General features: G+C 34.3%; 92 protein-coding genes, 3 tRNA genes and 4 pseudogenes. 47 read left to right on the forward strand and 52 right to left on the reverse strand.

Annotated elements, in window-relative coordinates; all coding sequences use genetic code 11:
* Window positions 1–297 precede the first annotated feature (297 nt).
* Window positions 298–1,719, reverse strand: a complete 1,422-nt coding sequence (locus FEZ18_RS12720) for an L-serine ammonia-lyase (RefSeq protein WP_153268666.1) — start codon at window positions 1,717–1,719, stop codon at window positions 298–300.
* Window positions 1,720–2,259: 540 nt separating this feature from the next.
* Between FEZ18_RS12720 and dnaK the strand changes: the two genes are divergently transcribed.
* The 3 genes from dnaK to FEZ18_RS12735 all read left to right on the forward strand — a co-directional run bounded on the left by dnaK (window position 2,260) and on the right by FEZ18_RS12735 (window position 6,818).
* Complete coding sequence (gene dnaK, locus FEZ18_RS12725; protein ID WP_153268667.1) at window positions 2,260–4,173, forward strand: molecular chaperone DnaK; 1,914 nt, start codon at window positions 2,260–2,262, stop codon at window positions 4,171–4,173.
* A 212-nt stretch (window positions 4,174–4,385) separates the two neighbouring features.
* Window positions 4,386–5,615 carry a class I SAM-dependent rRNA methyltransferase gene (locus FEZ18_RS12730; RefSeq protein WP_153268668.1) on the forward strand — a complete coding sequence of 410 codons (1,230 nt, stop codon included), beginning with the start codon at window positions 4,386–4,388 and terminating at the stop codon, window positions 5,613–5,615.
* Between the two features lie 255 nt (window positions 5,616–5,870).
* Window positions 5,871–6,818, forward strand: a complete 948-nt coding sequence (locus tag FEZ18_RS12735) for an NAD(P)H-dependent flavin oxidoreductase (RefSeq protein ID WP_153268669.1) — start codon at window positions 5,871–5,873, stop codon at window positions 6,816–6,818.
* On the opposite strand, the gene FEZ18_RS12740 is transcribed toward FEZ18_RS12735, so the two are convergent.
* Both FEZ18_RS12740 and FEZ18_RS12745 read right to left on the reverse strand, forming a co-directional pair.
* Window positions 6,807–7,142: a hypothetical protein gene (locus FEZ18_RS12740; RefSeq protein WP_228122754.1), complete on the reverse strand. Its 336-nt coding sequence runs from the start codon at window positions 7,140–7,142 to the stop codon at window positions 6,807–6,809. The genes FEZ18_RS12735 and FEZ18_RS12740 overlap by 12 nt on opposite strands.
* A 192-nt stretch (window positions 7,143–7,334) precedes the next feature.
* Window positions 7,335–8,252 carry a mechanosensitive ion channel family protein gene (locus FEZ18_RS12745; protein WP_153268671.1) on the reverse strand — a complete coding sequence of 306 codons (918 nt, stop codon included), beginning with the start codon at window positions 8,250–8,252 and terminating at the stop codon, window positions 7,335–7,337.
* Between the two features lie 360 nt (window positions 8,253–8,612).
* On the opposite strand from FEZ18_RS12745, the gene FEZ18_RS12750 reads away from it, so the two are divergent.
* The 4 genes and pseudogenes from FEZ18_RS12750 (at window position 8,613) to secDF (ending at window position 14,964) form a co-directional block, all read left to right on the forward strand.
* Window positions 8,613–9,605, forward strand: a complete 993-nt coding sequence (locus tag FEZ18_RS12750) for a DUF6588 family protein (RefSeq protein ID WP_153268672.1) — start codon at window positions 8,613–8,615, stop codon at window positions 9,603–9,605.
* 286 nt (window positions 9,606–9,891) lie between these two features.
* A pseudogene (gene mdh / locus FEZ18_RS12755) lies at window positions 9,892–10,817 on the forward strand (malate dehydrogenase).
* A 388-nt stretch (window positions 10,818–11,205) separates the two neighbouring features.
* Complete coding sequence (locus FEZ18_RS12760; protein WP_153268673.1) at window positions 11,206–11,820, forward strand: hypothetical protein; 615 nt, start codon at window positions 11,206–11,208, stop codon at window positions 11,818–11,820.
* A gap of 147 nt (window positions 11,821–11,967) precedes the next feature.
* Complete coding sequence (gene secDF / locus FEZ18_RS12765; protein ID WP_153268674.1) at window positions 11,968–14,964, forward strand: protein translocase subunit SecDF; 2,997 nt, start codon at window positions 11,968–11,970, stop codon at window positions 14,962–14,964.
* 411 nt (window positions 14,965–15,375) lie between these two features.
* Here the strand turns inward: secDF and FEZ18_RS12770 are convergent, their stop codons facing one another.
* The 5 genes from FEZ18_RS12770 to FEZ18_RS12790 all read right to left on the reverse strand — a co-directional run bounded on the left by FEZ18_RS12770 (window position 15,376) and on the right by FEZ18_RS12790 (window position 18,558).
* The gene (locus tag FEZ18_RS12770; protein WP_153268675.1) at window positions 15,376–15,567 is read right to left on the reverse strand and encodes a hypothetical protein; all 192 of its coding nucleotides are present in this window, start codon (window positions 15,565–15,567) and stop codon (window positions 15,376–15,378) included.
* Window positions 15,568–15,614: 47 nt separating this feature from the next.
* Window positions 15,615–16,355, reverse strand: a complete 741-nt coding sequence (gene lptB, locus FEZ18_RS12775; protein WP_153269120.1) for an LPS export ABC transporter ATP-binding protein — start codon at window positions 16,353–16,355, stop codon at window positions 15,615–15,617.
* Between the two features lie 118 nt (window positions 16,356–16,473).
* Window positions 16,474–16,824: a carboxymuconolactone decarboxylase family protein gene (locus tag FEZ18_RS12780; protein WP_153268676.1), complete on the reverse strand. Its 351-nt coding sequence runs from the start codon at window positions 16,822–16,824 to the stop codon at window positions 16,474–16,476.
* Window positions 16,817–17,641 (reverse strand): twin-arginine translocase subunit TatC, encoded by an 825-nt coding sequence (gene tatC / locus FEZ18_RS12785; protein ID WP_153268677.1) that lies wholly within the window; start codon window positions 17,639–17,641, stop codon window positions 16,817–16,819. The genes FEZ18_RS12780 and tatC overlap by 8 nt, the downstream gene beginning before the upstream one ends.
* Window positions 17,641–18,558 carry an SIS domain-containing protein gene (locus tag FEZ18_RS12790; protein WP_153269121.1) on the reverse strand — a complete coding sequence of 306 codons (918 nt, stop codon included), beginning with the start codon at window positions 18,556–18,558 and terminating at the stop codon, window positions 17,641–17,643. The genes tatC and FEZ18_RS12790 overlap by 1 nt, the downstream gene beginning before the upstream one ends.
* A gap of 251 nt (window positions 18,559–18,809) precedes the next feature.
* Between FEZ18_RS12790 and FEZ18_RS12795 the strand changes: the two genes are divergently transcribed.
* Both FEZ18_RS12795 and FEZ18_RS12800 read left to right on the forward strand, forming a co-directional pair.
* The gene (locus FEZ18_RS12795; RefSeq protein ID WP_153268678.1) at window positions 18,810–21,014 is read left to right on the forward strand and encodes an ATP-dependent DNA helicase RecQ; all 2,205 of its coding nucleotides are present in this window, start codon (window positions 18,810–18,812) and stop codon (window positions 21,012–21,014) included.
* A 304-nt stretch (window positions 21,015–21,318) separates the two neighbouring features.
* Entirely contained in the window at window positions 21,319–24,021 is a 2,703-nt protein-coding gene (locus tag FEZ18_RS12800) for a sodium:solute symporter family transporter (protein WP_153268679.1), read from the forward strand.
* Between the two features lie 71 nt (window positions 24,022–24,092).
* Here FEZ18_RS12800 and FEZ18_RS12805 read toward each other — a convergent pair whose 3' ends face one another.
* The 5 genes from FEZ18_RS12805 to FEZ18_RS12825 form a co-directional block, all read right to left on the reverse strand.
* Complete coding sequence (locus tag FEZ18_RS12805; protein WP_153268680.1) at window positions 24,093–24,437, reverse strand: hypothetical protein; 345 nt, start codon at window positions 24,435–24,437, stop codon at window positions 24,093–24,095.
* A 9-nt stretch (window positions 24,438–24,446) separates the two neighbouring features.
* Window positions 24,447–24,782 (reverse strand): DoxX family protein, encoded by a 336-nt coding sequence (locus FEZ18_RS12810; protein WP_153268681.1) that lies wholly within the window; start codon window positions 24,780–24,782, stop codon window positions 24,447–24,449.
* A gap of 241 nt (window positions 24,783–25,023) precedes the next feature.
* On the reverse strand, window positions 25,024–27,375 hold the full coding sequence (locus FEZ18_RS12815; protein WP_228122757.1) for a TonB-dependent receptor plug domain-containing protein: 2,352 nt from the start codon (window positions 27,373–27,375) through the stop codon (window positions 25,024–25,026).
* Window positions 27,368–28,264 carry a FecR family protein gene (locus FEZ18_RS12820; protein WP_153268682.1) on the reverse strand — a complete coding sequence of 299 codons (897 nt, stop codon included), beginning with the start codon at window positions 28,262–28,264 and terminating at the stop codon, window positions 27,368–27,370. Before FEZ18_RS12820 ends, FEZ18_RS12815 begins: the two co-directional genes overlap by 8 nt.
* A 64-nt stretch (window positions 28,265–28,328) precedes the next feature.
* A complete protein-coding gene (locus FEZ18_RS12825) occupies window positions 28,329–28,844 on the reverse strand; it encodes an RNA polymerase sigma factor (RefSeq protein ID WP_194269479.1) in 516 nt (171 codons plus the stop codon).
* A 135-nt stretch (window positions 28,845–28,979) separates the two neighbouring features.
* On the opposite strand from FEZ18_RS12825, the gene FEZ18_RS12830 reads away from it, so the two are divergent.
* From FEZ18_RS12830 to FEZ18_RS12845, 4 genes are all read left to right on the forward strand, one after another.
* Window positions 28,980–30,038 carry a hypothetical protein gene (locus tag FEZ18_RS12830; protein ID WP_153268684.1) on the forward strand — a complete coding sequence of 353 codons (1,059 nt, stop codon included), beginning with the start codon at window positions 28,980–28,982 and terminating at the stop codon, window positions 30,036–30,038.
* A 432-nt stretch (window positions 30,039–30,470) separates the two neighbouring features.
* Window positions 30,471–31,799 (forward strand): signal recognition particle protein, encoded by a 1,329-nt coding sequence (ffh, locus tag FEZ18_RS12835; protein WP_153268685.1) that lies wholly within the window; start codon window positions 30,471–30,473, stop codon window positions 31,797–31,799.
* Window positions 31,800–32,366: 567 nt separating this feature from the next.
* Window positions 32,367–33,248 (forward strand): bifunctional 5,10-methylenetetrahydrofolate dehydrogenase/5,10-methenyltetrahydrofolate cyclohydrolase, encoded by an 882-nt coding sequence (locus FEZ18_RS12840; protein WP_153268686.1) that lies wholly within the window; start codon window positions 32,367–32,369, stop codon window positions 33,246–33,248.
* A gap of 23 nt (window positions 33,249–33,271) precedes the next feature.
* Complete coding sequence (locus FEZ18_RS12845; RefSeq protein ID WP_153268687.1) at window positions 33,272–33,997, forward strand: TIGR02206 family membrane protein; 726 nt, start codon at window positions 33,272–33,274, stop codon at window positions 33,995–33,997.
* A gap of 289 nt (window positions 33,998–34,286) precedes the next feature.
* On the opposite strand, the pseudogene FEZ18_RS12850 reads toward FEZ18_RS12845, so the two are convergent.
* The 7 genes and pseudogenes from FEZ18_RS12850 to FEZ18_RS12880 all read right to left on the reverse strand — a co-directional run.
* A pseudogene (locus FEZ18_RS12850) lies at window positions 34,287–34,592 on the reverse strand (VOC family protein); the annotation flags it as partial.
* Between the two features lie 3 nt (window positions 34,593–34,595).
* Entirely contained in the window at window positions 34,596–35,354 is a 759-nt protein-coding gene (locus FEZ18_RS12855; RefSeq protein WP_153268688.1) for a pseudouridine synthase, read from the reverse strand.
* Window positions 35,355–35,374: 20 nt separating this feature from the next.
* A complete protein-coding gene (locus FEZ18_RS12860) occupies window positions 35,375–36,202 on the reverse strand; it encodes an alpha/beta hydrolase (protein ID WP_153268689.1) in 828 nt (275 codons plus the stop codon).
* A 3-nt stretch (window positions 36,203–36,205) separates the two neighbouring features.
* Window positions 36,206–36,571, reverse strand: a complete 366-nt coding sequence (locus FEZ18_RS12865) for a cupin domain-containing protein (protein WP_153268690.1) — start codon at window positions 36,569–36,571, stop codon at window positions 36,206–36,208.
* Between the two features lie 57 nt (window positions 36,572–36,628).
* Window positions 36,629–37,600 carry a YitT family protein gene (locus FEZ18_RS12870; RefSeq protein WP_153268691.1) on the reverse strand — a complete coding sequence of 324 codons (972 nt, stop codon included), beginning with the start codon at window positions 37,598–37,600 and terminating at the stop codon, window positions 36,629–36,631.
* Window positions 37,601–37,610: 10 nt separating this feature from the next.
* Window positions 37,611–38,171 carry a hypothetical protein gene (locus tag FEZ18_RS12875; protein WP_153268692.1) on the reverse strand — a complete coding sequence of 187 codons (561 nt, stop codon included), beginning with the start codon at window positions 38,169–38,171 and terminating at the stop codon, window positions 37,611–37,613.
* A gap of 38 nt (window positions 38,172–38,209) precedes the next feature.
* Entirely contained in the window at window positions 38,210–39,733 is a 1,524-nt protein-coding gene (locus tag FEZ18_RS12880; RefSeq protein ID WP_153268693.1) for a helicase HerA-like domain-containing protein, read from the reverse strand.
* A gap of 220 nt (window positions 39,734–39,953) precedes the next feature.
* Between FEZ18_RS12880 and FEZ18_RS12885 the strand changes: the two genes are divergently transcribed.
* From FEZ18_RS12885 to FEZ18_RS12920, 8 genes and pseudogenes are all read left to right on the forward strand, one after another.
* Window positions 39,954–40,583 (forward strand): 7-carboxy-7-deazaguanine synthase QueE, encoded by a 630-nt coding sequence (locus FEZ18_RS12885; RefSeq protein WP_153268694.1) that lies wholly within the window; start codon window positions 39,954–39,956, stop codon window positions 40,581–40,583.
* A gap of 552 nt (window positions 40,584–41,135) precedes the next feature.
* Window positions 41,136–43,079 carry a tetratricopeptide repeat protein gene (locus FEZ18_RS12890; protein WP_153268695.1) on the forward strand — a complete coding sequence of 648 codons (1,944 nt, stop codon included), beginning with the start codon at window positions 41,136–41,138 and terminating at the stop codon, window positions 43,077–43,079.
* Entirely contained in the window at window positions 43,076–43,822 is a 747-nt protein-coding gene (locus FEZ18_RS12895; RefSeq protein WP_317164442.1) for a LytR/AlgR family response regulator transcription factor, read from the forward strand. Before FEZ18_RS12890 ends, FEZ18_RS12895 begins: the two co-directional genes overlap by 4 nt.
* A gap of 151 nt (window positions 43,823–43,973) precedes the next feature.
* Complete coding sequence (locus tag FEZ18_RS12900) at window positions 43,974–44,603, forward strand: hypothetical protein (protein WP_228122759.1); 630 nt, start codon at window positions 43,974–43,976, stop codon at window positions 44,601–44,603.
* 245 nt (window positions 44,604–44,848) lie between these two features.
* Window positions 44,849–45,787, forward strand: a pseudogene (locus FEZ18_RS12905) (NAD-dependent epimerase/dehydratase family protein).
* A gap of 86 nt (window positions 45,788–45,873) precedes the next feature.
* Window positions 45,874–46,638 (forward strand): hypothetical protein, encoded by a 765-nt coding sequence (locus FEZ18_RS12910; protein WP_228122762.1) that lies wholly within the window; start codon window positions 45,874–45,876, stop codon window positions 46,636–46,638.
* Between the two features lie 59 nt (window positions 46,639–46,697).
* Window positions 46,698–47,216: a RidA family protein gene (locus FEZ18_RS12915; protein ID WP_153268696.1), complete on the forward strand. Its 519-nt coding sequence runs from the start codon at window positions 46,698–46,700 to the stop codon at window positions 47,214–47,216.
* Between the two features lie 22 nt (window positions 47,217–47,238).
* Window positions 47,239–47,406, forward strand: coding sequence for a hypothetical protein (locus tag FEZ18_RS12920; RefSeq protein WP_153268697.1), 168 nt, complete (start codon window positions 47,239–47,241; stop codon window positions 47,404–47,406).
* A gap of 99 nt (window positions 47,407–47,505) precedes the next feature.
* Here the strand turns inward: FEZ18_RS12920 and FEZ18_RS12925 are convergent, their stop codons facing one another.
* A complete protein-coding gene (locus FEZ18_RS12925; protein ID WP_153268698.1) occupies window positions 47,506–48,603 on the reverse strand; it encodes an acyloxyacyl hydrolase in 1,098 nt (365 codons plus the stop codon).
* Window positions 48,604–49,007: 404 nt separating this feature from the next.
* Here FEZ18_RS12925 and gyrB point away from each other — a divergent pair, with 404 nt between their 5' ends.
* A complete protein-coding gene (gene gyrB / locus FEZ18_RS12930; protein WP_153268699.1) occupies window positions 49,008–50,957 on the forward strand; it encodes a DNA topoisomerase (ATP-hydrolyzing) subunit B in 1,950 nt (649 codons plus the stop codon).
* A gap of 288 nt (window positions 50,958–51,245) precedes the next feature.
* Here the strand turns inward: gyrB and FEZ18_RS12935 are convergent.
* The 3 genes from FEZ18_RS12935 to FEZ18_RS12945 all read right to left on the reverse strand — a co-directional run bounded on the left by FEZ18_RS12935 (window position 51,246) and on the right by FEZ18_RS12945 (window position 51,675).
* A tRNA-Lys gene (locus FEZ18_RS12935) sits at window positions 51,246–51,318 on the reverse strand.
* 149 nt (window positions 51,319–51,467) lie between these two features.
* Window positions 51,468–51,552: transfer RNA gene (locus tag FEZ18_RS12940), tRNA-Leu, on the reverse strand.
* A gap of 50 nt (window positions 51,553–51,602) precedes the next feature.
* Window positions 51,603–51,675 (reverse strand) — tRNA-Lys (locus FEZ18_RS12945).
* A 147-nt stretch (window positions 51,676–51,822) separates the two neighbouring features.
* On the opposite strand from FEZ18_RS12945, the gene FEZ18_RS12950 reads away from it, so the two are divergent.
* Window positions 51,823–52,344, forward strand: a complete 522-nt coding sequence (locus tag FEZ18_RS12950; RefSeq protein ID WP_153268700.1) for a shikimate kinase — start codon at window positions 51,823–51,825, stop codon at window positions 52,342–52,344.
* A 6-nt stretch (window positions 52,345–52,350) separates the two neighbouring features.
* Here FEZ18_RS12950 and FEZ18_RS12955 read toward each other — a convergent pair whose 3' ends face one another.
* The 3 genes from FEZ18_RS12955 to FEZ18_RS12965 form a co-directional block, all read right to left on the reverse strand.
* Complete coding sequence (locus tag FEZ18_RS12955) at window positions 52,351–52,854, reverse strand: phosphoribosyltransferase family protein (protein WP_153268701.1); 504 nt, start codon at window positions 52,852–52,854, stop codon at window positions 52,351–52,353.
* Between the two features lie 48 nt (window positions 52,855–52,902).
* Window positions 52,903–53,286, reverse strand: a complete 384-nt coding sequence (locus FEZ18_RS12960) for an RNA-binding S4 domain-containing protein (protein WP_153268702.1) — start codon at window positions 53,284–53,286, stop codon at window positions 52,903–52,905.
* Window positions 53,287–53,378: 92 nt separating this feature from the next.
* Window positions 53,379–54,014, reverse strand: coding sequence for a hypothetical protein (locus FEZ18_RS12965; RefSeq protein WP_153268703.1), 636 nt, complete (start codon window positions 54,012–54,014; stop codon window positions 53,379–53,381).
* 321 nt (window positions 54,015–54,335) lie between these two features.
* Between FEZ18_RS12965 and FEZ18_RS12970 the strand changes: the two are divergent.
* Together FEZ18_RS12970 and FEZ18_RS12975 are read left to right on the forward strand one after the other, a co-directional pair.
* A pseudogene (locus FEZ18_RS12970) lies at window positions 54,336–55,260 on the forward strand (IS1595 family transposase).
* A gap of 95 nt (window positions 55,261–55,355) precedes the next feature.
* Complete coding sequence (locus tag FEZ18_RS12975) at window positions 55,356–56,381, forward strand: FKBP-type peptidyl-prolyl cis-trans isomerase (RefSeq protein ID WP_153268704.1); 1,026 nt, start codon at window positions 55,356–55,358, stop codon at window positions 56,379–56,381.
* 256 nt (window positions 56,382–56,637) lie between these two features.
* Here the strand turns inward: FEZ18_RS12975 and FEZ18_RS12980 are convergent, their stop codons facing one another.
* On the reverse strand, window positions 56,638–57,246 hold the full coding sequence (locus FEZ18_RS12980; RefSeq protein WP_153268705.1) for a DEAD/DEAH box helicase: 609 nt from the start codon (window positions 57,244–57,246) through the stop codon (window positions 56,638–56,640).
* Between the two features lie 99 nt (window positions 57,247–57,345).
* On the opposite strand from FEZ18_RS12980, the gene FEZ18_RS12985 reads away from it, so the two are divergent.
* Window positions 57,346–58,551 (forward strand): multidrug effflux MFS transporter, encoded by a 1,206-nt coding sequence (locus tag FEZ18_RS12985; RefSeq protein ID WP_153268706.1) that lies wholly within the window; start codon window positions 57,346–57,348, stop codon window positions 58,549–58,551.
* Window positions 58,552–58,630: 79 nt separating this feature from the next.
* Here the strand turns inward: FEZ18_RS12985 and FEZ18_RS12990 are convergent, their stop codons facing one another.
* The gene (locus FEZ18_RS12990) at window positions 58,631–60,391 is read right to left on the reverse strand and encodes an ABC transporter ATP-binding protein (RefSeq protein WP_153268707.1); all 1,761 of its coding nucleotides are present in this window, start codon (window positions 60,389–60,391) and stop codon (window positions 58,631–58,633) included.
* Between the two features lie 655 nt (window positions 60,392–61,046).
* Between FEZ18_RS12990 and FEZ18_RS12995 the strand changes: the two genes are divergently transcribed.
* Both FEZ18_RS12995 and FEZ18_RS13000 read left to right on the forward strand, forming a co-directional pair.
* Window positions 61,047–62,963, forward strand: a complete 1,917-nt coding sequence (locus FEZ18_RS12995; protein ID WP_153268708.1) for a DUF294 nucleotidyltransferase-like domain-containing protein — start codon at window positions 61,047–61,049, stop codon at window positions 62,961–62,963.
* Window positions 62,964–63,629, forward strand: coding sequence for a PolC-type DNA polymerase III (locus FEZ18_RS13000; protein WP_153268709.1), 666 nt, complete (start codon window positions 62,964–62,966; stop codon window positions 63,627–63,629). It abuts the gene before it with no gap.
* A gap of 131 nt (window positions 63,630–63,760) precedes the next feature.
* Here FEZ18_RS13000 and FEZ18_RS13005 read toward each other — a convergent pair whose 3' ends face one another.
* The gene (locus tag FEZ18_RS13005) at window positions 63,761–65,146 is read right to left on the reverse strand and encodes an alanine/glycine:cation symporter family protein (protein WP_153268710.1); all 1,386 of its coding nucleotides are present in this window, start codon (window positions 65,144–65,146) and stop codon (window positions 63,761–63,763) included.
* Window positions 65,147–65,292: 146 nt separating this feature from the next.
* Between FEZ18_RS13005 and FEZ18_RS13010 the strand changes: the two genes are divergently transcribed.
* Window positions 65,293–65,682 carry an RNA methyltransferase gene (locus tag FEZ18_RS13010; protein WP_153268711.1) on the forward strand — a complete coding sequence of 130 codons (390 nt, stop codon included), beginning with the start codon at window positions 65,293–65,295 and terminating at the stop codon, window positions 65,680–65,682.
* Window positions 65,683–65,775: 93 nt separating this feature from the next.
* On the opposite strand, the gene FEZ18_RS13015 is transcribed toward FEZ18_RS13010, so the two are convergent.
* Window positions 65,776–67,698 (reverse strand): S9 family peptidase, encoded by a 1,923-nt coding sequence (locus FEZ18_RS13015; RefSeq protein WP_228122763.1) that lies wholly within the window; start codon window positions 67,696–67,698, stop codon window positions 65,776–65,778.
* A 455-nt stretch (window positions 67,699–68,153) separates the two neighbouring features.
* Between FEZ18_RS13015 and FEZ18_RS13020 the strand changes: the two genes are divergently transcribed.
* The 10 genes from FEZ18_RS13020 (at window position 68,154) to FEZ18_RS13065 (ending at window position 78,432) form a co-directional block, all read left to right on the forward strand.
* A complete protein-coding gene (locus FEZ18_RS13020; RefSeq protein WP_153268713.1) occupies window positions 68,154–69,710 on the forward strand; it encodes a DEAD/DEAH box helicase in 1,557 nt (518 codons plus the stop codon).
* A gap of 122 nt (window positions 69,711–69,832) precedes the next feature.
* Window positions 69,833–70,672 (forward strand): mechanosensitive ion channel family protein, encoded by an 840-nt coding sequence (locus FEZ18_RS13025; protein WP_153268714.1) that lies wholly within the window; start codon window positions 69,833–69,835, stop codon window positions 70,670–70,672.
* A 273-nt stretch (window positions 70,673–70,945) separates the two neighbouring features.
* Entirely contained in the window at window positions 70,946–71,398 is a 453-nt protein-coding gene (locus FEZ18_RS13030; RefSeq protein WP_153268715.1) for a cold-shock protein, read from the forward strand.
* Window positions 71,399–71,432: 34 nt separating this feature from the next.
* Complete coding sequence (locus FEZ18_RS13035; RefSeq protein ID WP_153268716.1) at window positions 71,433–72,347, forward strand: EamA family transporter; 915 nt, start codon at window positions 71,433–71,435, stop codon at window positions 72,345–72,347.
* A 174-nt stretch (window positions 72,348–72,521) separates the two neighbouring features.
* On the forward strand, window positions 72,522–73,571 hold the full coding sequence (locus FEZ18_RS13040; protein WP_153268717.1) for a glycosyltransferase family 9 protein: 1,050 nt from the start codon (window positions 72,522–72,524) through the stop codon (window positions 73,569–73,571).
* Window positions 73,572–73,743: 172 nt separating this feature from the next.
* On the forward strand, window positions 73,744–74,241 hold the full coding sequence (locus tag FEZ18_RS13045; RefSeq protein WP_194269480.1) for a DUF4251 domain-containing protein: 498 nt from the start codon (window positions 73,744–73,746) through the stop codon (window positions 74,239–74,241).
* Between the two features lie 139 nt (window positions 74,242–74,380).
* Window positions 74,381–75,253, forward strand: a complete 873-nt coding sequence (locus FEZ18_RS13050) for a YihY/virulence factor BrkB family protein (RefSeq protein ID WP_153268719.1) — start codon at window positions 74,381–74,383, stop codon at window positions 75,251–75,253.
* A gap of 383 nt (window positions 75,254–75,636) precedes the next feature.
* Complete coding sequence (locus tag FEZ18_RS13055) at window positions 75,637–76,737, forward strand: Re/Si-specific NAD(P)(+) transhydrogenase subunit alpha (RefSeq protein ID WP_153268720.1); 1,101 nt, start codon at window positions 75,637–75,639, stop codon at window positions 76,735–76,737.
* A 10-nt stretch (window positions 76,738–76,747) separates the two neighbouring features.
* Window positions 76,748–77,056, forward strand: a complete 309-nt coding sequence (locus FEZ18_RS13060) for an NAD(P) transhydrogenase subunit alpha (RefSeq protein WP_153268721.1) — start codon at window positions 76,748–76,750, stop codon at window positions 77,054–77,056.
* Window positions 77,056–78,432 carry an NAD(P)(+) transhydrogenase (Re/Si-specific) subunit beta gene (locus FEZ18_RS13065; protein WP_153268722.1) on the forward strand — a complete coding sequence of 459 codons (1,377 nt, stop codon included), beginning with the start codon at window positions 77,056–77,058 and terminating at the stop codon, window positions 78,430–78,432. Before FEZ18_RS13060 ends, FEZ18_RS13065 begins: the two co-directional genes overlap by 1 nt.
* A gap of 404 nt (window positions 78,433–78,836) precedes the next feature.
* On the opposite strand, the gene FEZ18_RS13070 is transcribed toward FEZ18_RS13065, so the two are convergent.
* The 7 genes from FEZ18_RS13070 to FEZ18_RS13100 form a co-directional block, all read right to left on the reverse strand.
* Complete coding sequence (locus tag FEZ18_RS13070) at window positions 78,837–79,280, reverse strand: TlpA family protein disulfide reductase (RefSeq protein ID WP_153268723.1); 444 nt, start codon at window positions 79,278–79,280, stop codon at window positions 78,837–78,839.
* 129 nt (window positions 79,281–79,409) lie between these two features.
* Complete coding sequence (locus FEZ18_RS13075) at window positions 79,410–80,066, reverse strand: alpha/beta hydrolase (RefSeq protein ID WP_153268724.1); 657 nt, start codon at window positions 80,064–80,066, stop codon at window positions 79,410–79,412.
* Window positions 80,067–80,399: a hypothetical protein gene (locus tag FEZ18_RS13080; RefSeq protein WP_153268725.1), complete on the reverse strand. Its 333-nt coding sequence runs from the start codon at window positions 80,397–80,399 to the stop codon at window positions 80,067–80,069.
* Window positions 80,399–81,658, reverse strand: coding sequence for a dihydroorotase (locus FEZ18_RS13085; protein ID WP_153268726.1), 1,260 nt, complete (start codon window positions 81,656–81,658; stop codon window positions 80,399–80,401). The genes FEZ18_RS13080 and FEZ18_RS13085 overlap by 1 nt, the downstream gene beginning before the upstream one ends.
* A complete protein-coding gene (locus tag FEZ18_RS13090; protein ID WP_153268727.1) occupies window positions 81,655–83,580 on the reverse strand; it encodes a vWA domain-containing protein in 1,926 nt (641 codons plus the stop codon). The genes FEZ18_RS13085 and FEZ18_RS13090 overlap by 4 nt, the downstream gene beginning before the upstream one ends.
* Before the next feature lie 173 nt (window positions 83,581–83,753).
* Window positions 83,754–84,404, reverse strand: a complete 651-nt coding sequence (locus FEZ18_RS13095; protein ID WP_153268728.1) for a hypothetical protein — start codon at window positions 84,402–84,404, stop codon at window positions 83,754–83,756.
* Between the two features lie 1,156 nt (window positions 84,405–85,560).
* Window positions 85,561–86,568: a glycosyltransferase family 2 protein gene (locus FEZ18_RS13100; protein ID WP_153268729.1), complete on the reverse strand. Its 1,008-nt coding sequence runs from the start codon at window positions 86,566–86,568 to the stop codon at window positions 85,561–85,563.
* A gap of 104 nt (window positions 86,569–86,672) precedes the next feature.
* Between FEZ18_RS13100 and FEZ18_RS13105 the strand changes: the two genes are divergently transcribed.
* Window positions 86,673–88,565, forward strand: a complete 1,893-nt coding sequence (locus tag FEZ18_RS13105) for a peptidase M61 (RefSeq protein ID WP_153268730.1) — start codon at window positions 86,673–86,675, stop codon at window positions 88,563–88,565.
* Window positions 88,566–88,803: 238 nt separating this feature from the next.
* Here the strand turns inward: FEZ18_RS13105 and FEZ18_RS13110 are convergent, their stop codons facing one another.
* On the reverse strand, window positions 88,804–89,568 hold the full coding sequence (locus FEZ18_RS13110; RefSeq protein ID WP_153268731.1) for a TIGR02757 family protein: 765 nt from the start codon (window positions 89,566–89,568) through the stop codon (window positions 88,804–88,806).
* 469 nt (window positions 89,569–90,037) lie between these two features.
* Here FEZ18_RS13110 and FEZ18_RS13115 point away from each other — a divergent pair, with 469 nt between their 5' ends.
* Complete coding sequence (locus FEZ18_RS13115) at window positions 90,038–91,699, forward strand: SulP family inorganic anion transporter (RefSeq protein WP_153268732.1); 1,662 nt, start codon at window positions 90,038–90,040, stop codon at window positions 91,697–91,699.
* 49 nt (window positions 91,700–91,748) lie between these two features.
* On the opposite strand, the gene FEZ18_RS13120 is transcribed toward FEZ18_RS13115, so the two are convergent.
* Together FEZ18_RS13120 and FEZ18_RS13125 are read right to left on the reverse strand one after the other, a co-directional pair.
* Window positions 91,749–92,411 (reverse strand): ABC transporter ATP-binding protein, encoded by a 663-nt coding sequence (locus tag FEZ18_RS13120; protein WP_153268733.1) that lies wholly within the window; start codon window positions 92,409–92,411, stop codon window positions 91,749–91,751.
* Window positions 92,412–92,463: 52 nt separating this feature from the next.
* On the reverse strand, window positions 92,464–94,974 hold the full coding sequence (locus FEZ18_RS13125; protein ID WP_153268734.1) for a DUF5916 domain-containing protein: 2,511 nt from the start codon (window positions 94,972–94,974) through the stop codon (window positions 92,464–92,466).
* A gap of 579 nt (window positions 94,975–95,553) precedes the next feature.
* Here FEZ18_RS13125 and FEZ18_RS13130 point away from each other — a divergent pair.
* The gene (locus FEZ18_RS13130) at window positions 95,554–95,835 is read left to right on the forward strand and encodes a hypothetical protein (protein WP_153268735.1); all 282 of its coding nucleotides are present in this window, start codon (window positions 95,554–95,556) and stop codon (window positions 95,833–95,835) included.
* Between the two features lie 163 nt (window positions 95,836–95,998).
* Here the strand turns inward: FEZ18_RS13130 and FEZ18_RS13135 are convergent, their stop codons facing one another.
* From FEZ18_RS13135 to FEZ18_RS13170, 8 genes are all read right to left on the reverse strand, one after another.
* A complete protein-coding gene (locus FEZ18_RS13135) occupies window positions 95,999–98,269 on the reverse strand; it encodes a TonB-dependent receptor (protein ID WP_153268736.1) in 2,271 nt (756 codons plus the stop codon).
* 64 nt (window positions 98,270–98,333) lie between these two features.
* Window positions 98,334–98,666, reverse strand: a complete 333-nt coding sequence (locus FEZ18_RS13140) for a hypothetical protein (protein WP_153268737.1) — start codon at window positions 98,664–98,666, stop codon at window positions 98,334–98,336.
* Window positions 98,666–99,157 carry a DUF6787 family protein gene (locus tag FEZ18_RS13145; RefSeq protein ID WP_228122764.1) on the reverse strand — a complete coding sequence of 164 codons (492 nt, stop codon included), beginning with the start codon at window positions 99,155–99,157 and terminating at the stop codon, window positions 98,666–98,668. The genes FEZ18_RS13140 and FEZ18_RS13145 overlap by 1 nt, the downstream gene beginning before the upstream one ends.
* Before the next feature lie 32 nt (window positions 99,158–99,189).
* Window positions 99,190–99,639 carry a DUF6146 family protein gene (locus tag FEZ18_RS13150; protein ID WP_153268738.1) on the reverse strand — a complete coding sequence of 150 codons (450 nt, stop codon included), beginning with the start codon at window positions 99,637–99,639 and terminating at the stop codon, window positions 99,190–99,192.
* A gap of 211 nt (window positions 99,640–99,850) precedes the next feature.
* Window positions 99,851–100,489, reverse strand: a complete 639-nt coding sequence (locus FEZ18_RS13155) for a DUF937 domain-containing protein (protein ID WP_153268739.1) — start codon at window positions 100,487–100,489, stop codon at window positions 99,851–99,853.
* Between the two features lie 95 nt (window positions 100,490–100,584).
* The gene (locus tag FEZ18_RS13160) at window positions 100,585–101,535 is read right to left on the reverse strand and encodes a D-2-hydroxyacid dehydrogenase (RefSeq protein ID WP_153268740.1); all 951 of its coding nucleotides are present in this window, start codon (window positions 101,533–101,535) and stop codon (window positions 100,585–100,587) included.
* Between the two features lie 161 nt (window positions 101,536–101,696).
* A complete protein-coding gene (gene serC, locus FEZ18_RS13165; protein WP_153268741.1) occupies window positions 101,697–102,761 on the reverse strand; it encodes a 3-phosphoserine/phosphohydroxythreonine transaminase in 1,065 nt (354 codons plus the stop codon).
* A gap of 116 nt (window positions 102,762–102,877) precedes the next feature.
* Window positions 102,878–103,936, reverse strand: a complete 1,059-nt coding sequence (locus tag FEZ18_RS13170; RefSeq protein ID WP_153268742.1) for an acyl-CoA reductase — start codon at window positions 103,934–103,936, stop codon at window positions 102,878–102,880.
* 75 nt (window positions 103,937–104,011) lie between these two features.
* Here FEZ18_RS13170 and FEZ18_RS13175 point away from each other — a divergent pair, with 75 nt between their 5' ends.
* Window positions 104,012–104,365 (forward strand): 4Fe-4S dicluster domain-containing protein, encoded by a 354-nt coding sequence (locus FEZ18_RS13175; protein ID WP_153268743.1) that lies wholly within the window; start codon window positions 104,012–104,014, stop codon window positions 104,363–104,365.
* 239 nt (window positions 104,366–104,604) lie between these two features.
* On the opposite strand, the gene FEZ18_RS13180 is transcribed toward FEZ18_RS13175, so the two are convergent.
* A complete protein-coding gene (locus tag FEZ18_RS13180; RefSeq protein ID WP_153268744.1) occupies window positions 104,605–106,302 on the reverse strand; it encodes an AMP-binding protein in 1,698 nt (565 codons plus the stop codon).
* A gap of 290 nt (window positions 106,303–106,592) precedes the next feature.
* On the opposite strand from FEZ18_RS13180, the gene ychF reads away from it, so the two are divergent.
* The 4 genes from ychF to FEZ18_RS13200 all read left to right on the forward strand — a co-directional run bounded on the left by ychF (window position 106,593) and on the right by FEZ18_RS13200 (window position 113,504).
* Window positions 106,593–107,687 carry a redox-regulated ATPase YchF gene (ychF, locus tag FEZ18_RS13185; RefSeq protein WP_153268745.1) on the forward strand — a complete coding sequence of 365 codons (1,095 nt, stop codon included), beginning with the start codon at window positions 106,593–106,595 and terminating at the stop codon, window positions 107,685–107,687.
* A gap of 222 nt (window positions 107,688–107,909) precedes the next feature.
* Window positions 107,910–108,608, forward strand: a complete 699-nt coding sequence (locus tag FEZ18_RS13190; protein ID WP_153268746.1) for a hypothetical protein — start codon at window positions 107,910–107,912, stop codon at window positions 108,606–108,608.
* A gap of 145 nt (window positions 108,609–108,753) precedes the next feature.
* Window positions 108,754–110,610, forward strand: coding sequence for a DNA topoisomerase IV subunit B (locus tag FEZ18_RS13195; protein WP_153268747.1), 1,857 nt, complete (start codon window positions 108,754–108,756; stop codon window positions 110,608–110,610).
* 212 nt (window positions 110,611–110,822) lie between these two features.
* Window positions 110,823–113,504 carry a DNA gyrase/topoisomerase IV subunit A gene (locus tag FEZ18_RS13200; RefSeq protein WP_153268748.1) on the forward strand — a complete coding sequence of 894 codons (2,682 nt, stop codon included), beginning with the start codon at window positions 110,823–110,825 and terminating at the stop codon, window positions 113,502–113,504.
* Window positions 113,505–113,523: 19 nt separating this feature from the next.
* On the opposite strand, the gene miaA is transcribed toward FEZ18_RS13200, so the two are convergent.
* Both miaA and FEZ18_RS13210 read right to left on the reverse strand, forming a co-directional pair.
* A complete protein-coding gene (gene miaA / locus FEZ18_RS13205) occupies window positions 113,524–114,435 on the reverse strand; it encodes a tRNA (adenosine(37)-N6)-dimethylallyltransferase MiaA (protein ID WP_153268749.1) in 912 nt (303 codons plus the stop codon).
* The gene (locus FEZ18_RS13210; protein ID WP_153268750.1) at window positions 114,428–115,303 is read right to left on the reverse strand and encodes an ion transporter; all 876 of its coding nucleotides are present in this window, start codon (window positions 115,301–115,303) and stop codon (window positions 114,428–114,430) included. The genes miaA and FEZ18_RS13210 overlap by 8 nt, the downstream gene beginning before the upstream one ends.
* Between the last annotated feature and the right edge of the window lie 40 nt (window positions 115,304–115,343).

The following is a 115,343-nucleotide window of genomic DNA, read 5'->3' on the forward strand; positions in this document are numbered from 1 at the left end:
TGTTTTGATATTTAATTGAATCCCAAATGAGTTTAAATATTGGCAAGAAGTATGGTTTTTAGAGTTGTGTTCCAAATGCACCAAGCTTTTGTAATTTTCAATTTTTTTTATTGCTGAAAAACAGGATTTAATTGAGTGCCTTTAAGACTTTCTAATTTTCAATAGATTCGTGTTTAGGGCTAAAAATTGTTCATTTTCTAGTGAACTATACACTTATACAAGCTCTGCCAAAATAATTCAACATAATAAAAACGCCCTTTAGGGTATTTTAAAAATCTAATTCCTTGGGAATTGCCACTAACAATCCGATAAATTCACTCCAACCGCCAAGCCACCTTCGCTGGTTTCTTTGTATTTGGTACTCATATCTTTTGCAGTTTCCCACATGGTATTTACGACCTTATCTAAAGGCACTTTAACGTTTTTGGGGTCGGTATCTAAAGCCAGTTCTGCCGCATTAATCGCCTTAATGGCACCCATGGCATTACGTTCTATACAAGGTATTTGAACCAAGCCGCCAATAGGATCGCAGGTTAAGCCTAGATGGTGCTCCATAGCAATTTCGGCAGCGATTAAAACCTGTTCTGGTGTGCCACCACTTAACTCGGTTAATGCTCCAGCAGCCATAGCCGATGATACGCCAATTTCGGCTTGACAACCGCCCATGGCCGCACTAATAGTGGCACCTTTTTTAAAGATGCTACCTATTTCGCCAGCCACTAATAAAAAGCGTTTAATATCATCAAAATCGCCATCGTGATTTTCAATTACTAAATAATACATCAGTACTGCGGGAATCACTCCAGCACTGCCATTTGTTGGCGCGGTAACTACACGTCCTAAAGCCGCGTTTACCTCGTTAACCGCTAAAGCAAAACAGCTAACCCATTTTAAAATTTGTCGAAATTTAACCTCGGTGTCTCTAATGGAATACAACCATTCTACGGGATTGCTATAAGGCGTTTTGCTTTTTAAAGTTTGGTGAATATCAAAGGCACGCCGTCTTACATTTAAGCCACCTGGAAGATGCCCTTCGGTATGGCAACCAATATACATGCATTCTAGCATAGTATCCCAAATGCGTTTTAATTCGCTATCGATAACCGCTTCGCTGCGAATAGATTTTTCGTTTTCTAAAACCACTTTAGAAATCGGCATATTTAAATCTATACAATACTGTAAAAGCTCACTGCCTTTATCAATAGGATAGGGAAAAGAATGTTTTATTTCAGCATTTTTTTTATGAACGCTGCGTTCTTCTTTAACCACAAAACCACCTCCAATAGAGTAAAACGTCGATGTTAATTTTTCACCGTTAATAGTTGCTGTAAACGACATTCCATTAGAGTGAAATGGTAAAAAGTTTTTGTTGAAAACAATAGCAGTTTCTGGGTTAAATTCTATCGATTTTTCACCATTAACAGTGAGTGTTTTATTTGTTTTTATGTTAGAAACTATGGTTTCAATGTCATCAGTAGGAATGGTTTCTGGATCTACACCAGTTAAACCTAACATTACGGCGTAGTCTGTAGCATGGCCTTTACCTGTTAACGATAAGGAGCCGTACAAATCGACAGTAATAGCTTGAATATTATCAAATTTGTTTGTTGCTTTAAGCTCTTTAATCCAACGTTCGGCAGCTCGCCAAGGGCCAAGAGTGTGTGAGCTTGAAGGACCTACACCTATTTTTAGCATATCGAAAACAGAGATACATTCCATAATTTTAAATTAATATTCTAAACAAATATAGATAGTTTTAAATGAATTTTATTTTTTTGATATGAATTATCTTGAAAGGTTTTTAATGTTTGTATCTGTTGGAAATTGTGATACCAAATCTTTTAAGAGGTTTTATTGCGCAAAGTTGCGGAGACGCAAAGACGCAAAGTCTAAAATCTGGATTAAAATAGTTTTAAAAGCCTCTGTGAATCGCTGCGCAATCTTCGTGAAACTCTGTGTCATAGCTCTAATCTCCAAATGCCGAATTCTTTTTGTGTTTTGAGCTCCTGTAAAGTGGATTATGGGATGTCTCAATCGTGCCTCATTTCGACATGACAAATCGTATGGGTTTAATTCGTGAAAATTAGTGAAATTCGTGTAAAATTAGTTCTTGTACTGCGTTTTTGTATGATTTTGAGTGGTTTATGGTTAGCTGCTGTATAAAAACATGACACCGTGTCATACTTTTTGAGTTGGCATAATGATTGACTTAAACAGTACGACATTAAAAAAATAATATTCAATTAAATAAAACATATTATGAGTAAAATTATTGGAATAGATTTAGGAACAACCAACTCTTGCGTTTCTGTAATGGAAGGTAACGATCCAGTGGTTATCCCTAACGCAGAGGGTAAACGCACAACACCATCGGTAATTGCTTTTGTTGAAGGTGGAGAAATTAAAGTTGGTGACCCAGCAAAACGTCAAGCGGTTACAAACCCAACAAAAACGGTTTATTCTATTAAGCGTTTTATGGGAACTAAATTTTCTGAAGCTAAAGCTGAAGCAGAACGTGTAGCCTATAAAGTGGTTAAAGGCGATAATGATACACCTAGAGTAGATATTGATGGTAGAATGTATACCGCTCAAGAATTATCGGCAATGGTACTTCAAAAAATGAAGAAAACCGCCGAAGATTATTTGGGTACAACAGTGTCTGAAGCTGTTATTACGGTACCAGCTTACTTTAACGATGCACAACGTCAAGCGACTAAGGAAGCCGGAGAGATTGCTGGCTTAAAAGTACGTCGTATTATTAACGAGCCAACCGCTGCCGCTTTAGCGTACGGAATGGACAAAAAAGGAACAGACCAAAAAATTGCTGTTTTTGATTTTGGTGGAGGAACACATGATGTTTCAATATTAGAATTAGGTGACGGTGTTTTTGAGGTATTATCTACAGAAGGTGATACTCACTTGGGTGGTGACGATGTTGACGATAAAATAATTAATTGGTTAGCAGACGAATTTCAGGCGGAAGAGTCCTTAGATTTGCGTAAAGATCCAATGTCACTACAACGTTTAAAAGAAGCTGCAGAGAAAGCTAAAATTGAATTATCGTCTGCAGAACAAACAGAGATTAACTTACCTTATATTACGGCTACTGCTAGTGGACCAAAACACTTAGTACGTACGTTAACACGTTCAAAATTCGAACAATTAATCGACGATTTAGTAAAGCGTACAATCGCGCCTTGTGAGTCTGCCTTGAAAGCCGCAGGTATCTCTAAAAACGACATCGATCAAGTTATTTTAGTAGGAGGATCTACGCGTATTCCAGCCGTACAAAAAGCCGTAGAAAATTTCTTTGGCAAAGCGCCAAGTAAAGGGGTAAACCCAGACGAGGTGGTATCTTTAGGAGCTGCTATTCAAGGTGGTGTTTTATCTGGAGATGTTAAAGATGTATTACTTTTAGATGTTACACCTTTATCACTTGGTATTGAAACTATGGGTAATGTTATGACCAAGCTTATTGAAGCAAACACTACAATTCCTACCAAAAAATCACAGGTGTTCTCTACCGCTGCCGATAATCAGCCATCAGTAGAAATTCACGTATTACAAGGTGAGCGTTCTATGGCTGCCGATAATAAAACGATTGGGCGTTTCCATCTAGATGGTATTCCACCAGCTAAGCGTGGTACCCCGCAAATTGAAGTGACTTTCGATATTGATGCTAACGGTATTATTCACGTTACGGCAACAGATAAAGCGACTAATAAAACGCAAGATATTCGAATTGAAGCATCTTCTGGTTTAACTGAAGAGGAAATTAAAAAGATGAAAGCAGATGCTGAAGCTAATGCCGAAGCCGATGCTAAAGCTGTTGAAAATGCTCAGAAATTAAATGAAGCAGATTCAATGATTTTCCAAACTGAAAAGCAATTAGAAGAATTTGGTGATAAATTATCAGACGATAAAAAACAACCTATTTTAGATGCTTTAGAAGAATTGAAAAAAGCATATGAAACTAAAGACATTGCTTTAATTACACCAGCTTTAGACAAAATTAACGAAGCGTGGAAACAAGCTTCTGAAGAAATGTATAAAGCACAAGCAGACGCTCAAGGTGGTGGTGCTGCTCCAGGACCAGATGCTGCTGGACAAGCTGGAAAAACAGAAGGTGAAAGTAACGATGTTGAAGACGTAGATTTTGAAGAGGTGAAGTAAGCAGATAGCTCATACCGATATTATCGGAAATGTGCGAATTGCATGTCCCGAATTTGTTTCGGGATCTCAAAAAATTTAGTGTAGATTTAAAAACGCAATCATGAATTTGGTTGCGTTTTTTTGTGTGATAAAATTGTTGTTTTTTAGAGTGCTATTCATGTCCTAAATTCAAGGTCTTTTTGTACTTTTAGCATTCTTTTTAAAAAACTAAAATGTCTTTTTCCAAATCCTTAAAATCGTCTTATCAACCCAAACGTTTAGCGGTTAAACTAAATGCAAAAGGCGAGCAATTTGTTTATCAGGGGCATCCATGGATTTTTTCAGATAATATCGTTAAAATTAAAGACGATGCACAATCTGGAGATTTAGCTATTATTTTCGGTAAAAATAAAAACAGAGTCATTGGTTTAGGATTATATGATGCCCATTCGCCTATTCGAATAAAAATGCTTCATAATAGTATAGAAAAGGTAGAAATAAACGCCGAATTTTTTCAACAAAAAATAGAAGCCGCATTTGCTAAACGAAGAAAATTATTAAAAACCAATACCAATAGTTACCGTTTATTATTTGGCGAAAACGATGGTTTTCCTGGCCTTATTGCCGATGTTTATGCTGAGGTTTTGGTGGTGAAAATGTATTCTGAAATATGGTTGCCCTATTTAGAATCTATAATTCCAAATTTACAGAAAATTTCAAAGTCAAAAACGGTTGTCATTCGTTTAAGCCGCAGTATGGAACAATCAAAACTTCATAAGCTTAAAAATGGCGAAGTGGTTTATGGTAGTTTAGACGATGAGGTCGTTAGGTTTGTAGAACATCATGTCAATTTTTCAGCCAATGTTATAAAAGGTCATAAAACAGGTTATTTTTTAGACCATCGCGCAAACCGTAAACAAGTGGGAGAGTGGAGTAAAGGCAAGACGGTTTTAGATGTGTTTTCTTATGCTGGTGGATTTTCTATTCACGCGCTTTATAATGGCGCAAAAGAAGTGACAAGTCTCGATATTAGTAAACAAGCTTTAGAAATTGCAAAGCAAAACGCTAAGCTTAATAAATATGTAGGAATCCACAAAACGATTGCAGGAGATGCTTTTGAGGAGCTTAAAAAACTGATAGATAAACAAGTGACCTTCAATGTGGTAGTAATCGATCCGCCAAGTTTTGCAAAACAAGCCTCAGAAATTGATTTAGCGAAAAAAAAGTATTTTCAACTCGCTAAATTAGGCGAACAATTAACTGCTAAAAAAGGATTATTGGTTTTAGCCTCTTGCTCTTCAAGGGTTTCCAGTCAAGCATTTTACGATATTAATAGCCAAGCCTTAACATCTTCAAATAGAAATTATGATGAGATTTTAAGAACGCAACACGATAGCGATCATCCTATTGGTTTTCCTGAAGGTGCTTATTTAAAATGTGCTTATTATCGGTTTTTGGAATAGGTTTAAGTGTTAAGTATTAAGTAGGGAGTATTAAGTATTAAGTAGGGAGTATTAAGTATTAAGTAGGGAGTATTAAGTATGGAGTATTAAGTACTAAGTAGGGAGTATTAAGTAGGGAGTATTAAGTATTAAGTACAAAGACTGTTGTTTTTACTATGCGTGCATAATATTTATTATATTTGCTAATAAGTTTTAGAGTACACGTAATACTATAAACTTCAATTCGCAAGATTTCAGACTTTATAAAACAAAAACATGACAACTAAACTCACACAACTTTTAAATATTAAATATCCCATAATACAAGCACCAATGTTTTTGGTATCGAATGTTGCCATGGTAACCGAAGCCATGAAAAGTGGTATCGCAGGATGTATTCCTGCACTTAATTATCGAACGCTTGACGAATTGCGTGCGGCTATAAAAACATTGCACGCTAATCAGGTTGAAGGGGGAGCTTTTGGTTTTAATTTAATTGTTAATAAATCTAATTTAAAATATAAAGAGCAGTTAAAAGTTATTTGCGAGGAAGGCTGCGATTTTATTATAACCTCTTTAGGAAGTCCAGAAGAAACTATAATTCAAGCTCATAAAGTGGGAATAAAAGTGTTTTGTGATGTGGTCGATTTAAAGTTTGCTAAAAAAGTGGAGCACTTAGGTGCAGATGCGGTAATAGCGGTTAATAATCAAGCAGGTGGACACAGAGGTGATAAATCTCCTGAGGTCTTGATAAAAGAGTTAGTCGCTCATTGTAGTATTCCTATTATTTCTGCAGGTGGCGTTGGTTGTAAAGCAGATGTAGATAAAATGTTAAGCTATGGAGCAGAAGGCGTATCTGTTGGTAGCCCATTTATAGCTTCAATTGAAGCAGATGTTACAGACGAGTACAAACAAGCTTGTGTAGACTATGGAGCTGAAGATATTGTGATGACCGAACGTATTTCTGGTACACCATGCACCGTAATAAATACGCCTTATGTGCAGAAAATAGGTACGAAACAAACCTGGTTAGAGTCGGTTTTAAATAAAAATAAAAAGCTTAAAAAGTGGGTTAAAATGGTTCGTTTTTCAATTGGAATGAATGCCGCTAAAAACGCCGCGACGAAAGCTACCTATAAAACGGTTTGGGTGGCTGGACCAAGTATCGAGAATACTACAGAGATTCTTCCAACAAAAGACATTATAAATCGCTTAATCAATTAAAACCATTTTAGTCTTTTTCCTATTTCTATTTTTACCAGTAAATATATTAATGCTAATGCTGGCTGTTAAACCTCCTAATGTCGTAGCGCCCCATTCACCGCCATCAAACTTATTGTTCGCCTTACTGCTATCGTAAACTTCTTTTGCAAGCCCCACGAAAGTTGAGGCACCTAAACTATACCAAAAAGCCTTCTTTTTGTTTTTTGTAGTGCTATAAACTATTGTGTAGGTTGTAGCAGATATTAAAGCACCAGCTCCAAAATGCAATTTGTCATCTTTAGAAATGGTTTGCGCTTTACAATGCCCCGAAATTAATACTAACAAAAAAACAACATATATATTCATTGCACCACATAAGGAAAATACGAGTTTAATGATTATTTATGACAGTCTGAACAAATATTTGTTTAAATACCATTTTATTAGATTACTTACTGTTTTTTAAGTTAAAATAAAGCGGTAAACAGGTAAACCATTTTAAAAAGTAGCTTAATTTTAAACTAAAAATAAAAAAGTTTAGCGTAAGGTACCCTCTGGGAATTTTACTTTTTCTGGAGCACTATTTAACAGAGGTAATGCCAAACGTAATATGCGATTTCGTCGTCCGCTTGCATCTTTAGGCTCTACTGGGTAGGTAATTACAGCTTCCATCCAAGCATAGGTGTTTATTCTAAAATAAACGCTAGGCGGCCAGTGGTTGCGGTTTGATAATTCTGGATAACGTGTCTTAAAATCTCTTAAGGTGGCTTCTATTAAGCAATTTTCTACAAATTTTAGATCACTGGTATATGCAATTTGAATTGGGGTTTCATTCCAAATAAATGGAATTTCTGGTCCAGAATAGTTGATGATTTCTTCACGTAATATTAAACTATTCGGAAATCTAATCACCCTACCGCTCGGTTTATCGTTGTTTAAATAATCGCCATTACATTCTAAAATAGAGGTGTCTAAATAGCTTATTTCTACAACATCGCCTCGAAATCCCTTTATTTGAATACGGTCACCAACCAAATAAGAACGTCTAAAAATTAAATAAATCCAAGCAATAAATGAGGTAATTGGAGCCTGTAAAGCAAAGCCTAATATTAAGGAGATTAAACCAAAGCTAACCGCTGCGGCATAAAGATTTTGAAATAGAAAAGAGGCCACAACTATTAGACTTAGCGTAATAGAAAGAAATCTGATAATTCTTAAGAGATTGTATTCGTCGCCTTCAATATGGTTTTGTTTTTTTACGAGATCTGATATGATTTTACCAATCAAAAAGATGGTTGAAATTAAGAATAAACTCAGACTTAATTTTTTTATTAAAGGAATATATTCTTCCCAAGGATTTAAAATTTCTAATTCTATTAAATAATAGAAAGCAATAAGGAGTATTCCTATTATAGAATAGCTTAAAATCCAACGTTTATTTTTCTTAGTTTTCATTAGGCTTGAAATTTGTTCTCACAGGTAAAAATAACATATCTTTTCGATCTTAATACAAAAATTAATGCGCTCGAAAATTAAAAGTTAGTTCACTGTCTGAGTATAACTAGTAAGTTAATTTAAAAGTAGTTTTTTGACGCGCTAAAATCTAAGGTGCTACAAAAAAAATATGTTATCATTTTTAAAGTTGGTTTAAATAATTGTAGATCTAAACAATCTGTTTTATTGTGATCGTTTAATTTATAATTTCAATTTCAAAATAAGGCATATTGGAGGATTTTATTGTCATACCAAAAAAAGGCATTAAAAGTTGCATGTCAACATTAAATTTTTAATTTTACCTTCTTAAACTATAAAATAATGAAAAAATTTAGCCTACTTATGTTGTTATGCGTAACAACGTTAACCTCCAATGCCCAAGAATTAGAAAGTATTCTATTAGCTCGTGAAGATGCTAGTAAACTTACAGAAAGTTATATGAATCCCGCAATGAAAGGATTGATATATGGGATGAGTAGCGGTTGGTACCATACCGCAAAAGTTCATGATAAGTTGGGTTTCGATATTTCAATAGGGTTTAGTGCTTCCATGGTTCCGAGTAAAGATGAGCTTATAACTTTTGCTAACTTAGGGTTAACAAGTGTAACCTCGTCGTCGTTAACTAGTCCAACTTTGGCTGGTACAGGGCCAGGAGCGCTTATGAATGTGAATGCAACAGTTCAAGGCCAAAATGTTAGTACATCCTTTACAATGCCCGAAGGTATTAGTAAAGACTTGCCATTAAGCGCTGTGCCAACGCCAGCTATACAACTTAGTGTAGGTTTGCCGTATAAGTTTGATGTCATGCTGCGCTTAGTTCCAGAGGTGGGTAGCGACGATGTTAAAGGAAAATTATTTGGTTTAGGTCTTAAAAAAGAACTTACAAGTCTTTTGGGACCTATAGATCGATTACCTTTACACTTGTCCTTCTTGGCGGCATATACCTCTATGGATGTAAATTATCGAATGGATGGAAGTACCATAGGAGGTGTTAATCAGCACGCTAAGTTTAAATTAAATTCTTTTACAGCTCAAGCTATAGCATCTTTAAACTTTCCTATTATTAATATTTATGGAGGACTTGGTTTTTCTAGTGGTAAATCAGACTTAGATTTATTGGGTACTTACAATCTTGAATATAGTAATGCCGTAACAGAAACAGTAACAGATCCTTTAAATTTAGATTTTAAAGCAAGTGGGTTAAGAGGAACTTTAGGAGCAAGATTGAGCTTAGGGTTTTTTAAGATTTTTGCAGATTATACCTTACAAGAATACAATACAGCATCAATGGGTATTGCTTTTAGTTTTAGATAATTTTATTAAGAACTTAAAGTAGATTTGTTACTCACCAACCAAATACAATATTAAAGTTTTAGTTTATTTAGAAAATATAGCAGTCTTGAAGTTGGCTTTAAAGCATTAGAATAAAAAAACATTTAATTTCAGCTTACAGCTTTTAATTTTTATATAATTAAAATTTATAGTGAAACGTGTGGGATTAAAACCCACACGTTTCTTATTTAAACCAGCTTATTATTTGTAAATTTGTAGGTGTATTTGAATTGAATTAAATTTTTATAAACAAAACCTATATATCGATATGAAAATTACAGTAGTAGGAGCAGGGGCAGTGGGCGCTAGTTGTGCCGAATATATTGCCATTAAGAATTTCGCCTCAGAAGTGGTATTATTAGACATTAAAGAAGGTTTTGCCGAAGGTAAAGCCATGGATTTAATGCAATGCGCTTCTTTAAATGGATTTGACACCAAAATTACTGGTGTTACTAGTGATTACAGTCAAACAGCAAATAGTGATATTTGTGTTATCACTTCTGGAATTCCGCGTAAACCAGGTATGACACGAGAAGAATTAATAGGCATTAACGCAGGGATTGTAAAAACAGTATCCTCAAGTTTAATTGAGCATTCTCCCAATACCATCATTATTGTAGTAGTAATCCTATGGATACGATGACCTATTTAGTACATAAATCTACAAACCTACCTAAAAATAGAATTATAGGTATGGGTGGTGCTTTAGACTCTGCCCGTTTTAAATACCGATTAGCTGAAGCTTTAGAAGCCCCAATTAGCGATATAGATGGTATGGTAATTGGCGGCCATAGCGATACAGGTATGGTTCCATTAACTTCTCATGCCACACGCAATAGTGTGAGAGTATCTGAGTTTTTAAGTGAAGAGCGCTTAAATCAAGTTAAAGAAGACACCAAAGTGGGGGGTGCTACATTAACCAAGCTCCTAGGCACTTCGGCTTGGTATGCTCCAGGTGCTGCAGTTTCTGGCTTAGTACAAGCTATTGCATGCGATCAAAAGAAAATGTTTCCATGTTCAACCTTGCTCGAAGGCGAATACGGTTTAAACGATTTATGTATCGGTGTGCCAGTAATTCTTGGTAAGAATGGTATTGAACGTATTGTCGATATTCCGTTAAGTGCTGCAGAAAAAGAACATATGCAAAAAAGTGCAGAAGGGGTTAAAAAAACCAATGATTTACTTGAACTATAAAAAACTATTATCTGTTTTATATAAAGGCTGTCATGAATTTGGCAGCTTTTTTATTTGGTAAAAATGAGATGACAAAATAATGTATCTTCATCTTAACGACTTATAATTGTTGTGACTTTTAACGGTTTTTTTAAGTTTTAATCGCCAACTAGCAGATTAAATCAAATTAACAACACGACATTTAAAAATGAAATAGGTATTAAATATCGCAAAACCAGAATTCAACTTACGGTTCAATCAACATATCATCAGGGCATCAATTATGTTATGCGATATTATTCGAACTCATTTAAGGTGTTTTAGGCCATTCTTCTTCAATAATAATAAATAACATAGAAATAAAAACCATAGACCTATTGAAAATTTAAAAATTGATTATATTTGGCGCATGAAATCAAAATGGTGCTTTAGTGCTTTAATTATAATACTCACGCTATTCGGTGCTATTTCTAAGCAGCAGGTTACTGTACCTAATCAAGAAATTGTTCTCCAATTTACGGGTGTTTCCATAACATCCGAAGCGACTCAAAACACCATTGCTATTGTAAAAAAACAATTGCAGAGCCTTGGTGCAAGCCATATTAAGGTTAAAGAGACTGGAAGTGGAAAACTAAAAATTAGTTATTACAGCGATACCGATGTTGCTTGTATTAAAGAAACATTTTCAGCAGATAACAATCTAAGCTTCGAATATGTTTTTAACAATCAAGATAAAGATTCTTCAAAGCTTCCTTTTAAGGATGGCCAGGTTAGTTACAATCTCGATATTTACGAAATACACGACGGTAACTCTTCAGAATGGGATTTAAACGGCGTTTTTGTTCTTGATTTAAAATCTAAGACGTTTCGTTTTTCAAACCCTAACATCCACGTTTTTATTAGTGTTTTCGAAGTAAACGAAAACATTGAAAAAGTGGCATACACCACACATTGGAATATTGCTATTAATATCGATAATTCTTCGCACAAGATTCCTGAGGTGCGTGCTGGTCCAATAGCATAAGCAAACTAAGGCGTTAACCATTAGCTTTTACTAGTAATAATCACTTAAACAGAAAAATCAAATAGAGTTTTATGTTTTAAGTGTTAAAAGCTTTTTTAACATACTAACAAAACATAATTAAGAAACAAAAACACAAAAAACAACAAAATGCAAAATAAAGGATTAGTAAAATTATTTGCGCTTTTATTTGGGTTGGTAAGTATTTATCAATTATCATTCACATTTAAAGCCAACCAAATTGAGAGTGAAGCTCAAGAACTCGCAATTAATAAAATACCCGAAACCGAAGATAATTTTAGAGAAAAAAGAAGCAACGAAGAGGCCGACTACCTCGAGTCTATAGCAAACGATACCATTTACAATATTGGTATTGCGAAATTCACTTATAACGAAGTGAAAGCTAAAGCGATGAATTTAGGTTTAGATTTAAAAGGTGGACTAAACGTAATCTTACAAGTATCGGTTAAAGATATTTTAAAGGGCTTAGCTAATAACACTAAAGATCCAGTCTTTAATAAAGCTTTAGATGACGCTTCAGAGCTTCAAAAAAGCAGCCAGAATACCTATTTAGAAGATTTCTTTATTGCCTTTGATAAAATTAAGGGCGATACCAAATTGGCCTCTCCAGATATATTTTACACTAAAGAGTTGGATGGTGAAATTACTGGAGGTATGAGTGACGATGAGGTTAAAGCCATCATATCTACAAAAATAGACGAGTCTATAGTATCTGCTTTCGAAGTATTGCGTAAACGTATTGATGAGTTTGGAGTAACCTCGCCAAACATTCAACGTTTAGGAAACTCGGGACGTATTTTAGTGGAGTTGCCAGGCGTTAAAGATGTAGAACGTGCTACAGGATTATTACAGAGTACGGCGCAATTAGAATTTTGGGACGCTTATAAAGGAGAACAATTTATTCCGTTTTTAGTTCAAGCTAACGAAGTATTAAAAGATATTGTTAAGGTTGAAACGACTACCGAAGCTACAGAGCCTCAAGATGAAGAGGATGCTGAAGATTCACAAATTGATGCGCTTTTAGGTAAAGCTGAAACCGATTCTACCGCAGTGGCCACAGTAGAACCTTTATTCGATTTAATTCGCGGACAAGGGTATCAAGGTGGTCCAGTAATTGCAAGTTTCGAACTAAAAGATAAAGAAACTGTTTTAAATTATTTAAACTTACCACAAGTAAGAGCTTTGTTACCAGCAGAACAGCGTTATGCAAAATTTGCTTTTGGTAAACCAAATAGAAATAGTGAGTTAGTAGATTTATACGCCTTAGTTGGTAATAGGGATAATGTACCACAATTAAGTGGAGCTGTGGTTACCGATGCTAGCAATGAGTTTAGTCCGGTAGGAAACAAATCTGAAGTAGCCATGCAAATGAATGCTAAAGGCGCTAAGATTTGGGAAGAAATGACTGGTAGAGCCTTTACTCAAGGCAGCCAAATCGCTATAGTTTTAGATAATATCGTGTATTCTGCCCCTGGGGTTACTACAGGACCAATTGCTGGTGGGCGTTCTTCTATCTCTGGAGATTTTACATTAAATGAAGCTATCGATTTAGCAAACGTGTTACGTGCAGGTAAATTACCAGCATCGGCAGATATTATATCTAGTGAAGTTGTTGGCCCATCTCTTGGTAAAGAAGCCATTGAAAGTGGTACAAAATCATTTATGATTGCCTTAGCCTTAGTGTTGCTTTGGATGATTTTCTATTATGGAAAAGCTGGTGCATTTTCAGACATTGCCATGCTTTTAAATATTTTATTAATCTTTGGTATTTTATCAGGTTTAGGTGCCGTATTAACCCTACCTGGAATTGCGGGTATTGTTTTAACCATTGGTATGTCGGTTGATGCTAACGTACTTATTTTCGAGCGTATTCGCGAAGAAATTGTAAAAGGTAAAGGTCAAAAAGAATCAATTAAAGACGGGTTTAATAATGCACTATCATCCATTTTAGATGCTAATATTACCACAGGTTTAACAGCCTTAATCTTATTTATTTTTGGAACAGGACCAATTAAAGGCTTTGCTACCACCTTATTAATTGGTATTGCAACGTCTTTATTTACTGCTATTTTTATTACTAGACTACTAGTAGATTGGCACGTAAACAGAGGTGGTAAATTAGAGTTTTCTACAGGATTAACTAAAAATTTATTTAGAAATATTAATATTAACTTCTTAAAGAAACGTAAAGTCGCTTACACCATCTCGGCAGTATTTATTGTAGTTAGTATTGGTTCTTTATTTACTAATAGTTTAGATCAAGGTGTAGATTTTGTTGGAGGACGTACCTACCAAGTGCGTTTTGATCAAGATGTTAGTGCTTCTGAAATTACAGATGTATTATCGCAACCAGAAATTTTTGGAAGTGCCGATGCGAAAACGTTTGGGGATGCTAATCAGTTAAAAATTACAACAAAATATAAAGTAGACGAAACTGGTACTGATGTCGATGAGGAAATAAGAAAAGCACTATACGAAGGTCTTATACCTTATTTAGAAGGGGTGTCTTACGAGCAGTTTATAGATTTAAACGATGTTAACAAGCAAGTGGGTCTATTAGAATCCTATAAAGTTTCTCCAACAATTGCAGACGACATTAAACGTGCTTCTGGCTGGGCTATTTTAGGATCTTTAATTGTAGTATTCTTATACATACTTTTACGTTTTAAGAAATGGCAGTACTCTCTTGGTGCTGTTGCTGCGGTGTTCCATGATGTCTTAATTGTATTAGGTATATTCTCTCTAACCTATAAATTTATGCCATTTACAATGGAAATCGATCAGGCTTTTATCGCTGCTATACTAACCGTTATTGGATATTCTTTAAATGATACCGTTGTTGTATTCGATAGAATTCGTGAATTCTTTAATGAACATACAAGATGGGAGTTTAATAAAGTAGTAGATACCTCATTAAGTAGTACATTAAGCCGAACTTTAAATACCTCGTTAACCACTTTAGTGGTATTACTATCCATCTTTATTTTTGGAGGAGATTCTATTAGAGGCTTTATGTTTGCTTTAATAGTAGGTGTTATTGTAGGTACGTATTCATCGTTGTTTATTGCAACGCCAATTATGTACGATACTGTAAATAAACTAAAAGTTAAAAAGAAGGACGCATAGTTCTTAATATGTTTATATCAAAAAAGCCTATCATGTATTTGATAGGCTTTTTTATTAGACATAATTATAGAAAAAAATCACTAGTGTCCGATTAAAAATATTATAATGCTGTCCATCCTTTTAAAATTAAGAACTTTGCACATTTTTTAAAATGTCACCTTGCTTATTTGAAATAATTATTAAGATTTAAAGGAACTATTTTGTTAATTTAAAGTACTTCTGTTTATCAGTTAGTTAGAATCAAGTCTTGGTTCTTATGTCTATTAGCGAAGCGGTCTTATGTCTTTTGTCGTACATTAATGGAAAAAAATATACCATTAATCTATAGGTACTTTTACTGCATTGAGACTACGGCAAAAAACCACATATTAGGTCACGGGTAACCTGCGGCTAGTAATTAATGAAGTGGAATTATTTAGTAGTACTTTTCTTCTTTGAGTAGTCATAAAAAATACCAACAGCCAGTGTGCTCCAAATTAATCTGTAAACCCAAATATTCATTTCAAACCCAAATATTTCTCCAGTTTCAGAATTATTATTAAAGGTATAAAACACATTGACCATAGCGATTACGCCAAGTATTAATGATATCGATTTTTTCATTTTATTGTTGTTGTAGTCTTTGGGTTTAAAACAAAACCAAAGCAAAATTATTCCCGTATCTTCTTTTGTCGAAGCTCAAAGTTCTGACCTAAATATACTTTACGAACCATCTCATCGGCAGCTAATTCTTCTGGTTTGCCTGCTTTTAAAATACCGCCTTCAAACATTAAGTAGGTTCTATCGGTTATGGCTAGCGTTTCCTGTACGTTGTGGTCTGTAATTAAAATGCCAATATTCTTTTTGGTAAGTTGCGCGACAATACGCTGAATGTCTTCAACCGCAACCGGATCTACACCAGCAAAAGGTTCGTCTAACAAAATAAAACTAGGGTTAGTAGCTAAAGCTCTGGCGATTTCGGTTCGTCTGCGTTCTCCACCAGATAATAAATCACCACGACTTTTACGAATATGACCTAAGCCAAACTCTTCTATAAGCGATTCCATTTTAAGGTGTTGTTCTTTTTTACTTAGCTTTGTAAGTTGTAATACACTTAAAATATTGTCTTCAATACTTAGTTTTCTAAAAACAGAAGCCTCTTGTGCTAAATACCCAATACCGTGTTGGGCACGTTTGTACATCGGGTAGTCGGTAATTTCGGTGTCATCTAAAAAAATATGCCCACCATTAGGTTTTATTAAACCCACGATCATATAAAAAGAAGTTGTTTTTCCCGCACCATTTGGCCCTAAAAGCCCCACTATTTCACCTTGTTTCACCTCAAGAGAAACGTCTTTTACAACTTTTCGTCCGCCGTAGGACTTCATTAAATTTTGTGCTCTTAAAATCATAATTTTTTTTCTTAAGGCTAAAAGTAGTAAAACCATACCGACTATTTAAAGCCAGATATAAAATTTTATCTTTTAATGGTGTTATATTTCGTTACACTTGTTAATTCACGACCAAGATTTACTTGTTTTGAGCTTCTAAGGCCTCCCAAAACTCGTAAGCACGACGTAAATGTGGTATAACAATGGTACCGCCAATTAAATTGGCAATACTTAAAGATTCTACAACTTGCTCTTTTGGTATGCCTTCTTTATAACAGGTTTCGAGGTGATATTTAACACAATCGTCGCAGCGCAATACCATTGAGGCTACCAAGCCTAAAAGCTCTTTGGTTTTAACATCTAAAGCACCTTCCGCGAAAGCGTTGGTATCTAAATTAAAAATACGTTTTATTACTTTATTGTTATCGGCAAGAATTTTGTCGTTCATTCTCTGGCGATACTCATTAAATTCGTTTACGATATCAGACATATTGTTTTGCTTTTCTTTTTTGATTTTTAATTACAATTTTAGAAATATAAATACTTACTTGGTACAAAATTAATATCGGAATGGCCACAATAACTTGACTTGCAATATCTGGTGGGGTTATAATGGCCGATAAAATTAACACAATTACTAAGGCGTATTTTCTGTATTTCTTTAATATTTCTGGGGTAACTAGTCCTACTTTAGTTAAAAAATAGATTATTATAGGTAACTCAAAAATTAAACCAGAGGCCAAAGCCGACGATCTTACCAAGGCGATATAAGAGCTTATATCTATTTGATTATCGACCACTGTCGAAATACTATAATTGGCCAAGAAATTTAGAGATAAGGGGGTTACAATGTAGTATCCGAATAATATACCTACAAAAAATAACAACGAGGAAACCACTATAAAACCTCGAGAATACTTACGTTCATTGTCATGCAGCCCCGGACTTATAAATTTCCATAATTGATACACAACATAAGGGAATGAAATGATAAATCCGCCTAGAATGGCTGTCCAAATATCGGCAGAAAACTGTCCTGCCATAGTTCGGTTTTGTAAAATCATGGGCATTTCTTCTGCGCAAAACGTGGTTTCAACTCCAATAAAATTTCCGGCACGACACAACAGGTCGTAGGTGGGAAACCCCATATCTAAAGGCGCAAAAATAATGCTATCGAAAACAAAACGACTAAAAATAAACACAACGGTAGCCACTATAATTACCGCCAAACAAATGCGAATTAAGTGCCAACGTAAATCCTCAAGATGATCTAAAAAAGACATCTCATTGATGTTTTTTTTTGCCATTACAGAATACCTTCTTTAATTAAATTATGAAGGTGAATTATGCCAGCATACTCACCATTTTCTTCCACAACCAATTGCGATATACCATTGCTTTGCATGACTTCTAGGGCATCAACGGCCATGGCATCCGCATTAATACTTTTAGGGTTGGCACTCATGATATCTTTTGCGGTTAATGAAGAAAAATCATCAACTTTAGTTAGCATTCTTCTTAAATCACCATCTGTAATTATTCCTATAATCTTGTCTTTATCAACAACGGCGGTAACCCCTAACATTTTCTCGGTAATTTCAATGATAACATTTTTAATATTCGTATCTAAATTAACTTTTGGTTTTTCGTTAACCGATGATATGTCATGAACTCTTAAATACAGTTTTTTTCCTAAAGCCCCACCAGGATGGTATTTAGCAAAGTCGTTACTCGAAAAACCGCGTAATTTTAATAAACAAACAGCCAAGGCATCACCCATAACTAATTGTGCAGTAGTACTGGTTGTAGGTGCTAAATTATTGGGACAGGCTTCTTGTTTCACAAAAGTGTTTAAAACATAATGGGCTTGTTGTCCTAAAAAGGAATCTTTATTACCTGTAATCGCAATCATTTTATTTTTAGCACTTTTAATTAAAGGAACTAGAACTTTAATTTCTGGTGTGTTTCCACTTTTGGAGATACAAATAACGACGTCGTCTTCTAGAATTAAGCCTAAATCGCCATGAATCGCATCGGCAGCATGCATAAAAATAGCAGGCGTTCCAGTGGAATTTAGAGTGGCAACAATTTTTTGTGCAATAATGGCACTTTTGCCGATACCCGTAATAATAACACGACCTTTAGAGTTGTAAATAATTTTAACAGCATGCGCAAAATCCTCTGTTATTAGATTAGCTAAGTTAGAAATGGCTTCGCTTTCCATTTTAATAGTATATTTTGCAGTATTGATAATAGAATTTTCGTCTTTCAAAATTTATTGTTTTTTTTGTGCATGTTTTAAAGATTTTAGTATCTTTAAATACCAAATTTAAATTTTATATTGTAATTTCGAATTTAGTTACAAAACTAACGAAAAAAACAAGAGTGTTCTCGATTTACCGTACTAATTTCATGAATTATAAGTGTGGTTTATTTTTCTTTTAATCATAATATATTAATTTTTTTATTTAAACAATGTCAATAGCAAAAAGCGATGTAAATTCTGCATTAAAAAAGTATTTTGGATTTAGTAAATTCAAAGGATTGCAGAAAGATGTAATTGAGAGTATTATAGCAAAGAATCACACTTTTGTTATTATGCCAACTGGAGGAGGAAAATCGTTGTGTTATCAATTACCGGCACTTATGCAAGAAGGAACTGCTATTGTGGTGTCGCCACTAATAGCTTTAATGAAAAACCAAGTGGATGCTATTCGAGGTATTTCAAAAGAAGAGGGGGTAGCGCATGTACTTAATTCTTCATTAAACAAAACCGAAGTAAAACGCGTAAAAGAAGATATTGTAAATGGGGTTACCAAATTACTTTATGTCGCTCCAGAATCGTTAACCAAAGAGGAGAATGTTGAGTTTCTAAGAACGGTAAAGATATCCTTCATGGCTGTTGATGAAGCTCATTGTATAAGCGAATGGGGTCATGATTTTAGACCAGAGTATAGAAATTTACGAAGTATAATAGAGCGTATAGGCGAAAATATTCCCATAATTGGTTTAACTGCAACAGCAACACCAAAGGTACAAGAAGATATTATTAAAAATCTTGGAATAACTGGAGCTAAAACCTTCAAGGCATCCTTTAATAGGCCTAATTTGTACTACGAAATTAAACCAAAAACAAAAAATGTCGATGTCGATATCATACGATTTATAAAACAAAATAGTGGTAAATCGGGCATTGTGTACTGTTTAAGCAGGAAGCGTGTAGAAGAGTTGGCACAAGTCTTACAGGTTAATGGTATTAAGGCCGTGCCGTATCACGCTGGATTAGATGCTAAAACAAGATCAAGCCATCAAGACAAATTCTTAATTGAAGATATCGATGTCGTGGTCGCTACCATAGCCTTTGGAATGGGTATCGATAAGCCCGATGTTCGATTTGTAATTCATCACGATATTCCTAAAAGTATCGAAAGCTATTATCAAGAAACTGGGCGTGCGGGTCGTGATGGCGGTGAAGGCCACTGCCTTGCATTTTACACCTATAAAGATATTGAAAAATTAGAAAAATTCATGTCTGGTAAACCTGTTGCCGAGCAAGAAATAGGACATGCTTTATTACAAGAAGTTGTCGCTTTCGCGGAAACATCTATCTCTCGAAGAAAATTTATTTTACACTATTTTGGTGAAGAGTTTGATAACGAAACCGGTGAGGGCGGCGATATGGACGATAATGTGCGTTATCCTAAGAAACAAAAAGAGGCTAAGGATAATGTTAAATTACTTCTAGAAACCATTAAAAAAACGCACGAAAAATATAAATCTAAAGATTTAGTAAACGTTCTTATAGGCAAAGAAAATGCATTGATAAATTCCCATAAAACCAATGAGCAAAGCTATTTTGGAAAAGGAAAAAGTCACGATAACAAATATTGGATGGCTCTATTAAGGCAAGTTTTAGTTGCTGGTTATCTTAAAAAAGATATTGAAACTTATGGGGTGCTAAAGTTAACAGATTCTGGTAAGGATTTTATTAAAAATCCGCAATCATTTTTGATGACTGAAGATCATGTTTTTGAAGGTGCTCAAGAAGATGGCACAGTGATAGTCGCTTCAAAAGGAGCGAGTGCTATTGCCGATAAGACTTTAATGAAAATGCTTAAAGATTTACAAAAGGCTGTGGCTAAAAAAGCTGGCGTACCTCCATATGCTGTTTTTCAAGAATTCTCTCTAGAAGATATGGCTTTAAAGTATCCTATTACTATTGCCGAGCTTAGTAATGTTCACGGCGTTGGAGACGGTAAAGCAAAAAAATATGGTAAAGATTTTGTTAAACTTATTGCGAAATACGTAGAAGAAAACGAGATTATCCGTCCAGACGATTTAATTGTAAAATCTACCGGAAGTAATTCTTCTAATAAGCTATACATTATACAGAATATCGATAGAAAATTACCTTTAGATGATATTGCATCGTCCAAAAATATGTCTATGGATGATTTTCTTAAAGAAATGGAAGCCATAGTATATTCTGGCACGAAACTAAATATTAATTATTGGGTTGACGAGATTCTCGACGAAGATCAACAAGAAGAGATTCATGACTATTTTATGGAATCTGATACCGATAACATTCAAGAAGCGATTGAAGAATTTGATGGCGATTATGATGATGAAGAACTGCGTTTATATCGTATTAAATTTATTAGTGAAGTAGCCAATTAGTGTTTATACCTATCTCAAAATTGCTTATTGTACAGCTTATACAAGTATGGCATTCCAGCAATGTGCATAAGTTTTAAGACGATATTTTATTTAAAAATTCACTTTTTTAATTTTATTGAAGGCGTCGTATCCAATAAAATATAAATAACTTAGGCATAGTTATATAGAGATTAAAGAGACTGCAGAAAATGTAACGCATCAAGTGTAGATCACGTGTTACAGTTGATTAAAAACACGAATATATTCGTGTGTAGAACTTGTGTATTATGAAGTATTATTATATTAGCGCCTTAATACATAATTTATGAAACATTTTTATGCCTTTCTTCTGGCTTTATTTACAATAGTATCAATTCAAGGTCAAGACAGTCAAGACAGTCAAGAAATATTCCAATGGGATTCTCAAGAAACCATACCAAATGCTAAAGGTTTAAATGGAGCCTTTACTGGTATTCACAACGACGTTTTAATTTTCGCAGGAGGTGCTAATTTTCCTTACAAACCAGTTTGGGAAGGTGGTAAAAAAGTTTGGCATGATTCTGTTTATGTCTTAGAGAAGGGTAAAAATGGAACGGAATGGATTTCAAATTTATCTTTTAAACTGCAGGAGCCTTTGGCTAATGGTGTATCCATTTCTACTCCAAATGGCCTGCTTTGTATAGGAGGAGATAACGCCCAAGGCGTTTCTAATACAGTGTTTTTATTGCAATGGAATAAAAAAACTAAAACCATCGAGCGTCAAGATTTGCCTGCCATGCCTGTTCCTTTAGCCAACATGGGTGGCGGTATAGTTGGTGATATGGTGTATTTAGTCGGGGGGAACCAAACTAAAACTGGTGGGGCGACTGCAAGTTTTTTATCCTTTAATTTATCAGAATCCTTAAATAGAAAAAAGCACACTTGGAAAGTACTTCCTGATTTTCCTGGTGAAGCACGTTTGCAACCAGTTGTAGTGGGCCAAGGTAATGGTAGAAGTTACGAATCTTTATATGTTTTTAGCGGACTTTATTACAATCCAGAGGCTCAAATTACCCATAGAATGTTATCTGATGTATTCGAATTCGATGTCAATAAAAATTCGTGGATTAAAAAAAATAATGTTCCCAATAATAATACCCCAGGTTTAGAGAGTGGCTATATTGCTGCTGCTCCGGCTATCAAATCTGGCGCATCACATATCGTAATTTTTGGTGGTGCGGGTGGGGCACAACAGCATCTTAATGCGAGAGTCGATATTTGGACTAAAATAAAAAATTTAAAAGCTCTCAAGAGCACAGAAGCGCAAATTAATACAGCTATTGATTCATTAACTGCTATTGAAAAAAAATTAGTAAAAAACACGGCCTTCACAAAAACTATTTGGGCATATCATACAATAACCGATACTTGGAGTAAACGAGGCGAAATTCCTGGAGATTCCCAAGTGGTTGCAAATGCCTTAAAATGGGGCGACGATTTTATTATTGCTGGTGGTGAGACAAATCCGGGAGTGAGGACTAATGTGGTAAGTAAAATTTCTCAAAAACCTTACCAAGCGAGTTTTGGTTGGATAAACTATGTCACGCTTATTGTATACCTGCTTTTAATGGTAATGATGGGCTGGTATTTTTCTAGGAAAAATAAAACTACAGACGATTATTTTTTAGGTGGCGGACGTATACCATGGTGGGCAGCAGGGCTTAGTATTTATGCTACCATGCTAAGTGCAATTACCTATCTGGCACACCCTGCTATAGCCTATGCTTTCGACTGGCAAGTTTACTTAGGGTATTTTACCATTTTATTAATTGTGCCTATTGTGGTTTCTTTTTATTTGCCTTTCTTCAGAAAATTAAAAGTTACAACCGCTTACGAGTATCTGGAAAAAAGATTTCACATCTCGGTAAGAATGTTTGGAAGTTTATCGTTTGTGTTATTTCAGTTAGCCAGAATGGGTATTGTAGTTTATCTTCCAGCGCTTGCAATCGCTACTGTTGTTGGAATAGATATTTATTTTGCCATCATTCTTATGGGTATTTTAGCTATTGTATATACCTATATGGGAGGGATGGAAGCTGTAATCTGGACAGATGTGGTACAGGTTATTGTTCTTATGGCCGGTTTAATTGTTGGTTTAATTTTTATTTCTATCGAAATAGGTGATGTAGGCTATATTTTTGAAACCGCTTATAACGACGGTAAAATGCAAATGTTCGATTTTCGATTTAGCTTTACCGAGGTCGTCACTTGGTCTTTATTCCTAGGAACTTTTGCCGCTAATTTTGCGCCTTATACCACAGATCAGGCCGTTGTACAACGCTACATGACAACTTCTAGCGAAAAGGAGGCTCGAAAAAGTATTTGGTTAAATGGTATTATTGCCATACCAGCGGGACTGCTTATTTTTACTATGGGCGCATTTTTATATGTTTACTTTAAAGAAAACCCCGAGTTTTTAACGGTTGGGATGAAAAATGATGGCATATTTCCATTATTTATAACAAATCATCTCCCTCCAGGTATTGCTGGTCTTGTAATTGCTGGAATTTTCTCGGCATCGATGTCTAGTCTGGATAGCAGTATGCACAGTGTGTCTACCGTAGTGACCGTCGATTTTTATAAACGTTTTTATCCGTCGTATAGCGAAGTTAAAGGACTAAAATTAGCCAAATGCATTACGGTGTTTGTTGGCGTTTTAGGTACTCTAATTGCTTGTGTGATGGCTGCATTTCCTGTACAATCTTTATTTTTCTTGTTCCAAGAAATTATCGGTTTATTTGGAAGTTCTATTGCAGGTGTTTTTATTCTTGGTATTTTTATAAAGAAGGCCAATTGGAAGGGTACTTTAATAGGAGCCCTACTAAGTATTTTAGTACTGGCATTTGTGAAGTACAGCACCCCAATTAATTTTTATATTTACCCGTTAATTGCGATACCAGTTTGTGTTATTGGAGGTTATGTGTTTAGTATGTTGTTGCCAGTTAAACAAAACGCAATTGAAAACTTGGTGTATTCTAAAAAGAAATAAATTAAATAGAAATAGGTTTTAAAACCATTTGGTGTTCCAAAGCGAGTTTTAAAACCTATTTAAAGTTTTAATTAAAGCCAATGTAAAGACGCCCAAAAAATATAAGTATTTAAAACCATATAGAATAGGGCTGGTAAAGAAATCCAAAAGCTATCTTTTATTTTTATCCTTATAAAAACACCCAAAAACATGAGTAGTGATAAACCAAAAGAGGATATTGTTAATAATGGTGGGTAGAGAAATCCAAGAAGAAGTCCTATGGCACCTACAAATTGAAATGTAATAACCAACCATCCAAATTTTTCTAAACCAAACCGTTTAAACTCATTCTTCATTTTTAATGAGCTAAAATAATAGGCGGTATACCCTAAAAAAGACAAACTTGATATAAGCGTACACACTATAAGTATGGTCATTTAGGGCGGTTATAAAGAGTTTACGACTAGAAAAGCACATAAAATTAAAAGAATAAGTGAGGGCAAATGTTTGGAAAAGGGATTTTTTGCTTTAAAGTGAAAATATTGCGCACCCAACATAAATAACCCCATAAGAATAGATGGTATAAAAACTAAAGTATCGTACCAGATACTTACTATAAGTAATGTGGCTAAAGCAATTTTACTTGCGCCTACAAAATTTCTGGTTAAATCGCTTAATCCAAATGATTTAAACTCAGCTATAACATTGTGAAATCTAAAAATCCAAACGAAGGCCACAGAGAAAGCGATAATAATTTTTGACAGTAATAATAGTTGTTCCATATATTTCTTGTTTTTAAATAATTACGATGATATAGTTACTATCGTAAGATAAAAAATAATAAACGAACTTAAGTGTTTAACTTCTATCTATTTTAGATTTAATTAAAATCTGCTATTATTAAAAGCTTTGCTTTATAATAGGCTATAAGAATAATGTATAGTATAAAGCGTATTTTAACATTTAGATGAAGATCTAAAGCCATTACTGGCCTTACGCTGGCCAATCAGTAAAACTGTAAATTTAATTTAAATTAATACGCAGGCTAACATTGGGCGTAACTCCCAAAGATCGGGTTTCAATGGGGGTTATAGAGTTATTGTTATCTAAAGTGTAATAGGTATTGATTATATTTTTTTGATTAAGAATATTCCAAATAGAAACCCCTATTACTGCTCGCGATGTTTCAGAAATATTAAATTTGTAAGTTGCCGAACAATCTGCACGTAAATAATCTTTTAAATTACTGCTATTTGGTGCTTGATAACTAATGCTGTTATCATTTATATTTTCATCTAAGGTAGGTAATGTTGTTGGTTTTCCAGAGTGCCAATTTAAACCCAAAGCTAATTTAAGCCCTTTATAGGTGTAAGAACTGGATAGCGCTAAGGCATGACGGATATCTACGTTGTTAGGAAAAGGATCGCCCATATTTAATTCAGGGAAGGTATAGTCGTTTCTACTATAAGAATAATTGAACCAAGAGCTAAAAAGATGGCTAAATTGTTTGTTAATTAAAACATCTATACCTTTTGCTTGATAGCTTCCAATACTGTTTACAAATTGATACTGGTTTTGAAACCCTTGACTTCTGGCGGTTATACCATCTACATTTTTAAGGTAGGCTTCGGTACTAATTAATAGCTTGCTTTTGTTGTAATGTATGCCTAATGATACTTGTTTACTTTTCAATATGGGTACCGGCTGAATCCTTTTATTGTTTATCGTAATAACTTCTTTGTTGTTATTAGATAAAACCCAACGACGTTTTTCAATCCCTAAAAAATCGTTTTGTAAATCGATAACTTGAGAGGTCGATTGGCTCATAAACTCGCCTAACAATTCAAATCTAAAATGCTTTAAAAATCGTTGGCTAAAAGTTAATCGCGGTTCGTTTAGTATTAATTTAAATTTCGGGAAGTGGTTTATTCTATTTCCCAACTTTAAATTGGTTTTTGCATTAGTTGATAAAAAAGCAGCTTCCGCGTAAAGCGAATTGTTTTGAATAACGTCTTTTATAAAGCTTCTAAAAACCGGATTGTTTACATCTTCAAGATTACTAATACCAACTTCTGTAAATTGATACCCCGCATTTATGTTTAGTTGGTCGTTTAGTTTATAATTAGCATCTATTTTTATGGTACCATCAACTACTTCGTTTGTTTGAATGAGGCGTTGGTTGTTTACAATATCGAAATTGGTAGCGTCTAATTCGTAGTTAGTAATATAGAACTGTGTTGTGGTTGAGAGTTTTGGGTTCCAATCTCTTTTGTAGCTTAACCCTATAGCAGAATTACTTTGAGACAGCTTACTATTTAATATTTCGTTGGTGTTATTTAGGTCGGTTTGCTCTTCAAAATTTAACTTATTAGAGACCTTTAAAAAGTGAAATCTGAGTTTGTCGGTCTCGCTAATATCGTATAAGAATTTCGCGGTGACATCATAAAAATAAAAGGATTCATTTTTAGCAATAACATTTGTATTAGCCTGCGTTAAATCGGTATCTTGAAAAATACGTTTTTTATAGAGATTATAGGTTGGGGTCGTGACTAAATCTGTTAATGAGCGCCTTGAAGATATTTGTAACTCGGTGTTTTTTGTTAATGGTATTTTAGCAAAAACATCTGCATTTATTAGGTTTAAGCCGCCTCCAGCTTTAAATTTATTGTCAATTTTGTTAGACAGCCGCATGTCTACAATACTAGAAATCCCATCGCCATATTTTGCTCGGGTTCCGTTTTTAGATACATTTACTTGTGTTGTTGTGTGTGGATTGAAAGCAGATATGAGTCCGAAAAAATGACCAGATTGATACATTTTTATACCCTCCCAAAGCAATAGGTTTTGGTCGTGTGTTCCGCCGCGAACATTAATATTCGTAACCGTTTCATCAATGCTTAAAACTCCCGGAATGGATTGAATCGTTTTTAAAATATCGGGTTCGATTAACCCCGGAATAATGCCAAAATTCTCAGGATTTATGGTTATGGTACCATCATTTAATTTTGTAATACCTGTGGTTAAATAGTTTGTTATTACAATTTCGTCAAGTCTTTGAATGTTGTTTTCTAGCCCTTCATTAGAGTCTGTTCTAATAACCACAAAGCGGTTGTCTAAAATTTCGAAGTCTAGAGAGGTTTGGTCTTTAAGAACGTTTAAGGCCTCCCTTAATGTTAAACCTTTATCTGGAATCGTGGTTTGTTTATGTTTAATATTCGCATCGGCATAAGAAAAACTGATGTTGTAACGGGTTTCAATAATTTTTAGGACAGTAGATAACGCCTGTGTTTCTTTCTGTATAGTTTGAGCATTTACAATCAAAATATTCAGAAAAAAAAGCAGTAAAAAAATAGAAATAACACCTTTTTTACTCACGTTTTAAGGTTATAGTTTTTTGCGTTTTACTGTAGGTTAATTTTAGAGGTAACGCGATAGATTTTAAAGCTAAGTCTAAATTGTCGTGAGTAAAACTACCTGTAAATAGTTGGTTTGTATCAATATCTTTAACGTTAAAAGTGACATTGTATTGCCTTTCAAACTCGGCGAGAACTTCTTTAAAAGGAAGGCTTTTAAATTGGCTTTCGTTGTTAATCCAAGCGGGTTCGAAACGGCTGTCTAATTCTTCATGAATTATGTTTCCGTCCATAACTAAAAAACGGTCTCCAGCCTGTAATTTTGTTTCTTTTTCTTGGTAGCTTACACCAACTAAGCCTTCGTAACAAACAACTTCAAAATATTGATCTCTTTGTTTTACGTTAAATTGAGTACCATAAACCGCCACTGTTCCTATTTCTGTAATTACGCTAAAAGTTGCTCCAGTAGCCACTTTAAAAAAGGCTTCGCCATTAAGTTTAACTTTACGCTCGTTTTTCCATTTCTTTTTATTAAAACTAAGTTGCGATTTGGCATTTAAAGTAACATGTGACGCATCGGGCAATTCAATAACTGTTTTTTGTGCAGATTGTGTAGAGATAGTGGTGTCTAAAGTTGTTGTATAGAAGTAAACACCTAAAAAAACTGCCAATATTGCAGCAATGCGCATTAGTGGTTTTAACCAATGCGTAGATCGTTTTTTCGTGTTTTTTAGTTTTGTTAAAACTTGATCGAATTCGATAGCGGTATTAAAGTCTTTGTTTTTAAACGCCTGTAAACTTTTGTTTAGCTTGATTAAATCGTCGTAATCTTCAAGCTTTTTAAACGCTTCGAGATCCTGATGGTTTAAATCGTGATCCAGCCATTTCGATATTAACTTTTCTTTCTCCATAATTATTTTACACCTATATAACAGTTAATTTTTGTTTTCTCCTACCCTAAATATTGAGAAAGTATCATAATTCCTTAATATCCTGCCTCAATTTCTTTAAAGCCCCATAAATTCGTTTTTCAACGGCTTTGGTAGAAATCTCTAAAAGCTCAGCAATTTCTTTAAATCGCTTACCTTCCACACGATTCATCATAAAAGCGACCCGTTGTGCCTCGGTTAAATTAGCTAATGCCTTTTGTAACTTTTCATTGTATTCGGCTTCTTGCATTAAAAATTCAGGATCTTCATTAGTATATGTTTTTTGTTTGATTTGTTGGTGTTTTAGAACCACTTTTTGATGCGCAGCTTCATTTAGCATTAAATTATTTGCTGTGGTAAATAAAAAACTTTTAGCCTTATCTGGTGAAATTTTAGCACAATTTTGCCATAACTTGATAAAAGCGTCTTGTACCTTATCTTTCGGGTTTAGTAAGTCGCCAAATTTGTAGTACAAAAAGTTGTGTAAATCTTTGGCGTGTTTCGTAAAAAGAGAAGAAAATATACGTTCTTCGCAAATATTATCGTTTAAATTTTTCTCCATTTTTATTGGTGATTGGGATACGAAAATAAGGTTTTTTTACAATTTAAAATTAAAGTTTTTATAAATTAAACTAGGAGTTTTTAAAGTAAACTTGTTATATTATCGAGGTATCCCGTATGAACTAACATTAAAACCATGAAAATTAAAATTACAAAGCTGTTAATTGCATTTTTTTTTATGTTTACAGCCTGTCAAGAAGAGATTGTTGAAGTAACACTGCCCAATAATGCGATAGCACTTTCTGCTAATTCAACATTAACTAATTTGATAGAGGCTACTGCACTAATGGATGGCTCTGGCGATAATATAATTGATAACGCCAGTTGCATAAAAGTAAAATTACCTGTTACGGTACTGGTTAATGGGCAGGAAATTATTGTGAATTCTGAAAGTGATTTCAATGTGATTGAACAAATTTTTGATGAATTTGAAGATGATAATGATGAATTAGAAATTGTTTTTCCAATTACGGTAATTACCATGAGTTATGATGAGATTATTGTAAATTCTGAAGATGATTTAGAGGACTTAATTGATGACTGTGAAGATGAAAATGAGCTAGATGAGGATATAGAATGTATAGATTTTAAATATCCAATTTCTTTTTCTGTGTACGATGGGAGTTTCCAAGTTATAGATGTAATTACCGTTAGAAACGACAATCAAATGTATAATTTTATAGATCGTGTTGAAGAAGAAGAAGTATTTGCCAGCTTTAATTATCCAATTACAATGATTTTAGCCGATGCTACCGAAATTGAAGTTAATAGCAATCAAGAATTGGAAAATGCCATTGAAAATGCCGATGGCACCTGCGATGAAGACGACGATAACGATTATGATGACGACGATTTCACAAAAGACAGATTAGATACCTATTTAAAAACCTGCACATTAGTGGTGTATGGAATTAAAAGGAATGACCAAGATTATACAACACAATATAAAAATTATGCTGTAAGCTTTCGAGCCGATTCTGTTGTAGTAATTCAAGATACTAATGGAAATATTGAAACAGGCACCTGGCAAACAAGAGACAGTAATAAAGGGACGCTTTTAAATATGGAATTCCCAACCTTAGATGTTTTTAATTTAGAGTGGATTGTGCATGCGCTTTCAGAAGATAAAATTAGGTTATATCAAACAAACGATAATAAGATTCTTCTTCAAGAAAATTGTAATGTCGTTATTTAAAACACTTAATATTTCGATTTAATTTGTCGATATAAGGAGATCAAATACGAAACAAATTTGCTTGATATAAGCTGTCAGATTTTTATTTGGCAGCTTTTTTTATTAAAGTTTAACAGCATTTTTAATTTTTTATCATAACATAATGCTGAAACATCATAGTAATCTTGAGTACGTTGAAATAAGGAATTTTTTTTGGCTAAGAAGAAAGTAGGAGTTGCTAGAATGGCTTGTTGTAAAAGTTTAAAAAAATAACTGCAAAAAATCTATATTTTTTTAAATTCTAATGTTACATGATAATTTTAATAGGTTTGTAGCACAAAAGAATAAACGAAGCAAAGAAAAAACAAAATATTTCGCTATTTTTGTGCCTTTATTTTTAATTGCATAATAAAGCGGTAGCAAACCGCCAGTAAACCGAATACTCAAAAAGATATGTTTAATAATTTAAGCGATAAATTAGATAAAGCCTTACACGTTCTTAAAGGGCATGGAAGTATCACAGAAGTTAATGTTGCCGAAACACTAAAAGAAGTTCGTCGCGCTTTATTAGATGCCGATGTTAACTTTAAAATAGCAAAAGATTTTACCAATAGAGTAAAAGAAAAAGCTTTAGGTGCTAACGTATTAACAACACTTCAGCCAGGGCAACTCATGGTTAAAATTGTTAAAGACGAGCTTACCGAACTTATGGGTGGCGAAGCAGAAGGCATTAATCTTTCTGGCAATCCAACCGTTATTTTAATGTCTGGTTTACAAGGTTCTGGTAAAACTACGTTTTCTGGTAAATTGGCTAATTATCTTAAAAATAAAAAAACAAAAAAACCACTTTTAGTAGCTTGCGACGTGTATCGTCCTGCTGCTATCGATCAATTACACGTAGTAGGTGAACAGATAGGAGTAGAGGTTTTTAGTGACCGAGGAAACAACGACCCTGTCGCGATTTCGAAAGCTGCAATTGCACACGCCAAAGCAAATGGATTTAATGTGGTTATTATCGATACCGCTGGTCGTTTAGCTGTAGATGAGGCGATGATGACCGAGATTTCGAATATTCATAAAGCCATTCAGCCTCAAGAAACCCTATTTGTTGTCGATGCCATGACTGGGCAAGATGCTGTAAATACGGCAAAAGCCTTTAACGATACTCTAAATTTTGATGGTGTTATTCTAACAAAATTAGATGGTGATACTCGTGGTGGTGCCGCTATTTCTATTAAAACGGTGGTTAATAAACCAATAAAGTTTATTGGTACTGGCGAGAAAATGGAAGCTATCGATGTGTTTCACCCTTCACGTATGGCCGAAAGAATTCTCGGTATGGGTGATGTGGTATCGTTAGTAGAAAGAGCGCAAGAACAATTTGATGAGGTTGAAGCAAGAAAACTTCAGAAAAAAATTGCTAAGAATCAGTTTGGATTTGATGACTTCTTAAGTCAAATACAGCAAATCAAGAAAATGGGGAACATGAAAGACCTTGTTGGCATGATTCCAGGCGCTGGAAAAATGATGAAAGATGTGGATATTGATGATGATGCTTTTAAAGGAATTGAAGCTATTATTCATTCCATGACCCCAAAAGAAAGGTCGAACCCATCTATTATAAATGCAAGCCGAAAAAAACGTATTGGTAAGGGCTCTGGTACTTCTGTACAAGAAGTAAATCAGTTATTAAAGCAGTTTAACCAAATGAGTAAAATGATGAAGATGATGCAAGGTGGTGGCGGTAAAAAGATGATGCAGATGATGCAGGGCTTGAAGTAATGAACAGTTGTGGTTTATCGTCTTATTTTCAGTACATTGAGAAGGAAATATAGATTTTAAATAATTTTAACCTGCAAAAAGACATTTGATTTTGCTAGGGTTATTTTCGGTTTGTCGAAATTCTTTCTAAAAAAAGAAACCTATGCTTTAACAGATTAAATAAGAAGAAGTTCACCTTCAGTAGGTGCTCATCTTTCTGAGGTTTAAAAAAAATAGATATCCAAAACATTTTGTAAGTTAACTTAGAGTTACCGATGGCGAGAATACCAAAACCAATAGATAGATGTTGCATTGGCTGGTAACTATATTTCGCCTGAAGAGTATTCAAAATATTAAAAGAAGGCAAAGAAATAGGGAAGCTAATAAATAGGGAAGCTAATAAATAGGGAAGCTAATAAATTATATGATTAACAACCCGAGTAAATTTGGAGTAAAACCTAAAATTAATTAAACAAATGAGTAAGTCGATAGCTTTAAAACGGCGACTCTCGATTTAAAATAAATTACCGCAAGAGTGAGCCGCCAGAGTATAAACTGCTGCCACGACGGCGACTGAAAACTATTTAGATGACGATTTTAGACGGAAAAAAAACAAGCGACACTATAAAAGATGAAATAGCAAATCGTGTAAGCTCTATGGTAGATAAAGGTGAAAGAGTACCTCATCTTGCTGCGGTTTTGGTGGGATCAGATGGTGCTAGCTTGACCTATGTTAATGCGAAAGTAAAAGCATGTAAACGTGTTGGCTTTAATTCTACACTTATTGAATTGCCAGAAAATACTTCTGAAACAGATTTACTGAAGAAAATTGACGATTTAAACGCCAATGAGGCTATAGATGGGTTTATAGTACAATTACCATTACCAAAGCAAATAGACGAACAGAAGGTGTTATTAGCTGTACATCCAGATAAAGATGTCGATGGTTTTCATCCTACAAATGTGGGGAAAATGGTCTTAAGCTTGCCTACATTTTTGCCAGCAACTCCATACGGAATTATTGAACTACTGGAGCGGTATAAGGTTGAAACCTCGGGTAAAAATGTTGTGGTTTTAGGTAGAAGCCATATTGTAGGTCGCCCAATTAGTATACTAATGAGCCAAAAAAGAGCGGCTGGTAACGCTACAGTTACCGTAGCGCATAGCCAATCGAAGAACTTGATAAATATTACGAAACAGGCCGATATTATAGTTGCTGCCATTGGTATTTCTGAGTTTTTAACCGGAGATATGGTTAAAGAGGATGTGGTTATTATAGACGTGGGAATTACACGGGTTTCTGATCCATCTAAGAAAAGTGGATTTAGACTTGCTGGTGATGTGCATTATGAAAGTGTAAGTAAGAAAGCAAGTTTTATTACTCCTGTTCCTGGTGGTGTTGGACCAATGACGATTGCCATGCTACTTAAAAATACCTTGTTGGCCCGAGAAAGGCGTAACAATATGTAATCAAAATTATTGGCTTTAATTTTATGATACCGGTCTCTGTCTATAATGCGATTTTTTTAGCAAACAGAGTTAAATTTGGAAGTTTAGAGCATGTCGTGCCTATTTTATTGGCCGTTGTATTTGGCATTGTATTTATAAACTTCGCGAAACAAAGCTTAGATAAACAGAAACAAAAACGAGTTTTACATGTCTTTGCTTGTTGCATTTCGGGTATTGTTTTAAGTTTTCATTTGTATAAAATAAGTCTAGGTCATTATAATATTAAAACCGACTTACCTCTGTATTTATGTAGTATGTTGGCTTTATTGGTCCCCGTATTTACTTACTACAGAAAGTTTTGGATGTTCGAAATATTATTATTTTGGATTATTGCGGCAACAACGCAAGGGGTTTTAACACCAGATATTCCAGAAGGTTTTCCGAGTTTTGATTACTTTAGGTATTGGGTGGTACACTTGGGACTTCTAATCATTATTACATACGCCATTTTTGTGTATAGAATGCGACCTAAATTTAAAAGTGTTTTTAAATCTTTTGTTGCTTTGCAAATATACGTGGTGCTAATTATGCTTATGAATGACGTTCTAGATGCTAATTATTTTTATTTGAATGAAAAACCTGAATCGGCTTCTTTATTAGATTATTTTGGTGAATGGCCACTTTATATTGTCGTGGTACAATTATTAGCAATTCCTTATTTTTTACTAATCTACTCTAGTTTTTTTTGGTTTAAAAAACGATTTAAATAGCTTGAGGTATTATTTTGCAAATAGTTGCTCGGCATGCTTAAACGCTTTAAACTCTAGAGCATTACCAGAGGGATCATAAAAAAACATGGTGGCTTGCTCGCCTATCAAGCCCTCAAATCTAATATAGGGGTTAATACCAAATTAGCCATGCCATGCCGCATATAATTCGTTTCTTTTTCGCCCATATTTCGGTATAAAATAAAACCATAACTCAGGCTATGCTTTGATTTTCTATCTCATCTGAACAAAAAATAATTCAAATTAATAATACGACATTTCAAAACTAAATTGGTATAATAATAAATTTAATGGATTTGTTCTTTAAATCTTCCGCGAAAGCGTGAAAAGTGTTCCAAGGTAAAACCACACCAAAATGGGGCACTGGGACGGCTTTACCATCTACAGCATTAGTGTTTAAATCCCGGTCTGATTTTGGGGAGTAATGAATGACTAACTGATGCCCGAAAAAATTAAAATCTACCCAATGCTCGCTACTTCGTCCTTCTTCACAATTGAGAATGTCGCGATAAAATGTTCGGCAGGTTTCTAAATTATAAACCGGAATGGCAAGATGAAAAGGATAGTTTGAATCCATAATCTACTGTTTTTTTGTATTCGTAGAAGGGGTATATGCTTTAGTAGATGTACTAATTAAACGATTTAGTTCATCTAGCTCTTCTGGTCTAAGTTCTCTATACTCACCAATAGGAATATCTAGTTTTATGTTCATAATCCTAATGCGTTTAAGCGTTTCGACTTCGTAATTTAAATATGAACACATTCTACGAATTTGCCGATTTAAGCCTTGAGTTAATACAATACTAAATGTACGAGAGTTTATTTTTTTAACCACACATTTCTTTGTTGTTTTGCCTAATTCTTCAATAAAAATCCCACCCGACATGCGGTTTATGAAGGTTTGAGAAATTGGTTTATCAACAGTAACTATATATTCTTTACCATGATTATTATCGGCTCGTAAAATTTTGTTCACGATATCACCATCATCAGTTAAAAGAATTAAACCCTCGCTAGGTTTATCTAATCTACCTATGGGAAAAATACGTTTAGGGTAATTAATATAATCGATGATATTGTCTTTTTCTACACTCGTATCTGTTGTGCAAACAATACCAACGGGTTTATTAAAAGCTAAATAAACAAAGTTTTTTTTGGTGTTTTCTATTAGATTACCATCAACATGCACGACATCGTTTGGAGCGATTTTTGTGCCTTTTTCAGGTACAATACCATTAATGGTAACTCTACCTGCTTCAATTAACTTATCGGCTTCTCGGCGCGAGCAATAACCTACCTCACTTAAGAATTTATTAATACGTTTTAATGTGTCGCTCATAGTACAAAAATACAATAATTTTAATCGCTTATAAACTCTATGATATGATTGTATACCTCTTTAGTTCTAAGACTGTGGCCAAATCCAGTAGTTTTTATTAATTTGTGTTTTTCAAAATGTTTTTTTATCTCTAAAGCATCTTTAAACGGAATCACTTTATCTTTTTTGTCGTGAATTATAAGTACTTCGGCATCAATATTTTTCGAGAAGTTCGCGATGGTAAAGTGCTCTGGGAGATATCCAAAATGCTTAACAAAATATTTGTTTATCGATTTTGCAACGTTTTTAGTGTAGCCCATCATGTTGATATAATTATCAATTAATCCCACAAAATTTGAAGGCGCCCCCAACAAAATTAATTTTTTAATAGAGGAATGGTTGTTGTTATGTATGGCAATCGCACTTGCTGTACCGCCAACCGAATGGCCAATAACAATGTCTGTTTCAAAAATTTCTAAAGCAGCATGAATGCATTCTGAATATAATAACGCATTAAAAGTTTTATTTCCAGAGTCTCCATGAGCGGGTGCATCTAAAGCAATAATATTATAATTAAGCTTACGCAGTATGCTTACCAAATCTCGCCATCTGGCGGAGTTACTTTCCCAGCCATGGGCGAGCAAAATAGTTTCTTTATCACCCACCCAATGGTACGTTTTTATGGCCATGTTTTTAAAAATCAGGTCTCTTTTTATTGCAGCTTCAAGATCCTGTTTTTGATTTTCTTTTAAATGTCCTTTTCTAGGTTTCGAAAACAAGTAAATGGCAATTTTTGAAGCTAAAGCGGGTGAAAAAAGACACAATATATTTATAGTAAAACCAATAATTTTTGGAATTTGTTTTTTCATGACTTATGCTCTATGTGCTAAATCTATCGAAAACGCGGGCATACATATAGCAATATATTCGCAGGATTCTGAAAAGGGATTAGCGTATTGTACTTTTGTGTTTTTTTCAATTTTTATAGACTCCCCAGCATTTAAAACTACTATATCACCATCGACAATAAATTGTTTTTTACCTTTAATGATGAATGTGTATTCGTCGAACTCTGGGGTTTGATGGGGCTCGCTCCAACCAGGTGGTGCAATCATGTGAGCGATGCTTAATTTGGAATTGCCAGTAGAGGCGATACCAAAATGTTCTTTTATAACTTTACCATCTGTGGTTGGAACCACAAAAGGCCTGTTTTGTATGGTGTATTTTTTTTTAGACATGTTTATATATGGTATTCGTCGCTAAGTTTAAGCTTTTATTTTAGATTAAAACGCATTTTATTTTAAGGGCTTTTTTTTAATCATGCCGCCTTTTAAGTCCTTTACAACGCCCATAATAATAAAAGCATTGGCATCAATTTTTTCAATCTCGGTATGCAGTTTTGCAAGCTCTAATCGGGTTACTATAATATATATAATATCTTTATCGAAACTTTGTCCGTCTTTTCTATAGCCGCCTTTTCCAGAGTAAACGGTACAAGCCCGCTGCAGTTTATTGGTAAGCATTAGGCGTAACTCTTCATGTTTGTTAGAGATTATAGTTACTCCTACATATTCTTCGACACCATCAACCACAAAATCTACGGTTTTAGCTGCAGACAAGTAGGTTAAAATGGCATACAGTGCTACTTCAATAGACAATACGTAAGCACCAACCGAGAAAATAACGATGTTAATTAGTAACAACACGTCGCCAATAGTTAGCGATAATTTTCTTCCTAAATATATAGCGAGAACTTCTGTGCCGTCAATAACACTGCCCCCACGCATAGACATACCAATCCCTAGACCAAGAAAGAAACCACCAAATACAGCAATTAACAATTTATCTTCTGTAATAATGGGGTACTCAACAAAATGAACAACCAACGCTAAAAGTGAAATGGCTAAAACACTCTTTAATGCAAATTTAACACCAATGGTTTTAGAGGCAAGAAGTAAGAAGGGTAGATTTACGAGTATTAATAATAAGCCGAAATTAACAGTGGTTATATGTTCTAACAAAAGCGATATTCCCGTAGCACCTCCATCAATAAATTTATTAGGAAGTAAAAAACCTTTTAAACCAAAACCTGCTGAAAATACACCAATAGTAATATATATAAACTCTTTAACGGCATGCGTAAACTCAACTTTTAATTTTCTAACAGCAGGGACGAGTTCTTCGGTATTTATTGGGACGCCCGTGTTTTTATCTTCAAGCCTTTTGCGAGCGACTCTTACTAATAGCTTAGAGATAAATGAATTCATTGTGTTTATGTTATAAGTTATTCCAGTTTAAAAAGAAATATTTCACTTTGGCATGATCTGGAATTTGCGCAGCTTCAATATTTATATTCATATCGAAGCGAATGTTTGCAGGTAATTCTTTTTTATCGATGGTGAAAGCAGCATTAATGCCGTCTATAGAAATTACAATCGAATTTATTAGGTTATTTATTCTCGAAATCTTGTAATTCGCCTCAATGTCTTTAAAAGTGCTTAAAGTTGTTATATTTTTATCCGTTTTATAGCGTGGGTCAAAAACTTGAATACTCTTTATTACAGAGGTAGAATCTAAGGGTTCTCTGGGCGTTAGAGCTAAAAGTAGTTTACCGCTTTTTTCAAAAATTTTTATATCACCAACGCTTCCGGTGAATTCGTCGCCATTAATTAGATTGACTATAGAATCTTTACTAAAAATCTGCTTTAAATCTTTAATTTGAGTCGTGTCGGTAAGTAATCCTATATGTTGTTTACCAATTAAAAACGGGTCTTGTTTTTTTTTACAACTGGTTATGAGTACAGTTAAAGATATCAGGCAAAAAATAATTTTTTTCATGTATGTAGTTTTGGTTTAAGTCTTATTTTTAAGAGATACTATTTTTTTAAAGCTTTATTTAACACGCCAAAAACACTTCTACTAAAAGTAGCACTCGTGAGTACTTTTACTATGGGATTAATACGGGTACTTTTTCGTCGACTGGTCGATGAGCGTTGTTTAGCTTCTTTTTCTTGATACGCTTTTTCTTTAGCGGCTTCTTCTTCGGCGAGTTTAATTTTTTCGTTAAGCATTTCGTATGCACTTTCTCTATCGATGGTTTCATCGTATTTTTCGACCATTTTAGATTGTGAAAGTAAAGTATTTAATTCGCTATCGGTTAAAATATCCATTCTGCTCATGGGCGCTCGTATTAAGGTGGCGGCTAGAGGAGAAGGTCTCCCTTTTTCATCTAAAGCCGACACCAAAGCTTCGCCAGTGCCTAAAGATGTTAAAACCTCGGTGGTATCGTAAAACTCAGAATCTGGATAATTTTGAGCTGTGAGTTTTATGGCTTTTCTGTCTTTGGCTGTAAAAGCACGTAAAGCATGTTGTATTTTCAAACCTAATTGCCCTAAAACAGCTTCTGGGACATCGGTTGGGTTTTGGGTTACAAAATACAAACCAACACCTTTACTTCGTATTAACTTTACAATACTCTCAATTTGGTCAAGTAGGGGCTTAGAGGCTTCGTTGAATATTAAATGTGCCTCGTCAATAAACATAATAAGTTCTGGTCTTTCGCTATCGCCTTGTTCTGGAAATGTTGAATAGATTTCGGCTAATAAACTCAGCATAAACGTAGAAAACAGTTTGGGTCTGTCTTGAATATCGGTAAGCCTTATAATGTTGATAAAACCTCTGCCATTTTCATCGATTCGCAATAAATCTTGAACATCAAAGGAGGTTTCTCCAAAAAACAAATCGGCACCTTGTTGTTCTAACTCAATAATTTTTCTAAGAATAGCACCAGTTGAAGCTGTTGAAATCCGACCATATGCCTCTGCAAATTCTTCTCTACCTTCGTTGGTAGCGTATTGTAAAATTTTCTTAAAATCTTTTAAATCAAGAAGCGGATATTTATTAATATCACAATATTGAAAAATGACTGAAACGATTCCAGATTGGGTTTCGCTTAAATTTAAAATACGAGACAGTAAAACAGGGCCAAACTCACTCACCGTAGCTCTCAACCTAACACCATGTTGCTCTGAAAGAGTTAAAATTTCAACAGGAAAAGACTTGGCTTCAAAAGGTAAACCAATTTTTTCGTGGCGTTCATCAATTTTTGGATGCCCAGGACTTGCCTTTGCTAAACCACTTAAATCGCCCTTAATATCCATAAGTAACACAGGAATACCTTTTTCACTTAAATTTTCGGCTAAAACTTGAAGTGACTTCGTTTTTCCAGTACCCGTAGCACCTGCAATTAAACCATGCCTATTCATGGTTTTAAGAGGAATTTTTACGTGGGCACCTGTTATCGCTTCACCATCTAGCATAGCGGCTCCAAATGGAATAAAGTCACCTTTGGTTGTATAGCCTTCTGTTATGTGTTTATAAAACGCGTCTTTTCTACTCATGCCTTAAAAATTTCGATAAAAGTAAAGCAAAAATGAAGAAGAAAAAAATAGAGCTTTTAGAATTTGCGGACTTTTTAATTCAGAATTTTTTGAATAATTGAGATGAAAATCGAAATACAAATCACCTTTTATTTGAACGCTATTTTTTTGACCTTCAATTGACACGAATAAATTTTATTTTGAAATATATCTATTCTGGAATTTGTATCTTTGCAAACTTATGAAAAAAGAGATAGAACTATTAGTAAATAAAGGTGAAATGCTGCCGTTAATGGAGGAGTTTTACACCATACAAGGTGAAGGTTTTCACAAGGGTACCGCGGCATATTTTATAAGGCTAGGGGGCTGCGATGTGGGGTGCCATTGGTGCGATGTGAAAGAGAGTTGGAATGCCGATTTACACCCACCAACAGAAACCGATAAAATTGTACAAAACGCAAAAAAATACAGTAATACCATTGTCGTTACCGGAGGCGAGCCCTTAATGTGGGATATGACGCTTTTAACCTCGAAACTTAAGGCCGAAGGTTTAAAAACCCATATTGAAACCTCTGGCGCTTACAAATTAACAGGTAATTGGGATTGGATTTGTTTATCGCCAAAAAAAATGAAGTTGCCTAAACAAGAGGTTAGCGATAAGGCTCATGAACTAAAAGTAATAGTTTACAATAAAGATGATTTTCGCTTTGCCGAAGAACAAGCGGCTCGAGTAAATAAAGATTGTATTTTATATTTACAACCCGAGTGGAGTAAACGCGATAAAATGGTTCCAGAAATTGTGGATTACGTGATGAAAAATCCAAAATGGAAAATATCTCTACAAACTCATAAATATCTTAATATACCTTAAGCTTTTAAATTAATAGTTGTTTTGCCCTATTGAAGTACTATTTTTTTTGAGGGATTACCCATTTACATACTTCGTGCTAGCACAGAGCAATTTTTTAAACTTTTGTAAAAAAGTTTTAGATCTCATTTAAGTTGTTTTAGTGTTATAAGAAGGTTGAATAAATTTTGTATAAATCGGTTTTCACCTTACAAAGATTCAGCAGTATACCTTGTTTGTAAAAGAACGCTGTTTTTTCTGTGAATACCACCAGACCAAGGGGGTTATACTATTTCCCAATTAAAACTACTACAATAAATGCCCTTTGTTTTTTTTGTATTTATATAAAGATAATCCTCAGCCAATTCCATGACTTCGTAATTATAATTCGCACACTTAAATAAATATATATTTTCATTACCGTATTTTTAATTATTATGGTGTATTACGCATGGAGAGCCAAATGGAAACCGTCTTTTTTTCAAACGCAATAATGATTTTAATTACTACTTTCATTATTTTTTTATTATATTTATAACCCTTCAAGTCTTTTAATTAATAGCCTAAAAAAGACTTATGATTACGAAAACACCTTCTAGCATTGTAGTACTTTTATCCTTTTTGAGCTGTTTTATCTTAAATATTTATAGTCAAAATTCTTCTAACACTCCTATTGACAGTCTTTTAATAAAACTCAGTTCTGAAAAAAACCAAGAAAAAAAGTTAGAAATCCTTAACGATCTCGTTGATCTCGCTTTTCAATCCGATTTGAATTTAGCTAAACGATATGCTAGAAAGGGTGTCCAATTGGCCGAACAAAGCCAGCATAAAATCTGGCAACCTAAATTTTACGAAATGCAAGGTAGAATGCACGCCAATCTTTTGGAACTAGATTCGGCTTCTATTAATTTTGATAAAGCTCTAAAGGGTTTTACTGAAATAGACGACAAAAAAGGCCAAGCCACTACCTATTTTAAAATAGGCTGGGTACATAAACGGCAAGGTAATATTGAAGCAGCCTTAAAGGTCGATTTAAAAGCCCTAAAACTCATGGAGTCCATAGATGATAAATTAGGAATTGCTGGTGCCTACAATCGAATTTCGGAAGATTTAACGAAACAAGGCCGACTTGAAGAAGCCTACGAATATGCACTAAAAACCATTACCCTGTGTAAAGAACAAAACTTTAACGAAGAACTGGCTTATGCCTACACCGCTGCTGGAGATACCCAAATTGCTATGGGAAATAGTGAAGCTTCTTTTGGATATTTTGATGAAGCTCTAAATTTGGCAAAATCACTTAATTTTTCCATTTTCGATATTATAAATTTCTCAAATAATCGAGCAAATGCTTTAAAACGTATGGGGAAATACGATGAAGCTAAAGCGGCATACGAAACGGCATTATCTACAGCACAAGATGTAAATTATGGCAATGCCATATATGTAATTACGGCCAATTTAGGCGAAATTAATTTGCTTTTAGGCGATTATGAAGCCGCTTTAAAATATCAGTTGCAAACAGTAGCCACACAAGAATCTCAAGGCGATGTGTCCAATTTAACAGAAAACTACCATCATTTAAGCACTATTTATGAGAAATTAGAGAATTATCCGTTGGCCTTAGAGTTTCAAAAAAAAGCGCTTGTTATGCGCGACAGTACGGCAAAAATAGAAAGCGACAAAACCATGTCTGCTTTAATGACACAGTTTGAAACCGAAAAGAAAGATCAAACCATTAATGCCCAAAACACCCAAATAGCACAACAACGGAAAACACAAATACTTTATATTGCCATTGCAACTATTTTTGCTTTGGGCTTATTAGGCATGTTTTTTAGTTTTAAAAATATTAGAAAAAAACGTGAGGCTTTACAAACTTTAAATGAAGCACTCGATGCCAAAAACAGACAGAATGAATTGTTGTTAAAAGAAATTCACCATCGGGTAAAAAATAATTTAGAAATGGTAAAGGGGTTAATAGCCTTACAGTCTGCTCATTTGGAAGATTCGGCAACTAAAGATGCCATGATTGCGAGTCAGAATCGAGTGCAATCCATGGGGATTATTCACCAAAAACTCTATCAAGGTACTAATTTAGGGGCTATAGAAATGAAAGACTACTTCCTAAATTTAGGCGATGGTATTTTAGATTCTTTTGATGCAGAAAATAGGGTGCAAATAGAATGTATCATGGAGCAATTGGAATTGGATGTAGATACAGCCGTTCCCATAGGTTTAATAGTGAACGAGCTATTAACCAATGCCATAAAATATGCGTTCCCGAATACAGAAAACGGTAAAATATCCATTCAATTAGAACAAAAAGCCAATGATATTTTGCACTTAAAAGTATCGGATAATGGTGTGGGGAAAGTTTTAGGTGGCGCAGCAAAAGGCACTGGTTTTGGTTCGCAACTTATCCAGTTATTAACGCAACAGTTAGATGGCATTATGCAAGAAAGTAATGAGAAAGGCACATCGGTTTCATTTCAATTTAAACACCAAAAAGCGGCATGATAGAGCAACCTGTAAAAATATTAATTGTAGAAGATGAGATGATTATTGCTGCAAATATTTCATTACAGCTTACCACATTAGGTTATGAAGTTACTGGTATTATTTCACGTGGTGAAGAAGCTCTTGTTCACATAAAACAAAATCAACCAGACATTGTTTTGATGGATATTCAGTTAAAAGGCAGGCTTGATGGTGTGGAAACCGTTAAAATGATGCAACAGGATTTCGATATTCCAATTATCTACCTAACGGCCAATGCCGATGATGGTAATTTTAACCGAGCAAAAAAAACGCATCCTTACGCTTTTATTTCTAAGCCTTTTAAAAAACTAGACTTAAAGCGTGTTATTGAGTTGACTATAAGTCAGTTTGAAGCTAAGGAAAACAATGGTAAATCTTCTATTGATATGCCTATTTCCCCATTTATTTTAAGCGACTGCATTTTTGTTCGTCATCATGAAAAAATGGTAAAAGTGGACATTAAAGATATTCTCTATATTGAAGCAGAACGTAATTATTCTAGGATTCACTCTAAAGATAAAGAATATCTTTTGGTTACGACTCTTAAAGATATGGACGAAAAATTGCCAGTAAATCTTTTCTTAAGAATTCATAGGTCGTTTATTGTAAACATCGCTCATATAGATGAGATAGCAACGAGTCATGTGGTTATTTCAAAAAAAGCCATTCCTTTAAGTAAACGGCTTAAAGAAGAATTACTTAATAGATTGCATACCATTTAATTTAAACAATTCCCCGATAAATAAAATACTAGTTTCGGACAAATACGAGCTACACTCATCCTAGTGTATTTGCTTTTTTTATTGATTATCAGTTATTTAGAGAAGCGCTAAAAAGCGTGACCTTATTAATTAATCATTAAAAACAGAAATTATGAAAGCTATTAAAACCACCATCTTGTTAGCCGTTCTCTTAGTGCTAACAACAACCCTCTCTAATGCACAAAACCAATCGTTTTGGGTTCATGAAGACCAAGTAAAACCATCAAAACAGGCCGAATACGAAAAAGTAACCAAAGACTTTGTAGAGGCTTGTAAAAAACACGAACTGAAAGATGCAAATTGGGCAGCAGCTCGAGTAGATAACGGCACTTATATAAGTATTGTACCCATTGAAAATATGGCCGATTTTGATAAAAACCCACTTGCGCCTTTAATGGAGAAAATGGGAGAAGAAAATTTCTGGGCTATTTTTAAACGATTTGATGCCTGTTACAATAAACATGGCGACTATGTGGTCCATTTAATAGAAGACCTCTCGTATATGCCAAATGGTTTAATGTCTAATACGCCTGGGAAAGATTACCGCAAATGGCATTACCTTTATGTAACGCCCAGTAATGCGCAAGCACTTCACACAAAAATAAAAGAAATAAAAGCCCTTTATGAGAAAAAAGGTTCTAAGGAATACTTTAGAATGTACCGCAGTGGCTTTGGCAGCATGGGCGACTATTACCTGGCTTCTGTCTCAGCAAAAGATGAGCAGTCTTACGCAAAAACATAAGACGAAAACAACGTGCTTTTAGGTGAAGAGGGAAAAAAATTGTTTTCAGAAATGTTTATGCTTCTCGATAAATACGAGGTAAAAACCGGTAGAATGAGACCAGATCTAGCTTATACAGCAAAACAATAACCAACCAAACCAAAACCTACTGGGGCTTGTGTTTCGGTAGGTTTTAAAAAAAATAAAGTTTAATAAATCCCACACCATGGTTGTTCTAATCAAAAGTCCATAAAAATAAATAGATCATGAAAAAAGTTGGCATCATTGGTGGTTCAGGATTTATAGGAAGCCACATTACCAAAATATTTTTAGAAAACGGCTTCGAGGTTAAGGTTTCAACAACAGATATTTCTAATGAGAATAAATATCAGCATTTAATGTAATTAAAAAATGCTGAAAACTTACATATCTGCGAATTAGATGTAACACACAAACAGCAATTAAGTGAGTTTGTTTCCAACTGCGATATTTTAGTGCATAGCGGCACACCGTTTCAACTGGACTTTAAAGATGCAAAAACCGAATTGATTGATCCCACCATTAAAGGAACCAAAAATGTCTTAGAGGTAGTTAAGGGTGTTTCGACGGTTAAAAAAGTGGTTATTATGTCGTCGGTTGCAGCATTTAATACCAATTTTCCTTTGCCTCCTAGCGGAAGAAATCAAGCCGATACTTTTAATGAAACCGATACGCCTTTAATGAGTGCAGACAGCCATCCGTATGCCCAGGCAAAATTTATGGCAAACCAAACAGTAAATAATTTTATTGCAAAACATCCTCATCTCGATTTCGAAATTACAAGTGTTTCGCCAGTTGCTGTTTTTGGTAAATCGTTGTCGCAAAGAGCAGATTCCACATCAATGGGCTTGCAGTATGTAATTAAAAACAACCTGCTGCCCAATGCCTTCATACAAATGCTTTATGATATTGATGTTGAAATGGCTATTGTTAACGTAAAAGATGTTAGGTATAGTGTTTATAAAGCTGCGACAATTTCAGGATTACATGGTAAAAACTATTTGCTTAGTAGTGAAAGTTACCCCATTTCAGATGTGGGATTAATGCTGAATAATAAAGCATCAAAAAATTCACCAAAAGTCATTTATCAAAATCAAAAGGCCGTACAGGACTTGGGTATAACTTTTCAATCGGTAAAGGAAACTTTAAAACAGTACAACCTTTAGCAGCAAACTTACAAATGTTCTGAATAAGAAAGGAAACAGGATTATTACTAACCTGTCTATTCACGCAGGCATAAATTTTAAATATTATGAAAAAAGTAATTTTATTAATGCTTGTATTACCGCTATTGGCTATCGCGCAAACGACCTCCGAATATGTGGTTTTCGAAAACGTAGTGCTTACCGCCAATCCTACAGAAATAAAACAATTTGAAGAAGGCATGGCAGCGCACAATAAAAAATACCACAGCGATAATGAATTTGGTGCACGCGTTCATCTTATAGGTAATGGCGCTAATGTGGGCAAATATATGTGGGTAATGGGACCATTGCCTTGGAGTGCTTTTGATAATAGACCCGCAGGAGACGGGCATGATTATGATTGGAATAATAACGTATTGGCTTATACTACGGGAGAAGCTAACCTAATCTATTGGAAATATAAAGCTGATTTATCAAATTTCTCAAAGGATTTTACAGTTAAAAACCTTTTGGTAGATTTCTATAATGTGAAACGATTTAAAGGTGCACAAACCATGGAGCTTCTAAAAAACATTAAAGAAGTGATGGTTGAAAAATTCCCGAATGAAAATTATGGCATATATATTAACGAGTTTCCAAGCACCACAGAAGGCCGCGATGTAGCCTTTATCTCTTTCTTTCAAAAGTCGGCATGGCTTGGTGAAGACCCAGATTTTTCAAAAAAGTATAACGAAGTGCATGGTGAAGGAAGTTTTAAAACTTTCCTTAAAGATTGGGAAGACGCAACAGAAGGAGTAGAAACCGAATTATGGATTAATCAACCCAAATTAGGCGGTATAGTGGATAGGGTTGAGGTAAAAACAAGACAATGAAAAGATGAACATTTTAAAACATACTAAAAAAACAGAGATTAATAAATAAAAACATGCTAATGAGGACAACAAAATATGTAGTACTAGGAATTCTATTAACTACCACCACTTCATTTTTAAGTTGTAATGAAAAAGTAAAAGAAGTTACACAAGAAGAAAATATTGATCTCGTTGCACATTCTAAAAGCGAAACACCAGAATATTTCCTATTGCGACCAGAAGTAGAAAAAGCCTATGGCTATTCGCACGCGGTAAAAATCGGGAATTCCATTAAAATATCGGGAGCTGTAAGTATGGATGATGAAGGCAACCCAACTGCGATTGGCGATTTGGAACAACAAATGAAAAACTGCTACGCCGATTTAGATAAAATCTTAAAACATTACGGCTGCACGTTTAATGATGTGGTAAAGGAAGATATTTTTACTACAGATATGCCAAAGTTTTTAGAAGTGGCTGCCTATAGAACTAAAATTTATACCAAACACTTCCCAACAGGTTCTTGGCTTGGCGTTAAAGAATTGGCAATTCCAGAATTTATGATAGAAATAGAACTGGAAGTGTATAAAGCTAACTAATAAACCAGCTAAAAACAAAATCATGGAAAATAATAAAAACCTTCAAATTATTGATACGATGAATAAAGCATTCGCAGCAGGCGATATGCCAACGGTTCTCGGCAATATAAACCCCAACATTGAATGGAACGAAGCGAAGGTAACAGATATGCGGATGGCAAGCCATATCGAGGGTCAGATACTGTTTTAAATGGCGTATTTGCTCGTCTGGTAGCCGACCACGAGTATTATATTGAAAGCTACAATAGCGCTCAACGATCTTTTAGTCAAATAAACATGCGGTAAAAATTTAAAACCTATATCCAATCCGTAAGTCAATAAAATCTGCTACATGTCTATGAGCTTTCAAACTAAAACCAGTAAAAATGCGTGTATTAAAATTATAAGTAAGACTGTAACGTTGATAAACATCGTCATTAATACGGTAATCATTAAAATAATAGATTCCCAATTCTTGACTAAAAGTCACGCGACCAATCCAAAACTCATGCCCAACCAGAGCAGCGGCTTGTATAAAACTGGCATTTGTATTGTTGAGCTCTATTTGCTCGCGACGCGAAAAATCAAAAATAAATTCTGTCCCGCCAGTTAAGGCACTTCTACCGCCAATCCATCGGCTGTATTTGCCCATAAAGCCCAATACATAAAACTTATCTTTTTCGCCTACTGTGGCGTTGCTCCAACCAGAAAAATGAACCAAAGATAGTCTTGTTTTGTTTTCAGGAGGCTCTCGCTTACCAATTTTAGATAAGTTTGGGTACTCGATTGCAGATAAACTTTTATTCATACCAAGACTCAGCGAGGGAAAGTTAAGCCCTTTGTTAGGAGCTCTTATGCCACCATTAGAGGTGTGATTATATTTTGCTGCCAAACGTATGTTCCATTGGTTGGTGAGTCTATAATTGATGCCAAACCCCACCATAAGAGCAAAACTTAGATGAGTACTGTAAGAATCGTTTTTCGGATTTTTAACAGCATCAAAAGGAGTTGTAAGATAAGCACCGCCCAAGCCCATTCTAAAAAAAAGATGGCTGCGTTTTTGTGTTTTAAAATACGGCTCAATATACCCCATGGCTAAAGCGCCTTTTCCCAAGACCTCAGGGTTATCCCAATTCCAATACCCTAAATCGACACCAACTCTTGGAAAACAATTACAAAAATCCCAGGCTTTTTGAGTGAGAAGGAGCTTACTCCAATCGATTGTAAGAGCTGATGGATGTGCACTATCTAAGTTTTTTAAAGATTCGCTGTGTTTTAAAATAAAGCCATAATCTAAATTTAAACCTATAAACGTTGGTCTGCTTTCTTTAAAAGTAGGGTTTTGTTGAGCGTCTAAGCTCAATACCATAACGGCATAAATAAAAGCAGTTAGAAAAATATTTTTCATGTTGTTTTAGCTATAGCTGAATTTGATTTCTATAAATATAATTATTTGATGCGTTGTAAACTAAAATACGTAGTTTAATAAGCTAAAATAGGGGAATGGTATTGGAATTAGGATTAGCCTAACTTTTAAAATGTAGCGTATAAACGTGTTTTGTTTTTTTGTAGTTTGAAACATGGTGTTTAAAAACCCAAAATCAAATCTAAACCACTTTTAAGCTGTTTTAAGCCACTTTGTAAATAATTAACAATTGTTAATAATTATTAAACAAAGGTCTTAAAAAGCTTTTTAAACGCTTTATAATTTTGTATCTTTGTTTGTATTCAAAAGGATGCTTAAACGCATCTTTTTTTTGTGGTCATTTTGTGGCAAAATAATAAAAAATAATAAACAACAAACGTTTTATAATGAGCGAAAATAGAGAAGAATTTAATAAGGACAACTATTCTGCAGATAGTATCCAAGCTTTAGAAGGCATGGAGCATGTGCGCATGCGTCCTTCGATGTACATTGGCGATACTGGTCCAGGTGGGTTACATCATTTAGTTTATGAGGTGGTAGATAATTCTATCGATGAAGCTTTGGCTGGCCATTGTGATAATATTAGTGTTATAATAAATGAAGATAACTCGATAACTACAGAGGATGACGGTCGTGGTATACCTGTAGATATGCACAAAAAAGAAGGTGTTTCTGCATTAGAAGTGGTTATGACCAAAATTGGTGCTGGAGGAAAATTTGATAAAGATTCTTATAAAGTTTCTGGTGGTTTACACGGTGTTGGTGTGAGTTGTGTTAATGCCTTATCCGAGCATTTAACAGCAACCGTTTATAGGAAGGGTGAAATTTGGGAGCAGCAATACGAGAAAGGTAAGGCTCTGCATCCAGTAAAAAAAATCGGTAAAACCGAAAAGCGGGGTACGGTGGTTACTTTTAAACCGGATCCTACAATATTTACCCAAACCGTAGAATTTAGTTACGATACTTTGGCTAATAGAATGCGTGAGTTGGCCTTTTTAAATAAGGGTATTACCATTCATTTAATTGATAAACGCTTTAAGAAAGAGGACGGTGAGTTTGAGGGTGAAACATTCCATTCTAAAGAAGGATTAAAGGAATTTATAAAGTTTTTAGATGGAAATCGCGAGCCAATTACAAGTGATGTTATTGCTTTTGAAGGAGAAAAAAATGGCGTCCCTGTAGAGGTTGCGATGATTTACAATACCGGGTATGCTGAAAATTTACACTCTTACGTAAATAATATTAATACCCGCGAAGGGGGTACACACTTATCAGGCTTTCGTCGTGGTTTAACACATACACTTAAAAAATATGCCGATGAATCTGGGATGCTTGATAAATTAAAATTCGATATCTCTGGAGATGATTTCCGTGAGGGTTTAACCGCCATTATTTCTGTAAAGGTACAAGAGCCTCAGTTTGAAGGGCAGACTAAAACCAAGTTAGGAAACCGTGAAGTTTCTGCCTCTGTGAGTCAAGCTGTGTCTGAAATGTTAACCAATTACCTTGAAGAACATCCAGACGATGCCAAAACCATAGTTCAAAAAGTTATTCTCGCCGCGCAAGCCCGACATGCAGCTCAAAAAGCTCGTGAAATGGTACAGCGTAAAACAGTAATGAGTATTGGTGGTTTGCCTGGAAAATTAAGTGACTGTTCAGAGCAAGATCCAGCAAAATGCGAAGTTTATTTAGTCGAGGGTGATTCGGCAGGTGGAACGGCAAAGCAAGGTCGCGATAGAGAATTTCAAGCCATATTACCATTGAGAGGTAAAATTCTGAATGTTGAAAAAGCCATGAGACATCGTGTTTTTGAAAATGAAGAAATTAAAAACATCTACACGGCACTTGGCGTTACTATTGGAACAGAAGAAGATAGCAAAGCCTTAAATCTGTCTAAATTACGATACCACAAAATTGTAATCATGTGTGATGCCGATATTGACGGTGCGCATATTGAAACTTTAATTTTAACTTTCTTCTTCCGTTATATGAGAGAGTTAATTGAAAACGGACATATTTATATTGCTACACCACCGCTATTCTTAGTTAAAAAAGGCGCAAAAAAGCAATATGCGTGGAGTGATGAAGAGCGTATAGCATTAATGGAAGAGTTTGGCGATGGTGCAAAAATTCAGCGTTATAAAGGTCTGGGAGAGATGAATGCCGAACAACTTTGGGATACTACCATGAATCCTGAGTTTAGAACTTTGCGTCAAATTCACATCGAAAATGGGGCAGAGGCAGACCGTGTTTTCTCTATGCTGATGGGGGATGAAGTGCCACCTCGAAGAGAGTTTATTGAGAAAAATGCCATCTATGCAAATATTGATGCGTAGATAGAACATAATTAACATTCTTGAAAAGAAGCTGTTTCATTAAGTTGAAACAGCTTTTTTTATTTATAGAGGCTATGATTATGTTTAAATGAGATACATTCCATGTCGTTCACTTCTTTGAATATTAAATTTCAATTACCACCACTAATTTGTAGGTGCATCTCATTTTAGAGGTGCCTATTAAACAAACTTAGATTTATGCCGAATTCTTGATCCTGTATTAGGTTGGGTAGAAAAACCAGAGGGAATTAAAACAAAAAAGCCAAGAAGAACGCTTAGCTTTTTTTGTGACCGGGCTGGGGCTCGAACCCAGGACCCTCTCCTTAAAAGGGAGATGCTCTACCAACTGAGCTACCCGGTCTTTTATTGTTCTAACAAGTGTTTCCTGTTAGCGGGTGCAAATATAAAATCTTTATTTAATTATACTAGAAAAAAATAACATAAATTTTAAATAAATTTAAAACTAGAAAAATCAATAAAAAACTTTAAAATTAAAGAACAAATATTATGTGCGCACGAGAAGATTCGAACTTCCACATCCTAAACGGATACTGGCCCCTCAAGCCAGCGCGTCTACCAATTCCGCCACGTGCGCAAATGTAGTTTTAAAATAAAAAAGTTAAGCAACTCGCTTAACTTTTTTAGTGACCGGGCTGGGGCTCGAACCCAGGACCCTCTCCTTAAAAGGGAGATGCTCTACCAACTGAGCTACCCGGTCTATAATTTCAAATGGCTAACCTTTGTTGCTGTTAGCGGGTGCAAATATAATAGCTTTAATTAATAAAACAATACTTTTTTAAAAGATTTTTTTGTTTTTTTGCCATAGCTAAACGTATGTTTTTAATAATCAATTTATAACGAAAAAATGATCATAATATTAATGGGTTATATGGCTTCTGGAAAATCAACTTATGGGAAGATTTTATCTAATAAACTAAATTATTCCTTTATTGATTTGGATGATTATATTGAAGAAAAGGAGAGTTTGTCCGTAAGTCGTATTTTTAAAACCAAGGGTGAAATCTATTTCAGAAAAAAAGAAACTGAATATTTAAATGCTCTTTTGAAAAACGAAACTAATCTAATTTTGTCTTTAGGTGGTGGTACACCCTGTTACGGAAACAATATGGACGCCATCTTAAAGGCCGAAAATGTTGTGAGTGTATATCTAAAAGCTTCAATTAAAACGCTAATTAATAATTTAAAAGACGAAAAGTCTCAACGCCCTTTAATTGCAGATATTAAAACAGACGAGTTGCTGGCCGAATTTATAGGAAAACACTTATTCGAACGCGCATACTTTTATAACCAAGCAGATAAAATAGTTGATACCGATAACAAATCTGTAGAAGATATCATTAAAGATTTGCTCTCGGCGATCATTTAAAACTTACTATTCTAGTACGGCCTTAAAGTTGCTGTCTTCTAATATTACATTGACGTGTTCATGTAATGATGTCGATAAAGAAATGCCCTTAAAATCTGCTTTTACTGGATATTTTTTATGATTTCTATTAACCAAAACCGCGGTGTTAAATTGTTTTAAAGGTACTTCTAGAAAGTGTTTTACGCCATAAATTAAAGTGGTTCCAGAGTTTAAAACATCGTCAATTAACACTAAAGATTTGTTTTTGTAATCGTTAACAGGAATCGAGGTGGTTATGGCTTCAAATGGATTTTTCTTGTCGATACTAACCTTACAAAGAATTGGTGTTATATCAGATATGTTTTCAAGTGCTGTTTTTAGTTTAGTTGCTAAAATGTAGCCATTTCGGTCTATGCCGGCTAAAATAACCTCGGTTTCATTTACATTATTCTCGTAAATCTGAAACGCAATACGCCTAATTTTTTGATTAATTTCAGTGTGATTTAGAATAATATTAGTTTTTGCAGTCATGGTTTAAGCGCTTAAATTATAGTGTAAAATTACTTGTTTTATTTGATATTAAAGTTCATCAAAAAATGTATCGTCTGTAAATTCATCAATATCTCTACGATCTTTTTTGGTAGGTCTCCCAACACCTTTTTTTCTGTAATAATCTTTGGCATACTTTAAAAGCTCCTGAGCTTCAAATTGTTCTTTTGGTGTATTATCGGTGATATAAATAGCTACCAATTTAGCACCAACTCGACTTTCAGGAATATCGTTAACTTTTAATTTATAATTAATCTGATTTTTTCTTAATTCGACAATATCTTGCGGAAAAACCTCTCGGCTAGGCTTAGCCGCAGTATTATTAATTTTAACCTGTCCCTTTTTACAGGCCGTGGTCGCCATCGATCTGGTTTTGTAATATCTAACGCACCATAAATACTTGTCTATACGCATATAATTAATAATAAATTCAAATAGTATGGCTGTTATCTAAAAAAAGGATTCATCAAAAAAGATAAATCCTTTTTATTGAAAATTATAGTCTTTTAGTTTAATAGTTTAATTGAACTGATTTCATCATTCCAATTACGACCCCAACTCGCTCGACGTAGTCTTTTTAAGTTAGATATTTGTAAAGAACTACTGTTTCTTGCGTCTAGTACAAATGATCTACCGCCGTAATTAATGTGTTCATAGAAACGTCCATAACAGCTAGAAACTCTGACAGAACTGACTTTATCATTAGGTATATTACCAATAAACGCATTACTACCACATAAAACAACTTGATTATTTTGAAGAACTTTCCACATGGTGGAATCCGAAAAATTTCTTAATCTTTCTGAGTTTGTTCCATTTTGAAAATAACATCCATTATACTGAGGTCCTCCATTAGGCTTGGCAGAGTGCCAAGTAATTAAACCATTGTAATTACTATTACTATATATCCTTAAGGAATAAGGGTTGTCGTATGGACTTGAAACTTTTGAATAAGTACTTTTGTTAGTACTTGATATAGTATTCATATAAATTGAAAAATCTTTTTCATTATCGAATAAAATAAAGTTTTCATCATCTAAGACGTATGTAATTAATGATTCATTTCGATTATTTAAATCATTTAAAAATTCGAATGAATCATTTTCAATAGGAGTTTTTTCTCCGCTAGCTTCGTCCTTCACAAAGTAAATAGTAAATATTTCATTATTATAACTAAAATTTAATGTTTCAACAACCTCTTTTGCCTTGTTAGTTATTGAAGTTGTTTCTTCAACTGATTCATTGGAACAGGAGAAAAAAAGATTGAAATGATAATTAATGTAAGAAATTTGATTTTTTTCATGTTAAAAAAGTTTAATTGTTAATAAAGTATTATTGTATAAATATATTGCAAATAAAGTTCTTATTTTATTTTTAATGCGAAAATAATGTTAACTTTATTTGATTATACTTAATTATGCCACAAGACCAAAATTTATTATCTTTAAATAAAGGCTAAAGGTATGAATTTACTACATTTTATAGAACAATTCCCTGACGAAACCTCTTGTAAGGTTCATCATCGAGAAGTCAGGGTAAAAGAAGGTGTAATTTACAAAAAATGTAAAGGCACAAAACATTATTAGTTAAAATCAAAGTAGATGTGGCTATGTAGTGATTGTCGCTTCAGAACAACGCTTCGTAGTGGAACAATGATGGAATATTCCAACTTACCGTTTCGAACTTGGTATTTAGCTATGGCTTTCATGACTTTCAGTAAGAAAGGCATATCTGCTGTTGAGTTGCAACGTCAGCTTAATCATTCACGATATACCACGATACGGTCATTGATGCATAAGATTCGAACTGCGATGGGCAAGCGTGATGATCTATATAAATTAGAGGACATGGTTGGGTTTGACGAAGGCTACTTTGAAATAGCCACCAAAGAAAAAGACAAAAAGAATTTAAAGCGAGGTCTTGGTAGCCAAAGACAGTTTAATGTCGCTGTTATGGCTGAATCAACACCTTTAGAAAATCCTAAAACTGGTAAGAAATTAAGCCATTGTAGATATTTTTAAGATGAAGGTGCTTAATACGCACAAAAAAGAAGAAGTTAACACTACTATTACTGATAGCTTTGAGGATATCTCCATTGTTTTTAGTGACAAAAGCACATCGTATGTTGACATTTCGGACTACGTAGAAATGCATATTACAGAAAAAACAAGTAGAGAAACCACAATTTCGACGCTAAAGTGGGTACACATAGCTATTAGCAATGCAAAGCGGACTCTTTTAGGTATTTACCACAAAATCAAAGGTAAATATTTACAGAATTATCTAGATGAGTTTTGTTATAAATTGAACAGAAGATACTTTGGCGAGCATTTGTTTGACAGACTTGTTTTAGCTGTTAGTTCGCGATACTGGTATAAAGGTGTGTAATCAAATAACTTTATATTAATCTTAATTTATTTAAGCTTTATTAATATAAAAAAATAAATTATTTTTGACATCTAAAAATTAATAAATAGAAATGTATGAAATTAGTAAAAATAGCTTTATCTATTTTATGTTTAGCGGTTGGTTTTTTATCCTGCAATAAAGATGATGATAACAACGATATTATAGAAGTTGAAATAAGAGATAGAGGGGAGCAACAAGTAGCCGATAATGATTCTATTATTAAATATTTAAAAACACATTATTATAATTCTAGCGAATTAGCAGCTATTAGTAACCCTAGTATTGAGGACATTATTATAACCAAATTTATTTCGGGTACTGTGCCAGATGGTAATACGTTGTTAATGAATGCTGTTGAAAAAAAGACAGTTAATTATGCTGACACAAATTATGACTTCTATATGCTTAAATTAAATCAAGGAGGCGGTGCGGATTCACCATCGTTTGCAGATAGTATTAGAGCTCGATATGAAGGCATTTTACTTGACGATACCATTTTTGATAGTAGTTTAGGGGCACCATTAGATTCTGATTTAATTACTGAAATTGCAGTAGAAGGGTGGAGAAGAGTTTTTCCATATTATAACACAGCTGAAAGCTTTATTGAAAATAGCGATGGAACTATTAGTTATATAAATAAAGGTTTAGGTATTATGTTTTTACCTTCGGGATTAGCATATTTTTCTTCTTCTACACCAAGTTTTTCAGCATATTCTCCATTGATTTTTAAGTTTGAATTATTACAAATGGAACGAAACGATCATGATAATGATGGTATCCCTTCTTACTTAGAGGATTTAAATGGTGATGGTGAATTTACTCTTGATGATGACACCGACGGTGATGGCATTTCTAATTATCTTGATGTTGATGATGACGATGATGGAATACCAACAATTAGAGAGTTAAAACCTCGAACCTATTCTGTTAATACAAATGTAGGAGAACAGGAGCCCGTTTTAGAAGTTAAAGAGTTTGAATACAGCAGAACGGAAGCTGCTGGCATAATTACCATTAAAACGTTTACGGCTGTAGATTCTAACAACGATGGTATAGATGATTATCTGGACAAAAATATAGCTATTGAGTACACCGAATAATCTTTTATGATAAAGTAGTGAATAAAAAGCAACTTTTGTAGTCCTTCACACGTTTTCACAAGTTAAAAAAGAACCCGATTGATGGTTTAGTACCAAAATCGGGCTTTTTTTGTCTAATTATTGTCCCATTCTAAACCAATTTATAGATTTGGACAACTCTATTAGTCTTAAGACGGGTTTTTAGATTATGGGTGTTGAGAAAATTCATTACAATAGGGGAGAGGCTTAGTATGGTTTTACAGAATGCAAAACAGCACTAAATTTTTATCATTTGTGCGTTGTACATAAATGAATCTTTCCAGCGTTCAAAACGAATATCAAATTTATCGGAAAACACAAGATATTGGCATTTACCAATACTTTCGGGAGTACGAGTAACTTCAGCAAAATTATTGTTTCTAAATAAAAAGCCAGCATCTTCAACAATACACATTTTTAAGGCGTTTAAATTAATACCATTAAGATAGAACAGTTTGTTTAAACGTTTTGGGGTTGCAATTACAATATCGGTACCGTCGTATATGTCGTCGCGTTGAATGTCGATATTATGTTCGTCGTAAGCACAATATACACGTAAATTGGTGCCGCGTTTAAAGGCATTAAATTCCAACTCTAATTGTAATGCAGCTTTTTTGTCTTTTACAAAAATTAAAGCTCTAGGCGCATCGGCTTTAGCGTATTTTAGTTTCTGTATTACGCTAATAATTATGCTCGTGGTTTTCCCGCTTCCCTCTGGCGCTATTACAAACAAACTAGCTCCACTTTTTATTTTAGGTAGCAGTTGTTTTTGTAAGGGTAAGGGATCTTCAAAACCTTTGGAGTTAAGTGTATCTGCTAGAGGTTCTATTAATTTCTTAAAGGGCATAAAACGTTTTTATTTTGATGTAAAGGTAGTAAGTTTTTAAATAGCTAATCGCATTGGGAAAGCATGGATTTTAAAAAATAATTAGTTTACTTTTGCCACATGCAAAAAAACAACACGTTTAAATTAGAATTTGTAGCTTTAATGGCCTCATTAATGTCTCTTGTAGCCCTATCTATAGATGCTTTGTTGCCGGCTTTGCCACAAATTGGTCAAGATTTAGGAGTTTTAAATTCTACACACAACCAATTGCTTATTACAATGATTTTTTTAGGCTTGGGTTTCGGACAACTGCTTTTTGGACCGCTATCTGATAGTTTTGGCAGAAAACCTATTGTTTACATTGGTTTTACGGTATTTGTTGTGGCTAGTTTTATTTGTGTATCTGCAGTGAGTTTAGAGTTTATGATTGTGGGGCGTATTCTTCAAGGATTTGGATTATCGGCAGCAAGAAGTTTAAGTATATCTATGATTAGAGATTGCTTTAGTGGTAATTATATGGCTAAAATATTATCAATTGTCACCATGTTTTTTATTTTGGTTCCTGTAGTGGCACCCTTATTAGGTCAGTTTTTAATAAGTCGATTTAATTGGCAGTCTATATTTTATTTTAACTTGATATTTGGTATTCTTGTCATGTTTTGGTTTTGGTTACGCCAGCCAGAAACATTAAAAGAAGAAAAACGTATTAAATTTTCTTATCGTTTATTTATCGATGGTGCTATCGAGTTTTTTAAACATAAAGACGCCGTGGCTTTCACATTTATTTCTGGATTTATTACAGGGTCTTTTATGGTGTATTTAAGTACATCGCAACAAATATTTCAAGAGCAGTATAACTTGGCAGACTTGTTTCCATATATTTTTGCGAGTTTAGCGATTTCGGTCGGTTTTGCTACCTTTTTAAATAGTAGGTTTGTGGTTAAGTTTGGTATGACTAAAATAGCCTATGTTTCTTGTATTGCTTACACCGCTATATCGATTTTGTATGTTGTTATGTTTTCATCTGGTCAAAACCCAAATATTGCGGTTTTGTTAAGCTTTTTTGCTTTACAATTTTTTGCTGTGGGTTTTTTATTCGGGAATTTACGTGCACTAGCAATGCAGCCTTTAGGACATATTGCGGGTATTGGAGCCGCAATAAATGGTTTTGTTTCTACCGTAATGGCTGTTCCTATTGCAAATTTTATTGGAGAGTTTGTGAGTACATCGGTCTTACCTCTATTTATTGGGTTTTCGATATTTGGTTTACTTTCTGTTTTAGTTTTTGTAATGGTAAAACGTAAAGTTATTTTTGTAAAAATTTAGAGTCTTCTGTTTTTAGTTGTTCTACGGTATTAAATTTTTTTTAGCATTTGTATGATTTTCGTATATCATCGTATTGGCTTTAAATTTTGGCTTGATAAGTGTATAAGTCGTAATATCGACCTCGCTTTTTAATCAAATTTTCATGGTTACCGCGCTCTATAATACGGCCCGCTTCTATAACTAAAATTTGGTCTGCTTGCTTTATGGTGCTCAGGCGATGGGCAATTACAATAGTGGTTTTGTCTTTAATGAGTTTAGCTAAACTTTTTTGGATAAGCGTTTCGCTTTCGGTGTCTAAGCTTGAGGTTGCTTCATCTAAAATTATAATCTTTGGCTCTGCTAAAATGGCTCGAGCAATAGCTAAGCGCTGACGTTGTCCTCCAGATAGTTTTACACCTCTTTCACCAATTAGAGTGTCTAAACCGTTATCAAATCTGTCTGTAAATTCATTGACATAAGCCGCTTTTACGGCATTTTGTAATTCGGTTTCAGTAGCATTTGGTCTAGGAAACATAATATTTTCTCTTATGCTGCCTTCAAAGAGAAACTCATCTTGTAAAACAACGCCTAAATATTGTCTGTAGCTACTTAATTTTACCTTAGACAAATCTTGATTATCAATGGATACAATACCAGTTTTAGGTGTTAAAAATGTAGCCGATAAGCCTGCAATAGTAGATTTTCCAGATCCAGAACTTCCAACTAAGGCGGTTACAGTACCTGCGGGTGCAGTAAAGTTTATGTCGTGAAGTACCTCCTCATCTTCATTATAGGAAAAGGATACATTTTTAAACTCGATGGTACCTTGAAGTTCTTTTAGCGTGATTTTACGATCTTCATTGTCGTCTTCAGATAATTTATTCATTAACTCTTCGGTTCTATCTAAACCTGCTAAAGCCTCTGTTAATTGACTACCTATATTACTTATTTGTATTATGGGGGCAATCATAAAACCTAGTACTAGAGTGAAGAATAAAAAATCTCCTGTTGTCATTTCAGATTGAATCATATAATAGCCCCCAATTCCCATAATACCAGTGGTGGCTACACCTATTAAGAAAGTAGAAGCGCTTGTCATGAATGCCGTTGCGGTTAAACTCTTTTTTACATTTTTATAAAGTTTTTCTACCCCTTTTTCAAATACTAAATGCTCTTGTGCTTCGGCATTAAAAGCCTTAATAACTCTAACGCCAGCTAAAGTTTCAGTAAGTCTACCTGTGACCTCCGCATTAATTTTTCCGCGCACTCTAAAAATCGGACGAATATACTTAAACGCTTTAAGAGCGATATAACCAAATATGGAGAGTGGAATAAACACAAAAAGGGTCATCCAAGGGTTTATTTTTATTAAAATAATTAAAGAAATCACAGCTGTAAAAGTACCACCAACCAATTGCACGAGACCAGTCCCTATTAGATTCCTAACGCCTTCAACATCACTCATAATTCTAGACACTAAAGCACCAGATTTGGTGTTGTCGAAAAAACTTATAGGTAAGGTTAACACCTTTTTTTGTACTTGAGCACGCAATTCACTTATTAAATATTGAGCCTGTACGCCTAGTATTCGCGTTAATAAAAAGGATGTTACAGCTTGAATTGTGATGGCAGCAATTACAATAGCAATTAAAAAATAGAGATCTGTGTAATTCTTATTTGGTACAACATCATCTAATAAAACTTTACTTTGCCAGGGTAAAACTAAACCAGCCAAACTTTTAATAACTATTAAAACTAAACCCACAAAAATAAGGTTTCGCCTTGGCCAGATAATAGTTTTAAAAGCTTGAGAAATGGTGACTTTACGCGATATTTTAGTGGTCGATTTTCTGGGTTTCATTCTAGTGTTTTGGTTGTGTTTTATAATGGAAAAGCGTAGCTGAAAATGTAAAAATTAAAACCACTGCTATAGAGAGTGGTTTTAATTTTTATTGCTAATTTTTAATAATTTCACTAAGTTCGTTTTGACTTTTTAGCAAGTTTTGCCGCTTTTTTCTCCTTAGGGGTTAAAAGCGGTGCTTTTTTTGTGCTTTTCTTAGCATCATGTGACTTTGCCATAATATAATTAGCTTGATGGGTTCGCGAAACAAGATAGTATATTTAGCCCTTATTTATATGATGTAATGCGATATTTTAATGAAATTTGATGCCATACCAATCTGTTTTGTGTGGTGTTTAGCATATATTTACCAGTTATAATTGCAGAGCATATAAAAAACAAGTATGACCCTATGAAGTGTAATAAGAATAAAGAACTACATGATGTTAACCTGTTATACCAATGTAACCCTATAATATCGTAATAAATAACTTCTTTTTTGATTACTTTTCATCAAAAATAATTACCGTAACGATGTTATGCTATTAATTTTTCATTTCAATTAATCAAAAAATAATTCAATTTATTTACACGACATTACAAAGTTAAATTGGTATTAGAATATGGCTTTACTATATTTTTTAAATATGGTTATGACTTAAAAACTTAGTTAAAAATGAAAAATTCTATTGCTGAGCGGGTACGAGATTTTTTAAAATTATACCCTCCTTTTAATTTATTAAGTACCGATAAACTTTTTGACATAGCAAAAGAGGTTGTTATAATATACCTAGAGAAGGGAGACGTTTTATTTAAGGAGGGTACACGTTGTGATAATCACTTTTATATTATTCGAGAAGGTGCGGTGAGTCTCACTTATATTAAAAACCATATTCAAGAAGTGGTATCTATTAGTGATACCGGTGATATTTTTGGAGTACGGCCCTTAATTACTCAAGAGAATTATAAACTTACAGCCTCTGCCCATGAAGAATCTATAGTATATGGTATTCCAATTAAGAGTTTTCAAAAGGCATCAGAGCATAATTCTAAAGTTTATAAATATTTAATTACGGCCTTTGCCAGTAATAGTTACGATGCTTATACATCTAAGGAAACCAAAGAGATTTTTATCGATTATTTACCGAATAATTCACAGGATATTCCGTATTTTCAAACAGTAAAATACACAAAAAAGCCTGTAACATGTACTGCTAATTCCTCTTTACAAGACGCTGCTTTAAAAATGAGTACCAATAAAATTGGTGGTATAATTGTAATTGATGAGGCTAAAAAGCCTGTAGGTATAATAACCAATAGTGATATAACAAGAAAAATTGCAACAGGTTTGTTTTCCATTCATACCCCAGTATCCCGTATTATGAGCTCTCCTGTAATAACCAGTAAAAGGCATTTAACGGTTGCCGATGGACAATTAGAAATGATAAATCATAATATAGGGCATTTATGCATTACTAAAGATGGCACCGTGAATTCTAAACTCGTTGGGGTGTTAACGCAGCACGATATTTTAGTCACCTTAGGTAATAATCCATCGGTTTTATTAAAAGAGATTAAACGCGTTAATCGTACCAAGAAATTACGAAATATCAGGTTAAAAGCCAATGGGCTGCTTAAAAGTTATTTAGAACAAAATATCCCTATAACGCATATTATAAAAGTGATAGCGCAAATTAACGATGCTATTACAGTACGGGCAATCGAAATAGCTTTACCCAAAATGCCAACACCTCCGCCAGTGGCTTTCGCATGGATGGCTCTAGGAAGTCAAGGAAGAAAGGAGCAATTATTATACACAGATCAAGACAATGCTTTGGTTTTTGAAGATGTGTCTGAAGAAAAATACGAGGAGACTCAGGCTTATTTTTTAGAGCTCTCAAAACATATAACGAAGTCTTTGAATAAGATTGGATTCGAATATTGCGAAGCAGATATGATGGCGAGCAATAGAGAATGGTGTAAATCTATAACAGCATGGAAACACCAATTTAAAAATTGGATATTAAAACCAGATGAGAAAGCGGTTTTATTATCCTCGATTTTTTTTGATTACAACTTTGTTTACGGCGATCGAAAACTCACAGAGGCCTTAACCCATACTATCTTTAAAACTTTAAAAGAAACCTCATTATTATATGTGTTTATGGGGCAGAATGCTGTAAAAAGTCCGCCGCCATTAGGTTTTTTTAAACAGTTTCTGGTGGAGCAAAATGGAGAACAAAAAGATCTTTTTAATATTAAACATAGAGCACTTATGCCTTTAATAGATGCTGCTCGTTTGTTAATTTTAAGCCATGGGATAAAAGGCATAAATAGTACGTACGAGCGTTATGCAAAGTTGGCAGAAATAGAACCTTATAATAAAGAACTTTACGAATCTTGTTTGTATGCATTTAAAGCACTTACAAAGTTTAAAACAAAACAAGGCTTGCTGCATAATACTTCAGGGAAGTTTATTGATTTAAAAAGTTTATCTAAAGAAGAAAAGTTAAAACTAAAACGTTGTTTTAAGCCGATTCAAGAAATTCAGCAATCATTAACGTTTCGTTTCGATCTTAAAAATTTTTTGTAAATGAATTTGAATTGGTTTAAACCTAAAAAAAAGAATTATCCTGAATTCTGGAAGGCCTATCTTGATACTTTTAATAATACAGCGAAAACCACTATTGAAGATAGCAAATTTATAGCCTTCGATACAGAAACAACGGGATTTGACATAAAAAGAGATAGAATTTTATCTATAGGTGCAGTGTCTATTCTAAATAAACGTGTTGAGGTAGGAGGTAGTTATGAAATTTACTTAAAGCAAGAAATATTTAATCGGGATACCGTAAAAATACATGAATTGATAAAAACTGGCAATCGAAATAAAATAGACGAATTAGAGGCTCTTAAATCGTTTTTAAAATACATCGAAAATGCGGTTCTTGTTGCGCATCATGCTAATTTTGATAAAAACATGGTTAACGAGATGCTTTTACGACATGGTTTAGGAAAGTTAAAGAATAAATTTATTGATACAGGCCATTTGTATAACAAGTCTAAGCATATTATTTATCAAGATAATTTAAAAACACATTACACGCTGGACGATTTATGTTTAGAATTAAATGTGCCCAAGGTAGATAGGCATACGGCTAGTGGGGATGCTCTAATAACCGCCATTGTTTTTCTTAAAATCTTAGGGCGTTTAAAAAAACAAAATAACCTTAATTGGGATTACTTATTAGCGAATTAAAGATAAAGTTAGTGCTTGTTCGTAAAGTGTCATAATCCCATAATTACTTACGATATATAGACGCTTTTACTTCATTACGAAAAACAAATATTTAATTTTATGGCAAAAAAGGGCTGTACAAATAACGTTTATTAAATTTTTAATCTATTCGCTTTCAGGCGTTTTTTGTAAGCGTTTAATTCGTTTACAACTTTTGGAGCAAGAATAATGGTTGATATCATAGTTGGTATGGCCATTAAAGCAAATACGCCATCAATTAGATTAATCATCATATCCAGAGATGTGGTGGCACCTAAAATAATACTAGCAATATAAAAGTAATTATAGTAATGTTTATTGTTTGCGCCTATTAAAAAGGATAAGCATTTGGAGCCATAGTACGAAAATGAAAATAGTGAAGAAACACTAAATACAGCAATACAAACCAACAATAAATATTTGCCAAATCCCGGCATGGCATTACCAAAGGCATTGGCGGTAAGAGATACACCATTATCTGAAGTGGTTTCCCAAACTCCAGTAACTAAAATAGCTAAAGCCGTTAGTGTGCATACAATTAGGGTGTCTATTGCGGGGCCCAACATGGCTACAAGACCTTCTCGAACTGGTTCGTTTGTTTTAGCAGCTCCGTGAGCCAAAGGCGCCGTACCAATACCTGCTTCGTTTGAAAAAGCACCGCGTTTAATACCTAATAAAATTAAACCTCCAACAAGCCCCCCAAAAAACGCATCGCCTTTGTAATTATTGGCAGCAAAAGCATCAGTAAAAATCATTGTGAAATACTTAGGTACAACATCTATATTTACAAATAGTATGATAAGTACAGATACAAAATAAAGTAAAACCATAAAAGGAACGAGTCGAGATGCTGTTTTACTAATTCTTCCAATACCACCTAGAATTACAATTGCGGTTATATTAGCTAGTGTAAAGCCTATTATTAGGTTAGAGTTAAACCCGACCTCGACATTGTTAGGTCGAAGCAAAATATCATTTATGGCTTGCGTAAGTTGGTTAACATTAAAAACGGGTAAAGCACCAATTAACCCACAAACACTAAACATAATAGCTAAAGGTTTCCAGTTTTTCCCCAAACCTTCAATAATAAAGTACATAGGTCCTCCTTGCAACTCCCCGTTACTGTCTTTACCTCTAAACATAATAGCTAGGGTCGAAGTAAAAAACTTGGTAGACATGCCCACAACGGCACTTACCCACATCCAGAAAACAGCTCCAGGTCCACCTATAGAAATGGCTACTGCAACTCCAGCAATGTTTCCCATACCAATGGTAGAAGACAGAGCTGTGCTTAAGGCTTGGAAATGACTAATTTGTCCAGGATCGTTTGGGTCGTCGTATTTTCCACGTAGTACTTCAACAGCATGGCCAATTAAACGAAAAGTACCGAATTTTGAGCGAATTAATAAATATAAACCCCCACCAATTAAAAGTATAAGTAAGGGTAAACCCCAAACTATACTAGAGAAATCGGCAATTAACTGTTTAATTTGTTCCATAAAACGATTGGGTTTTTACGTGATAATAAATTTATGAAGCGTGAAACTATAAAAAAGTTTGTACTTTCGTATGAATATCAAAGAAAATATTTTGAAATATTAATTAGTTTATTGAAATTTACATTTTAATTTTAAAAACTGTTTAAATGGCATACGATGAATCTTTAGCAAAGAAAATAAGTAAATTATTAAGAGAAAAAAGAGTTTTATTTCGTGAGCAAGAAACTTCGGGAGCTATGTGTTTTATTAGCAACAAAAAAATGCTATGTGGGATTTATATTGATAAAACCCTAGATGATAACTTACTCATGGCAAAAATTGGAGAGCAGGCTTATGAAAAAGAAAAATCAAATGCGGGTATTTTGCCTATGGATTATGGCGGAAGTGCTATGCCTGGTTATATTTTTGTAAAGCCCGAGGCTTTTGAAAAAGAAAATGAATTGTCACGTTATTTAGATTTGTGTATTGCTTTTAATAAAGAAGAAAGTGCCAAAGCACCGAAAACTAAAAAAGTGCAAATACAATTCGAAGATTAAATCTAAGGTATTCCAATATTTATCTATAGAATCTAAAAAAAAATCGTCTAGAATTTTAATTCCAGACGATTTTTTTTTGCTATACAGGGTTCCTTATTTTAAATGCTTTGCGTAAAAACCCATCATGGCTTTGTATAGCGCAATAGTGTTTTCTTCTTTGGCAAAACCATGACCTTCGTCGTATTTTACCATATAGGGCACATCTACGCCTTTTGCTCTTAAACCTTCAACAATTTGATCGGACTCATTAATATTTACTCGAGGGTCATTAGCACCTTGAACAACAAAAAGAGGTTTCGTCATTTTGTCTATATGAAAAACAGGGGACACCTCTTTCATAATTGTCTTTTCTTCTGGAACCTCAGGGTCGTACCAAATTTCCTTAATAATTTTTAGATAGGGTTTCCAATAGGGCGGGATACTATTCATAAAGGTAAATAAGTTAGAAACACCTACATAATCTACACCACAAGCGTATAAATCTGGTGTTTTAGTTAAGCCACGTAACACGGCATATCCGCCATGGCTACCTCCATAAATAGCAACCTTATTTTTGTCTACCCAGCCTTTCTCGATAACATATTGTAAACCATCTTCCACATCGTTCATAGCTTTTCTGCCAATTTGTTTAAAACCCGATTCTAAAAACGCACGACCATAACCACCAGAAATTCTAAAGTTTACTTGTAAGGTGGCATAGCCACGGCTAGCAAAAAGCTGTGCTTCCGGATTAAAGCCCCAAGAGTCTCTAATGCCCTGTGGACCGCCATGAGGGTTTACTATAACAGGCACTTTAACGCCGCTTAGAGCTTCCTTTGGAAGCGTAATATAGCCGTGAATGGTTTTACCATCTCTACTCTTAAAAGTAATAGAGCGCATTTCTGCCATATCATTCTCATCAAGTTGAGGCCTTAAATTATAAAGCAGTTTAAAGGTGTTGTTTTTAGCATCAAAAGCATAATATTTACCGTATAACTTATCGCTTTGTAAAAATATTAAATACTTACTTTCATCGTCTGTTTTATCGGCTATGGAATAGCTGTATTGCGGGAATTTAGTTGTTATTTTATTGTGAAGTTCTTTGTAGTAATCGCTTACAGGAATAATATGTCTCTTTTCACCCAGATAGCTGAAATAATCTAATTGGTAATCCCTATGTCGAGATAAGGCTAAGCCAGAAACATCGTATTGATCATTTGAAAACAATTTTTTAACAACTTTATCTGCTTTCAAATCATATAAATAAATTTCTGTTTTGTCGCTATCTAAATTCGAAAGTACATAAGCTTCATCAGGATTAGTAGAGGCGTAATTAAAACTTAGAATTGAAAACGTATCTTTCCAGTTTAGTTCTTTTTTTACGTTGTAATTTTCGCCATCGGTTGTGTAATATAAATCAATATATACCCCATCGCGTAATTTTGTAAAACCCTTTAAATTTCCGTCTTTATCAAACTCATATCCACTAATGGGGTTCGCTGCATCTTCGTTTTTATAAAGTTGTTTTAATTCGCCGGTAACAATATTAATTTTATAAGGTTCAAAAATTTGTGGGTTATTTCGGTTCATAGATATAATCATATGATCTTCATCTTCTTTCAAATTTCTAAGTATATTAACCTTTACACCATCGAAAGGGGTTAAATCTTTTTGGTTTTTCCCATCCACATCAATAGCAAATAAATGGTAATCTTCATTACCACCTTTATCCATAACATAAATTAGTCTAGAATCGTTTGCCCAGGCGTATCCTCTAATTAATTCTTCTTCCTCTGTAATAACCTGTGTAACCTTATCGGTTTCCAGATTTTTCACGAAAACATGATTTTTCTTATTTTCATCTTTTTCTTTGTAAGACAAATAGGTGCCGTTTGGAGAAAATTTAAAAGCACTTGCTAGGGGTTTGGCAAAATAATCTTCAATCCTGTATGGGTATGCAGTGGCGTCTTCCTTTGCCAATTTTTCTAACTCGGAATCTGGTGTTGGTAATTTTATATTTCCTGGTCGTGTTTTCAAGATTTTTTAAATTTTAAAAGTTGATTCATATTCATTTTAAAACCACAGTGTTTTTGGGTTTGGTACAAAAATACCAACATAAACGATATGCATTTCATGAAATGGACGAATAACTGTATTATTATAACTATGGGTTCTAAAATAGCAAGTTTTAAATTCTTAAAGTGGTTTATCTTTTAGTTTAAGCATAAACGGTTATTTTTTTGAGTTATTTTTTTAAACTAAGCTCGTGGGTGCTTAAAGTTTAAACCTTCTAAAATTAATTATTTTTTATAGCATGAATTTTATTGGATGTGAATTAATATGAAATAAAAAAAACGACTTAAAATACTCATTAACAGATGTTTGTGTTTGTTTTGTGTTTTTTAAAGGTCACTTATTTGTAATTTTATAAGCAATCATGAGTTATAAACCCTTTAAAGATGTTATTTTTGCAGGTCAGAAAATCAAAAAATATGTCCAAAACATCTACTATTGAGTCCGAAGAAAGAATTGCGGGTAAAGATTTATATAGCTATCAAAAAGGTGCAATCGATAAAATTTTTACTGCTTTTGAAGAATCTCCTGAAGATTACCATTTATTGTATCAGCTACCCACAGGTGGAGGAAAAACGGTTATTTTTTCTGAAATAGTAAGACAATATTTAAAGCATCATAAAAAAAAGGTGCTTGTTATGACACATCGTATTGAGTTATGCAAGCAAACTTCGAAGATGCTAACTGAATTTGAGGTTAAAAATAAAGTGATAGATAGCAAAGCAGATTTAAGCGATCAAGCTGAATACAGTTGTTTTGTTGCCATGGTTGAAACCTTAAATAATAGGCTTAATGATGATAAGTTGGATATATCGGACATTGGATTAGTTATTATTGATGAAGCGCATTACAACTCCTTTACAAAACTATTTAAGTTTTTTAGTAAGTCGTTTATTTTAGGGGTTACGGCAACACCTTTAAGCTCGAGTATGGAATTGCCAATGACTGATAATTATGATGAATTAATTGTTGGAGAAACCATCGAATCGCTCATAGAAAACGGATTTTTAGCACAAGCTAATATGTATTCTTACAATGTAGGCTTGACATCTTTGGTGGTAGGAGCAAATGGCGATTATACGGTAAAATCTTCTGAAGATTTATATACAGATAACGATATGCTTAGTAAACTATTACAAGCATACGAAGAGCGCTCTAAAGGGAAAAAAACGTTGATTTTTAACAATGGAATTAATACTTCGCTACACGTTTACGACACCTTTAAAAGGGCAGGTTACCCTATTGCACATTTAGACAACACCAACACGAAAAAGGAGCGTGCCTTAATTTTAAAATGGTTTAAAAATACACCCGATGCTATTTTAACATCGGTAAGTATTTTAACCACAGGCTTTGATGAGCCAAGTGTAGAGAGTATTATATTAAACCGGGCAACCAAATCTCTTACACTTTACTATCAAATGATTGGTCGTGGATCGCGTATTTATAAAGACAAAACCACTTTTGATGTTATAGATTTAGGAAATAATTTTCACCGATTTGGAGCCTGGGGAGAGGATTTAGATTGGCAAAAAATATTTAGATCACCGTATTATTATTTAGATTCTTTACTAAGTGATGAAGAGTTGGAAAGTAATTTTAGATATGAAATGCCAGACGAATTACGTGCTGAATTCTCAAAATCTACCGATGTTTATTTTGATGTTCAGAAAACGTATATTGACTCTGTAAAAGCTGGCGAGTCTTCAAAAGTAGTTTTAGAACGCTCCATAGAACAGCATGCCAAAATATGTATTGAAAACAGCGAAGATGTATACGATGCGTTAGCCTTGGCAAAAATGCTTGGCGACGATATAGATTTTAGAATAGGCCGATATACAAAATGCATAAGTAAGAGCACTTATAATTTTGTAGATTGGCTTAAAGGCGATTATAGAAAAAAATTAAATGCTTATTTACGCGCTAATTTTGATACTGTTTTTGAATCTATTCACGGATACCCACCAGAAGATTAGTGCGCGCTTTAAAGTCTATTGGTGTTTGCCCGAATAAAACACTTATATTTGGTAAGTAATTTTAATGTATTCAAATTTTAAGTTTCATTTATTGGTTAGGATTAATTATTCTGGTAAAAGCTATGGAATTAATAACTAGGTTTTTAGAGTTAGAATTATTTGCAGTAGGGAAATACAGTTTTAAAGTTGCCACTTTAATTCTAGTAATTGTCATTTTTCTTGTTACAAAAATCACTTTATGGCTCATCAAGAAAGCCATGTTTCGAAAAATGAATTTGAAACAAAGAAAAGAAGGCAATGTCTATTCTTTATTTCAAATAATAAAATACCTTATCTGGACTATTAGTGTTGGTTTAATCTTGCAAACACTGGGTGTTGAGGTTACTCTGCTAATTGCCAGTTCGGCCGCATTATTAGTTGGTGTAGGACTAGGATTGCAGCAAACTTTTAATGATATTGTTTCAGGAATAATTTTACTTTCAGAAAGATCAATCAGAATATCAGACATTTTAGAAATTGATGGCGAAATAATTAAAATACAAGAGATTGGCTTGCGAACCTCTAAAGGATTAAATACAGATGATATTTCAATCATCATACCCAACTCTTTAATAACCACGAATAAAGTTATTAACTGGAGCCATCAAACAGAGCAAAATCGATTTCGAATAGATGTGAGAACCACCTATGGTAGTGATGTAGAATTAATAATTAAACTTCTTGAAGAAAGTGCTCAAGAGCATCCGGATGTAGACCGCAAAAAATTAACAGAAGCCAGACTTTCCAATTTTGGAAGTTCGTCTTTAGATTTTCATGTGTTTTACTACAGCAAAGTTATTTTTAGATCAGAACGGGTTAAAAGTGATATTCGTAGAATAATAAATCGCAAATTTATTGAAAACAATATTACTATTCCGTTTCCACAAATGGATGTTCATATAAAGCGCGATTTAAAAGTTTAAAGCCTTTTTAATAAGACGACATAACGAAACAATTTAAAAAATAAGTGGTTTTTATTGTAGTTCTGTAACTTGTATTAAGGTTTTAAGAATATTAGTTTAACAACTTATAACATTATAAGTCCTTCCAAACAATAAGTGCCCTTTAGTGCGGTTTTTGTAGTGACAGGGTACAACGCGCATTTTATATTTTGGTGATTTTAATAAGATCATAAAAAAAGACGTACCTTTGTGGCAATAATAACAATAAAACAAAGTCTGCACGATAATTAAACTATGGCAAAATCGCAAGTAACATTTAACAAAATTGAAAAAGAGAAAAAACGCTTAAAGAAAAGAGAAGAGAAGCAAAAAAAGAAAGAAGCACGTAGAGCAGAAGCTAAAGAAAACCCACAAGGTATTCAGTTTGCTTATGTTGATTTTAATGGCAATTTAACAGATACGCCTCCAGATCCTGCCATGCGTGAAAAAGTTGAAGCCGAAAGCATCGAGTTAGGAATTCCTAAAAAAGAAGATAGAGTAGAAGAAGAGCCCACAGCAAAAGAGGGCAAGGTTTCTTTCTTCGATCATTCTAAAGGTTTTGGCTTTATTTTAGACAGCGTAAATCAGGAAAAATATTTTGTACATGTAAGCGGTTTAATTGACGAAATTACCGAAAACGATAAGGTGACTTACGAGCTTGAGCGTGGCCAAAAAGGAATGAATGCTGTAAGAGTAAAGAAAATTTAAATTCTTTTTAATATTTTGAAAATTTAAGCAGTACATGGGGGTGCCTCGTAAAACTATAATTATTGTCTTGGCATTTTTTGCTATCTATGTTATTTGGGGCTCTACCTATATGCTTAATAAAGTGGCGGTTTCTCAGTTACCTCCGTTTTTTCTTGCTTTTATTCGATTTTTAATGGCAAGTTTAATCATATTTGCGATTGCAAAGTTTTTAAAAGTAAATTTAGCCATTACCAAAAAGCAATTTTTTAATGCGGCTATTGCAGGGTTTTTGTTTTTAACCCTAGGTAATGGTTTGGTTGTTTTTGCTTTAAAGTATGTCGATAGTGGTTATGCCGCTCTGCAAATTTCTGCTCAACCATTAGTCGTGTTAATCATGATGCGTGTGTTATACCGTAAACGTATTGAATTAATGTCTTATATAGGAGTTGCTTTTGGGTTTTTAGGAATATCCCTTTTGGTTAGTCAAAAAGAATTGATAAGTCAAGAAGGTCAAATATTGGGCATGGTTTTGATATTCTTATGCATGTTATCTTGGGCTTATGCCAGTATTTTTGTGGGTAAAGTCGATTTGCCAAAAAATTCGTTTGTAAGCACTGGATACCAAATGCTTGCGGGTAGTCTTTTATTAGGACTAATAAGCTTAGTTTTAAATGAACCTTGGTCTTTACCACATAATTGGCATAGCGATGTGCAATTAGCAATGGTTGGATTAATATTGTTTGGTAGTATTGTGGCATTTACCGCTTTTAATTATCTTTTAAAGGAAGTGTCGCCAGAAAAGGTAGCGACATCTACTTATGTCAATCCTATTATCGCATTAATTTTAGGATGGTTCGTTTTAAACGAACAAATTACCACACAGTCTATAATTGCTGCAGTTATTTTGCTTACAGGCGTTTATTTTATTAATACTAAACGCACTTTTAAACCACGTGGTGTTGGTCGATAAAAACAACTGTTTTTTATCATTTACAACCATATTTTATGTTCTTTTAAAAGGTGTCATCACGCAAACTTTTGTAGTATTTAAATCTAAAATATGTTTGGCTTCGGATTTAGATAATCATTTTATGATGTAATATATTCGGTGCCAAATTCGATTTCAAAAAAATAAAACAAATAAATGAAAGTACCTGGAAGTGTAAATGCATATCGAAGAAAAATCATGCATTTTATTACAAAAAACGTGGGTAGTTCTCAAAGCGAACCCGAATTTAATGCCAACACAAGCGTTGAGATAAAAAACATTTTAATTATTCGTCCTAATCACAGATTAGGCAATCAGCTCTTATTAACCCCAGTTGTACAGGAAGTTGTAAATACCTTTCCAGATTGCGAAATCGATTTGTTTGTAAAGGGGGGTGTGGCATATCCAATTTTTGAAAACTATAAGGCAGTTAAAAATATTTATCAACTTCCTAAAAAGCCCTTCAATAATTTATTCAAATATATTAGATGCTGGTTTCAAATCAAAAAAAGATCTTATGACTTGGTTATAAACGGTGACAAAAACTCATCTTCGGGTCGATTGTTAACCCAATTATCGAAGGCGAATTACAAAGTTTTTGGAGACGTTATTGAAGATATTGAGGAGAAACATGAAGATTACGAACACATCTCTAAATACCCCGTTTACAATTTAAGATATTATTTAAGTAAGTTGGGGTTTAAAGAAAATAATAACGAAGTGCCTACTTTAAATATTAAATTAAGTGATTCTGAAAAAGAAGCCGGAAAATTATTACTTAATAAAATAGTAGGGAATGATAAAAAAACCATTTGTATATATACTAATGCTACAGCCGATAAGTGTTACTCTGAAACTTGGTGGCATAATTTTTATACGCGTCTTAAAAGTGAGTTTGAAACATCATATAATATCATAGAAATGTTACCCATAGAGAATATTTCGAAAATAAATTTTAAAGCACCTCATTTTTATAGTAAAGACATTCGAGAAATGGGTGCCATAATTAATAACACGGCTATATTTATCGCAGCCGATAATGGGGTTATGCATCTAGCATGCGCATCTCACACGCCCACTGTAGGGTTCTTCTCTGTTACCAATAAGAATATCTATGGGCCTTACGGAAATGGAAGTATAGCACTTCAAACTAATGAAACTACAATTGACGATTGGATGAGATCCATTCATAATATACTTCAATAAACGCTCTAATTTATAAGACTTACGGCCGTATATAATCTTAACAGTTGTGCGGTTAAATTTTAACAAGTTGTTATTACCATATTTGTTATATATTGATTATTTTAAACCAGTTTTAATTTAATTGGTTATGAGGTATTTAGGATTTGTAATTTGCGTAGTTAGCCTAACTTTTATGTCCTGTAAGTCTGCAAGGTCGCAAGCGACAAACGAGCAAATAGAAACCCTTAAAAATTTGGTGGAAAACAGGAATTTTTCATTAGAATTTCTTTGGGCCTATCCGCAAGCTACTGGGGCTACACAACAAGTCCTTAATTCGAAGGTCTTGCAAGCAGGTAGCAGCGCAGGAGCTATAAACCTTATAGGGAACTCCAATTTCTTAACTATTTCTGGAGATACGATTTCATCGTATTTACCCTATTTTGGTGAACGACGTGGTAGTGTAGCGTATTCTGGTAAAGATAGCGCCATTCAGTTAGAAGGCGTGCTTGAAAATTTTAAAGTTTCTGAAGGCAAACATCATAGTTATTCCCTGTCTTTTGATGCTAGAAGTAAATCCGAACATTTTAAAGTTGTGATCAGATTATATCCTAATTTAAAAAGTTATCTTACCGTTATAGGAGACTCACGAACTTCAATATCTTATTCAGGACAACTCATACCAAAAACATAATTTAGCTCAAATTTTCTTGTAATTAAAATGGAAACAGCGCTTTTATTAACAATCGCTGTATTCCGAATAGTTTTTTTTGTAAACCAGTTAAACTACAACTAAGGTATTTTGTATTTTTAGATTGTTTTTTCATCAAACTATGGCGCACTCAATTAAAATTAAACATTTGCCCAATTTATTAGTAGAGGCATTTAAATCTTGGTATGAAAGTGAACCGTTTAAAATAAGCGCTGTTGTTGCTTATTACGCTATTTTGTCTTTACCCGCTCTTATCATAATTATATTAAAGCTAGTAGGTAGTTTTTGGGGAGAAAATTTGGTGCAAGGCGAATTGTTAACCGAAATAAAAGAAGCCATTGGCCACGATGCCGCTGCCGCAATTAAAACCATGATTGTTAACCAATCTAGTCAAAAAAACTCGACACTAGCCGCACTCATTGGTATTGGAACATTAATGTTTGGAGCCACGGGTGTTTTTAATCAGTTAAAATCGGCTCTAGATGCCATATGGAAGCAAGAAAAGACTTACCCCAATGGTTTTATAGCAACAATTATGAGCCGCGTTAAAAGTTTTGGATTTGTATTGATTTTAGGATTCATTTTACTCTCAAGTCTTATTCTCACCTCTATACTGAGTATGTTTAGCAACCAATTAAACAGAATTTTGCCAGCTGGACTTTTCGATTATTTACACTTAGCAGATTTTATAGTTTCGGTGGTCTTTATTTATGCCTTATTTGCCACCATGTTTAAATATTTACCCTCAGCCAAAATTACTTGGAAATCTGTACACGTCGGGGCAGCTTTAACCACTTTTTTGTTTTTAATAGGTAAATACCTCCTCGCTCTATACTTTAGGGCAGTGGAGCCGGGTTCTGCATACGGTGCAGCAGGATCTATCATACTCATTATGCTATGGGTATCTTACTCCAATTTAATCTTATTGTATGGCGCTCATTTTACAAAACATTACGCCGATAAGTATGTGGTGCCGGAAAATGTGTCGCAATAACAAATAAAGGCTTTTGTCGCGTTTGCTTTTTTTAGTAAAATTTAAATTTTTAGATGTGTCTTTCTGCTTAAAGTGAGCGATTGAAACAAGGCGAATTCACGACAATAAATATCCTTGTATAGTTTTGTTATGTTTCCTTTTGTTTTAAACCGAAGGCGAGTAATAGAAGTTTAATAAAAATTGCATCAAATTACATATTAAACATATTTCTTGTTTGTGATAAATTCATCAAAAGGATTTATTTGCGTTAAAATTCTTTAAAATGTTTTATTTTTTTTAAATGATTTTTAACCAAAACTAAAGAATTAATAAATCCAGTTGTTAAAATCTTAATTTGATTAGGTATTTGTTATATTTGCGCTCTTAAAATCTTATCCACCAATATGAAAATAGGTATACTTAAGGAAACTCAAGAAAGAGAAAGACGGGTTTCAATTTCTCCGAGCATTGCCAAGCAATTGATTGCTAAGGGTTTTGAAGTTCTTGTTGAAGAAGATTCTGGAATTAAATCATCTTACAAAAATTCAGATTATGAAGATGTAGGTGTTCAAGTTGAAAAGAGAGGAGTGGTTTTTAAAGAGGCGCAGATACTTTTAAAAATTAACCCTTTCGATGAAGAGGATTTAAAACTTGTCGATAAGGGACAAATATTAATCAGTCAACTGTATCATAAATCGAATCCAGAATTAATTGAGGCTATCGCAGAAAAAGGGGTTACGGCCTTTTCTTTAGATGCCATGCCAAGAATTTCTCGAGCTCAAGATATGGATGTTTTGAGTTCGCAAAATAATTTAGCAGGCTATAAAGCGGTTATTTTAGGCGCTTATGAGATGACTAAAATTTTCCCATTAATGATGACTGCTGCAGGGACTATTACGCCTTCCAGAGTATTAATATACGGTGTTGGTGTGGCTGGACTGCAAGCTATTGCAACAGCAAAACGTTTGGGTGCTGTAGTTGAAGCCACAGACATTCGATCGGAAACCAAAGAACAAGCCGAATCTTTAGGAGCTAAATTCATCTCTGTTGATAATGAAGGTGAAACGTCTGAGGGCGGCTATGCTAAAGAAGCCTCTGAAGAGTATAAACGCAAACAAAAAGAGGCGGTAGACCAATCTTTGTTTAAAGCCGATTTGGTAATAACTACAGCTAATGTTCCTGGAAGAAAAGCACCAGTTTTAATTACTAAGGAGCAAGTTTCACAAATGAAAAATGGGGCTGTAATTATCGATTTAGCTGCTTCCCAAGGCGGTAATTGTGAGGTTAGTAAGCTAGATGAAACAGTGGTTTTAAACGGTGTTAAAATAATAGGTACAACGATTGCTCCAGAAAGTGTTTCTACGAATGCCAGTGAGTTATTTGCTAAAAACATTTATAATTTTATCATGCATCTAACCGAAGACAACACTTTTAAATGGGATCTTGAAGAAGAAATCACAGACGAAACGCTAATAGTTAAAGACGGTGAAATAAGAAAAAAATAAATAATTCATTATGAATCAATTGATAGAATTTATCCAAAATAATATCCAAACGATATACATAGTTATACTTGCTGCTTTTGTAGGTATAGAGGTTATTAAGAGTATTCCTGCAGTATTACATACACCTTTAATGTCTGGTGCAAATGCCTTAAGTGGGGTTGTAATTGTAGGGGCTATTTTAGTCATGCTTAATTCAGATCCGAATGATTATTTAGCATTGGGTCTTGGCTTTTTAGCTGTGGTATTAGGAGTTTTAAATGTGGTTGGTGGTTATGCCGTAACTCACAGAATGTTACAAATGTTTAAAAAGAGAAAATAATGAGTGTATTATTAAGTGTTATATATCTTATCGCTACCGTAATGTTTGTTGTTGGTTTAAATAAGCTGGCACATCCAGAAACTGCAAAAAAAGGAAACTTAATTTCTGCTATTGGTATGGTGCTCGCTATTGCAGGTACTATATTTGTTCACGACATACAAGTTCCTACAATTATTTACCTACTAATAGGTGGTGCTATAGTTATTGGTGGTATTATAGGTTGGTTAATCGCTATTAAAGTAGAAATGACAAAAATGCCAGAATTGGTCTCTCTATTTAATGGTTTTGGTGGGGCTAGTGCCACATTAATTGGTTTGGTAGAATTTAGTAACAATACCACTAGTACTTTACAAGCCACTACTATAACTTCGGGGGTTATTATTGGTGCTATTACTTTTTCTGGAAGTTTAATTGCTTTTGGAAAACTAAATGGCTCATTAAAAAGCGTAGTTAAACTTCCGCAATATAATTTTATAAACAACCTGGTGCTTATTGCCATTGTTGCATTAGCTGCCTATATGATTGTTATAGGTGGGAATCCATTTTTAATATATGCTTTGTTGGCTGGTGGATTGGTTTACGGAATTCTTTTTGTATTACCAATTGGCGGCGCCGATATGCCGGTAGTTATATCGCTGTTAAACTCATTAACAGGTATCGCAGCTGCTATTACGGGAGTATTGTACGACAATATGGTCATGCTTATAGGCGGTCTTTTAGTAGGATCTGCGGGTATTATTTTAACCATCGCCATGTGTAAGGCCATGAATAGAACATTGGCTTCCGTGATATTTGGTTCGTTTACCGCTCAAGCTGGTGTTGCTGGAGCTAATAAAAGCTTGGGTTCTATTAAAAGCACGAATGCTAGTGATGCTGCGATCATGATGAATTATGCTACGAATGTAATTATTGTTCCTGGATATGGTTTAGCCGTGGCACAAGCCCAACACGTTATCCATGAATTGGAAGAAATTTTAACTAAAAAAGGAGTAGACGTTAAATATGCGATTCACCCAGTTGCCGGACGTATGCCTGGACACATGAATGTACTTTTGGCAGAATCTAATGTCGATTATAATCTTTTGGTAGAAATGGACGATATTAATCCGCAATTTAACAATGCCGATGTGGTATTGGTTGTTGGAGCTAACGATGTGGTAAACCCTGCGGCACATAACGATCCTTCAAGTCCTATTTACGGCATGCCAATTTTAGATGTTGAGAACGCAAAACATATTATTGTAAACAAACGTAGTATGAAAGCGGGTTATGCGGGAATTGAAAATGAACTGTTTTACAACTCTAAAACCTCTATGCTTTTTGGTGATGCCAAAGCAGCATTAACGTCATTGGTTAACGAATTGAAGAATATGTAAGTCAATTGCAATAGATCTAGAATAATTTTTAAAACATCAACTGAAATGCAATCAGTTGATGTTTTTTTTTGTTGAGTGTGTTTTATACCAAATTAACCATGTCATGCCGCATATAATTAGTTTACTTACATCTTTCTATTTTATAAATAGGTGTTCATGATGTGCTTTGCAGTTCTTTTTTGCCCATATTTCGGTATAACATAAAACCATAGACAGCTATGCTGTGATTTTAGCTCACGCCCATATTATGGTAAAATAACGAGTTCGTGAATCTGCGATTTCTATCTCAGCTGAACAAAAAATAAGTCAAATTAATAATACGACATTTCAAAATTAAATTGGTATTAAAAACGAATGGAATCTTTTGTGCAAAAGACTATGGGGTATAAAATTTTAAAAGGGTATTAGTCTTTTTGATTGGTTATACTTTCAATAGCGTAATACAGTCTATTTTGAGCATTGTCTTGAGAGCCGAAAATGGAACGGAATAGTTCGCCTTGTTTCGTAATTAACACCCATTGTGGCGTGCCTTCTGCATGAAATTGATCGTAAACCTTGTGGTGTTTGTCTATGTAAATGGGAAAAGGGTTTTCTCCAGTCGTGAAAACACCCTTAATTGAGGCTTTAGTGCCTTCTCGGTTTATAAAATCTGAATGTATACCAATCACTTTAATCGTAGGATAATCCTGTTGAAACTGATAAGCTAATGGAAGCGCTCTCCCGGTACACCCTAAACAATCATTATTGTAAAAAATAAGAAGTAGCGTCTGGTTTTTGTACGTCTTCATCAAATCGACGGCAGCGCCATCTAAATCTGTAACGTTTATGGATGTTATGGGGGTGTTCATGCCGCTTAAAATGGTTTTATGTGATAGATTAAGATTCTTTTTCGAGTTGAATCAAAAAAAACAAACTAATATTACGATTCTGATGCTTTCAGAAAGCACCTTAATTTTAAATACTATGGCTAATTTATCTTAAATGCGTTGAAGCAACCAGTCTTTAAGTTCGAAAAAATTCTGAGGTGCCACACCATGGCCTACTGGAAATTCAGAATACTTATGTTTTATATTTAAACCTTTAAGAAACGGTGCATTTTGTCGTGCCCAATCCACAGGGATTACCTGATCGACACTGCCGTGTGAGGCATAAAAATCTAAATGAGAATAGTCTTTTTCTTTAATATTATCAGGTAATATGTTCTGATCGATATAACCACTTAAGGCCACAATATTTTTTACTTTTTCAGGGTAGGTTAGAGCCACAGCATAACTTAAAATCGACCCTTGGCTAAACCCTAAAAGTGAGACGTTTTTTTTATCGACTGGGTAACTATTTACAGCCTCGTCAATAAATTTAGCGATTAATTCTAGTGAGGTTTTAGCCTGTTGGGTATCGGTCCATTTACCGCGCTCGGCATCAAAGTTTATGGCGTACCATGCATTACCGTAGGGTTGCAAAGCATAAGGTGCTTTTACCGATATAATAAATAGTTCTTCTGGTAATTCTTTGGCAAATGAGAATAAGTCGTTTTCGTCGCTGCCATAACCGTGCATCATTATTAAAAGTGGTGCGTTTTCGGTTAAAGTAGATTCGCGAATAATATGCTGAAGAGAAAGATTCTTTTTTGTCATTTAATTTCCAATATTTGAAAACCACTTTTGAAACAAATTTCCTAAAAATGGTATGGTTTGAGTTTTTCCGCTAATTGCTCCAATTATGGCATACAAAAACAAGATGCTAAAACATAAATAAAAGCCGCCTGTTACGCCCCAATTATCAAAAGAGGTGGCTACAAAACCTAGTAAATGGAACATGATCCATAGTCCCATAGATTGTCTGATATGGAAATTTATAAACGGATTCTTTTTATCATTATTTAAAAAATAGGCAATTATAACCCCAATAATGGCAAAGTAGCTTACTATTGCCAAACCTTTGCCTTCACTAACCTCTTGCTGTGTCATTAAAATTGGTTTAATTCGATGTTGTTATTCGAAATAATGCCATAAACGGTTCCTTTTAAAGATTCGTTTTCAAAAATGGCATTTTTAGATTTCGATCGTATATTTTGAGTTGAAAATGTATATTTTTTGTCTGGATTAAATAGTGTTATATCAACGGCATTCCCTATGTTAATTGGCGTTTCTTTTAATCCGAATCGCGATTTACCCTGTGTTAAAATGGCTATTGTTTTTTGGGTTGAAAAGCAGGTTTGCAGCGCTCCAAAAGCAGATTCTAAACCAATGGTACCATAGGCGGCATAATCGAATTCAATTTTCTTGTGTTCAATATCCATTGGGTTGTGATCGCTGGTAACCATATCGATTGTACCATCTTTAATACCTTCAATAAGCGCGTCTATGTCGTCTTGGGTGCGCAGAGGTGGTAAGACCTTAAAATGCGTGTTAAAATCGATTAAAGCAGCATCGGTAAAATATAAATTATGAATCGCAACACTACAGCTTACGTTTAGTTTTTTCTGCTTCGCTTTTCGAATAAGCTCAACCGATTTTGCTGAAGAAATGGTTGGAATATGTAATTTTCCGCCAGTGTATTCCAAAAGAAATAAATCTCTTGCTATTTGTAATTCTTCGGCTAGAGTGGGATTTCCTTTTAATCCCAAAGTGGTGCTCGTCATGTTTTCGTTCATTACCCCGTGGCCTGCAATTTTATCGTCTTGCGGGAATGAGCATACCAAACCATCAAAATTACTGGCGTATTGTAAGGCAATTTTTAGTAGATTAGGATTGGAAACCGATTTTTTATAATCGTAAAAAGCGACTGAACCAGCACTTTTCATGTCAAATAATTCTGCTAAATCTTCACCCATACTATTTACCGTAAGTGCACCAACAGGTAATAAGGTAACGGCATGATTTGCGGCTTTCGAATTTACAAAGGTAATCGCAGCATTCGAATCTATAACGGGCTGTGTATTAGCCTGCATGGCAACAGCCGTAAAACCAGAGGCGGCCGCAGTGTTAAGTCCGTTTACAATAGTTTCGCGTTCTTCAAAACCTGGTTCTCCAAAACACACGCTGCTATCAAACCAACCTTGAGAAATATGAAGGTTTTCTAACTCGATTTCGCGATAGTTATTTGGGTTTTCTAAATGCTGTCCGATTTTGGAAAGCACCCCGTTTTCAATTAAGATATCTTGTTTGCTGTTGTGAAATTCACTTCTAGAATCTATAATTGTAGCCGATTTAATTAGTATGTTCATTTAAAGTATTTTAATATGAGCATTTCAATGAGCAGTAATGCTAGCGCAAAAATAACAAACCATTTCCATAGCGCATTAACTTTTGAGTCCCTTTTTAAGGTTTCAAAAATTTCTGTAATCGATTCGCATAGGCTTACATCGTTCATGCTTGAAAGGTCATTATACACTAAATCGCTCTCTTGTCTGTTATAATTATAACTAACATTTGCCAGAGTTTCTGTTTTGTTTTTTATGTTGTATATACCGGCTTCCGTTGGGGCTTCAGAAGTATGAACCACTACTTTGTTATTAAAATATTGCTGTCTCGGAATTATATTTATGTCATTATTTACCAAGGCTAAAATTTCATTTTGTTGCAATGCGGTATCGACATCAAATCTGTTTTCTTTACCTATGGTGTAATACAACTGCGGTATTTTAAAGCTGAATTTTGCCATATTATAAAATGTAGGGACAATTAAAGGGGAGTTTTTAAAGTTTGAATTGTTGGTATTTAGGGCGGAAGTGAATACAAAAGTATTTCTATTTTGATATAAAAATGCCTTATCGTCCTCAAAACTCAACACTTGTGATGCAGTATTTGAAGCTATATCGTACAAACTTTTAACTTTTGGATATTGAAAATTGCTTACTTGTTTTTCAAATACGCCATGGCTATATAGGGGATGTGAATAGTTTATAGTGGTAATGCGTTTTTCGGTTGTAAGGACATCGTTAAATCGCATCGCATGATTTGCAAGCAAACTGTTGTAAGACGATATTGTAATTGTGTTTGAAGGTATTACAACCATCGTACCACCTTGATTTAAAAAGGAATTCACAGCCGCAATTAAAGGGATTGGTATCGTGTTTAATTCGTTTAAAATAATAAGATGTTGACCCTCTAAAATATTGTAGTTTAATTGATTAGCTGTAGTAGATGAGTAATTAAATTCCTCGGCATTATAAAGACGTTTTAAAAACGAATCGTCTGTTTCAGTAATGGAAAGCACGTTAATTTTTGAAGCGGTGTTTATATTAAAATACAGTTCATTATCAAATTGTAGATGCGCATCGTTAATGCTTAATTTTCCATTAATAATTTCGTTTACTGGTAGTAAAAATGTTGTGCTGGTTTGATCTTTTAGGTCTACTGAGGTTTTGGCAATTAAAACCTCATTATTATATAAAGAAATGGGTAGGTTTTCTACAGGAGTACCGCTTTGTTTTAAACGTACGGTAAGTTCTATATTTGCTGGTGTGGTGTTAGAAATATAAGCGCTGTCTATAGAAGCATTATTGGTGTTTACAGGTTCTAATTTAACAAAATGTAGGTTGGTTAAGGTATCCTGTTCAAAATTAAGATTGTTGTTTTGTCCTTGAAAATCGGATATTAAAATAATATGTTTTAAGCCGTTTGTTTCTGTTTCAAAAAGCGATTTACTCTTTAGTAAGGCCGTTTCGGGATTTAAAGTCGCACTTGTGTAATCCAGTTGTAGTAAATCGTTTTTTATAGCTTGTATATTCGTGTTTCTATAAACGGTATTGTTTGTAAATAAAGAGATATTCTCGTCTTTAGGAATATTATTAATGAGGTCTTGAACAGCACGTTTTAAAAGCTCACCATTGTTCCCTTTGGCTTGCATACTAAAGGAATTATCTAAATAAATAACGGTTTCTTTTTTAGTATTTAAAACATCTGTTTTTGAGGTAAACGGTTGCGCAAAGGCAAACACGAGAGCCGCCAATACAAGCATTCTGGTACAAAGGATAAGCCATTTTTTTATCTGTGCACTCTTACGTGTTTTTAGGGTAGCCGCTTTTAAGAATGCCACATTGGTAAAGGGCACTTTTTTAAATTTCCTGAGTTGGAATAAATGAACAATTATAGGAATTACCAGTAAAAATAAAGCGTAAAGAAGTTCTGGGTGTTTAAACTGCATGGTGTTTTTTGATTACGCTAATATAGAAAATGCAAATGAATTATTTATTTTTTGTTGGGTAGGTTTATTCTCAGCATTATGTATATGCGTTCGTGAAGTTCGTGAACTGTAATCACAGCAATTGTGCAGCGTCTCCTTACAAGGAATGTATTTGTAATTTTTAAGTCATGTGCTTAGTTTTTAGTAACAGTTTTTCTCTTCATTTTTCTTTTCCAATAGACTATGTATACAGTTCCAAGTATAGTTGGAACTGTCCAAGCAATTAAATTTCCAATACCTAACCCAGCAACAATAAAAGCTGTGATTGATGCTATTAATGCTCCAATCATTTTTCCAAGGTGAGATATTAACCAACTATGTTTCGGTCTTGAGAAATTATTGTAAAATAGAAAATCTTTAATTGATAAAAATAATCCAAAACCTCCAAAAAACAAATACAATATGCTAAATGACGTATTGTTAAATACGCCATAAATTCCAATTATTATCATTATCAAGGAAAATAAAAGCATACAGCCAGAAATCATTTTGTCTATCCGATCGGGTTTTACTTTGGTTTTATAGGTTAAAGCTCTATTTCCAGCTAAAACAAGATATATTGTAAATAAACCAATTAAAAATAAAAATAAATTTTCGTGATTTGGCATCCAAGAAATGGGGATTGAAATCACAGAACTACTAATCATTCCAATGGAGAATAATTTTCCCATTCTTTTGTGTAGTACACTTCCCTTTTTTACTATTATACTAGCAATTCCAGTAATTAACCCTATTCCTCCAAAGAATGCATGAATGTAAATCAAAATTTTTATCGTGTCTTCCATTTGCTATTAATTGCGTTTAATGATTCAAAATTTAGATTATAGTTCTACAAATTCAAATTTCTTGAGTTATTATGTTTTTATCGATGAGTTGTTCAAATTGGTCAATATTAAAAGGCATAAGTAATTTTAAATTTCGAGATTTCTTAGTTGTCAAGCCATTAAAAAATTTGAGAGTTTACAAAACTACGATAGTTTTCAATTAACCCATTATAAATTAAACTATCTCTCATTACGGTTTTAACTCATATCGAAGTAATAGCTTCAATTGTATAATTTGACGAATAATAAGTACTAAAATTAGGTTTATATGTAAAAACAATAATGAATTCAAAAAAGACCAACAGAACTTTTTTAAGCTTATACTATGGTCTTATTATCTAGGCTTCTATTTTTTTTGTCATGTTGTGTTTTTTTAAGATTTTCACATCCCTAATCGAAGGTGTGAGGGTTGCATTCCATAGGTTTGTCTGGCATAGCCAAGCACTTGATTGGCCGCTGATTTTTTACTTCTTCACCTTGTTTTAATTCCTATACTTTTAAACAACTTTTTAGTTTCTGTAATATCAGATTTATTTTTTAATTCTATTAAGTCTCTAAACTTTCCGTTTATCAATTTCAGACTGAATTTTTTTCGTCCAAAAAACGGCTTCTCAGTTAAGGAACAGATTTCAGATAATTTCAATTTTTCGGATGCTGTTTTTTTAAGAATCTGATAAGTAAATAGTACGACTGAAAAAACTCCTAAAATTATCCAAATAAAACCCATCCATTCCATTTGTTCTTTGTCTAATACCAATTTAGTTTTGAAATGTCGTATTATTAATTTGAATTTTTTTTTGTTCAGATGAGATAGAAAATCAAAGCATAGCCTGAGTTATGGTTTTATTTTATACCGAAATATGGGCAAAAAAGAAACGAATTATATGCGGCATGACATGGCTAATTTGGTATAATACGAAAAGAGGAAAAAGAACACAATTTAACAGCGTAACAACCAAAGATAGTTTTATTAATAAAACCTGTTTTTTTAATCCATCTTTTATTTCAATGGTCTTATCGGTATCGTTAAATCTAATTTTCATATTTCTGTTTTGTCAATTTATAATCAATAATTTTATACCATCACAGCTCATTAAAGATAACAATTTCACTATAATCAACAAAAGAAATAATAGTCCTCACCAGCTTTCATTTCTAAATCATCCATAAAAACTCGAATAGTTTTCTGTTCTTTTTTATTAGCCACTGTAATAATACTTTGTGGTTTTTTCAAGGTTTCTAAAAAAGAGAGCGGCTTCATGATTTTCCCGTAAATATTGTGTCCAATTTTATTGGGGTTATCGCAAATCCAATCAAACGGAATACTTTTTTTAATTAGTTTTTTTGCAATGGTTTTTCCTTTGCTACCAGCGCCCCAAACCACTAGGTTTTTATTGGGACTGTAATCTAGTTCTAAAAAATAGTTGAGTTTTATATCTAAAAAATTATTTTCGGCATAATGCACATGCGTGCGTGACGTTCGCGAGCTGTAATCGCGCCAGTTATGTACTACCGCGTTGCAAGGAATACATTTGTAGCGGTGTTTGTAAAATCGAAAGGCTAAATCGTAATCTTCGGGGTAGGTGTTGGGGTTAAAGGCATCGCAAGCTATTAAATCACTTCGGTAAACCATCCAACACGGCGAGGGGATAACACATTCTTTGTAAATTTCGGAATAATTAGTACCCGTTTTAGTAAGATTATTCAGCCATATCTCATAGCTTTTATAACCGTCTTGAACACCAGTTTCAGAAAAATAATTAACCAACCCAATGGCAACATGCTGTTTTCCGTAGCTTAAAAGATTTTCAGCTAAGACTTCCAATTTATTAGGCTCCATAATGTCGTCACTATCCATTCTGGTAATCAGTTCCCCTTTGCTGTGACTAAAAGCCATCTTTAGGGCATCAATAATACCTCTGCCCGAAGTTTTCAAAAGTTTAATTCGGTCGTCTTTTTCAGCGAAAGCTTTAACTATATCATAACTGGAATCGGTAGAGGCATCATCTACAATTATCAATTCCCAATGGGTGTATGTTTGTGCTAAAATAGAGTTTAAACAGGCGTCCAAATACGTTTCGGTATTTTTAAAAGGGATTAATATGCTAATCAACAAGTTTTTCATAAGGCGAAAATAAGCATAATTCGGCTTTTTAACAGAATCTTAAGAGCAGACATCGTTACATAATAGTATTTTCGATAGCATTAAGAAAACCATTAATTTAAAACATGAAAAAAAGAACTTTAATCGCCTTGTTTGTAGGCGTTTTGTTAGCAAGTTGTAGCACGACAAAACCCACGGCTAACGACCTAGCCATTAGCTTACCCATTGAAACGGCCATTCATTTAGACCAAGTTGAAAACGATAAAGCCCCAGTAACCATAAACCCAGGGCGCTTTACTACAGAAACGGTAACGTACCGCTTGCCTAAAGTGGTTCAAGGGACTTACTCGGTTAGCGATTTTGGTAAATATATAGACGATTTTAAAGCCTTTGATTACGCAGGAAACAAGATGTCTGTTACCAAAACAGATACTAATTCCTGGACCATTACCAACGCCACGCAACTCGATAAAATTACCTACTTAGTGAACGATACCTTTGATGTGGAGGTAGAAGGCGGTATAGGTAACGAGGTGCCATTCTCGCCAGCAGGTACCAATATCGAACCCGAAAACTACGTGCTTAATTTACACGGCTTTATTGGGTATTTTGATTCTTTAAAAAACAATCAATACAAGCTAGACATCACAGCTCCAGCAGATTTTGTGCGCACTTCTGCATTACAAAAAGTGGGTTCTACCCTAAGCGAAGATGGCAAAACCAAAACAACCCATTATTATGCACCGCGGTATTTCGATATTACCGATAACCCTATGATGTATGGTAATTTAGACGTTGAAGAATTTTTAGTAGACGATATTAAGATAGTTTTAAGTGTGTATTCGCCAAACCAATTGCATTCGGCTAAGTCGTTAAAAGAAGCGATGTACAACATGATGAAAGCCCAAAAAGCGTATTTAGGCGATATTGATAGCACCCCACGTTACGATATTTTCTTGTATTTATCCGACGGCGAAGAATACTCACCTAAAGGCTTTGGCGCTTTAGAGCACCACACATCAACTGTGGTGGTTATGCCAGAATACATACCCAAAGAAGCACTCGAAGAGAGCATGATTGATGTTGTGGCGCACGAGTTTTTTCATATCGTAACGCCTTTGAGTATACATTCTGAAGATGTGCATTACTTCGATTATAACAATCCCACTTTTTCTAAACACCTATGGATGTACGAAGGGGTAACCGAATATTTTGCGAATTTATTTCAGGTAAGCGAAGGTTTGGTAGACGAAGAGACGTTTTATGCTAAAATGATGGATAAAATTGAACGTGCCTCCCAAATGAACGACGCCATGAGCTTTACCATTATGAGCGAAAACATTTTAAAAGCACCCTATAAAGACCAGTTTTTAAACGTTTACGAAAAAGGTGCGCTAATTGGCATGTGTATCGATATTTTAATGCGTGAAGAAAGCAATGGCAATCGAGGAATTTTGTCTTTAATGAAAGAGCTCTCTAACAAATACGGCAAAAACAAACCTTTTGAAGACGAAAAATTAATCGATGAAATTGTAGCGATGACCTACCCATCCTTACAACCTTTTTTTAGCGACCACGTAATTGGAGATATTCCTATAAATTACAGCACATTTTTAGAGAAAGTAGGCTTACAGATTGGCGAAGGTCAAGTAGAAACCAATTTTATTTTAATGAATGGTGCGCCCATAGTTAGTGGCGACCCCATAAAAGGCACCATCTTTTTCACCGATATGGTTCAAGAAAACAGTTTTTGGGCAGATAATGGCGCAAAACCAAACGACGTCATAAAATCTGTAAACGGTACGGCTTTAACCTTTCAAAATGTAAACACCATTTTACAGGATATGTTCTCTTGGCAACCGGGTAAAGACATCGAAGTGGTTTTAAATAGAAACGGCGAAGAGCTTATAATTAAAACAAAAACGACCAAAACCTTTACAACAGGTAAAAGTATTATGCCAATCGAAACTGCTACCGATGCTCAAATAGCACTGCGTGAGGCTTGGTTAAAAGGGTAGTTTGTCTGTTTGCGCAGAGACTAAACCTAACACTACATCATTTAAATTAACGGTTGGCTTATAAAGGCATTAGCCGTTTTTTTATTAGGGCGTTACCCAAAAGGGTCGGGCTTTCGCAAGTCGCTTTTTTAGGCTCGAGCCAAGTGTAATCACCTTTGTTGAGTACATAGATTTCATTAAGATTCGTTTTGTCAATCACCAAAAAGAGCTCCAACAATTACTCAATCCCTAACGCAAACTAAAACCCTTCAAAAACACCCAAACCAAATAAGGCAAAATCGTATTTTACAGGGTCTTTAGCATCCAGTTTACGCAAGGCAGTATCCAATTCTAATAAAGCCTTTGCATCATTTTGTTTGCGTTTTAAAAGGCCTAGTTTTCTGGCTACATTTCCAGAATGCACATCTAAAGGGCAAGACAATTGGCTAGGCGATAGGCTGTTCCAAATCCCGAAATCTACACCTGTTTTATCATTTCTAACCATCCAACGTAAAAACATATTAATACGCTTGGCAGCCGAATTTTTTAAAGGATCGCTCACATGTTTTTTAGTACGCGCTAAATGGTCTACCTCAAAAAAAGTGGTTTTAAAATGTGAAATCGATTTTTGTAATGAATCCTTCTCGGCATGTTTAGCAAATACAGCTTCTAAGCCGTTGTGATGTTTGTAAAGGTGTTGCAAAGACTTAATAAATTGGACACAGTCGTCACCATTAAAAGTGCGGTGCACAAAAGGAAGGAATTTATCCAAATCGGTTTCTTGGTGGTTCAATACAAAGTCGTAAGGCGCATGATTCATTAACTCCATTAAGCGAGAGGCATTATTAATAATGCTTTTACGGTTTCCCCAAGCAATGGTTGCAGTTAAAAAACCAGCAATTTCAATATCTTGTTTTGTATTAAATTGATGCGGAATTTGTATGGGGTCGCTTTCAATAAATTTAGGATTGTTATACTGTACAACTTTAGCATCTAAAAATGCTTTGAGTTCTGCTTTTTTCAAAAGATTCTTTATTTTGTGTTAAAAATCATCAATAACCTATATAAGATTTAAGACCGCTTCGCTTTTAGAATTAAGAACAAAGACTTAATTCTAACTAACTGATAAACAGAAGTGCTTTAATTAGTAAAATATCTCTTATAAATCTTAATAATTGTTTCAAATACGCAAGGTAATATTTAAAAAAATGTGTAACGTTCTATATTTTAAAAGGTTTGACAGCATCAAAAAATTTTTAATCGGACATTAGTGGTTAAAAATAGGTATTCTCTATAAGTTTATTGAGAAAATGAATATTTAGTTTTAGACATTATAGTTTAAAAAAACTAAATTAGCAAGAAGGTGTTAAACCCTATCGTTAATGCTAAAATTTTAGTAAAAGTACACATCAATATATTTTGATAACTATCGGTTAACGAATTCTTGGCAAACATTCTTTTGCACTGCTTTCATACACCAAAAAATAATGCTTATGAAATCAAAATTTTTAGATTTTAGTAATTTTAAAGGCGACCTTACAGGAGGTTTAGTGGCTGGCGTGGTGGCTTTACCCTTAGCACTTGCCTTTGGTGTTCAATCTGGTATGGGCGCCACAGCAGGACTTTACGGCGCCATTATGGTTGGTGTTTTTGCAGCTTTATTTGGTGGGACACCTTCTCAAGCAAGTGGCCCTACGGGACCTATGACGGTTGTTTCTGCTTCTTTGGTTCTAGGAGCTACCCAGCTTACAGGTAGTTTGGAGTCTGCAATGGGAATTATCCTTTTAAGTTTTTTATTAGGCGGAGCGTTACAAATATTTTTTGGCTTAATAAATATTGCTGGCTATGTAAAGTATTTTCCTTATTCGGTCGTGTCTGGCTTTATGAGTGGTGTGGGTTTAATTATTATAATTCTTCAATTATTTCCTTTTGTAGGCCTTTCATCTGCAAAAACAACTTTTGGTGTGATAAAAGATTTGCCAAGACTTTTTTCAGATTTTAATGCTCATGCCCTAATTTTAGGCGTAATAACAGTAATCACTTATTTTGTATTTCCTTATATCACTAAAGTTATTCCAAGTGCCTTAATGGCTCTTGTTGTGGCTACGGTTGCCAATTATTTTCTCGGTTGGGACGTTCCTGTTATTGGTGAAATTCCTTCAGGATTACCAAGTTTACAAATTGGCACCATGTTTAGTAAGATTCCTTCTGATGCCGCTATTTTAATATTCGAGTATGCTGTTGTGCTCGCTGTGCTTGGTAGTATCGATTCGCTGCTCACTTCTGTAATAGCCGATAATATGACGAAAACGCGACATAATAGTAACCGAGAGTTATTAGGACAGGGTATTGGCAATATGATGGCCGCTATTTTTGGAGGTATACCGGGAGCAGGTGCCACAAAAGGTACCGTAGTTAATATTAATGCAGGCGGAAAAACCAAGCTTTCCGGTACTATTCATGGTTTATTTTTATTAGCTGTGTTGTTGGGGCTGGGAACGATTACTGCGTATATTCCTTTATCTGTATTAGCTGGATTGCTTATCCCAATCGGGTTTAATATTATTGACACAAAGGGTCTAAAACATTTAATTAGAATACCTAGGGCAGATGCCGTAGTTTTGGTTTTAGTACTGTTAATTACAACTTTTGGTAGCCTAATTCAAGCCGTTGGTTTAGGTATTGCTTTGGCCTGTATTTTATTTATGAAAAATGCTAGTGATATTGGGGAAAAAGGTATTTCTATGGGCACTATCGAAGATCTAAAAGACGAAAAACCTTGGCAAGATGAGTTGCCGCTTTACAATCAATTTAAAGATAAAGTTTTAATAAAACATTTAAAAGGACCGCTGTTTTTCGGATTTACTACCTATCTTAAAAATCAGGTGGCCAATATGAACGATGATAATATACAGGTTTTAATTATACGCATGGACGAAGTGCCGCTAATCGATCAGTCTGGTCTTTATGCTTTAGAAGATATTATATTCGATTTGGAAAAAAGAGGCATAAAAGTGTTTTTTGTGAATCTGCAAAAACAGCCTTTGGATATTTTAAGATCAATTTATATTATTCCGAATCTGGTTAAGGAAACCCAAGTTTTTAAAACTATCGAAGAAGCATTCGATTATCTAAAAACATATTTAAAAGCTTAATTATAGGCTCTAAACGCATCTCAAATAAGGTATTAACAGAACTAAAGGTTTAGCTTGTTATTTTTCCATCTACCATAGTTAGTTTTCTGTCGGCTAAATTTGCAAGCTCTTCGTTATGTGTAACAATGACAAAGGTTTGTCCAAATTCCTCACGCAGTTTAAAAAATAAGCTGTGTAAGTTATCGGCAGATTCGCTATCTAAATTTCCCGAAGGCTCGTCGGCAAAAATTAAATCTGGTTTATTTATTAAAGCTCTGGCCACAGCAACACGCTGTTGTTCGCCACCAGAAAGTTCGTTGGGTTTATGGTTTTGGCGATGCGATAAGCCTAAAAAACCTAAAAGTTCTTGGGCACGTTTCTCGGCATCTGCTTTTTTAGTGCCTTTTATAAATGCGGGTATACACACGTTTTCTAAAGCTGTAAACTCGGGTAATAGTTGATGAAACTGAAAAATAAATCCGATATTCTCGTTTCTAAACTTCGCTAATGCTTTGTCGTTTAAGGTGTTAATATTGGTATTGTTAATGGAAATATTAAAATCTTCTTTTGGGGCTGCTCTATCTAAAGTACTTAATATTTGTAGAAGTGTTGTTTTACCCGCACCAGATGCCCCAACTATAGAGACGACTTCACCCTTTTTAACATGAATATCGACACCCTTAAGTACGTGTAAATCATTGTAGTATTTATGAATATTATTTGCTTTAATCATAGTAAAAAATTAGGGTGATGAAAGTACTGCTTTATAGATTTATAAACAACGATTAGAGACTTCTTTTCTTTTTAAAAATATTTTTAAGATTGGAATAATCGATAAAGTACTGCAATTTTATTGAGAATATATGTTGTATGGGTTGATCGAATAAGCTGTTTAAACTATTAAAATAGTGTTCTTTTGATGCTGTGTTTAAATTAAAAAGCGAATTTCTGTACAACGCTGTGAGTTGACTTCCAGGAGCAAATTGCCACGCATAACGCAAATCTAAATTCCAGGTATTGAAGTTTATATTTGGCGAGTCCTCTAAACTATCTATATTATAATTGTTAGTGGTAGAAAGGCTACCATTGTTTTCGAGAGTGAATAAGTTATAATCGTAATTTACGGTACTCCAAAAATTTCTAAACGTTAGGGTTAATGCCTGTAATGCATTAAAGTTGTAAGATCCAGAAATACTGTTTTCAATAGAAATTACATCGCGTTCTCCAAAAATAATAGCGTCATTAATGCTATCGACATAACCACGACTGCCTTTATTATTTCGGTATGAAAACTCATAAGAAACTCTAAACTTATCACTAAATCTAAGGGTGGGTTCCACTTCAAACTCATGGCCAAAAAAATCGCGTTCGTTATCGAACAAGGTGGAGGTCTCTAAATCTACTTCAATTGAAAATCTTTTATTGGAGTTTGTTTCAAACCAAATCCCCGCAGATCCATAGTTTTTATAAACAAAGAAACGTTTGTTTTCAAAATCTCGTGGCTCATAATAGTCGTATTGTTTGCCTACTTCAAAATTGAGTCGAGCTCCAAACCACATCAGTTTTTTGTTTTGTGCATTAATTCTTAAACCGAAATTTCCGCCAGTATAAGTGCTGGGTTTGTATAAACGGCGATAATTTGCCCAAGAGTTAATTCTGAAGCTATTTAATGTTCTAGTGGGTTCAAAAACCTCATAAGACAGATCAATACCAAAATTGTTAAAATTGTTTCTTAAGTTTAATCCAAGATCGTTAATATCGTAAGCTTCGTCTGCAAAATTATGATCGAAACTGTAACGCAACTTACCATGTGTTTTTCTAATTCTAAAAAACGAACTTAAACCTGTTTGTGTGCCATCGGATAAATTTAGATGACTCATTTTTAAATCTCCACGTATGTTATAGGTGTTGTTAATATTAGAGATATTGGCTAGCAACCCCGTTACGTTACTATCTCTAAAATCCCCATCTCTGGTAACGTTTGTATTTACAAGACTTATGGATGAGTTTCCGTTAAATTGCTGGTCTAACACCAAAATATTATAATTGGCAAGCGGCTCTGTAACTCTATTTCTATGCGAAATAACACTGTCTCTTACCTCTTGTGTATTCTCATCTCTTATATATTCGATTCTCTTTATTTTAGCTTGGGTTTGTTCGGTTATGGCATTAAAAAAACCAACCCCTAGGCCTTTTTTTGTACGTCCAGAAACTTTTATGGCGTTCAATGTTTTAACCACACTCGGGTTACTTATAATTTCTTCATTGATATTACGGTTAGTAATGAGCTCTTCTTCAACAGTTTCTTGATCTACAGGTGCGTTGCCAATACGTCGTGAAAAAAACAAATCCCCTTTATTAAATAAATCGACTCCTTCTTTAAAAAACTGTCGTTGTTCGTTAAAGGTTTGTTCAAAAGGGCTTAGGTTTAATCTAACATTATCGAAACCAGCTTGACTAAAATCGGGTATTAAAGTGGCGTCTAAAGTAAAGTTTTCTGTAATGCCGTATTTTACATCTAATCCTACATTAAAATTGGTTTCATGGTCACCATCAAATGCGTTAGAAATGGCCGAAACAAAAGGATAAAAACTTAATCGTGTGGGTGGTTTAATATTTTTAATACCCGTTAATTCGCCATTGTAAATTCCTATATCGCCTTTAGTTCTATCTATGGGACTCCATGAGTACTGCGAGTTGTTTATTCTAAAATGTCTATGAAATTGTAATCCCCAAGTTTGCACAGCATCGTTAGAAAATCGAAGGGCTCTGTAGGGTATTTTCATTTCAACAATCCATCCATCATGCACAATTTTTACGGCACTATCCCACACGGCATTCCATCCAAAATCTTCACCACCTTCTATACTCGGAGAGGCAATAGCATCGGCTTGAGTACCTGAGCTAAAAACAAAAAACTCGGTATTATTTTGGGCGTCATTATTGGGGTTTAAAACTACAACGAAAAAATCCGACTGGCCAAAATTATCACGACTGGTAAATTGCTTTTGAATATCTTCCGGTTTATCTTTTAAATACGCAGCCACATAAATAGCATTATCATCATAGGTTAGTTTTACCGTGGTTTTTTGGTGTGGTTTTTCAGCAACACCCATTTCTGGTCTAAATTGCGTAAAATTTATTGCGCTATCTGCGTTTTTCCAAGCCAACTCGTTTAAGACAGCATCAATTTTTGGTGCTTCATTAGTTCTTAAAATGTTTAAACTTTTTTTATCTTGTGTATAAGCGCAAAAAGAGAATAAGACAGTAAAACAGATGGCGGTTAGTGGCCTCATCAATGTTAATTTAGTTTTAGAGGAATTAGTTTAAAGCTAAGTTTCATATCATAAAATTGTTGTTTTAACAAAAATATAACGTTAAACGCTTAGTAATCACAATAAAATGTTAAAAAAACTAAAGGGCTGTCAGTTTTTGTTGATAAAGAGTTTTTTAATCTTGAGATGATTGTACAACCGTTTTTAGCCATGCAGGAAAAAAATCGGCGATTATCTGCAACCCGAGCGACAGTGAACTAGCGAAGCATATCTGCGGGAAATAAATAGCAGTACCACATAGAATTGTCATGTAAATTTCGCTGATTTACGCAGAATAAAAACAAAGATTTGTTTTTTCGTAATGAAATAGAAGTACCATTAAATCGTTACAAATTATTAATTGATGATACTCTACAGACAATCATTTAGAAGACGTATAATACCTAAAGAACACTTTAGAGAGCGACCATTTAAGTGGGTATTATTTCATTTGTTTTAGGGGATAACTTGAGATATTTAACACTCAATTAATTTCTTAAATTTATGGGTAAGTCATCTTTTGGTATATTTTTTGTAATTTAGAAATCAAGACGAATAGCTATGAATTTAGAAAATTTAAGTAAAAAGAAGAAGCTTGTATTAAGTGTAATATTTGATATCGTTGGTATGCTTACAGTAATAGATATTATTTGGGCACCTGCTTCGGGGTATTTAATGAGTAGAATGTATAAAGGAACCCGGGGCAAAGTAGCTGGATTGGTATCTTTTATTGAAGAGGCCATACCTGGTTTGGATATTATTCCAACCTTTACTATAATGTGGCTGTTAACGTACGTTTTTCAGAAAGATCAAGCAACTGTAACAATAAAAACTGAACAATAAAGCACGTTTGGCTAAAAGGTGAATAATTGATTTTAAACTTTAAAACTAAAGCATGATTATAATTCCTTTACCCATGTTTTAAAAAGGGATTAAAAATTATTTAAAAACGAAATAAAAGGCCTTTCCCATCCATATCAAAGGAATGGAAAGGCTTTTTTATGGGTTATAACTTGTAAACAAATCCTAAATTAATGGTTCTTCCCATATTAAAAATACCATCAGATTTTAAACGTGATAAATGGTTTATATAGGTTTCGTCGGTTAGGTTATTTCCAGAAATACTAAGTTCTAATTCCTTTTTAAATACCGAAAGAGTTCCCCCTAATCCAGCACTTAAAAGGTTGTAATCACTCGACTTGGTTTCAAAATCACTCACATTATTTTGTTTAAATGTAGTTTTCAGCTTGATAAAAGCATAGCCTTTTTTTACCCAGTTATTTTCAAACTCAACTCTAACTGTATTGCTTAAAGAATTTGCAGGAATAAGCGGTAAATAAGAGTCGTTTTGAAGCTTTCCTGTAACAGTTTCAAAACTCGATTCGAAATGTAACCAATGTATGGGGTGCGGGTGGAAGTGCAATCCGAACTCGCCTCCATAAAGCTCAGCATCATCTTGTAGGTATAGGTAAACCGGTGTATCACCAATTAGGTTACCGGTAGGAGAAAGGAAAATATAGTTGTTAATACTATTATAAAAGCCATTTGCGAATATTTCAACATGTTCATTTCTATATTCTAAAGCTAAATCTGTTTGAAAATTCTGTTCGCTTTTTAAGTTGATATTTCCTATTTCGTAGCGATTTGTACCTGAATGTCCACCATTTGATGCCAATTCAGACAAGTTTGGAGCTCTAAAACCAGTAGCAAAATTAAGTCTTGCAGTGATATTTTTTGTCAGGTCAGTTTTGATGCCTAACGCTCCATTAAAACTATTAAAGTTTTTTTCGATTCCAGAGGCGATATTCACGCTTCTGTTATCGAAACGGGCTCCAAATTGAAAAGCAATCGCGTTAAAGTGAATATGAGATGTGGCCAATACCCCAATGTCGTTAGTGGTGGCATCTGGAATTAACAGTTCTTCGCCATAGTTCGCGTTGGTTTGATTCATTCCTTGAACCCCAACAATGGTTTCAAATTTACCCCATTTTGGGAAATGGTACTTTAAATCGTAATTAAAGGTTTTTAACTTCATATGAAGTGCCGCTTCTAATTCGTCATGCTCCTCATGGGCTTCATGCTCGTCGTGCAGATCGTGCTCGGCATGATCTTCGTGAGCATCGTGATCTTCGTGATGGTGGTGATCTTCGTGATGGTGATGATCTTCAAATTCTTTTCTGTCGTTATAAATATAACCCAGAGACACATCTAACTTTGAATTGCCGAAAAACAAGGTCGATTTAGAGCTAAACACGTGGTTTGTAAGGTTTTGATAAGGCAGTAGTGGGGTTCTGTTCAAAGTTTGCTCTCCAAGTTCTCCCGGGATACCTAATTTAGAATTATTTACATTATACCTCAATACAGTCTTGAAACCTTGATTCTGATAGCCTAAACCAGCTTTAAAATCCTGTTCTCTAAAACGGGTATTGGTTACACGATAATCTTTGGTGTTATAATCTGAGTGTTCGGTAAGACTTCCTCTAAATAAAAATTTAAAATTATTTTCTGAAGATTTATAACCAGCATTCGTATTATAACCTCTTGTACTGCTAAAATAATTGGCTCCAAAATCTCCTGAAGCTGAATTTATATTCGCGAATTTTTCAGGATTAATGTAGAGTACGCCACCCAAAGCATCACTGCCATAAAGAAGTGAGGCTGGGCCTTTTATGACTTCAACGCTTTCAATACCAGAATCGCTAAGACCTAAACCGTGCTCTGCACCGTATTGCTGATTTTCTAAACGTACGCCTTGAGTGTAAACCAAAACACGGTTAGAACTAAGGCCTCTTATTACCGGTTTGCCTATGCCTAAGCCTGTAGTTACGCTTTCTACACCGGCAATATTGGTTATACCATCGGCTAAGGTCATCGCGCCTTTGGCTTTTAATTGTGCGATATTTTTGTGTTCTACTTTCATCACATTATCACCCTGTAGTTTATGGAATGGTGTAGAAATAATAATGCTTTCCATTTCGATAGCCGATGGCTTTAATTGAATATTTAGCGGACTGCTTAATGGTGTGCTAACATCTATCGATTTGGTTTCGTAACCCAGGAGCGAAAACACAAGAGTATGTCTTCCAGTGGGTAAATTATTTATTTTAAAAAATCCAGAATCGTCTGTATTGGTTCCTTTTTCTAAATTAGGAATATAAACATTTACATAAGTTAATTCTGAATTTGTATCGGCTTCGGTTACAGTGCCTTCTATTGAGTTTTGTGCATATAAATTTGATATTGCTAAGACTAGCAACATGCTAAAAAATGATTTCATGAATGTGGTTTTAATTTAATAATTATTTCGGCTGAAAACTGGTTCTCAGCAGTTGTATGTATTATTAAATTAGGCTGGGCGGACCGCGAAGTGAGGTCTGCAAGTCTTGGTATTCGCTTAAAAAGACATATTTAGAAACTGTGTATGCCCACTCAGTTTGTTCAATAAATAGATTAGTAGCGAATAGGGAATAGGTAAAATTCTTATTGACTTTAAACTTAAAGAATTCACAATCTAAGTCTACAATATGGATATGTGTGGTTTCGTAATCATTACAAACTTGGTGTGAATGATGCGTAAATATATGTGCAAATTTCACAGCTGTGGGTACTAAAAATAGCACCGCCACCACTAGTGTAATTATTTTAAAACCAAAATGTTTTTTAAAGCTATGCACTAATCTAAAAACCGTTTAAGTCCAATTCTATTTAGCATTTTCTTTTCAAAAGCTAAAAAAAACTTGGATTGCCCAAAGAGCCATCCTATTGCAAGGAGTAATATTTGATAAAAAATGAAACCGACTAAAATAAATAAAATCCAATACATAAAAATTGGAAAATTCTCTTTAGTAATTCCTATAAATGATATTAATGGTCTACTTATAAATAATGATGAAGAGCCTGTTAAAGCAAACACCAAAAATATACTAATCATTTCCCATTTATATTTCACTTTCCATTTATTTTCTAATTTACCAAAAATAAATAGAATTACTTTTAAAAGTATAAAAAAGACAATAATACTAGTAATCACAATGCCTTTTGCCTCTTTTAAAAATAGATGCCCTATAATATACGATGAGTAGCCTAAAGCTATAACTCCTAAAAAGGGTAGGAAAAGCTGCCAATTATGCTTTATTTCCCAGTAATCTTTAAACTTTTTCACCATAAAAATTTGAATGCAAAAATAGTTAAAGTGTTTTAAATTCTGGGTGTAAAATGTGTTAATTGTTGTTTGTATGTTAATTGAAAGTAGATAAAATAATTATATAATTTATAGTTAACATCGTAGCCATAATCAATTTCTGGTTGGTAATCAATTTGCATCTCGTATAGGCCAGGGTCATAGCGTTGAGGCTGCATTACTCTTTGATTCCAAGCTATTACATATTGACGGTTTCTGGTTTCTAAAAAATGTTGAGAATAATAACCTTTTGGTTTTGCTCTACTGGCTAACCAAAAATTAAATCCGGGCTCGATAATTATAATTTCATATTCAAGTTTATCATTGGCGATAGTAACGGTATCATTGTTAATAAGGGCTTGTTCCTTTTCTGCTTGAGCGCTTTGCGATGTTATGGGTTTAGTCGTGTTGCAACTTGCGACCAAAATGCAGATAGTGATATAAAATAATGTTTGTAGTGTTTTCATGAGCGTACTTTTTTTGAGGAAATCCGTTTATCGTTTTTAGTATTTATCAAGTCGACGTTTAAAACGAAAACTTTCAATTAAATAGTTATTCCTTAATATTGTAAAGTTACAAAAATAATATCCTAAAGACTTGTTTTTTAGGTGGTTTAACAAAAAAAAACACCATGTTATTAACATGATGTTTTATGGTATTCTGTAACTCTTTCAAATATTATTTACCACCAAAAAGACCGCCCAGCAAACCTCCAAGGCCACCTTTTTTCTTAGCGTCTCCTAGTACCATTCCAGCAACATCATCTATAACACTACCATCACCATCGGCATCTAATATTTTTTCTAAGAAACTCTGTTCTTGTTTAGCATCGTTGCCACCAAGCAAGCCACCCAGTAGATTGCTTAAATCGTTTGGGGTACTAACATTATTTTGTCGAGATTGTTGGCCTAAAACGCCCATTAAAATAGGAGTGGCTACTTTAAGAATTTGGGCCACAGAATTTGTGTCTAACCCAGATTTTTCACCAATAATTTTTTCGACACCTTGTTTTTTATTACCAAGTACATGGTTTAAAATTTTATCACCATCGTTTTTAATAGTTTCATCAACGCCACCACTAAAAAGATCTCCTAGGTTATCTAAAATGCTTCCATCGTGTTTAGTCATTAAAGCACCCATTAGGCCTTGTGCGCCTTCGGGTGTTGATGTATTGCGTTCCATGGCTTTCATTAAAACTGGTAAGGCCATGGTGAGAACGCTAGTTGTTCTTGTGGTATCATGGCCTGTTGTACTAGAAATACCATTAATAATATTTTTTCCTAAGTCGCTGTTTAATAAGTCTAAAATTCCTGACATGTTTTGTTTTTTTTTATAATACGAATACAATGTACAAAAAAGTCCTAACATAGCGTTAGGACTCATATATACGAAATCTAGACTGAAATATAATTTTATTTTAGAATATTAATAATTTGAGATGCCAATTCTACTCCAATTCTATCTTGTGCTTCGTTAGTTGCTGCACCAATATGAGGTGTTAAGGATAATGCCGAGTTCATTAATAATTGAATCTCTGGTTGCGGTTCTTTTTCAAAAACATCTAAGGCTGCTCTAGCCACTTTCCCACTTTCAATTGCTTTTACTAAAGCGACTTCATTAATTACACCACCACGCGCAGCATTAACTAGAATAACACCATCTTTCATGGTACTAAATTCTTTTTCGTCAATTACATATTCGTTTTGATAAGGGACATGTAAGCTTATAAAATCAGATTGTTTTAAAACAGCTTCTTTAGAGATGGTTTCAATTTCAAAGTCTAAGCTTTGTCCGTCGAAAAACTCTAATTTTAAATTGGCTTTTTCTAAATAGGGGTCGAAAGCGACCACTTTCATGCCGGCACCAATGGCAACTTTTGCAGTAGCTTGGCCAATACGACCAAATCCTAAAACACCTAAAGTTTTACCTTTTAATTCGGTGCCTTTAGCGTATGCCTTTTTTAAGGCTTTAAAATTACTATCGCCTTCTAAAGGCATATCTCTGTTGGCATTGTGCAAAAAACGAGATAAGCCGTAAAGGTGACCAAATACTAATTCGGCCACAGAATGCGAAGATGCCGCAGGCGTATTTATAACTTTTATGCCTTTTTCACGCGCATATTCAACATCAATGTTATCCATACCTACGCCACCACGTCCAATAATTTTTATATTCGGACAAGCATCAATCAAGTTTTTGCGTACTTGAGTTGCGCTACGTACTAGTAAAACACTTATGTCGTTTTTATTAATGTAATTTTCTAATTGCTCTTGTGCTACGGTTGTGGTAATAACTTCAAATCCACTCTTTTCAAGAGTATCAATGCCGCTTTGCGAAATACCATCATTTGCTAATATTTTCATTTTTTCGTTTTTCAGTTAACAGTCAAAAATTTTGAGAACATTTCGAGAACGTTTCATTTTTCAACTTTAATTAAATTTTATTTGTTGTCATTGCGAGGAAGCATGACGTGGCAATCTTTTGATGAGATTCCTTCACTTCGTTCGGAATGACGATTAATTATTTAAGCTTTACTCTCTAGTTCGCTCATTATCTCGACCAAAGCCTTTACGCTATCTAATGGCATGGCGTTATACATTGAGGCTCTGTAGCCACCAACGCTTCTATGTCCGTTTAAACCATTAATACCGCCTTCTTTTAGCATGGTTTCGAAGGTTTCTTTGAGGTTATCGTTCTCTAAAGTAAATGTGGCATTCATGAGAGAGCGATCTTCTTTAGCCGCAAAACCTTTAAATAATGGGTTTAAATCAATTTCAGAATACATGAGGCTGGCTTTCTTTTCATTTTCCTTTTCGATCGCTTTAATGCCACCAAGTTGTTTTAACCACTCTAATGTTAGCATAGAAGTGTACACTGCAAACACAGGTGGTGTATTAAACATACTACCTTTATCAATGTGCATTTTATAATTCATCATTGATGGAATTTTACGCGATACTTTACCTAGAATATCTTCTTTTACAACGACTAGTGTCGTTCCTGCTGGACCTAGGTTTTTTTGAGCACCAGCATATATTAAATCAAACTGGCTGTAATCGATGCTTCGTGAAAAGATATCACTACTCATGTCGCAAACCAAAGGGATGTCGCATTTAGGGAAAGATTTCATCTGTGTTCCAAAAATGGTATTGTTTGATGTAACATGAAGATAGTCGTAATTAGAGGGCACATCATAAGCCTTGGGGATGTAATTGTAATTTGCACTTTTAGACGAGGCCACTTCGTAAATATCGTCGTAAATAGCTGCTTCTTTGATGGCCTTGTCTGCCCAAGTCCCCGTATTGAGATAACCTGCTCTTTTTTCTAAAAGGTTTAGTGCCACCATTAAAAACTGTGTGCTTGCTCCTCCCTGTAAAAACAATGCTTTATAACCTTTGCCTTCTAAACCAAGTAGCTCTAGAGCTAATGCTCGAGCGTTTTCCATAATATCTACAAAATCTTTACTTCTGTGCGATATTTCTATTAGCGATAAGCCACTATTATTATAATCTACTACGGCCTGTGAGGCTTTTAACAAAACCTCTTGTGGTAAAATACTTGGTCCTGCGCTAAAGTTGTGTTTTTTCATTCCCTATTGTTTTTTTGTTTCCACGAAAGTGAAAAGTCTAGTTTTGGTTATAGTTACTAGGTGCAAAGGTGCTAATTTAAGTAGAAAATAGTGTTATTAAAATCCTAATTTTTAAACTATATTTTTATTAAAAATGCAATAGTATCCACATTGTCAGCATAATCCCAGAGTTTTGGATGTTGGGTTTGGCCGAAAGCTATTTCTTGCTCTGTAAAGCCTTTGGACACTATGCATTGAATGTGTTGTTGGTTGGCTTTTATTTTATTCTTTAATTCGTTTTCATTATTGTAATATTCGTAAAATATTGTTGCAATAGGAGAGCTCAGGCTGGTATCTTCTTTAATCATAAAAAAACCGTTCTCAAGTATAGCGAATTCGCTCATTAAATATACGGCCTTGTTGTAATCGTAGTTATTGGCGTATTTTGCTTTTTCTATGATAGGATGCCAATGGTAAATACCTTCGAAAAAAGCATCAAATTTATAATTCTCAGGCACATACATTTTTGATACATTCCTGCAACCCAAGCCGTAATATCTAAAAATATCTTCAGATAAATTTTTTAGATCATCCAGAGATTCTTGGCCATTTAAAACGGCAACAGAGTTGCGATTGTTTCTTATTATGGATGGCTTACCTTTAAAATAGTACTCAAAATAGCGTGCCGTATTGTTGCTTCCAGTAGCGATTACAGCATCGAAATTTTCAATTTTTGCTTCGGTAAAACTAATACGCCCTTTAAACTGAGGTTCTACAAACTCCAAATACTTCGTTAAATAGGGGAGTAGGTGCTTGTCGTTAGAAGATTGCTTTACCAAAACCTGATGCCCAGAAATTAAAACCGATAAAAAATCATGAAATCCTACTAATGGGATATTTCCTGCCATTATGATAGCCACTTGTTTAGGACAAATAGAGTCTAAATTGTAAGGCTGTAGCCATTGTGTTAAATTATCGCGTGTTAGGGATTCCGACCATCCCTTTAAGGCATATTTAATATTTTCTTCTGTAAACCAACCATTATTTTCTTCTGCTAATTTTATTTGGTGTTTAAAACCGCTAAAAAACAGGTCGTTGTGTTCTATGTGATCGTTTCTTTGAATGGTTTTATCGGAAAATTGTTTAATAAACTCTCCAAGTTTTAAAAAAGCGTTAATTCTTTGTTGTAAAGTCATTCTATATTTGGTTATGAATGGTTTTGGTTTTATTTTTGCAAGTGCAAATTTAAGCAATTCAAAAAGAAAAAAGCTATGGCAATAATAATAACAGACGAATGTATAAATTGTGGTGCTTGTGAGCCAGAATGTCCCAATACGGCAATTTATGAAGGTGCAGACGATTGGCGATATAAAGACGGAACAAGTTTAAATGGCACCGTAGTTTTAACTAATGGTACCGAGGTAGACGCCGACGAAGCCCAAGAGCCTATAAGTGATGAAATTTATTATATTGTACCAGATAAGTGTACGGAATGTGTTGGTTTTCATGAAGAGCCGCAGTGTGCTGCAGTTTGCCCAGTAGACTGTTGCGTGCCCGATGAGAATAACGTTGAAACTCAAGAAGAGTTGATGGCCAAACAAAACTTCATGCATCCGGAAGATTAATTTCATTAAAAAAAGATAGATTAAAAAATCCCAAGTGTTCGCTTGGGATTTTTTATTGGTGGCTTTTATTTCGTTTTAAAACACGCTATTTTTTATACCGAGCCTGCCCTTAGATCGGTTGTTTTTATGATTCAAATTGTTTTCGACGCCATTTTTAAGGTGCTTCGTTTAGAGCTGATGCCCTAGTATTTGGTAAATAGAAATAAAAGAGCAAAGTGTAAGCATTAGTCAGCCACTATCTAATACTTTTCATGATAATACTCATTAATACGTGTTTCTTTTTTTTGTTTGCTTAGTGTTTCTTGAGCACGGAGTTCTACACGTCTTATTTTTCCTGAAATGGTTTTGGGTAAGGAGGTTGTAAATTCAATAATTCTCGGAATTTTATAACGTGCCAGTTGAGTTTCAGCATATTTGAATAAGTCTTTAGCTAAGTCCTCTGTTGGTTTTACACCATTGGCTAAAATTATAAAAGCTTTTACCGCATTAGTTCGCAAGGCGTGCGGACTTGCCACTACAGCAGCTTCTAAAACTTTGGGATGCTCTAGTAGTACACTCTCTACTTCAAATGGACCAACTCTAAAATCTGATGCTTTTATAACATCGTCATCGCGACCTACAAACCAGAAGTAGCCATCTTCGTCTTTGTAGGCTTTATCTCCTGTAAAATATAAACCGTGTTTAAATACGACATCATTTCGTTTGGTATCGATTAAATACGTTTTAAAAATACCCGTAATTATATCACTATGATGTCGAACACAAATATTGCCTTCTTCTAAGGTTTTAGCTTCTCGACCTTCATCATCTGCAATAATAACATCATAAATAAATGTTGGTTTTCCCATGGAGCCCAATTTTACCTTTTTACCAGGCAAGTTACCAACTAATGCGGTTGCTTCGGTTTGCCCATAGCCATCGCGAATAAGAATACCAGTGGCTTGTTTCCAAACGGCTATAATTTCTGGGTTTAAAGGTTCTCCGGCAGCGACACATTCTCGCAAACAAAAATTATAAGAGTCTAAATCTTCCTGAATTAACATGCGCAACGAGGTAGGTGGCGCGCAAAAGGTAGTCACTTTAAGATCTTGTATGGTTTGTAGTTGCTCTTTAGGAACAAAGCGATCTATATGATAGCCCAGAATGGTGGCACCTACATTCCAAGGGCCAAAAAAACTGCTCCAAGAAAATTTAGCCCAACCGGGTTGAGAAATGTTATAGTGTATATCGCCACGCTGTAAACCAATCCACGAACTGGTCGATAAATGCCCTGTGGGATACCCAAAATGGGTATGTACAACTACTTTTGGCATGCCAGTAGTTCCAGAGGTAAAAAAGTAAAACAAATCGTCGTCTGCCTGGGTTTTTGCACCTTCAGCCTCTGTTGCTTCTAAAAACATATCCCTTAAAGTAACCCAACCAGCTCGAGCACCTTCTGTTATAATTTTTAGTTTTATAGGCTTACCAATACTTTTTTCGGCCTGATCAATTTTCTTTGCATTTGTTGGATCTGCCAAGATGACTTCTGGGAAAACCGATTTAAAACGAAACTCCAAATCGCGAAGTTCTAAACTTGTCGCTGCAGGAATCATTACAATACCACCTTTTATGCAGCCTAAATAGCTGTACCAATTAGGAGCCAAAAGTGGTATTTGTATAAACAGTTTATCGCCTTGTTGAATGCCATACTTTCGCATTAAATTTAAAAACTGATTACCAAGTGCAGATATTTCAGCAAAAGTAAAATTATCTTCTTGGTTGTTATATTTCCAAATTAAGGCTTTATCGTTGGGGTGTTGTTTAACGTTAAGAGGTTCGAAAACATCTGTAACCCAATTAAAAAACTGGGGTTTTATAGTTTTTAAATGTTTTAAATTATCAAAATCTTTATCGGTTATGGCTTTTGCCACATTGTGGTATAATTCTAAAACGCTCATATTATTTTTACTTTTAAATTTTTAAAATTATACATATAATTTAGATGGGCAAGTCTCAATACCAAAAATATGGAAGTGTAATTAAAAATAGAACTTAATAATATTTATAGACCTTTTATAATGGCGATGGCATACCCATGGAAACCGAAGTGTTTAAGTCTTTATTTGATTTTTAAAACCCGAAACAATTTCCCCCAAACCCTATTAAAACATTTCATAGAATTAACTACATTTGCACTCGCAAATAAAAATGGTTTCCGTCTTCGCGGAAATAAAAAAATAAGATTTCAATGAAAGCAGGAATTGTAGGATTGCCAAACGTAGGAAAATCGACGTTATTTAATTGTTTATCAAATGCAAAAGCGCAGAGTGCAAACTTTCCGTTTTGTACTATCGAGCCTAATATTGGTGTGGTAAATGTTCCAGACCCTCGTTTAGAAAAGTTAGAGGAATTGGTAAAACCAGAACGCGTGCAACCTGCCACTGTAGAGATTGTAGATATTGCTGGATTGGTAAAAGGCGCAAGTAAAGGCGAAGGTTTAGGAAATCAGTTTTTGGCAAATATTAGAGAAACCGATGCTATTCTGCATGTATTGCGTTGTTTTGATAACGATAATATTGTGCATGTTGATGGTAATGTAGATCCTATTCGAGATAAGGAAACTATCGACATGGAATTGCAACTTAAAGATTTAGATACGGTCGATAAGAAATTAGATAAGGTAAAGCGTGCTGCAAAAACAGGAAATAAAGAAGCTCAAAAAGAAGAGGCTGTTTTATTAAAACTTAAAGCAGGATTAGAGGCGGGCACATCGGTTAGAGCGTTGGAGTTTTCTGAAGATGATTATAATGATTTTGTGGCGCCAACACAACTCATTACAGATAAACCCGTTATGTACATTTGTAATGTAGATGAGGGTGCTGCGGTTTCTGGTAATGCTTATGTCGAGCAAGTAAAAGAAGCGGTAAAAAATGAAAATGCTGAGGTTTTAGTATTGGCGGTAGGAACAGAAGCCGATATTAATGAATTAGATGATTACGAAGAACGCCAAATGTTTCTTCAAGATATTGGTCTTGAAGAAGCGGGTTCTGCAAAATTAATACGTTCTGCTTATAAGTTATTAAACCAACAAACATATTTTACGGCAGGGGTTAAGGAAGTACGGGCGTGGACTATCGATATTGGCGCCACTGCACCACAAGCTGCAGGTGTTATTCATACCGATTTTGAAAAAGGCTTTATTAGAGCCGAGGTTATTGCTTATGATGATTTTGTGAGTTACGGTAGTGAAGCTAAAGTAAAAGAAGCTGGTAAAATGCGTGTTGAGGGTAAAAACTACATTGTTAAAGATGGCGATGTGATGCACTTCTTGTTCAATGTTTAATAAGTAGTTTCGATGACTATTATTTTAGTCAAAATAGATTGAAAATTAAAAAAAGCTCCATTTATATAGGGCTTTTTTTTGTCCACTTTCTTTAAGTGTTTATGGGGTTGTTTTACGCGATTTAGTTTGATATGAAGGCCATGCATAGAGTTTAAATCTTACCATGAAGTCTAAATAGTGGCTTTTCGCGTATATATCTTATTATTTAACTCTATATTTTTTATGAAGACTAAACAATCACTTTTAACAGCTCTTTTATTACTCACTATTACATTTTCTAACGCACAATCAAATTCAGATGACTCAAAGTTTGCTCTCGGGTTTTCGGCAGGTTTAAATAGAGGCATTGGTTTTCAAGTAAACGTAACTTCTTTACAACCCCTGGAAAGTATTCCCGTGCAATTGCGATTTGGTATTGGCTATACTCGTTTAAATCCAGGAAATTCTGCAGATGCGAGACGTATTTTTATAAACAACGCGACCAACGGTGTTCCAGAGAAAAAGGGAAAACTATTTGATTATAGACTAGATTTCATGCTAAATTCTAATTTTATAGAGTCGGAATCCTCCCAAATCGTTTTTGGTCCTAGATACTCAAGTTTTACGGGTAATTTTAAATACGTTGGTGGAAACGAAGATTTTGATGTTACCTCCAAGCAATTCGGTTTAGGTTTAGGTGCCGAGAGTCAATTTAGAATAAATAACAAACTAAATTTGTTGGTTGCAGTTGGTTTAGACTATTTTTTTAATAGTACACTTACTGGTCACGACACCTCTTATAGTCCAGATAACGACAATGTAAATGCTAGAGACGATAATGCAAACGACAACATAGAATTTACTTATAAAGATGCCGACAAAGCCATTAAGCAACCCAATTTTATGCCTCGCGTACTAATTGGTTTAGTCTATAAACTATAGTTAAAATAATTATTTTTTAGTTTTTAAACCAATGTTTTTACCACATTGGTTTTTTTGTTTTTAAATTCTTTGTATATCCCTAGTTTTATTTTCGGAAAGGTTGTATTATCTTAGCAGTCTAACTTATTATAATTTAAATATTTTTATGGCTGTACAATCCAATTATACCGAAGATAATATACGATCACTTGACTGGAAAGAGCATATTCGTATGCGTCCAGGAATGTATATTGGTAAATTGGGCGATGGCTCGTCGCCAGACGATGGTATTTATATACTTTTAAAAGAAGTACTCGACAATTCTATTGATGAGTATGTAATGGGTGCGGGAAAAACCATTGAGATTTCCATTCAGGGAACAAAAGTAACCGTACGCGATTACGGACGTGGCATTCCCCTAGGTAAAGTGGTCGATGTAGTATCTAAAATGAACACCGGCGGAAAATACGACTCTAAAGCCTTTAAAAAATCGGTTGGATTAAATGGCGTGGGTACAAAAGCTGTAAACGCACTATCTTCATTCTTTAGAGTAGAATCTACGCGTGATAGTAAAAGCGCTTCCGCGGAATTTGAACAAGGTAATTTAATAAACAAAGATTTATTAGAAGAAACCTCACGCAGAAAGGGTACTAAAGTGTCTTTTATTCCAGACGAATCTATTTTTAAGCATTATAAATTTAGAAACGAATATATCGTTAAAATGCTTAAAAACTACGTGTATTTAAACCCAGGTTTAACCATAGTTTTTAATGGCGAAAAATATTTTAGCGAAAATGGTTTAAAAGATTTATTAAGTGAAAATATTAATGAATCCGATAGGTTATACCCAATTATTCACCTACGTGGTGATGATATCGAGATTGCTTTAACCCACAGTAAAACGCAGTATAGTGAAGAGTATCACTCCTTTGTAAACGGTCAAAACACCACGCAAGGTGGTACACATTTAGCTGCTTTTAGAGAAGCGTTAGTGCGTACCATTCGAGAGTTTTATGGTAAAAATTACGATGCTTCAGATATTAGAAAGTCTGTGGTTACGGCCATTGCCATAAAAGTTATGGAACCTGTTTTCGAGAGTCAAACCAAAACAAAGTTGGGGTCTACAGATATGGGTGGTGATTTACCAACCGTAAGAACCTACATAAACGACTTTTTAAAAACACAATTAGACAATTTTTTACATAAAAATCCTGAGACTGCCGATAAAATTCAGCGTAAAATTTTACAAGCAGAACGCGAGCGTAAAGAGCTTTCAGGCATACGTAAACTTGCCAAGGACCGTGCTAAAAAGGCCAGTTTGCACAACAAAAAACTGCGTGATTGCCGAGTTCATTTTGGCGATACTAAAAATAGCCGCTATTTAGAATCTACGCTTTTTATTACCGAGGGGGACTCTGCATCGGGTAGTATTACTAAATCTCGTGATGTCAATACGCAGGCCGTATTTAGTCTTAAAGGGAAACCTTTAAATAGTTACGGTTTAAGTAAAAAAATAGTTTACGAAAATGAGGAGTTCAATCTCTTGCAAGCCGCATTAAATATAGAAGAATCTATGGAAGATTTGCGTTATAATAATGTAGTTATCGCCACCGATGCCGATGTAGACGGGATGCACATTCGGTTGTTGTTAATAACATTCTTCTTGCAATTTTTTCCAGAAGTTATAAAAGAAGGCCACCTTTATATTTTACAAACGCCTTTATTTAGAGTGCGTAATAAAAAGGAAACCATTTATTGCTATTCTGAGGAAGAACGCCGTGATGCTATCGAAAAATTAAAGCCAAAACCAGAAATTACGCGATTTAAAGGTTTGGGTGAAATCTCACCAGATGAGTTTAAGCATTTTATTGGAGAAAATATTCGTTTAGACCCCATTATGCTTGACGATAACATGTCTATTGAAGAGTTGCTAGCGTTCTATATGGGAAAAAACACACCCGATAGACAAGAGTTTATTATCGATAATTTACGGGTGGAATTGGATTTGATTGAGGAAAGTTAAGCGGTTAAGCTCGGATGTTCTGTAGCTTAAGTTCGAGATGTTTAAACGCTCGTATAATCAACAAAACATATAAATCAATTTTTTAAACCTTTAAATTAACTATTTTTGCAACGGTATTAGATTTGAAATTATCTTACCAAAATCATAAAATACAAAGTAAATAAAACCAACCAAAACTAATAAAATGCCTGCCTACTCAGGGATTTGTTACTATGATAGACCACCAAAACGACGATTTAGATAACATAAATAATACACCAGACGAACAACCTAAAGAAACCATAACCCGAATTACAGGTATGTATAAGGATTGGTTCCTAGATTATGCATCGTATGTTATATTAGAGCGTGCTGTACCAGCTATTGAAGATGGTTTTAAACCTGTACAGCGTCGTATTATGCACTCCATGAAGGATTTAGATGATGGTCGCTACAACAAAGTAGCCAATATTGTTGGGCATACCATGCAGTATCACCCTCACGGCGATGCTAGTATTGCCGATGCTATGGTGCAAATTGGGCAGAAAGATTTACTAATAGATACACAAGGTAACTGGGGAAACATCTTAACAGGCGATAGGGCTGCCGCATCGCGTTATATCGAGGCGCGCCTCTCAAAGTTTGGTTTAGATGTTGTTTTTAATCCTAAAATTACCGAATGGCAATCTAGTTACGACGGCAGAAGAAAAGAACCGGTAAACCTTCCAGTAATGTTCCCTTTACTATTAGCACAAGGTGGCGAAGGGATTGCAGTGGGTTTATCTACTAAAATATTACCACACAACTTTATTGAGCTTATTGAAGCCTCTATCAAGCATCTACAAGGTAAAAAATTCACACTTTTACCAGATTTTCCAACCGCAGGAATAGCCGATTTTTCTAACTATAATGACGGTTTACGTGGAGGAAGAGTGCGGGTTCGAGCTAAAATTTCGCAAGTGGATAAAAATACACTGGCAATTACCGAAATACCTTTCGGAACAACAACATCATCTTTAATAGATTCCATTTTAAAGGCCAACGAAAAAGGGAAAATTAAAGTTAAAAAGATTGAAGATAATACCGCAGCCGAAGTTGAAATATTAATACATCTACCATCGGGATTATCGCCAGATAAAACCATCGATGCCTTGTATGCCTTTACAAGTTGCGAGTCGTCTATTTCGCCATTAGGTTGTGTTATTGAAGACAATAAACCTTTATTTATTGGGGTTACCGAAATGTTACGCCGCTCTACCGACAATACGGTACAGCTTTTAAAACAAGAGTTGGAAATTAAACTCAACGAGTTTGAAGAGCAATGGCATTTTGCTTCACTAGAGCGCATTTTTATAGAAAATAGAATTTACCGCGACATTGAAGAGGAAGAAACTTGGGAAGGCGTTATTTCTGCTATTGACCGCGGACTTCAACCTCATATAAAACATTTAAAACGCGCCGTTACAGAAGAAGATATTCTGCGTTTAACCGAAATACGTATTAAACGTATTTCAAAATTTGATATTGATAAGGCCCAACAAAAAATAGAGGCTTTAGAAGCTAATATCGCCGAAATAAAGCACCATTTAGCAAATCTTACCGATTATGCTATTGCTTATTTTAAAAGATTAAAAAAAGAATATGGCGAAGGTCGCGAACGCAAAACTGAAATTAGTGTTTTTGATGATGTAGATGCCACCAAAGTGGTAATTAGAAACATTAAGCTTTATGTAAATAGAGCAGAAGGTTTTATAGGAACCTCGCTTCGTAAAGACGAATATGTTTGCGATTGTAGCGATATTGACGATATTATTGTATTTACCAAAGCTGGTAAAATGATGGTGACAAAAGTCGATGCTAAAATTTTTATAGGTAAAGATATCGTGCATGTCGCCGTGTTTAAAAAGAAAGATAAACGCACAATCTACAACATGATTTATCGCGACGGAAAAAGCGGACCATCTTACATTAAACGTTTTGCAGTTACAAGTATAACACGCGATAAAGAATACGATTTAACAAACGGAACAAAAGGGTCGGTAATGCTTTACTTCTCGGCAAATCCCAATGGAGAAGCCGAAGTAATTACCATTAATTTACGACAAGCAGGAAGTATAAAAAAACTAAAGTGGGATATTGATTTTGCAGATATTCTTATTAAAGGTCGAAGCTCTAAAGGGAATTTAGTAACGAAATACCCAATAAAACGGGTGGAGTTAAAAGAAAAAGGCGTTTCTACTTTAAAACCTCGAAAAATTTGGTTCGACGATATCGTTAAACGATTAAATGTAGATGGTAGAGGAGAGTTATTAGGTGAGTTTAGAGGTGAAGATAAATTATTAATTATAAACAAATCGGGTATTGTAAAAACGGCAACCCCTGAAGTTACCATGCATTTTGATAGTGATATGGTAGTTTTAGAAAAATGGATTCCGAAAAAGCCAATTTCTGCTATTTATTATAACGGCGAAAAGGAATTGTACTATGTAAAGCGCTTTTTAGTTGAGCACGAAGGTCGAGAAGAATCCTTTATACCAGAACATCCAAACTCTAAATTAGAAATTATTTCTACAGACTGGAAACCTATGGCAGAGGTTGTTTTTGTAAAAGAACGCGGTAAAGAACGAAAACCGAATTGGGAAATTAATCTTGAAGAATTCATTGCCATTAAAGGTATTACAGCTTTGGGTAATCAATTAACAAAGGATAAAGTAAATCAAATTAACGTGCTAGATCCTTTGCCTTTTGAAGCGCCAAAAGAAATACCAGCAAACGATATTGAGGTCATTGATGAGAAAGAAGTGTCAGCAATTCCATCTGATGAAAATAAGGCGCACGGTTCAACGCCATCAAACACTCAATCTAAAGACATTGGTGGTGAAGATGACGAATCGCAAAAAACCTTATTCGATTAAAACAAATACGTGTAAAAAATTAGTTCTTTTCTACGATAGCGTCTAATGTTTTTGTAATGATGTTAACATCGGTTTCGTAATCAAACCAATGGGTATTCTTATTTTTCTTAAACCAAGTTAATTGACGTTTTGCAAATCTTCGGGTATTTTTTTTAATTTCAGAAATTGCAAAATCTAAAGACCAATCGCCATTTAAGTATTTAAACAATTCTTTATAACCAACGGTGTTTAAGGCATTTAGTGATTGATAAGGCGCTAAAGTTTTAACTTCATCTAAAAGGCCTTGTTGCATCATAACATCAACACGCTGGTTAATTCTGTGGTATATAAGATCTCTGTTGGCCGTTAATCCAACCGAGATGGTTTTAAAGTTGCGATTCGCTTTTGTTTGATTTAAAAAGGAAGAATACGGTTTCCCCGAACCCAAACAAATCTCTAAAGCACGTATTACACGATGCGGATTTTCAATGGCTATAGTGCTATATGCTTTGGGATCTAACGCTTTTAACTGGGCTTGTAATTTAGCAATCCCATGGGTTTCAAGCTCAGTATTCAACTGCTCACGAATGCTTTTGTCAACTTCAGGAAAAGCATCTAAACCCCGTGTAACGGCGTCGACATATAATCCAGAACCACCAACCATAATAACCACATCTTTAGTTTTAAAAAGGGTGTTTAAACAGTTTAAAGCCGCTTTTTCAAAGGCTCCAACATTATAATGGTCGTGAATGGATTTGTGCTGAATAAAATGGTGTTTTGCTGCCGCTAATTCTTCTTCAGAGGGCGCTGCAGTTCCTATCTGCATTTCTTTAAAAAATTGACGAGAATCTGCCGAGATAATATCGGTATTATAATATTGCGCTAACTTAATACTTAACGCCGTTTTACCAATAGCCGTCGGACCAATAATAGAAATAAGATATTTATCCATAATGCAATTTGTTTCCACATTTATGGCAAAATTTGGCATCATCTAGATGACCTACGGCTAAGCAGTTTATACAACATAGTGAGTTGAGTTGAACAGCATTCGATGTGGTTTCAGGAAGGTTTTCTGTATTTTTATTTTTATTTGCCTTATTTTGAAAGCTATATTCTGCCGAAACAATACCAGTAGGCACTGCAATTATTCCGTAACCTAAAATCATAACAAAAGAGGCTATAAATTGACCAAGAGGCGTTTGTGGAGTAATATCGCCAAAGCCTACTGTGGTTAGCGTAACAATACACCAATAAATACTTTTAGGGATATTTGTAAAGCCGTTCTCTTCGCCTTCAATCAGGTACATAACAGTGCCAATTATAATCGAGATGATAATTACCGCATATAAAAATACTGATATTTTAGCTCGGCTCGATTTTAGCGCACTCATCAAGTTATTAGAAGCACCTAAATAACGCGCTAATTTTAATATTCTGAAAACACGAAGTAAACGCAAGGCACGTAAAGCCGCGAGGGCATGTATACCTCCAAAAATTAAAGAAATGTATTTAGGTATGGTAGACAGTAAATCGACGATACCGTAAAAACTAAAAATGTAATTTAATGGTTTTTTTACTGTAAGAATCCTAGTGATATACTCAATGCTAAACAGTATAGTAATAATCCATTCAGAGATATTAAGAAAATCATAGTATTTATCATTTATGCTTTCAACACTTTCAAGCATTACCAGCAATACACTTGTTAGAATTGTTATTAACAATATAACATCAAACAACTTACCGGCAGGTGTATCAGCTTCATAAATAATTTCATGAATCTTAATTTTCCATTTCGCTAACTTATACTTATTCATAAGTCAAAAGTAATAAAAGATTTGCTATTTTCAATTTTAA

The organism is Oceanihabitans sp. IOP_32 (assembly GCF_009498295.1).
Lineage (GTDB): Bacteria > Bacteroidota > Bacteroidia > Flavobacteriales > Flavobacteriaceae > Wocania > Wocania indica.

Bases quoted from the DNA above. Each gene is read 5' to 3' on its own strand.
- FEZ18_RS12720 (WP_153268666.1), bottom strand. From the start codon at position 1,719: ATGGAATGTATCTCTGTTTTCGATATGCTAAAAATAGGTGTAGGTCCT.
- dnaK (WP_153268667.1), top strand. From the start codon at position 2,260: ATGAGTAAAATTATTGGAATAGATTTAGGAACAACCAACTCTTGCGTT.
- FEZ18_RS12730 (WP_153268668.1), top strand. From the start codon at position 4,386: ATGTCTTTTTCCAAATCCTTAAAATCGTCTTATCAACCCAAACGTTTA.
- FEZ18_RS12735 (WP_153268669.1), top strand. From the start codon at position 5,871: ATGACAACTAAACTCACACAACTTTTAAATATTAAATATCCCATAATA.
- FEZ18_RS12745 (WP_153268671.1), bottom strand. From the start codon at position 8,252: ATGAAAACTAAGAAAAATAAACGTTGGATTTTAAGCTATTCTATAATA.
- FEZ18_RS12750 (WP_153268672.1), top strand. From the start codon at position 8,613: ATGAAAAAATTTAGCCTACTTATGTTGTTATGCGTAACAACGTTAACC.
- FEZ18_RS12760 (WP_153268673.1), top strand. From the start codon at position 11,206: ATGAAATCAAAATGGTGCTTTAGTGCTTTAATTATAATACTCACGCTA.
- secDF (WP_153268674.1), top strand. From the start codon at position 11,968: ATGCAAAATAAAGGATTAGTAAAATTATTTGCGCTTTTATTTGGGTTG.
- FEZ18_RS12770 (WP_153268675.1), bottom strand. From the start codon at position 15,567: ATGAAAAAATCGATATCATTAATACTTGGCGTAATCGCTATGGTCAAT.
- lptB (WP_153269120.1), bottom strand. From the start codon at position 16,355: ATGATTTTAAGAGCACAAAATTTAATGAAGTCCTACGGCGGACGAAAA.
- FEZ18_RS12780 (WP_153268676.1), bottom strand. From the start codon at position 16,824: ATGTCTGATATCGTAAACGAATTTAATGAGTATCGCCAGAGAATGAAC.
- tatC (WP_153268677.1), bottom strand. From the start codon at position 17,641: ATGGCAAAAAAAAACATCAATGAGATGTCTTTTTTAGATCATCTTGAG.
- FEZ18_RS12790 (WP_153269121.1), bottom strand. From the start codon at position 18,558: ATGGAAAGCGAAGCCATTTCTAACTTAGCTAATCTAATAACAGAGGAT.
- FEZ18_RS12795 (WP_153268678.1), top strand. From the start codon at position 18,810: ATGTCAATAGCAAAAAGCGATGTAAATTCTGCATTAAAAAAGTATTTT.
- FEZ18_RS12800 (WP_153268679.1), top strand. From the start codon at position 21,319: ATGAAACATTTTTATGCCTTTCTTCTGGCTTTATTTACAATAGTATCA.
- FEZ18_RS12805 (WP_153268680.1), bottom strand. From the start codon at position 24,437: ATGACCATACTTATAGTGTGTACGCTTATATCAAGTTTGTCTTTTTTA.
- FEZ18_RS12810 (WP_153268681.1), bottom strand. From the start codon at position 24,782: ATGGAACAACTATTATTACTGTCAAAAATTATTATCGCTTTCTCTGTG.
- FEZ18_RS12820 (WP_153268682.1), bottom strand. From the start codon at position 28,264: ATGGAGAAAGAAAAGTTAATATCGAAATGGCTGGATCACGATTTAAAC.
- FEZ18_RS12825 (WP_194269479.1), bottom strand. From the start codon at position 28,844: ATGGAGAAAAATTTAAACGATAATATTTGCGAAGAACGTATATTTTCT.
- FEZ18_RS12830 (WP_153268684.1), top strand. From the start codon at position 28,980: ATGAAAATTAAAATTACAAAGCTGTTAATTGCATTTTTTTTTATGTTT.
- ffh (WP_153268685.1), top strand. From the start codon at position 30,471: ATGTTTAATAATTTAAGCGATAAATTAGATAAAGCCTTACACGTTCTT.
- FEZ18_RS12840 (WP_153268686.1), top strand. From the start codon at position 32,367: ATGACGATTTTAGACGGAAAAAAAACAAGCGACACTATAAAAGATGAA.
- FEZ18_RS12845 (WP_153268687.1), top strand. From the start codon at position 33,272: ATGATACCGGTCTCTGTCTATAATGCGATTTTTTTAGCAAACAGAGTT.
- FEZ18_RS12855 (WP_153268688.1), bottom strand. From the start codon at position 35,354: ATGAGCGACACATTAAAACGTATTAATAAATTCTTAAGTGAGGTAGGT.
- FEZ18_RS12860 (WP_153268689.1), bottom strand. From the start codon at position 36,202: ATGAAAAAACAAATTCCAAAAATTATTGGTTTTACTATAAATATATTG.
- FEZ18_RS12865 (WP_153268690.1), bottom strand. From the start codon at position 36,571: ATGTCTAAAAAAAAATACACCATACAAAACAGGCCTTTTGTGGTTCCA.
- FEZ18_RS12870 (WP_153268691.1), bottom strand. From the start codon at position 37,600: ATGAATTCATTTATCTCTAAGCTATTAGTAAGAGTCGCTCGCAAAAGG.
- FEZ18_RS12875 (WP_153268692.1), bottom strand. From the start codon at position 38,171: ATGAAAAAAATTATTTTTTGCCTGATATCTTTAACTGTACTCATAACC.
- FEZ18_RS12880 (WP_153268693.1), bottom strand. From the start codon at position 39,733: ATGAGTAGAAAAGACGCGTTTTATAAACACATAACAGAAGGCTATACA.
- FEZ18_RS12885 (WP_153268694.1), top strand. From the start codon at position 39,954: ATGAAAAAAGAGATAGAACTATTAGTAAATAAAGGTGAAATGCTGCCG.
- FEZ18_RS12890 (WP_153268695.1), top strand. From the start codon at position 41,136: ATGATTACGAAAACACCTTCTAGCATTGTAGTACTTTTATCCTTTTTG.
- FEZ18_RS12895 (WP_317164442.1), top strand. From the start codon at position 43,076: ATGATAGAGCAACCTGTAAAAATATTAATTGTAGAAGATGAGATGATT.
- FEZ18_RS12900 (WP_228122759.1), top strand. From the start codon at position 43,974: ATGAAAGCTATTAAAACCACCATCTTGTTAGCCGTTCTCTTAGTGCTA.
- FEZ18_RS12910 (WP_228122762.1), top strand. From the start codon at position 45,874: ATGAAAAAAGTAATTTTATTAATGCTTGTATTACCGCTATTGGCTATC.
- FEZ18_RS12915 (WP_153268696.1), top strand. From the start codon at position 46,698: ATGAGGACAACAAAATATGTAGTACTAGGAATTCTATTAACTACCACC.
- FEZ18_RS12920 (WP_153268697.1), top strand. From the start codon at position 47,239: ATGGAAAATAATAAAAACCTTCAAATTATTGATACGATGAATAAAGCA.
- FEZ18_RS12925 (WP_153268698.1), bottom strand. From the start codon at position 48,603: ATGAAAAATATTTTTCTAACTGCTTTTATTTATGCCGTTATGGTATTG.
- gyrB (WP_153268699.1), top strand. From the start codon at position 49,008: ATGAGCGAAAATAGAGAAGAATTTAATAAGGACAACTATTCTGCAGAT.
- FEZ18_RS12950 (WP_153268700.1), top strand. From the start codon at position 51,823: ATGATCATAATATTAATGGGTTATATGGCTTCTGGAAAATCAACTTAT.
- FEZ18_RS12955 (WP_153268701.1), bottom strand. From the start codon at position 52,854: ATGACTGCAAAAACTAATATTATTCTAAATCACACTGAAATTAATCAA.
- FEZ18_RS12960 (WP_153268702.1), bottom strand. From the start codon at position 53,286: ATGCGTATAGACAAGTATTTATGGTGCGTTAGATATTACAAAACCAGA.
- FEZ18_RS12975 (WP_153268704.1), top strand. From the start codon at position 55,356: ATGAAATTAGTAAAAATAGCTTTATCTATTTTATGTTTAGCGGTTGGT.
- FEZ18_RS12980 (WP_153268705.1), bottom strand. From the start codon at position 57,246: ATGCCCTTTAAGAAATTAATAGAACCTCTAGCAGATACACTTAACTCC.
- FEZ18_RS12985 (WP_153268706.1), top strand. From the start codon at position 57,346: ATGCAAAAAAACAACACGTTTAAATTAGAATTTGTAGCTTTAATGGCC.
- FEZ18_RS12990 (WP_153268707.1), bottom strand. From the start codon at position 60,391: ATGAAACCCAGAAAATCGACCACTAAAATATCGCGTAAAGTCACCATT.
- FEZ18_RS12995 (WP_153268708.1), top strand. From the start codon at position 61,047: ATGAAAAATTCTATTGCTGAGCGGGTACGAGATTTTTTAAAATTATAC.
- FEZ18_RS13000 (WP_153268709.1), top strand. From the start codon at position 62,964: ATGAATTTGAATTGGTTTAAACCTAAAAAAAAGAATTATCCTGAATTC.
- FEZ18_RS13005 (WP_153268710.1), bottom strand. From the start codon at position 65,146: ATGGAACAAATTAAACAGTTAATTGCCGATTTCTCTAGTATAGTTTGG.
- FEZ18_RS13010 (WP_153268711.1), top strand. From the start codon at position 65,293: ATGGCATACGATGAATCTTTAGCAAAGAAAATAAGTAAATTATTAAGA.
- FEZ18_RS13020 (WP_153268713.1), top strand. From the start codon at position 68,154: ATGTCCAAAACATCTACTATTGAGTCCGAAGAAAGAATTGCGGGTAAA.
- FEZ18_RS13025 (WP_153268714.1), top strand. From the start codon at position 69,833: ATGGAATTAATAACTAGGTTTTTAGAGTTAGAATTATTTGCAGTAGGG.
- FEZ18_RS13030 (WP_153268715.1), top strand. From the start codon at position 70,946: ATGGCAAAATCGCAAGTAACATTTAACAAAATTGAAAAAGAGAAAAAA.
- FEZ18_RS13035 (WP_153268716.1), top strand. From the start codon at position 71,433: ATGGGGGTGCCTCGTAAAACTATAATTATTGTCTTGGCATTTTTTGCT.
- FEZ18_RS13040 (WP_153268717.1), top strand. From the start codon at position 72,522: ATGAAAGTACCTGGAAGTGTAAATGCATATCGAAGAAAAATCATGCAT.
- FEZ18_RS13045 (WP_194269480.1), top strand. From the start codon at position 73,744: ATGTCCTGTAAGTCTGCAAGGTCGCAAGCGACAAACGAGCAAATAGAA.
- FEZ18_RS13050 (WP_153268719.1), top strand. From the start codon at position 74,381: ATGGCGCACTCAATTAAAATTAAACATTTGCCCAATTTATTAGTAGAG.
- FEZ18_RS13055 (WP_153268720.1), top strand. From the start codon at position 75,637: ATGAAAATAGGTATACTTAAGGAAACTCAAGAAAGAGAAAGACGGGTT.
- FEZ18_RS13060 (WP_153268721.1), top strand. From the start codon at position 76,748: ATGAATCAATTGATAGAATTTATCCAAAATAATATCCAAACGATATAC.
- FEZ18_RS13065 (WP_153268722.1), top strand. From the start codon at position 77,056: ATGAGTGTATTATTAAGTGTTATATATCTTATCGCTACCGTAATGTTT.
- FEZ18_RS13070 (WP_153268723.1), bottom strand. From the start codon at position 79,280: ATGAACACCCCCATAACATCCATAAACGTTACAGATTTAGATGGCGCT.
- FEZ18_RS13075 (WP_153268724.1), bottom strand. From the start codon at position 80,066: ATGACAAAAAAGAATCTTTCTCTTCAGCATATTATTCGCGAATCTACT.
- FEZ18_RS13080 (WP_153268725.1), bottom strand. From the start codon at position 80,399: ATGACACAGCAAGAGGTTAGTGAAGGCAAAGGTTTGGCAATAGTAAGC.
- FEZ18_RS13085 (WP_153268726.1), bottom strand. From the start codon at position 81,658: ATGAACATACTAATTAAATCGGCTACAATTATAGATTCTAGAAGTGAA.
- FEZ18_RS13090 (WP_153268727.1), bottom strand. From the start codon at position 83,580: ATGCAGTTTAAACACCCAGAACTTCTTTACGCTTTATTTTTACTGGTA.
- FEZ18_RS13095 (WP_153268728.1), bottom strand. From the start codon at position 84,404: ATGGAAGACACGATAAAAATTTTGATTTACATTCATGCATTCTTTGGA.
- FEZ18_RS13100 (WP_153268729.1), bottom strand. From the start codon at position 86,568: ATGAAAAACTTGTTGATTAGCATATTAATCCCTTTTAAAAATACCGAA.
- FEZ18_RS13105 (WP_153268730.1), top strand. From the start codon at position 86,673: ATGAAAAAAAGAACTTTAATCGCCTTGTTTGTAGGCGTTTTGTTAGCA.
- FEZ18_RS13115 (WP_153268732.1), top strand. From the start codon at position 90,038: ATGAAATCAAAATTTTTAGATTTTAGTAATTTTAAAGGCGACCTTACA.
- FEZ18_RS13120 (WP_153268733.1), bottom strand. From the start codon at position 92,411: ATGATTAAAGCAAATAATATTCATAAATACTACAATGATTTACACGTA.
- FEZ18_RS13125 (WP_153268734.1), bottom strand. From the start codon at position 94,974: ATGAGGCCACTAACCGCCATCTGTTTTACTGTCTTATTCTCTTTTTGC.
- FEZ18_RS13130 (WP_153268735.1), top strand. From the start codon at position 95,554: ATGAATTTAGAAAATTTAAGTAAAAAGAAGAAGCTTGTATTAAGTGTA.
- FEZ18_RS13135 (WP_153268736.1), bottom strand. From the start codon at position 98,269: ATGAAATCATTTTTTAGCATGTTGCTAGTCTTAGCAATATCAAATTTA.
- FEZ18_RS13145 (WP_228122764.1), bottom strand. From the start codon at position 99,157: ATGGTGAAAAAGTTTAAAGATTACTGGGAAATAAAGCATAATTGGCAG.
- FEZ18_RS13150 (WP_153268738.1), bottom strand. From the start codon at position 99,639: ATGAAAACACTACAAACATTATTTTATATCACTATCTGCATTTTGGTC.
- FEZ18_RS13155 (WP_153268739.1), bottom strand. From the start codon at position 100,489: ATGTCAGGAATTTTAGACTTATTAAACAGCGACTTAGGAAAAAATATT.
- FEZ18_RS13160 (WP_153268740.1), bottom strand. From the start codon at position 101,535: ATGAAAATATTAGCAAATGATGGTATTTCGCAAAGCGGCATTGATACT.
- serC (WP_153268741.1), bottom strand. From the start codon at position 102,761: ATGAAAAAACACAACTTTAGCGCAGGACCAAGTATTTTACCACAAGAG.
- FEZ18_RS13170 (WP_153268742.1), bottom strand. From the start codon at position 103,936: ATGACTTTACAACAAAGAATTAACGCTTTTTTAAAACTTGGAGAGTTT.
- FEZ18_RS13175 (WP_153268743.1), top strand. From the start codon at position 104,012: ATGGCAATAATAATAACAGACGAATGTATAAATTGTGGTGCTTGTGAG.
- FEZ18_RS13180 (WP_153268744.1), bottom strand. From the start codon at position 106,302: ATGAGCGTTTTAGAATTATACCACAATGTGGCAAAAGCCATAACCGAT.
- ychF (WP_153268745.1), top strand. From the start codon at position 106,593: ATGAAAGCAGGAATTGTAGGATTGCCAAACGTAGGAAAATCGACGTTA.
- FEZ18_RS13190 (WP_153268746.1), top strand. From the start codon at position 107,910: ATGAAGACTAAACAATCACTTTTAACAGCTCTTTTATTACTCACTATT.
- FEZ18_RS13195 (WP_153268747.1), top strand. From the start codon at position 108,754: ATGGCTGTACAATCCAATTATACCGAAGATAATATACGATCACTTGAC.
- FEZ18_RS13200 (WP_153268748.1), top strand. From the start codon at position 110,823: ATGATAGACCACCAAAACGACGATTTAGATAACATAAATAATACACCA.
- miaA (WP_153268749.1), bottom strand. From the start codon at position 114,435: ATGGATAAATATCTTATTTCTATTATTGGTCCGACGGCTATTGGTAAA.
- FEZ18_RS13210 (WP_153268750.1), bottom strand. From the start codon at position 115,303: ATGAATAAGTATAAGTTAGCGAAATGGAAAATTAAGATTCATGAAATT.